This window comes from Nitrospira sp. (genome assembly GCA_024998565.1).
GTDB lineage: Bacteria > Nitrospirota > Nitrospiria > Nitrospirales > Nitrospiraceae > Nitrospira_A.
Genome location: JACOEM010000006.1, coordinates 1 through 115,343 on the forward strand (window position 1 = coordinate 1; position 115,343 = coordinate 115,343).

Annotated in this window: 103 protein-coding genes, 2 tRNA genes and 1 pseudogene; 65 read left to right on the forward strand and 41 right to left on the reverse strand. The window is 58.8% G+C overall.

Annotated features, from left to right (window positions below):
• Positions 1-98: 98 nt before the first annotated feature.
• Both H8K11_10835 and H8K11_10840 read right to left on the reverse strand, forming a co-directional pair.
• On the reverse strand, positions 99-728 hold the full coding sequence (locus H8K11_10835) for a YkgJ family cysteine cluster protein (protein ID MCS6264241.1): 630 nt from the start codon (positions 726-728) through the stop codon (positions 99-101).
• Between the two features lie 5 nt (positions 729-733).
• Complete coding sequence (locus H8K11_10840) at positions 734-1,291, reverse strand: hypothetical protein (GenBank protein MCS6264242.1); 558 nt, start codon at positions 1,289-1,291, stop codon at positions 734-736.
• A 296-nt stretch (positions 1,292-1,587) separates the two neighbouring features.
• Between H8K11_10840 and H8K11_10845 the strand changes: the two genes are divergently transcribed.
• Positions 1,588-1,875: an HU family DNA-binding protein gene (locus H8K11_10845; protein MCS6264243.1), complete on the forward strand. Its 288-nt coding sequence runs from the start codon at positions 1,588-1,590 to the stop codon at positions 1,873-1,875.
• A gap of 115 nt (positions 1,876-1,990) precedes the next feature.
• On the opposite strand, the gene H8K11_10850 is transcribed toward H8K11_10845, so the two are convergent.
• Positions 1,991-2,263 carry a MoaD/ThiS family protein gene (locus tag H8K11_10850; protein MCS6264244.1) on the reverse strand — a complete coding sequence of 91 codons (273 nt, stop codon included), beginning with the start codon at positions 2,261-2,263 and terminating at the stop codon, positions 1,991-1,993.
• Positions 2,264-2,397: 134 nt separating this feature from the next.
• Here H8K11_10850 and H8K11_10855 point away from each other — a divergent pair, with 134 nt between their 5' ends.
• From H8K11_10855 to H8K11_10895, 9 genes are all read left to right on the forward strand, one after another.
• Positions 2,398-2,769 (forward strand): hypothetical protein, encoded by a 372-nt coding sequence (locus tag H8K11_10855; protein MCS6264245.1) that lies wholly within the window; start codon positions 2,398-2,400, stop codon positions 2,767-2,769.
• A gap of 131 nt (positions 2,770-2,900) precedes the next feature.
• Positions 2,901-3,458, forward strand: coding sequence for a dTDP-4-dehydrorhamnose 3,5-epimerase (rfbC, locus tag H8K11_10860; protein MCS6264246.1), 558 nt, complete (start codon positions 2,901-2,903; stop codon positions 3,456-3,458).
• A gap of 229 nt (positions 3,459-3,687) precedes the next feature.
• Complete coding sequence (locus H8K11_10865; protein ID MCS6264247.1) at positions 3,688-4,140, forward strand: transcriptional repressor; 453 nt, start codon at positions 3,688-3,690, stop codon at positions 4,138-4,140.
• Between the two features lie 36 nt (positions 4,141-4,176).
• Complete coding sequence (locus H8K11_10870; protein MCS6264248.1) at positions 4,177-4,605, forward strand: rubrerythrin; 429 nt, start codon at positions 4,177-4,179, stop codon at positions 4,603-4,605.
• 109 nt (positions 4,606-4,714) lie between these two features.
• Positions 4,715-6,001 carry a Fe-S oxidoreductase gene (locus H8K11_10875; protein MCS6264249.1) on the forward strand — a complete coding sequence of 429 codons (1,287 nt, stop codon included), beginning with the start codon at positions 4,715-4,717 and terminating at the stop codon, positions 5,999-6,001.
• A 52-nt stretch (positions 6,002-6,053) separates the two neighbouring features.
• Complete coding sequence (locus tag H8K11_10880) at positions 6,054-6,644, forward strand: DUF3501 family protein (protein ID MCS6264250.1); 591 nt, start codon at positions 6,054-6,056, stop codon at positions 6,642-6,644.
• 73 nt (positions 6,645-6,717) lie between these two features.
• Entirely contained in the window at positions 6,718-7,470 is a 753-nt protein-coding gene (locus H8K11_10885; GenBank protein MCS6264251.1) for a 6-carboxytetrahydropterin synthase, read from the forward strand.
• 272 nt (positions 7,471-7,742) lie between these two features.
• Positions 7,743-8,987, forward strand: coding sequence for a hypothetical protein (locus H8K11_10890; protein MCS6264252.1), 1,245 nt, complete (start codon positions 7,743-7,745; stop codon positions 8,985-8,987).
• A 1-nt stretch (position 8,988) separates the two neighbouring features.
• Complete coding sequence (locus H8K11_10895) at positions 8,989-9,741, forward strand: OmpA family protein (GenBank protein MCS6264253.1); 753 nt, start codon at positions 8,989-8,991, stop codon at positions 9,739-9,741.
• Here the strand turns inward: H8K11_10895 and H8K11_10900 are convergent.
• From H8K11_10900 to typA, 5 genes are all read right to left on the reverse strand, one after another.
• A complete protein-coding gene (locus H8K11_10900) occupies positions 9,738-10,430 on the reverse strand; it encodes a formylglycine-generating enzyme family protein (GenBank protein ID MCS6264254.1) in 693 nt (230 codons plus the stop codon). The genes H8K11_10895 and H8K11_10900 overlap by 4 nt on opposite strands.
• A 354-nt stretch (positions 10,431-10,784) precedes the next feature.
• Positions 10,785-11,117, reverse strand: coding sequence for a thioredoxin family protein (locus H8K11_10905; GenBank protein ID MCS6264255.1), 333 nt, complete (start codon positions 11,115-11,117; stop codon positions 10,785-10,787).
• A gap of 77 nt (positions 11,118-11,194) precedes the next feature.
• Entirely contained in the window at positions 11,195-11,656 is a 462-nt protein-coding gene (locus H8K11_10910) for a redoxin domain-containing protein (GenBank protein MCS6264256.1), read from the reverse strand.
• 170 nt (positions 11,657-11,826) lie between these two features.
• Positions 11,827-12,582, reverse strand: coding sequence for a hypothetical protein (locus tag H8K11_10915; GenBank protein MCS6264257.1), 756 nt, complete (start codon positions 12,580-12,582; stop codon positions 11,827-11,829).
• A gap of 36 nt (positions 12,583-12,618) precedes the next feature.
• On the reverse strand, positions 12,619-14,502 hold the full coding sequence (gene typA / locus H8K11_10920; GenBank protein ID MCS6264258.1) for a translational GTPase TypA: 1,884 nt from the start codon (positions 14,500-14,502) through the stop codon (positions 12,619-12,621).
• 224 nt (positions 14,503-14,726) lie between these two features.
• Here typA and H8K11_10925 point away from each other — a divergent pair, with 224 nt between their 5' ends.
• Positions 14,727-17,120 carry a PBP1A family penicillin-binding protein gene (locus H8K11_10925; GenBank protein ID MCS6264259.1) on the forward strand — a complete coding sequence of 798 codons (2,394 nt, stop codon included), beginning with the start codon at positions 14,727-14,729 and terminating at the stop codon, positions 17,118-17,120.
• Between the two features lie 134 nt (positions 17,121-17,254).
• On the opposite strand, the gene iscX is transcribed toward H8K11_10925, so the two are convergent.
• Genes iscX through H8K11_10960 form a run of 7 tightly spaced genes read right to left on the reverse strand, consistent with a single transcriptional unit; the run spans position 17,255 to position 22,550 of the window.
• On the reverse strand, positions 17,255-17,467 hold the full coding sequence (gene iscX / locus H8K11_10930; GenBank protein MCS6264260.1) for a Fe-S cluster assembly protein IscX: 213 nt from the start codon (positions 17,465-17,467) through the stop codon (positions 17,255-17,257).
• Between the two features lie 15 nt (positions 17,468-17,482).
• The gene (dnaK, locus tag H8K11_10935) at positions 17,483-19,309 is read right to left on the reverse strand and encodes a molecular chaperone DnaK (GenBank protein ID MCS6264261.1); all 1,827 of its coding nucleotides are present in this window, start codon (positions 19,307-19,309) and stop codon (positions 17,483-17,485) included.
• A 5-nt stretch (positions 19,310-19,314) separates the two neighbouring features.
• Positions 19,315-20,031, reverse strand: coding sequence for a Fe-S protein assembly co-chaperone HscB (hscB, locus tag H8K11_10940; protein MCS6264262.1), 717 nt, complete (start codon positions 20,029-20,031; stop codon positions 19,315-19,317).
• A gap of 14 nt (positions 20,032-20,045) precedes the next feature.
• Positions 20,046-20,405, reverse strand: a complete 360-nt coding sequence (locus H8K11_10945; protein ID MCS6264263.1) for an iron-sulfur cluster assembly accessory protein — start codon at positions 20,403-20,405, stop codon at positions 20,046-20,048.
• 20 nt (positions 20,406-20,425) lie between these two features.
• Positions 20,426-20,809 carry a Fe-S cluster assembly scaffold IscU gene (gene iscU / locus H8K11_10950; protein ID MCS6264264.1) on the reverse strand — a complete coding sequence of 128 codons (384 nt, stop codon included), beginning with the start codon at positions 20,807-20,809 and terminating at the stop codon, positions 20,426-20,428.
• A 47-nt stretch (positions 20,810-20,856) separates the two neighbouring features.
• The gene (locus H8K11_10955; protein ID MCS6264265.1) at positions 20,857-22,074 is read right to left on the reverse strand and encodes an IscS subfamily cysteine desulfurase; all 1,218 of its coding nucleotides are present in this window, start codon (positions 22,072-22,074) and stop codon (positions 20,857-20,859) included.
• Positions 22,071-22,550 (reverse strand): Rrf2 family transcriptional regulator, encoded by a 480-nt coding sequence (locus tag H8K11_10960; protein ID MCS6264266.1) that lies wholly within the window; start codon positions 22,548-22,550, stop codon positions 22,071-22,073. Before H8K11_10960 ends, H8K11_10955 begins: the two co-directional genes overlap by 4 nt.
• Before the next feature lie 205 nt (positions 22,551-22,755).
• Between H8K11_10960 and H8K11_10965 the strand changes: the two genes are divergently transcribed.
• On the forward strand, positions 22,756-23,172 hold the full coding sequence (locus H8K11_10965; protein MCS6264267.1) for a 2Fe-2S iron-sulfur cluster binding domain-containing protein: 417 nt from the start codon (positions 22,756-22,758) through the stop codon (positions 23,170-23,172).
• A gap of 36 nt (positions 23,173-23,208) precedes the next feature.
• Here H8K11_10965 and H8K11_10970 read toward each other — a convergent pair whose 3' ends face one another.
• Complete coding sequence (locus H8K11_10970) at positions 23,209-23,907, reverse strand: FAD-dependent oxidoreductase (GenBank protein MCS6264268.1); 699 nt, start codon at positions 23,905-23,907, stop codon at positions 23,209-23,211.
• Positions 23,908-24,024: 117 nt separating this feature from the next.
• On the opposite strand from H8K11_10970, the gene gltX reads away from it, so the two are divergent.
• Together gltX and H8K11_10980 are read left to right on the forward strand one after the other, a co-directional pair.
• Positions 24,025-25,440 (forward strand): glutamate--tRNA ligase, encoded by a 1,416-nt coding sequence (gene gltX, locus H8K11_10975; protein ID MCS6264269.1) that lies wholly within the window; start codon positions 24,025-24,027, stop codon positions 25,438-25,440.
• Between the two features lie 70 nt (positions 25,441-25,510).
• Positions 25,511-25,584, forward strand: a tRNA-Gln gene (locus H8K11_10980).
• 2 nt (positions 25,585-25,586) lie between these two features.
• On the opposite strand, the gene H8K11_10985 is transcribed toward H8K11_10980, so the two are convergent.
• The gene (locus H8K11_10985) at positions 25,587-26,753 is read right to left on the reverse strand and encodes a site-specific integrase (GenBank protein MCS6264270.1); all 1,167 of its coding nucleotides are present in this window, start codon (positions 26,751-26,753) and stop codon (positions 25,587-25,589) included.
• Positions 26,728-27,393, reverse strand: a complete 666-nt coding sequence (locus tag H8K11_10990; protein MCS6264271.1) for a hypothetical protein — start codon at positions 27,391-27,393, stop codon at positions 26,728-26,730. The genes H8K11_10985 and H8K11_10990 overlap by 26 nt, the downstream gene beginning before the upstream one ends.
• Positions 27,394-27,593: 200 nt before the next feature.
• On the opposite strand from H8K11_10990, the gene H8K11_10995 reads away from it, so the two are divergent.
• The 6 genes from H8K11_10995 to H8K11_11020 all read left to right on the forward strand — a co-directional run bounded on the left by H8K11_10995 (position 27,594) and on the right by H8K11_11020 (position 33,849).
• Positions 27,594-27,800: a helix-turn-helix domain-containing protein gene (locus tag H8K11_10995; protein MCS6264272.1), complete on the forward strand. Its 207-nt coding sequence runs from the start codon at positions 27,594-27,596 to the stop codon at positions 27,798-27,800.
• A complete protein-coding gene (locus H8K11_11000) occupies positions 27,797-28,510 on the forward strand; it encodes a hypothetical protein (GenBank protein MCS6264273.1) in 714 nt (237 codons plus the stop codon). The genes H8K11_10995 and H8K11_11000 overlap by 4 nt, the downstream gene beginning before the upstream one ends.
• 1,034 nt (positions 28,511-29,544) lie before the next feature.
• Complete coding sequence (locus H8K11_11005; protein ID MCS6264274.1) at positions 29,545-30,846, forward strand: hypothetical protein; 1,302 nt, start codon at positions 29,545-29,547, stop codon at positions 30,844-30,846.
• Between the two features lie 218 nt (positions 30,847-31,064).
• On the forward strand, positions 31,065-31,841 hold the full coding sequence (locus H8K11_11010) for a sulfite exporter TauE/SafE family protein (GenBank protein MCS6264275.1): 777 nt from the start codon (positions 31,065-31,067) through the stop codon (positions 31,839-31,841).
• Between the two features lie 66 nt (positions 31,842-31,907).
• Positions 31,908-32,234 (forward strand): YnfA family protein, encoded by a 327-nt coding sequence (locus H8K11_11015; protein MCS6264276.1) that lies wholly within the window; start codon positions 31,908-31,910, stop codon positions 32,232-32,234.
• Positions 32,235-32,643: 409 nt separating this feature from the next.
• Positions 32,644-33,849 carry a cation:proton antiporter gene (locus H8K11_11020; protein ID MCS6264277.1) on the forward strand — a complete coding sequence of 402 codons (1,206 nt, stop codon included), beginning with the start codon at positions 32,644-32,646 and terminating at the stop codon, positions 33,847-33,849.
• A 500-nt stretch (positions 33,850-34,349) separates the two neighbouring features.
• Here H8K11_11020 and H8K11_11025 read toward each other — a convergent pair whose 3' ends face one another.
• The 3 genes from H8K11_11025 to H8K11_11035 form a co-directional block, all read right to left on the reverse strand.
• Complete coding sequence (locus tag H8K11_11025) at positions 34,350-36,194, reverse strand: ABC-F family ATP-binding cassette domain-containing protein (protein ID MCS6264278.1); 1,845 nt, start codon at positions 36,192-36,194, stop codon at positions 34,350-34,352.
• Between the two features lie 143 nt (positions 36,195-36,337).
• Entirely contained in the window at positions 36,338-36,673 is a 336-nt protein-coding gene (locus H8K11_11030) for a hypothetical protein (protein ID MCS6264279.1), read from the reverse strand.
• Positions 36,674-36,824: 151 nt separating this feature from the next.
• Positions 36,825-38,528: a glutamine--tRNA ligase/YqeY domain fusion protein gene (locus H8K11_11035; protein ID MCS6264280.1), complete on the reverse strand. Its 1,704-nt coding sequence runs from the start codon at positions 38,526-38,528 to the stop codon at positions 36,825-36,827.
• 198 nt (positions 38,529-38,726) lie between these two features.
• Between H8K11_11035 and H8K11_11040 the strand changes: the two genes are divergently transcribed.
• On the forward strand, positions 38,727-39,884 hold the full coding sequence (locus tag H8K11_11040) for a hypothetical protein (GenBank protein ID MCS6264281.1): 1,158 nt from the start codon (positions 38,727-38,729) through the stop codon (positions 39,882-39,884).
• A 236-nt stretch (positions 39,885-40,120) separates the two neighbouring features.
• Here the strand turns inward: H8K11_11040 and H8K11_11045 are convergent, their stop codons facing one another.
• The 3 genes from H8K11_11045 to H8K11_11055 all read right to left on the reverse strand — a co-directional run bounded on the left by H8K11_11045 (position 40,121) and on the right by H8K11_11055 (position 41,633).
• Positions 40,121-40,534, reverse strand: a complete 414-nt coding sequence (locus H8K11_11045) for a hypothetical protein (protein MCS6264282.1) — start codon at positions 40,532-40,534, stop codon at positions 40,121-40,123.
• Positions 40,535-40,549: 15 nt separating this feature from the next.
• Positions 40,550-41,074, reverse strand: a complete 525-nt coding sequence (locus H8K11_11050; protein ID MCS6264283.1) for a hypothetical protein — start codon at positions 41,072-41,074, stop codon at positions 40,550-40,552.
• A 124-nt stretch (positions 41,075-41,198) separates the two neighbouring features.
• A complete protein-coding gene (locus H8K11_11055; protein MCS6264284.1) occupies positions 41,199-41,633 on the reverse strand; it encodes a hypothetical protein in 435 nt (144 codons plus the stop codon).
• Positions 41,634-41,804: 171 nt separating this feature from the next.
• Here H8K11_11055 and H8K11_11060 point away from each other — a divergent pair.
• A tRNA-Glu gene (locus H8K11_11060) sits at positions 41,805-41,882 on the forward strand.
• A 503-nt stretch (positions 41,883-42,385) separates the two neighbouring features.
• Positions 42,386-42,694: a hypothetical protein gene (locus H8K11_11065; protein ID MCS6264285.1), complete on the forward strand. Its 309-nt coding sequence runs from the start codon at positions 42,386-42,388 to the stop codon at positions 42,692-42,694.
• 711 nt (positions 42,695-43,405) lie between these two features.
• On the opposite strand, the gene H8K11_11070 is transcribed toward H8K11_11065, so the two are convergent.
• The gene (locus tag H8K11_11070) at positions 43,406-43,660 is read right to left on the reverse strand and encodes a hypothetical protein (GenBank protein ID MCS6264286.1); all 255 of its coding nucleotides are present in this window, start codon (positions 43,658-43,660) and stop codon (positions 43,406-43,408) included.
• 358 nt (positions 43,661-44,018) lie between these two features.
• Between H8K11_11070 and H8K11_11075 the strand changes: the two genes are divergently transcribed.
• The 4 genes from H8K11_11075 to H8K11_11090 all read left to right on the forward strand — a co-directional run bounded on the left by H8K11_11075 (position 44,019) and on the right by H8K11_11090 (position 48,227).
• Complete coding sequence (locus tag H8K11_11075) at positions 44,019-44,531, forward strand: DUF3015 domain-containing protein (GenBank protein ID MCS6264287.1); 513 nt, start codon at positions 44,019-44,021, stop codon at positions 44,529-44,531.
• A 239-nt stretch (positions 44,532-44,770) separates the two neighbouring features.
• A complete protein-coding gene (locus H8K11_11080; GenBank protein ID MCS6264288.1) occupies positions 44,771-45,940 on the forward strand; it encodes a sensor histidine kinase in 1,170 nt (389 codons plus the stop codon).
• Positions 45,933-46,577, forward strand: coding sequence for a response regulator transcription factor (locus H8K11_11085; protein MCS6264289.1), 645 nt, complete (start codon positions 45,933-45,935; stop codon positions 46,575-46,577). Before H8K11_11080 ends, H8K11_11085 begins: the two co-directional genes overlap by 8 nt.
• Before the next feature lie 516 nt (positions 46,578-47,093).
• Positions 47,094-48,227 (forward strand): hypothetical protein, encoded by a 1,134-nt coding sequence (locus H8K11_11090; GenBank protein ID MCS6264290.1) that lies wholly within the window; start codon positions 47,094-47,096, stop codon positions 48,225-48,227.
• Here the strand turns inward: H8K11_11090 and H8K11_11095 are convergent, their stop codons facing one another.
• The gene (locus H8K11_11095; protein ID MCS6264291.1) at positions 48,228-49,199 is read right to left on the reverse strand and encodes a methyltransferase domain-containing protein; all 972 of its coding nucleotides are present in this window, start codon (positions 49,197-49,199) and stop codon (positions 48,228-48,230) included. It lies immediately after the preceding gene.
• A 198-nt stretch (positions 49,200-49,397) separates the two neighbouring features.
• Between H8K11_11095 and H8K11_11100 the strand changes: the two genes are divergently transcribed.
• The 8 genes from H8K11_11100 to H8K11_11135 all read left to right on the forward strand — a co-directional run bounded on the left by H8K11_11100 (position 49,398) and on the right by H8K11_11135 (position 56,519).
• Positions 49,398-50,150 (forward strand): zinc transporter ZupT, encoded by a 753-nt coding sequence (locus H8K11_11100; GenBank protein ID MCS6264292.1) that lies wholly within the window; start codon positions 49,398-49,400, stop codon positions 50,148-50,150.
• Between the two features lie 210 nt (positions 50,151-50,360).
• Positions 50,361-51,464: a deoxyhypusine synthase family protein gene (locus tag H8K11_11105; protein MCS6264293.1), complete on the forward strand. Its 1,104-nt coding sequence runs from the start codon at positions 50,361-50,363 to the stop codon at positions 51,462-51,464.
• Positions 51,461-52,114 carry a DsbA family protein gene (locus H8K11_11110; protein ID MCS6264294.1) on the forward strand — a complete coding sequence of 218 codons (654 nt, stop codon included), beginning with the start codon at positions 51,461-51,463 and terminating at the stop codon, positions 52,112-52,114. The genes H8K11_11105 and H8K11_11110 overlap by 4 nt, the downstream gene beginning before the upstream one ends.
• A 72-nt stretch (positions 52,115-52,186) precedes the next feature.
• Positions 52,187-52,465, forward strand: a complete 279-nt coding sequence (locus H8K11_11115) for a hypothetical protein (protein MCS6264295.1) — start codon at positions 52,187-52,189, stop codon at positions 52,463-52,465.
• A 28-nt stretch (positions 52,466-52,493) separates the two neighbouring features.
• A complete protein-coding gene (locus H8K11_11120) occupies positions 52,494-53,924 on the forward strand; it encodes an aldehyde dehydrogenase family protein (GenBank protein MCS6264296.1) in 1,431 nt (476 codons plus the stop codon).
• A gap of 173 nt (positions 53,925-54,097) precedes the next feature.
• Positions 54,098-54,673: an arginine decarboxylase, pyruvoyl-dependent gene (locus H8K11_11125; protein ID MCS6264297.1), complete on the forward strand. Its 576-nt coding sequence runs from the start codon at positions 54,098-54,100 to the stop codon at positions 54,671-54,673.
• Between the two features lie 11 nt (positions 54,674-54,684).
• On the forward strand, positions 54,685-55,617 hold the full coding sequence (speB, locus tag H8K11_11130; protein ID MCS6264298.1) for an agmatinase: 933 nt from the start codon (positions 54,685-54,687) through the stop codon (positions 55,615-55,617).
• 191 nt (positions 55,618-55,808) lie between these two features.
• Entirely contained in the window at positions 55,809-56,519 is a 711-nt protein-coding gene (locus H8K11_11135) for a pseudouridine synthase (protein ID MCS6264299.1), read from the forward strand.
• A 43-nt stretch (positions 56,520-56,562) separates the two neighbouring features.
• On the opposite strand, the gene H8K11_11140 is transcribed toward H8K11_11135, so the two are convergent.
• From H8K11_11140 to H8K11_11160, 5 genes are all read right to left on the reverse strand, one after another.
• On the reverse strand, positions 56,563-57,321 hold the full coding sequence (locus H8K11_11140; protein ID MCS6264300.1) for an MCP four helix bundle domain-containing protein: 759 nt from the start codon (positions 57,319-57,321) through the stop codon (positions 56,563-56,565).
• 100 nt (positions 57,322-57,421) lie between these two features.
• Positions 57,422-59,098 carry an ABC transporter ATP-binding protein gene (locus tag H8K11_11145; GenBank protein MCS6264301.1) on the reverse strand — a complete coding sequence of 559 codons (1,677 nt, stop codon included), beginning with the start codon at positions 59,096-59,098 and terminating at the stop codon, positions 57,422-57,424.
• A 140-nt stretch (positions 59,099-59,238) separates the two neighbouring features.
• Positions 59,239-60,906, reverse strand: a complete 1,668-nt coding sequence (locus H8K11_11150) for an ATP-binding cassette domain-containing protein (GenBank protein MCS6264302.1) — start codon at positions 60,904-60,906, stop codon at positions 59,239-59,241.
• 134 nt (positions 60,907-61,040) lie between these two features.
• Positions 61,041-62,528: a TolC family protein gene (locus tag H8K11_11155; GenBank protein ID MCS6264303.1), complete on the reverse strand. Its 1,488-nt coding sequence runs from the start codon at positions 62,526-62,528 to the stop codon at positions 61,041-61,043.
• Between the two features lie 89 nt (positions 62,529-62,617).
• Positions 62,618-63,982 (reverse strand): biotin/lipoyl-binding protein, encoded by a 1,365-nt coding sequence (locus H8K11_11160; GenBank protein ID MCS6264304.1) that lies wholly within the window; start codon positions 63,980-63,982, stop codon positions 62,618-62,620.
• Positions 63,983-64,230: 248 nt separating this feature from the next.
• Here H8K11_11160 and purE point away from each other — a divergent pair, with 248 nt between their 5' ends.
• The 3 genes from purE (at position 64,231) to H8K11_11175 (ending at position 68,058) form a co-directional block, all read left to right on the forward strand.
• Positions 64,231-64,785, forward strand: coding sequence for a 5-(carboxyamino)imidazole ribonucleotide mutase (gene purE, locus H8K11_11165; protein MCS6264305.1), 555 nt, complete (start codon positions 64,231-64,233; stop codon positions 64,783-64,785).
• Positions 64,782-65,948, forward strand: coding sequence for a 5-(carboxyamino)imidazole ribonucleotide synthase (locus tag H8K11_11170; protein MCS6264306.1), 1,167 nt, complete (start codon positions 64,782-64,784; stop codon positions 65,946-65,948). The genes purE and H8K11_11170 overlap by 4 nt, the downstream gene beginning before the upstream one ends.
• Before the next feature lie 247 nt (positions 65,949-66,195).
• Positions 66,196-68,058 (forward strand): response regulator, encoded by a 1,863-nt coding sequence (locus H8K11_11175; GenBank protein MCS6264307.1) that lies wholly within the window; start codon positions 66,196-66,198, stop codon positions 68,056-68,058.
• Positions 68,059-68,073: 15 nt separating this feature from the next.
• On the opposite strand, the pseudogene H8K11_11180 reads toward H8K11_11175, so the two are convergent.
• The 4 genes and pseudogenes from H8K11_11180 to H8K11_11195 all read right to left on the reverse strand — a co-directional run bounded on the left by H8K11_11180 (position 68,074) and on the right by H8K11_11195 (position 71,633).
• Positions 68,074-68,777: pseudogene (locus H8K11_11180) on the reverse strand (rhomboid family intramembrane serine protease).
• A 24-nt stretch (positions 68,778-68,801) separates the two neighbouring features.
• Positions 68,802-69,656 carry a phosphoesterase gene (locus H8K11_11185; protein MCS6264308.1) on the reverse strand — a complete coding sequence of 285 codons (855 nt, stop codon included), beginning with the start codon at positions 69,654-69,656 and terminating at the stop codon, positions 68,802-68,804.
• Positions 69,657-69,756: 100 nt separating this feature from the next.
• Entirely contained in the window at positions 69,757-70,812 is a 1,056-nt protein-coding gene (locus H8K11_11190; GenBank protein ID MCS6264309.1) for a TIGR00730 family Rossman fold protein, read from the reverse strand.
• 110 nt (positions 70,813-70,922) lie between these two features.
• A complete protein-coding gene (locus H8K11_11195) occupies positions 70,923-71,633 on the reverse strand; it encodes a CBS domain-containing protein (protein ID MCS6264310.1) in 711 nt (236 codons plus the stop codon).
• A gap of 227 nt (positions 71,634-71,860) precedes the next feature.
• Here H8K11_11195 and H8K11_11200 point away from each other — a divergent pair, with 227 nt between their 5' ends.
• The 8 genes from H8K11_11200 to lipA all read left to right on the forward strand — a co-directional run bounded on the left by H8K11_11200 (position 71,861) and on the right by lipA (position 80,231).
• Positions 71,861-73,369 carry a DUF692 family protein gene (locus H8K11_11200; GenBank protein MCS6264311.1) on the forward strand — a complete coding sequence of 503 codons (1,509 nt, stop codon included), beginning with the start codon at positions 71,861-71,863 and terminating at the stop codon, positions 73,367-73,369.
• A complete protein-coding gene (locus H8K11_11205) occupies positions 73,366-74,550 on the forward strand; it encodes a tRNA-dihydrouridine synthase (protein MCS6264312.1) in 1,185 nt (394 codons plus the stop codon). Before H8K11_11200 ends, H8K11_11205 begins: the two co-directional genes overlap by 4 nt.
• 3 nt (positions 74,551-74,553) lie before the next feature.
• Complete coding sequence (maf, locus tag H8K11_11210) at positions 74,554-75,186, forward strand: septum formation protein Maf (protein ID MCS6264313.1); 633 nt, start codon at positions 74,554-74,556, stop codon at positions 75,184-75,186.
• A 93-nt stretch (positions 75,187-75,279) separates the two neighbouring features.
• Positions 75,280-75,951: a hypothetical protein gene (locus H8K11_11215; protein MCS6264314.1), complete on the forward strand. Its 672-nt coding sequence runs from the start codon at positions 75,280-75,282 to the stop codon at positions 75,949-75,951.
• Positions 75,952-76,096: 145 nt separating this feature from the next.
• Positions 76,097-77,074, forward strand: a complete 978-nt coding sequence (pdhA, locus tag H8K11_11220; GenBank protein ID MCS6264315.1) for a pyruvate dehydrogenase (acetyl-transferring) E1 component subunit alpha — start codon at positions 76,097-76,099, stop codon at positions 77,072-77,074.
• 8 nt (positions 77,075-77,082) lie between these two features.
• Positions 77,083-78,060: a pyruvate dehydrogenase complex E1 component subunit beta gene (locus H8K11_11225; protein ID MCS6264316.1), complete on the forward strand. Its 978-nt coding sequence runs from the start codon at positions 77,083-77,085 to the stop codon at positions 78,058-78,060.
• A 63-nt stretch (positions 78,061-78,123) separates the two neighbouring features.
• Complete coding sequence (locus H8K11_11230) at positions 78,124-79,326, forward strand: 2-oxo acid dehydrogenase subunit E2 (GenBank protein MCS6264317.1); 1,203 nt, start codon at positions 78,124-78,126, stop codon at positions 79,324-79,326.
• On the forward strand, positions 79,323-80,231 hold the full coding sequence (gene lipA / locus H8K11_11235; protein MCS6264318.1) for a lipoyl synthase: 909 nt from the start codon (positions 79,323-79,325) through the stop codon (positions 80,229-80,231). Before H8K11_11230 ends, lipA begins: the two co-directional genes overlap by 4 nt.
• Before the next feature lie 175 nt (positions 80,232-80,406).
• On the opposite strand, the gene H8K11_11240 is transcribed toward lipA, so the two are convergent.
• From H8K11_11240 to H8K11_11250, 3 genes are all read right to left on the reverse strand, one after another.
• Positions 80,407-81,444 carry a potassium channel family protein gene (locus tag H8K11_11240; GenBank protein MCS6264319.1) on the reverse strand — a complete coding sequence of 346 codons (1,038 nt, stop codon included), beginning with the start codon at positions 81,442-81,444 and terminating at the stop codon, positions 80,407-80,409.
• Positions 81,445-81,648: 204 nt separating this feature from the next.
• Positions 81,649-82,893: a porin gene (locus H8K11_11245; GenBank protein ID MCS6264320.1), complete on the reverse strand. Its 1,245-nt coding sequence runs from the start codon at positions 82,891-82,893 to the stop codon at positions 81,649-81,651.
• The gene (locus tag H8K11_11250; GenBank protein MCS6264321.1) at positions 82,890-84,602 is read right to left on the reverse strand and encodes a mechanosensitive ion channel family protein; all 1,713 of its coding nucleotides are present in this window, start codon (positions 84,600-84,602) and stop codon (positions 82,890-82,892) included. The genes H8K11_11245 and H8K11_11250 overlap by 4 nt, the downstream gene beginning before the upstream one ends.
• Positions 84,603-85,115: 513 nt before the next feature.
• Here H8K11_11250 and H8K11_11255 point away from each other — a divergent pair.
• A complete protein-coding gene (locus tag H8K11_11255; protein ID MCS6264322.1) occupies positions 85,116-86,348 on the forward strand; it encodes a sodium:proton antiporter in 1,233 nt (410 codons plus the stop codon).
• Positions 86,349-86,667: 319 nt separating this feature from the next.
• Here the strand turns inward: H8K11_11255 and H8K11_11260 are convergent, their stop codons facing one another.
• Together H8K11_11260 and H8K11_11265 are read right to left on the reverse strand one after the other, a co-directional pair.
• Positions 86,668-87,900 (reverse strand): ABC transporter permease, encoded by a 1,233-nt coding sequence (locus H8K11_11260; protein MCS6264323.1) that lies wholly within the window; start codon positions 87,898-87,900, stop codon positions 86,668-86,670.
• Positions 87,901-87,910: 10 nt separating this feature from the next.
• Complete coding sequence (locus H8K11_11265; GenBank protein MCS6264324.1) at positions 87,911-89,230, reverse strand: efflux RND transporter periplasmic adaptor subunit; 1,320 nt, start codon at positions 89,228-89,230, stop codon at positions 87,911-87,913.
• 261 nt (positions 89,231-89,491) lie between these two features.
• On the opposite strand from H8K11_11265, the gene H8K11_11270 reads away from it, so the two are divergent.
• The 13 genes from H8K11_11270 (at position 89,492) to H8K11_11330 (ending at position 108,752) form a co-directional block, all read left to right on the forward strand.
• Positions 89,492-90,871 carry a sigma-54-dependent Fis family transcriptional regulator gene (locus H8K11_11270; GenBank protein ID MCS6264325.1) on the forward strand — a complete coding sequence of 460 codons (1,380 nt, stop codon included), beginning with the start codon at positions 89,492-89,494 and terminating at the stop codon, positions 90,869-90,871.
• A 36-nt stretch (positions 90,872-90,907) separates the two neighbouring features.
• Positions 90,908-93,604 (forward strand): PAS domain S-box protein, encoded by a 2,697-nt coding sequence (locus H8K11_11275; GenBank protein ID MCS6264326.1) that lies wholly within the window; start codon positions 90,908-90,910, stop codon positions 93,602-93,604.
• 242 nt (positions 93,605-93,846) lie between these two features.
• Positions 93,847-94,278 (forward strand): response regulator, encoded by a 432-nt coding sequence (locus H8K11_11280; protein ID MCS6264327.1) that lies wholly within the window; start codon positions 93,847-93,849, stop codon positions 94,276-94,278.
• 141 nt (positions 94,279-94,419) lie between these two features.
• The gene (locus H8K11_11285; GenBank protein MCS6264328.1) at positions 94,420-95,823 is read left to right on the forward strand and encodes a sigma-54-dependent Fis family transcriptional regulator; all 1,404 of its coding nucleotides are present in this window, start codon (positions 94,420-94,422) and stop codon (positions 95,821-95,823) included.
• Positions 95,824-96,389: 566 nt separating this feature from the next.
• Positions 96,390-101,327, forward strand: a complete 4,938-nt coding sequence (locus tag H8K11_11290) for a hypothetical protein (GenBank protein MCS6264329.1) — start codon at positions 96,390-96,392, stop codon at positions 101,325-101,327.
• 162 nt (positions 101,328-101,489) lie between these two features.
• The gene (locus H8K11_11295) at positions 101,490-102,479 is read left to right on the forward strand and encodes a carboxypeptidase regulatory-like domain-containing protein (protein ID MCS6264330.1); all 990 of its coding nucleotides are present in this window, start codon (positions 101,490-101,492) and stop codon (positions 102,477-102,479) included.
• A gap of 83 nt (positions 102,480-102,562) precedes the next feature.
• Positions 102,563-103,495: a formylglycine-generating enzyme family protein gene (locus H8K11_11300; protein ID MCS6264331.1), complete on the forward strand. Its 933-nt coding sequence runs from the start codon at positions 102,563-102,565 to the stop codon at positions 103,493-103,495.
• A gap of 32 nt (positions 103,496-103,527) precedes the next feature.
• Entirely contained in the window at positions 103,528-104,490 is a 963-nt protein-coding gene (locus H8K11_11305) for an SUMF1/EgtB/PvdO family nonheme iron enzyme (GenBank protein MCS6264332.1), read from the forward strand.
• Positions 104,491-104,820: 330 nt separating this feature from the next.
• Positions 104,821-105,534, forward strand: coding sequence for a Crp/Fnr family transcriptional regulator (locus tag H8K11_11310; GenBank protein MCS6264333.1), 714 nt, complete (start codon positions 104,821-104,823; stop codon positions 105,532-105,534).
• A gap of 344 nt (positions 105,535-105,878) precedes the next feature.
• On the forward strand, positions 105,879-106,403 hold the full coding sequence (locus tag H8K11_11315; protein MCS6264334.1) for a hemerythrin domain-containing protein: 525 nt from the start codon (positions 105,879-105,881) through the stop codon (positions 106,401-106,403).
• A 244-nt stretch (positions 106,404-106,647) separates the two neighbouring features.
• On the forward strand, positions 106,648-107,346 hold the full coding sequence (locus tag H8K11_11320; GenBank protein ID MCS6264335.1) for a hypothetical protein: 699 nt from the start codon (positions 106,648-106,650) through the stop codon (positions 107,344-107,346).
• Positions 107,347-107,496: 150 nt separating this feature from the next.
• The gene (locus H8K11_11325) at positions 107,497-108,003 is read left to right on the forward strand and encodes a hypothetical protein (GenBank protein ID MCS6264336.1); all 507 of its coding nucleotides are present in this window, start codon (positions 107,497-107,499) and stop codon (positions 108,001-108,003) included.
• Between the two features lie 275 nt (positions 108,004-108,278).
• Positions 108,279-108,752, forward strand: a complete 474-nt coding sequence (locus H8K11_11330) for a CopD family protein (protein MCS6264337.1) — start codon at positions 108,279-108,281, stop codon at positions 108,750-108,752.
• Positions 108,753-109,363: 611 nt separating this feature from the next.
• On the opposite strand, the gene H8K11_11335 is transcribed toward H8K11_11330, so the two are convergent.
• Positions 109,364-110,044 carry a CHASE3 domain-containing protein gene (locus tag H8K11_11335; GenBank protein MCS6264338.1) on the reverse strand — a complete coding sequence of 227 codons (681 nt, stop codon included), beginning with the start codon at positions 110,042-110,044 and terminating at the stop codon, positions 109,364-109,366.
• Positions 110,045-110,400: 356 nt separating this feature from the next.
• Between H8K11_11335 and H8K11_11340 the strand changes: the two genes are divergently transcribed.
• The 5 genes from H8K11_11340 to H8K11_11360 all read left to right on the forward strand — a co-directional run bounded on the left by H8K11_11340 (position 110,401) and on the right by H8K11_11360 (position 115,257).
• Positions 110,401-111,648 (forward strand): NAD(P)/FAD-dependent oxidoreductase, encoded by a 1,248-nt coding sequence (locus H8K11_11340; protein MCS6264339.1) that lies wholly within the window; start codon positions 110,401-110,403, stop codon positions 111,646-111,648.
• 226 nt (positions 111,649-111,874) lie between these two features.
• Positions 111,875-112,672 carry a sulfite exporter TauE/SafE family protein gene (locus H8K11_11345; protein MCS6264340.1) on the forward strand — a complete coding sequence of 266 codons (798 nt, stop codon included), beginning with the start codon at positions 111,875-111,877 and terminating at the stop codon, positions 112,670-112,672.
• Between the two features lie 135 nt (positions 112,673-112,807).
• The gene (locus tag H8K11_11350) at positions 112,808-113,833 is read left to right on the forward strand and encodes a hypothetical protein (protein MCS6264341.1); all 1,026 of its coding nucleotides are present in this window, start codon (positions 112,808-112,810) and stop codon (positions 113,831-113,833) included.
• Positions 113,834-113,993: 160 nt separating this feature from the next.
• Positions 113,994-114,182 (forward strand): DUF2892 domain-containing protein, encoded by a 189-nt coding sequence (locus tag H8K11_11355; GenBank protein MCS6264342.1) that lies wholly within the window; start codon positions 113,994-113,996, stop codon positions 114,180-114,182.
• Positions 114,169-115,257: an efflux RND transporter periplasmic adaptor subunit gene (locus H8K11_11360; GenBank protein ID MCS6264343.1), complete on the forward strand. Its 1,089-nt coding sequence runs from the start codon at positions 114,169-114,171 to the stop codon at positions 115,255-115,257. The genes H8K11_11355 and H8K11_11360 overlap by 14 nt, the downstream gene beginning before the upstream one ends.
• The last annotated feature ends 86 nt before the right edge of the window (positions 115,258-115,343 follow it).

The window sequence follows — 115,343 nt, forward strand, 5'->3', positions numbered from 1 at the left end:
GTGGCCCTCAGCTCCGGAGGCTGATGCTCTATCCAGCTGAGCTACAGGCGCTCCCGTCGATCAGATCCGACACATTAGCATAGCGTTTCTGTTGCTGTCTAGGGAGTTGGATCACCATTTGGCACGAATCCATAGGGCAGGAGGATTTCGTCGTCGCCTGAAGATTGAGGGCGGCGCAGGATGGACAAAGAGAGTGCCTCGTGTTCAGCCAGGCGGTCGGCGTCGCGTCGAAGGGTGGCTGAGAGCCGGACAATGGGCACGGCGGTTTGGACGGCACAAGCACCATGGACTATCCCGTCCGATTCGCCGGGAATGCCCATCGTGCGGCATGTGATGGGTCTGTGGGAGTAGATACTGCAAGTTCCGTCGGCCTCCAGGGCGGGGCAGGGAAGGTGGGCGAATCGTTCGGCCATCTCATCGACGGTGTCATCTGCCCACTCGTCAAGGCTCGGTGTCGATTTCAACCTTGGGTAGGCCGTTTCCATAGCGGTGATCTGGGTTCTGGCCCGCGTGACGATGGCATGCGCGAGAGCGGGCGGTAATTCATCAATGCCCCGTTGTATTTCGAGGGCGTCGAGGCGTGTAATTGGAAAGATGCCGGTACAGCATTCGCAGCAGCCGCGCCCGCAGGGGATCTGCCCCAGGAGTGAGGCTCGTGCGCGCTGGAACCAGTCTTCGGCTTGCTGGAAGAGGGGTAAGGGGTGAGGGGAGGACGCCGTGGTCCCCATGGTGCCTATTCCTCGGGAAGAGAGAGATCCACGATGAGTTCTCCTTTGGGGGAGAAGAATCCTTGCTGATCGATCTGCACGATGCCGTTACAGTGTTCCTGGAAAAATTCCAGAATCCATCCGTTGAAATCATAGCCCTCGTCGGTGACGTCGGCTTCGACCATGCGCGTCGTGAGGATGAATCGCGCGCGGGTGACGTGTTCTTGGGCCAGACTGGCCTCGAGGCTGTCGTGTGAGGAGAGATGCTCCAGAAATTGTTTCTGTTCCTGTTCGAACAAATCCTGATAGCTGCCCCGGTCGCGCACGCAAAACACGTGAATCGGCTTACGCTCGCGCGCATAACCCAAAACGACCTGCACCCATGCCCACTCGTCCAGCATGGCATCGCTCATGTCGGGGGGGAGGATGGGAAGTTGTCCACGCGACTTGAGGAATTCCATCAACAGGCGAAGCGGTGGAGCATTGTCATTTTTGCAGAAGACTCGTGAGTAAATGACCGCTTCGGTTGCGGCGCCCTCGGCCGGTTGAGCGTTAGAGGGAAGAATGGGAAGTTCTTTAGCCATGGCGACGCCTCGTGATCCTGAGTGATGCAATAGACAGCAACCTGCCTTCGTACTGTACTCTGTGGCTCACGCGGCGCGCAAGAGCATCGAGCAGGCTGGTCGCCTCTCTGGATGCGCGTGCTCCGCTTTGCGGCTCTTGACAGCCCCCATGGCTTTGGATACACTCTCGCCCTGTTTTCGGACTGATTCTGCAGGACACTCGCAGATTTCCGGCTCCACCTCTGTACGTACGAGTTTATAGATCGCAGACCGCACAAGTCAGTTCACTTTCATTCGTTGTTCAAAGGGAGGAACGCATGGCCAAGTCGATGACGAAATCGCAGATTGCTGACCATCTTGCCGGAAAGGCGGGGATTACCAAGAAGACGGCTGTCCAGTTCCTGGACGATTTTGCCGCTCTCGCCTATCGTGAAGCGAAGAATGCCTTCGTAGTACCGGGAATCGGAAAGTTGGTGCTGGCCAATCGGAAGGCCCGCATGGGTCGGAACCCGCAAACGGGTGAGCCGATCAAGATTCCGGCCAAGCGAGTGGTGAAGTTCCGAGTCGCGAAGATGGCCAAAGATTCGATCCTCGGAAAGAAGTAGTCAGCCTCGTTCCTCTATTAGACTGAAGGGCCGGTGCTCCGTCATTGAGAGCACCGGCCTTTGTGTTTTTGCAGCGGCCATAGGTAGCGGCGTGCCAGTGAGCACGTGGCAGATGCTAAAAAGACGGGGCGAGTCCGCTTCCACCTGCGCCGTCATGTCCCACGAAGCGCACCGCATCGCCATCTTGCACCAGAGAATCTTCGCTGGCGATGCGTTTGTTGATAGTGACCAGGACTTTTTTCTCCCGCAACAGCTGAAGCATGTGACGAAGCCCGCGTCCCTGCCGCTGAATAACCTGCCGAACTGTCACAGGGGTGGGGAGCTCACATGCGAGGTCTCGCTCTCCATCCGTGGTTTGAAGTTGCCCCATCAGCGTAATCGTAATCATGCGACCTGTGTCCTCCCAGTCGATCTGCCGAAGTGTTTCGTTGTGCCGTGCCGCCGAGCGGCCCAAATTGACTCCCCCAGTCGGCTGCGACTAATATTATCACCATGCAATCCCTGAATATCCAGCGACCAGGAATGCCGGACCTCCAGTTTGCTTTGGTGGTGTCGGCCTTGTGCACGTCCGGTCTTAAAACTCTGAACGTCCCGGAGGAACTTCGGCGCAGAGTGTTCGACGCTTGTTGGGCGCTCGTCAGCACCGATCCCCCACCGACCAACCCTCGGGAGCGTGTGCTAGACTTGCGATTCGGCACGGAGCTTACGCTGGATGCCATTGTGGCCACCATTCGTCAGCTCTTCGCAGAAGCGGGGATTTCCACGCTGACCTGGGATCACGCTCCCAGCGATCCAACCCGGCCGAGTAGTCCTGCTGCAGAGCCGTTGATTGATCGATTGCAGAAGCTCTATCCCGATCCGCCTCCGACTGCTGATCCCTCAGACCGAAACTAGCTACCCTTCTCGGTTCTTTATTGGCTTCGTTCATTCAACATCAGGTTGGAGAGGTGGAGGGCCCGCTTTCCGCCTGAGAGCGAACGAGGTATGATGCCATCCGTTTTCTCCAATGCGATTCAGGAGGTGTCATGCAGATTACGCCCACGTCACTCAAGGGCCTCTTTCAGATCGAGCCTGATGTGTTCGGCGATGCCCGGGGGAAATTCGTCGAGATCTTTCGCGAATCACGCTACGCCGCGGCCGGAATCGACAAACCGTTTGTGCAGGACAACTTTTCCTGGTCCGTTCGTGGCACGTTGCGTGGGCTCCACTATCAGCTATCTCGGCCGCAAGGGAAATTGGTCACGGTCGTCAAGGGAACGGTTTACGATGTGGCGGTCGATATTCGGCAGGGGTCGCCGACCTTCGGGCAGTGGTATGGAGTCGAGCTGTCCGATAGCAATATGCGGCAGTTGTATATTCCTCCCGGTTTTGCCCATGGCTTTTGTGTGCTCAGCGAGGACGCAGGGTTTCTGTATAAGTGTACGGATGTCTATTCGCCGCCGGATGAACGGGGCATCCTATGGAATGATCCGGCTCTCGCCATTGCCTGGCCTGTAAAGACCCCGCTGCTGTCAGTGAAGGATCACGCGTATAAGTGTCTGGCCGACATGATGACGGAATTGCCTCGTTATGAAAGCCGTTAGCCCTCGACCCTTCTATTGGCCGGTTCGGAAGCCTCACACTCTTTCCATCAGGCAAGCCTTCGGCAACGCGTTGTTTGAGGCTGCCCCTGTCCCTCGTCTAGCTTGTCGTCCGTCATGATGCGCTCTGGCATTTAGCGGCCTTCCTTCCGCTCACTGAGGCCGATCCAGTCTTGCTGTACGATGGGCCTGCATGCTATGTAGGAATCATTCCTGTCTAGTGAGCGATATCATGAAGCTGGATCCACAGGAGATTGAGGCGCGGTTTCGTCGGCACGCAGTGCGTGTGACTCGCCAGCGGGCGGCCATCTATGCGGCATTGGCGGAAACTACCAGCCATCCCACTGCCGAGGACCTCTACCGGACGGTGAGGTGTCAGCATCCGATGATGTCACGCAATACGGTGTATTACACGCTGGGGGTGTTGCGCCAAGCCGGTTTGGTGCAGGAAGTAAACGTCGGTCATGAGGTGGCACGGTTCGACGGGAATGTGACGGTGCATCATCATCTGGTCTGTCTGGCATGCGGCAGGATTGTGGATGTGATGGACGATGGGTTGAACCAGCTGGCCATTCCGAGTCGGCAGGCCAGGGGATTTCATGTGCTCGGGCATCGAGTGGAGTTTCACGGATATTGTGCGGACTGTCAGCAGGCAGGTCCTGGCGCGATGGGGCGCCGCGGGTAGGAGTAAGGAGTCGCCACTTTACCGAAGGAGGAGAGTATGGGAAACAGTTTGAAGGGTACGAAGAGTCACGAGAATCTCAAGCACGCGTTTGCCGGGGAATCACAAGCCAACCGGCGTTATCTCTATTTCGCGCGCCGTGCCGACATTGAAGGCTATCCCGATGTGGGCGGGCTGTTCCGGGATACGTCCGAAGCGGAAACCGGCCATGCGTTCGGTCATCTGGATTTTCTGAAAGAAGTGGGCGATCCCGCCACGGGTGTGCCGATCGGGAACACCGAAGCTAACCTGAAGTCCGCGATTGAGGGGGAAACCTACGAATACACGCAGATGTATCCGGGTATGGCCAAGACCGCACGCGATGAAGGCTTCTCTGAATTGGCGGAGTGGTTCGAGACCCTGGCCAAAGCGGAGCGGTCCCATGCCAATCGGTTTACCAAAGGCCTGGATAGCTTGAAGCAAGGCTAAGACCTGTTCGACGTCGGTCGTTGAATATCGGCGATCAGCGAGGGAGCGAGGTGATCTCCTCCGCTGATCGCTGGTTGCTGATGACTGCCTGCATGATGGCACCGCGCCTATGAACCAATTCAACCTCATCAATCCGATCGATCCCAAGGACCTGGAAAAGGAAACCCTGCGGATCTACGATGTGTGCGACGGCTGCCGCCGGTGTTTCAATCTCTGCCCCTCATTCAATACGTTGCTGGATCGAATCGATGAGTACGAGAGCGATGTGGCGAAATTTACCGCGACGGACCATCATCGCGTCGTCGACGAATGTTATTACTGCAAGCTCTGCTTCAACCATTGTCCGTACACGCCGCCCCATCAATATGGCATCGACTTTCCGCTCTTAATGGCGGTCTGGAAGAAGCGGCTGGCGACGGAACGCGGCACCCGATGGCGGGATTGGCTATTAACGCGGACCGATCTGCTGGGGCGAGTGAACAGCGCCTTTGCGCCGCTGGTCAACTGGGGGCTGGGGCAGAGGTGGCTACGAGGTATTCTGCAGACGGTGCTGGGTGTTCACCGTGACAGGCAGGTGTTGCACTATCAGCGTGAAACATTTGTGCGCTGGTGGGCTCGTCGATCTACAAGCCGCAAGGTAAGCAGCGGAAAGAAAGCGGCATTGTTTGCCGGTTGCTTGGTCAATTACCAGGCCACCGATGTGGGCAAAGCGACGGTGCAGGTGCTCGAAAAAAATGGGGTCGAAGTGGCACTGCCGGACCAGTCCTGTTGCGGAATGCCGTCATTCGATATTGGCGATACGGTGGCAATGGCGGCAGCGGCCGGGCGTACGATCGCCTCGCTGAAATCATGGGTGGATCAGGGCTATGATGTCGTCATTCCCACCCCCAGTTGCAGTCTCATGGTAAAGCGGGAGTATCTCAGTTTGGTGGCCGGAGACGATGCGAAACGGGTGGCCGAGCATACGTACGACATCAGTGAGTACCTGATGAAGATAAAGCGTGAGGGCGGCTTGGCTATGGATTTCACACAGAAGCCTGGCCGTGTGGCCTACCAGGTGCCCTGTCATCTTCGGGATCAAAATATCGGTTTCAAATCGAAGGAACTCATGGAATGCGCCGGGGCGAAGGTCGAGGTCATAGAGAAATGCTCCGGGCACGACGGTTCCTGGTCGGCCAAGGTCGAATTTTTCCCCCTCTCCATGAAGATCGCGCAAAAAGCCGTGCGTGTGGTCGAGCAGGCGCCGGCCGATGTGGTGGCGTCCGACTGTCCATTGGCAGGGCTTCAGCTTGATCAGGCCGGGGCCGGAGCCCACGCAGGAGGGAAATCCTCGCAGCATCCCATCCAGATTGTGCGCGACGCCTATGGATTGCCCAGGGACCCGCGTGCCTCCTGAGGGTTGGCCTCCTGCTCGCGGCAGGAGATGTCTTCTCACCCCGGACTAGATTATGGAAGCACTCACACAGCAGGACCTGATTCCTCACGATGAGTATGAGCGGCAGCGCGAAACGTATCGTCAGGCCATCATCGAGCTCAAACGGCGTCGGCGGATCGGTCTTGGCGAGAAGATCACGCTGGTCTTCGAGAATCGGGAAACTCTGCGTTTCCAGATCCAGGAAATGATTCGCGTCGAGCGGATCTTCGACCCGCAAAAGGTCCAGGAAGAACTGGATGTGTATAATGCGCTTCTCCCGGCCACGGGTGAATTGAGTGCGACCCTCCTGATCGAACTCACGGATCCCGACACAATGAAGCAGTGGCTCGATTTGTTTATGGGCCTGGATCGAGGCCAGAAGGTCGGTCTCCGGGCCGGGGGGGACGTGGTCTATGGCGAATTCGAGGGCGGCCATAGCCATGACACGAAGATCAGCGCGGTTCATTTCGTCCGCTTTCGTCCGACCCCTGCGATGGTAACGGCCATCGGTAATCAGGCTGCGCGGGTGGCGCTGACAGTTCGTCATGCCGGGTATGAGGCCGAAGCCGAGGTGCCATGGGTGATGCGACAGGAATGGCTTGAGGATTTGAGCATGGTCGGGTAATGTTCATGGATGTGTGCGCGATGCGCACCCACAATAATCGTGACTGAACGCTGTCAAACGAGAATCGGTTCCTATGGCCTCAGTTCTCCTCAACAAACGCATTGAGTTCTGCGCGTCCCACCGGTACCACAAGCCGGAGTGGGATGCTGCGAAGAACCGCGCCACGTTCGGCGCCTGTAATAACGATCCCGGGCATGGCCATAACTACATGCTGGAAGTGACGGTGGCGGGAGAGGTCGATCAGCGGACCGGCATGGTCGTGAACCTCTTTGATTTGAAACGCGTGTTGTTGCAAGTGTTGGAGGAGTTCGATCACAAGCACCTCAATCTCGACCTGCCCTATTTTGAGCGCCAAATTCCAACCTCCGAAAACGTCGCGCGTGTCCTGTGGGACAAGCTTCAAGCGCAGCCGGATATCGGTACCCTCCAACGGCTGTCGTTGTACGAGGATGAAGATCTCTGTGCCGACCTCACGGCAGAGGCCGGGCTGGAGGTGGCCTCGGTGACGAGGAGGTATTCGTTTACCGCCGTGCATGACGGCCATCGTGGACATACCTGGGATCTGTTCGTGTCGGTGCATGGACCGATCGATCGTGAGACCGGCATGGTTACGGATATTGTTGCGTTGGATCACTTGCTGAAAGAACGCGTACTGGTCCCGTTCGACGGGCGGGATCTGCGCATGGTGTTGGCGACGCCCTCAGTCACTGGCGAATATCTGGCCAAGGCGGTGTGGGATCGTATCGTTTCGGCCATTCCAGCTGGAACGCTTCAACTCGTCAAGCTCGTCCAAACTCGCGATCTCTTCTACGAATACGCCGGCTGATTCATTCGTCTTCTCTCGACTCCCCGCAACGTGGCTGAGCGTTGTGCCTGCAAGGGCCAACCAGCCGAGGCACGACAGAAGCTGCACAAAATTCCTCCGTTCGGCAGTTCTTGCCGGGTGGTCTGCGTCGAGTGCTCCTCGCATTCGCACATTCACTAGGTTTCAAGCCGTTCTTCATCCCGGTATCTGTGGCCCGAAATTTGTATATAAAGTTGTATCTATGGATGGGTGCTGGGTCGTTCTGCTCGGGTCGATCGGGAGGTACTGACGTTATGATGTCCATCTGGGAATTCTTCGGCCAAGACGTGGCGCTCTTCGGTCAACTCCACAGTCCCATGCTGAGTTGGCTCGGCTCGGTCGGATTGGTCGCGCTGTTTCTGTGGCATGCGGGTCGGCTGACGGCGGCCATCTCCAGCGTGCAGGGGTGCTACACCCGCGTATGGCCGACCTTGACGAGTCTTACTGCCGGCCGCAAGAGTCTGCAATCAGAGTGGCTGACGGTCCCCAGCTTGAACGATGGGAAGAAACCGGCTAATCGGTCCGGCAGCCAATCGGAGCGGGTCGATTTGGATGATCTTCACACGCTCGACAAGGCCATGCGCCGGGAGCCTCGCCTTGAACAGGCCTGGCTGCATTTTCGCAAGACCTTTATTGTGGAGCGTACGGCTTGGTTCATCGAGCCGAAAGTGTTTGCGACCCGCACGGCGGCGGAATTTTTCCCTCGTGATCTGTTGAGTAACCGATTGAATCTCGCTTTTTACCATCAGTTTCCGTCGCTGATTACAGGAGGGGGACTGCTGCTCACGTTTCTTGCGATTCTCATCGGCTTAAGCAAGCTTCATGCGGATGGATCGCATATCGTGGGTATTCAAGGGCTGATCAACGGATTGGCCGGGAAATTTTTGACGTCGATTGTCGGATTGCTCTGCGCCAACCTCTTTGTGCTGCTGGAGAAGTCTGCCTTGCATCGGTTGGGCACCACTCAGCAGCAGTTTGTTGCCATGGTCGATGAACTGTTCCCGCGCAGAACCATGGAGCAGATGTTGGAGAACTTCACCCCCGGGGCGGGGGCATCACACACGCCCGCCGCAGTGGGTGCGGTGCCCGTTGATCTTGGCGATCGCCTCGTGGGGACTCTCAGTGATCGCTTGAGTCCCACCGTGACGGCGCTGAGGGAGGCCGTGGAGGTGTTGAGCAGGCGGGAAACGGGTGGACGGTTCGCTGCACCGGATCGTTTGGCGGAGGAGTTATCGCGGGTGATACAGCAGACGATGGCGGCTCCGATTCAGGAATTGAACCAGGCCATTCACACGCTTGCCCGCTCGGTCGAGGAACTCAAGCGCGACCCCAAAATGGAGCCAGAAGCGGAACCGAGCGAGAGTGAGTTTGAATCGACGTTCTTTGAGGACACGCTGCCGTCAGAATTGGCAGAGAAGCCCAGCCCTGATGACAGCATGAGCGGGTTGCGGTGGTTTGCGAATTGGCGTCAGGGCGCCTCAATGAAGGGAGCGGCCTGATATGCGCACCAACTCCTCGCCGGATTCGCAGGAACAGTCTTCGACCCTCACCATCGGCATCACGGATTTGATGACGTCACTCGCCGTCATTTTTATCCTCCTGTTCAGCGCCTATGTCACCAAAATCTCCGAAACGGAATCACAGGCAAAGATGCCGGTCCCCACTTCGGCGCCGGAGCGGAAGGCGGCCCGGGCGACGACGGATGATATCAAGGGGCTGCTGCGCGACCATTTCCAACGCTTCGACCTTTCCTTGGATGCCGATCCCAGTGACCCTAATGTGGTGCGGATCGTCGTGCCGGAAGCGTTGTTAAACTTTGAGTTCGGCAAGGGCGCACTCTCGTCGGCGGCGGACCGATTCCTTGCGGATGCGATGCCGACCTATGCGACGTTGCTCTGCGGTGCTATGCGGGATCAAATCGATTCGCTGGTGATTGAAGGGCATACCGATGATCGCGGTACGGACATCTACAACCTGAAGTTGAGCCAGGAGCGTTCGTTGAATGTGATGGTGAAAGGGCTGGAGGTCATCCGGGACTCGGCGCCCTGGGCCTATCGCTGCTTCCACGAAAAGACGTCTGCCAGTGGGCGAGGTCGGCAAGATCTCGTCATGGATGAGTCGCGTGGCCTTGATCGAGATAAGAGCCGGCGGGTGGTATTTAAAATCCGTCTACGGCCCACGGCTCAGCAGAGTGAGATGAAACAAGCCTTGCGGACGATTGAAGAGCCGAACTTCAGCTCCCGCCTGTTCTAACGCCGTTCCGAGGACGGCCCGTCCTGCGCGCAACGAAATCCGACATCATTCCGTCGCGCATCTGGCGCATATCCGGCGCGATTTGACGACCTGATGGCCTTGGAATCGTTGTTCCAGGCGCCTCCGCGCAATGCCCGAAGTGGCCCCGTGGAAGGTCCTTTCGGATTGTCTCGTGCGCTGAATTGGTAGTAGGTCGGATCATACCAGTCGGCGACCCATTCCCAGAGATTCCCCGCCAGGTCATACACCCCCTCCGGGGTTTTGCCCAGTTCGAACCGTCCAACATTGCTCAGGCTGTCGTATCCTCGCCATCTGGTCTCACCTGCATTCGCATGTCCTTTGGTCGGGTGCGTACTTCCCCATGGGTAGATCCGTCCCTCTGTGCCGCGAGCTGCGATCTCCCACTCCGCCTCTGTCGGCAATCGTTTCCCCGCCCATCGGCAATAGTCACGCGCATCGTACCAATTGACGCCGACCACAGGCCTCTTGTCGTGAGCGCCGGCGGCCGCCTCATTCCACTTGAACGGTGCGTCCGGTCTCTGGGAGGCCAGGAACTCGGCATAATGAGAGACGGTGGTTTCGTACACATCAAGATAAAAGGTGTTGACCGAAACGCGATGGACCGGCTGTTCGTCCTCCTGACCGCGGTCGCTGCCCATGGCAAATTCCCCGGCAGGGACGAGCGCCATTGGCGCACCACGTGGCGTGCCGGTGAACTTGGCGCGAAGTTCGACGGAGGCGGGGTTTGAAGGGTTGCCTACGATTGAATGTGACGGGTGTGGCGAGATGTCCTTCGCTTCAGCAGCCCCTGCGAATGGGAGACAAGAAAGTAGCGCGATGGCACAGGTGAACGGTACGAATGGTCGCATTGTTCCGTGGATGATCGATCGCGAGACGGTCGGTAGTTCTGGTCTCACCCCGACATTGTATCCCGTTCGTGCGAAAAAGTGTGAGGGAGTACTGTGTCGGGAGGGCCCTTAGCGACGGATAAATTGTCGCAGGGCTTCAGTGGATGCGGTGAGGGCTATCGGAGATGGCGGCTGTTACTTCAGTAGATGGTCGGAGATTAATGCCGCCAGCTCGGCCGGTTCGACCACCCCTTCACGAGTCAGCAGCAGTTTGCCCCCTGCGAAGAAGTGTGTGGTGGGGTAGGTCTCAAACGTATGCGCTTTCTTGATCTCGCGGCATCGGCCCGGCACGTGCATCTTGGCCTTGCCGATCTTGATCGTGGGGAACTTTGCAGCGGTTTCTTCCAGGATGGGATCGTATTGCTTGCACGGTTCGCAGGTCGCCAAGCCGTAGGCGACCACCGCACCTGCACTCTCGGTGAATTCTTTGTAATTCTCGTCTCGGACGTCCTGAACTGTGCCGGTCATGGTCTCTCCTCAACTACGAGGGATGACCGAGGGGCGGGCGTCATGGTGACCCCTCCCCCCTCGGTCCCTCGTGGCGCTTAGCTCAGCTTTGCGAGGGCGGCGAGAATGTCCTTATCTTCACGCGCGACCTTGATTTCCTGAACTTTTACGTAGGCGACCTTGCCGTTCTTGTCGACGATGACCGTTGCGCGCTTCCCGCAATTCAGCGGCTCAAAATACAGTCCGTACTTCTTGACGACTTCGCGATTGAAGTCGGAGAGGAGGCGGTGCTTGAGGTCCAGCGAATCCGCCCAGGCTTTGTGGGAGAAGAAGCTGTCGCAGCTGATGCCGAACAGTTCGGCGTGGGCGCTCTGGAACTTCGGGAAGTCATCGGTCAGGCACTTGTTCTCGCCCTGACAGACCGGGCTCCAGTCGAGCGGGTAGAACGCGAGGACGACATTGCTCTTCCCTCTGAAATCGCTCAACTTCACGTCCTTCTGGTCCTGATCTTTTAATGTAAAATCCGGCGCGGTATCGCCGACCTTAATTTCTGCAGCCACATCACTCATTGAGAATCCTCCTAGGTTAGACCCACAGCACTACGCAAAACTCTTTCGTGGTACCACGCCTGGAAAAACCTTGTCAACGGGGCCAGAAGGCCTAGGGGAGAGTAGGGGGAGTCACAATGAATTGATTTTGCGAGATTTTGCGGACTTTTTAATTCGGCGAATCAGAGGATGTCGGTGGTGATTTGTCGGAATGCCATCATGCGACCAGTCGGCGCTGCGGTGCGATGTTTGATGAATCGAATGGTGTGGGCGACGGCCGGAAGGTCCAACGAGCTTCCGACTTTTTGATTCTGTCCGGACCGTAAGACTCTGTCGGCCGCGGACTTCAGGATGGCGATGGTCTCGGCGTCCGGAAGGCCTCGGGGCTGAATCACTTCCAGTTCGTCCATGCCGAACTTGTTCAATCCCAATGTATGGAACCAGTCGGATGATTCATCGGTACTCTCGCTCTGTTGGACGGTGACATGGTCGCGGGGTACAAAGACATTCAACGGTCGATCATTCCAATCCGACGGATTCAGGTACTCGTGGCATAGAACATCGAACGCTGTCCCCTGGGTGAGCAGTGTCAGGCCGCGGGCGAGGCGGGCAGCGACGAGCACCGTATCTGCAATGGTACTTGGGGCGGCGGCGGCTGGTGAGACGGCTCCGAGTTGCCGGTGGTCCCAGGATAAGACGGGCTGCCACTGTGCGGCCTCGGATGGGGGAATGCTGGTCAGGAGGTGCGCCTGCCATGGACCGTGGTTGGCAGTCACGCGGCCTCCTGCGTCATGCTCGAGGCAGATCAGCGGCCCCCCGTACTGGAGGTCATACCAGATTTTCAGTTCGTCGAGAGACGGCGGCGCCCCGCGATAGCCGACCAGGTAGAGTGGAGGCTTCGCGGGCGCAGGCTTCGAGGCTTTTTTCCGAATCTTCATGCCGGCCGCTCAGCAAGGCGCTGGGCGCCTGCCGAGTTATTTGGAGCTTTTCTTCGCTTTGCGGCGGTCGTCCGGATTCAGCAGCCGCTTGCGGAGGCGGAGATATTTCGGCGTCACTTCGACTAACTCATCCTGACCGATGTATTCCATCGCGAATTCCAATGACATTTCACGCGGTGGGGTGAGTACCAAGGCCTCGTCCGTACCGGCTGCACGCATGTTGCTCAGTTGTTTCTGCTTGCACACGTTTACGTCCAGGTCTTCGTCTCGGCTGTTCTGGCCGACGACCATGCCCTGGTAGACTTCGACCGTAGCGCCGATAAACAACTCGCCGCGTTCTTGAGTCATGAAGAGCGCATAGGCCGTGCTGGTTCCGGCTTCGAAGGCCACCAGCGACCCATGAGGTGCGACGAGAAGCGCCTTTTCATCCGCCGGGGCATATCCGGAGAATACATGGTGCAGAATGATGGTGCCGCGGGTCTTTGCCAGCAGGATGTTCTTCAGGCCGATAATGCCGCGCGTCGGGATGTGATACTCAATGTGCATTTCGCTGGCGGTGCCTTCGGAATGCACGAGCTTCATGTGGCGGAGTTCGCCGCGTCGTTTGCCGATTTCTTCAATCACCGGCCCCTGATATTCGGAAGGAACCTGAATGGTCAGCTCTTCAAAGGGTTCCGTGACCGTATCACCTTCTCGGTGCAGGATGACCTCTGGCTGAGAGATCTGCAGCTCATACCCTTCACGACGCATCTGTTCGATCAGCACGCCGAGATGGAGTTCGCCGCGACCGGCGACGAGGAATCGGTCGGCGCTGTCGGTTTCCTGCACGCGCAGGGAGACGTTGGTTTCCAGCTCCTTGAACAACCGTTCACGCAGGTGGCGCGAGGTCAGGTATTTCCCGTCACGACCGGCGAATGGACTGTTGTTCACCGAAAACGTCATCTGCACGGTCGGTTCGTCGATCGTCACGCGCGGGAGCGCGACCGGATTGGTCGGATCGGCAATCGTGTCACCGATGTTCACTTCTTCCAGGCCGGAGAGGGCGACAATTTCGCCCGCTTCAGCCGTTTCGACATCGGTGCGCTCAAGGCCTGAAAATACCGCAAGGTCGGAGATCTTGCCCGGGACCTGGCCGCCGTCCTTGGTCAGAGTGACCACGTTTTGGCGGCGGGCGATGGAGCCGGATTGAATTTTTCCGATGCCCATTTTCCCTTTATAGGAATCCTGGGCGAGGGCCAGCACGAGGAGCTGGAACGGGGCATCCGCGTTGATGGCCGGTGCCGGAATCTTGTCGAGAATTGTCTCCAGGAGCGGAGAGATTTCCGTCCCTGGCTGTTTCAGGTCGAGGGTCGCGACCCCCTTGATGGCAGAGGTGTAGACGATAGGAAAGTCCAGCTGTTCGTCGGTGGCTCCGAGATGCACGAAGAGATCGAAGGTGCGATTGACGACATCGTCGATGACGGCATCGGGGCGATCGATCTTGTTGATGACGACGATGGCTTTATGTCCGAGGGCCAACGCTTTGCGCAAGACGAACGTGGTCTGCGGCATGGGGCCTTCTTTGGCATCGACGAGGATCAGTACGCCATCCACCATGCGGAGCGTCCGCTCCACTTCGCCCCCGAAGTCCGCGTGGCCCGGCGTGTCGACGATGTTAATCTTCACACCTTTATAGGTCACGCTGGCGTTCTTGGCTCGGATCGTGATCCCGCGCTCGCGTTCCTGATCCATTGAGTCCATGATGCGCTCACCCATGTCATCGATTTTGCGATGCACGTGGGTCTGGCGCAGCACGGCGTCGACGAGAGTCGTTTTCCCGTGGTCGACGTGCGCGATGATGGCAATGTTGCGGATGTCGGTCCGACGACCTTGCGGCGCGTGCAGACCCGATGTGGTGGATGAGGGCGCTGAGCTGTTCATAATCTCCAATGCCGTGAAAGTGCCAAAAAAAAGACGCCTTCCTATGAAGGCGTCTAAGCCTATGGACTATACCCGATTCAAATGTCTTCCCGCAAGCTGATTGTCGAATGTTCAGCGGAAACTTCTTGGGACGATGATTCGAACCTTGCTTGAGTTTGTCGGGTGTGCATTGTATGGTGGAGTTGTCGCGGGTTGACCCCTTCTCCTCGCAACCATCCAACTTCATGTCCGAACTCGATCACTTACTCGATAAGCCGGAGAAGCCTCGCCGTCGCTGGCGATGGTGGAAGATTGCCGTCATCGGCCTGCTGTTGGCCATTGTGCTCGGTGGCAGCGGGGCGGCCGGCATTCTCTGGTATTTCTCTCAAGACCTGCCCTCGCTGGATCCCTTGCAGAACTATCAGCCGAGTCTGGTGACGCGCGTCTACTCCGACGACCGGCAAGTGATCGGCCAGTTTTTCATCGAGCGACGGTTCCTCAAGCCCATTCAGGAGATGCCCAAGAGTCTGACTCAAGCCGTCATCGCGACTGAAGATACGAGATTTTTTGAGCACCCGGGCCTAGACATCGTCGGCATTCTGCGGGCGGCCTGGACCAATATTCGCCACGGCGGCCGGAAAGTCGAAGGCGCCAGCACCATCACTCAGCAGCTGGCTCGTTCCTTGTTTCTTTCGGCAGAACGGACGTTCGATCGAAAAGTTCGTGAACTCATCCTGGCCTACAAGATGGAGTTGGTGCTGACGAAGGAACAGATTCTGGAGATGTATTTGAACCAGATCTATTTCGGCCAGGGCGCCTACGGCGTGGCGGCGGCCAGTCAGACCTATTTCGGGAAAGAACTGTCAAAGCTCACGCTGGCTGAATCGGCGTTTCTCGCCGGCCTTCCCAAATCCCCCAGCCACTATTCGCCTTTCAAGGCCTATGACCGGGCCAAGAAGCGGCAGGAGCATGTGTTGAGCCGGATGGCCGAGGCGGGCTTCATCAGTGTTGCCGATCGCGAACAAGCCGTAGCCGAAAAGCTGAACTTCCGCCGTCCTGGCAGCGAACATCTCGGCCCCTATTTCGTGGAGTATATCCGGCAATTGTTGGTGGCTAAGTTCGGTGAAGCGATGGTGTACAAGGGCGGACTGGAAGTGTTCACCACGCTGAATGCCGACATGCAGAAAGCGGCTGAAACGGCTGTGTTCAACGGACTCCGCGAGGTCGATAAGCGCCAGGGCTGGCGTGGCCCGCTCCGTACCGTCGATCTGGCGACCCTGGAGGTGCCGGCACCCGATCCCTCGGTGAAGCTTGCAGAGGGGGATATGATGGAAGGGGTGGTGACGAAGATCGCCAAGGACCACGTACTGGTCCAAATCGGCGGGACCACCGGTCGGCTGGCCTTCGACGACATGGCCTGGGCAACCAAGTATCTCAAAGGCAAGGATCCCACGAAGGATGCCGTTCCGGTCAAGAATATCAAGCAGCTGCTGGCGCTGGGTGATGTGATTGAGGTCGGGGTGAAGAAGCTTGAGAAGGAGATTGTGCATCTGCGCTTGGAGCAGACCCCGCTGGTTGAAGGCGCTCTGGTTGCGATCGATCCCAAAACGGGCGCCATCCGCGCGATGGTCGGCGGGTATGATTTTGCGCGCAGTGAATACAATCGTGCGGTGCTCGCGCGCCGTCAGCCCGGGTCCTCGTTCAAGCCGATCATCTATGCCACGGCGATGAACCAAGGTATGAGTCCGGCTACGGTAGTGCTCGATGCCCCGGTGGTGTACGAACAGGAGGAAGAAGACAAAACCTGGAAGCCTGAAAACTACGGCAAGCGGTTCCACGGCATTGTGAGTTTGCGGGAGGCGCTGATTCATTCTCACAATCTCGCCACCGTGCGGCTCCTGGATAAAGTAGGCATTCGGAACGTGATCGATTTCTCGCGGACGGTCGGTATTGTGAGTCCGCTGGCCGCCGATCTTTCGCTGGCGTTGGGTTCGTCCGGCGTGGGGTTAACGGAGTTAGTGTCAGTGTACGGTGTGTTTGCCAATCAGGGCATGCGGGTGGAGCCTTATGCAGTGGCAAGCGTGCAGGACAGTGGCGGTCGCACGTTGGATCAGGCGGCCATTCAGCCGCGTCAGGTGGTGTCCCGCGAAACAGCATACCTCATTACGAATATGATGGAAGATGTCATTCAACGCGGAACAGGCATGGCGGCCAAGGCTGTCATTGACCGGCCGGTGGCGGGGAAAACCGGGACGACCAATGACTTCACCGATGCTTGGTTCATCGGTTCGACGCCCAATCTCGCGACCGGGGCTTGGGTGGGCTTCGATGATCGGCGTCCCTTGGGTGAAACCGAATCCGGGGCGCATGCGGCCTTGCCGATTTGGATCGCGTTCATGAAAGATGCGCTCAAGCAACTGCCGGTTGTGCCGTTTGAAATTCCCGACGGGGTGATGTTCGTGAAGGTGGATCCCACGACGGCGCTCCTCACTGATCAGGACGAGCAGCATGGCACCGTGGAACTCTTTACGAAAGGCACTGAGCCAACCAAGAGTGCGGGATCCAAGATCGATCCCACCGAGTTCTATAAGCTGGACCAGCTGCAGGACAGTGCCCCACCGGCTCCTGTCGAGCCGTAGCCCGACGCCGACCAGGTTTCCCACCTAAATTTTCTCCGCCCATCCGGGCACAGCACCACACTACGATGGTCATGACGCCGGCGCCGGCCTGGCTGTGAGATGTGTTGTGTGGTGAAGGACGTTCGGCTGGCCGATCAGGATTGGGAGTCCTGATATTCTTCGTGCCAGGCCATTTGAATGGATTCAAGGGTTTTTTCGTTCGACTTCTTCGGGTCGTCCTTGAATTCGGGGAGGGCGACGATCCACGCATGCATGTCGGTGAAGCGGACGGTGAGGGGATCGGTGGTCGGGCGGGCCTCCACCAAACGGATGGCGAGTTCTTCAGTGTCACTCCACTTCAAATCCATTGCAGCTCCTCGAGTTCAGGATTGCGTCACGTCAGAGACTTTTTTGCCTTGGAGCCCTTGTTTCAGGGAATCGTCCAGCATGGCCACGGTGAGCCCTTTGGCTGCCTGCTCAATGTCAGCCATGCGCGCACGGATGGCACGAGGATCGTTTCCATCCTTGGCCGTCGACAATGCCGAGAGGGCCGTGCGTATGGCTTCGACTTCCCCTGAAGCGACGAGATGCCCGCCATCGACCAACGATTTTTCGGTCGTAGTGATCAGGGCTCCTGCATCGAGTCGGGCCTCGATCAGCTTTCGCGCACTGACGTCGTCCGCGGCAAACTTGAACGAATCTTCGATCATTCGTTCTACTTCTTGATCCGATAACCCGTACGACGGTTTAACCTCGATCGATTGAGTCTCACCGGTCCGCATGTCCTTGGCCATGACATTCAGAATGCCATTGGCATCGATCAAGAAGGTCACTTCAATGCGTGGAACTCCTGCGGGCAATGGCGGTACCTTGAGACGGAAACGTGCCAGGCTGCGGTTATCCTTTGCCAGCTCTCGTTCGCCCTGGAGAATATGGATGTCCACCCCGGTTTGACCGTCCACGTAGGTGGTGAACATTTCCTTGGCGCTGGCGGGGATGGTGGTGTTTCGCCTGATCAGACTACTCATGACCCCGCCCATTGTTTCGATACCCAATGACAGGGGTGTCACATCCAATAGCAACATATCCGTTGTGCCGCCGCTCAGAATATCTGCCTGCACCGCCGCGCCGAGCGCGACCACTTCGTCCGGATTCAGCTCGCAGTGCGGTTGCTTCCCGAACAGGGCTTGCACTCGTTGGCGAACCAGCGGCATGCGTGTCGAACCGCCGACGAGGACGACTTCATCGACGTCGCCGGGCGCTAGACCGGAATCTTTCAAAGCCAGCCGGCAGGGACCCAGCGTGCGCTCAACCAACGCGGTGCAGAGACCATCAAGCTGATCGCGCGTGAGTTCACGGGTGAATCGGCCTTTTCCGTCAGGTAGATCGAGACTGGCGGTCGTCTTGAGTTCGTCCGAAAGACGGATCTTTGCGCGCTCGGCTTCCAGACGGACCGCCTGCATATGGTCGGGATGAGTACTGAGGTCGAGCCCGTATTGCGTGCGGATCTCAGTGAGGAACAGATCGGCAATCAGCTGGTCGAAATCGTCGCCTCCTAGGTGGGTATCGCCGTTTGTGGCGAGCACTTCGAAGATTCCATTTTTCAACTTGAGGATCGAGATATCGAATGTGCCTCCGCCCAGATCGTAGACGGCGATGGTGCCCTGTGTCTTTTCTTGCAGTCCATACGCCAGCGAAGCAGCCGTCGGCTCATTGATGATGCGCAAGACCTCAAGTCCGGCAATCATGCCCGCATCTTTGGTCGCCTGACGCTGGCTGTCGTTGAAATAGGCCGGCACGGTGATGACAGCTTTGGTGATGCTTTCGCCGAGAAAAGCTTCCGCCCGGAGCTTGAGTTCCTTCAGGATCATGGCCGAGATTTGCGGCGGTGAGTAGGACTTCTCCCCCAGTTGGATCCGGATGACGCCGCCTTTTTCCGTGAGCGTGTAAGGAAAGTAGGCTAGCTCGCCTTGGACGTCAGCCAGGCTCTTGCCCATGAACCGTTTGACCGAATAGACCGTACGCTCGGGGTTTCTCGTGAGATGTTCTTTTGCCGGATCACCGACAATCAGTCCGTTATCCGTCAGCGCGACGACAGAAGGGACCATTGCGCGTTCATGGCGGGCTGCGATGACGCGCGGCGTGCCGTGATCCATGTAGGCGACAAGCGAATTGGTAGTGCCGAGGTCAATGCCGACAATGCGTGACATAATTCTTAGGCGATCGTTGCGACAAGATCGTTGACGATGTTCTTGACGTAGGTACGGTTGGACAGGATGTCCCGCATCTCCTTTAGAATGCGGCCACGCTCGGCTCGTGCTTGTTCGGTGGCCTCGCCGCGATCCTGCAGCGCATCCCACCGGCTGAACAGCTGCAGCAGCTGGGCTTCCATATCCCGTTGCCGTTGCTCAAGTGTGGCGCGATCAGCGTGGAGTTTCGTGCGGAGGGTGGACGCACTTTCGGAGGCGCGATCACTGGCGCGGAACTCATCGAGCGTGTCCTGCAACTCGAGAATCTCTTCAAACAGATCGGCCGGCGGTGTCGTCCGGATATCTTTCACCGAACCGGCTTCGAGGTCCAATAGGTATTCAGCTCGCTGAATCGGGTCTCGCAAGGTGCGATACGCGGTGTTCAGCATGGCCGAGTTGCCGAGGCTGATGGTCTGTTCCTCATCGCTTTTGTTCTGATAGAAGTCAGGATGGAACGCGCGGCTTAACTCGTAGAACTTGGTTTCCAGTGTCTGTGGATCGAGGGTGAGGCGTCGGGGCAGCCCGAAGCAGGTGAAATAGTCCAGGTCTTTCGAGACCGGTTGGACTTTCACGCAACGGTCGCAAAAATATTCCCCGGCCATTTCGGACTGGCAATGCCAGCACATGCTGCGAGCCATCTGCAGCTCGCGTCGATCATCGGTGTTATGAATATGTCCGCTCATGGGCTGTCGCTCGCTCAGGCCGAAAAGGATTCCCCGCAGCCGCACGTCTTGTTGGCGTTGGGGTTCACGAATTTGAAGTTTCCGCCCATCAGGTCCTTCTGAAAATCAAGCTGGGTGCCCTGCAGGTAGATGGCGCTCTTGGCATCCACAATGACCTTGACGCCGTCGAATTCGTACACTTGATCGTACTGGCCGATCTTTTCGTCGAAATTGATGGTGTAGCTCAGGCCGGAGCAACCGCCTCCCTTGACGCCCAGGCGGAGGCCGCCTTCTTCGATGCCTTGGACATTGATGAGGCGCTTCACTTCCTTGAGTGCGGCATCGCTCAGAGTAATGACCGGGGCTTGAGCATCGGCATTCGTGGTGACGTCCATAGTGCGCTCCTTCCTGTCGGTTACTTCGAGTCGGCTTTCTTTTGGTAATCGGCGAGGGCTGCTTTGATGGCATCTTCAGCCAGCACGGAACAGTGAATCTTGACGGGGGGCAGATTCAACTCCTGCACGATATCGGTGTTCTTGATCTTGCCGGCTTCCTCCACCGTTTTGCCCTTGAGCCACTCAGTGGCCAGGCTGGAACTGGCGATGGCGGAGCCGCAACCGAAGGTCTTGAACTTGGCGTCCACGATCGTGTCGTTTTCAACTTTGATCTGGAGTTTCATGACATCGCCGCATTCCGGTGCCCCAACGATGCCGGTACCGACCCCGTCTTCTTCTTTCTTGAAACTGCCCATGTTACGGGGGTTGTTGAAGTGATCGACGACTTTTTCGCTATAGGCCATGGTGTCCTCCGAAATTTATCGCTTACAAACGTACGTAATGATTCAGGTTAATGGGCTGCCCATTGCACGGACTTCAGATCGATACCTTCTTTGGCCATTTCATACAATGGCGACATTTCCCGCAGCTTGGTCACGGTCTCGATAATTCTCTTTCCAGCGTAGTCAACTTCTTCATCGAGCGTGAAGCGTCCCAGGCCGAATCGAATGGAGGAGTGCGCGAGTTCTGCTCCCACCCCTAAGGCACGTAACACATACGAGGGCTCCAGGGTCGCCGATGTGCAGGCTGAACCGGAAGACAGGGCGATTTCTTTGCAGCCCATCAGTAGCGATTCGCCTTCGACGTAGGCAAACGAGATATTGAGATTGTGAGGGAGACGTTCTGTCGGGTGGCCGTTCAAATACACGTCTTCCAGCGCCTTGGTGATGGTGGCATGCAGCCGGTCCCGCATGACGGAGAGTCGTGCGGCATCAGCGGCCATTTCCTGCTCGCACAATTCACAGGCTTTTCCGAAGCCTACAATCAACGGCACAGGCAGGGTGCCGGAACGCATGCCGCGCTCATGTCCGCCTCCATCCATTTGAGCCGCAATGCGGACCCGGGGATTCTTTTTTCTGACGTACAAGGCGCCGACGCCCTTGGGGCCATAGATTTTGTGCGCGCTGAACGACATCAGGTCGATTCCCATGTCCTGGACATCGATCGGGACTTTACCGACGCCTTGAGTCGCGTCGCAATGAAACAGAATGCCCTTTTCCTTCGCGATCTTCCCGATTGCTTTGACCGGGTTGATGGTGCCGATTTCGTTATTGGCGAACATGACGGAGATCAAGATGGTCTTGTCGGTGATGGCGTTCCGCACGTCTTCCGGATTCACCATGCCGAACTTATCGACCGGCAGATAGGTGACCTTGACCCCGCGTTTGGCTTCAAGGGTTTTGGCCGTGTCCAACACCGCGCGATGTTCGGTGGACGACGTAATAATGTGGTCGCCCTTTTCGTGATACATCTCGACGACGCCTTTGAGCGCGAGATTGTTCGATTCGGTGGCGCCGCTGGTGAAGACAATTTCCTTGGCATCCGCATGGATGAGCTTGGCGATCTGTTTTCGCGCGGCTTCGACACCCTCTTCGGCATCCCATCCGAAGGCGTGGTTGCGACTGGCGGCGTTCCCGAATTTTTCCGTAAAATAGGGCAGCATCGATTCCAGCACCCGTGGATCCATCGGGGTGGTCGAATGGTTATCCAGGTAGATCGGGAACTTCATCGCTCGACTCCTTGTTGTTCCGTCGCGACGGATTGAATGGTGATGAGTGGGGTGCCCCCCATCATATCTTGCAAGGTCATATTGTTGAGAAGCTGATAAATACTGCTCTGGATTTTCAGCAACGGGGTCCGAATGTTACAGTGCTCGCGCTGCATGCAGGCATCGCCGTCTTTTTCGTGTGAACAGTCCATGATGCCGAGTGGACCTTCCAGGCTTTCGAGTACGTGGGCAATCGTGATCTCACGCGGATTCTTGCCGAGCAGATAGCCGCCCTTGGGGCCGTTATGACTCTCAATAATTCCGCTCTTGGAGAGGGTTTGGAGAACTTTGGCAAGTAATTCGACCGGAATGTGATATTCCTCGGCGATTTCCTTTGTGTTTACTACCCGAGCTTGGGCGACATCGCCGTATTGGTTGGAGGCGATGTGCTGGAGTGCCATCAACCCGTAGTCAGCTTTTTTCGATAATTTCAGCATGGGCCTATTGCCGATCCTTCAAGTCGGAGACTATAATGATCTCCGATCAAATAAGTCGTACAAAAAGTATCATGTGGTCTTCGGGCCTGTCAAGCGAGCAGAGGGGCGTAGAAGTAAGAATGTCGGTCCTTGGAGGCTTGGGGCGGGTGATACAGGCGCCGCACGATACATTGCACCACATGCATGACAAAAGGGGCTAAGCAACATGGGTGGGACAAATCCCTACATTGAAAAGGCAGATGTAGAGCTGCCGCAAAAATCTTATACCGTGACCTTCATTTTCCCCGACAAGACGGAAAAGAAGGTTGAGGTACAACCGGACAAGATTCCCTACGGTCCAACGGGCTTGCCGGGAAGCATTCTCGACATTGCGATGGGCAATGGGATCGACCTGGAGCATGTGTGCGGCGGCGTCTGCGCCTGCTCCACCTGCCATGTCATGGTGAAAAAAGGCCTGGAGACGTGTAACGAGGGGACGGATGACGAGTTCGACCAGTTAGACGAAGCGCCCGTCACGACGTTGCATTCTCGACTCGGTTGCCAATGTGTGCCGAATGGAACGGTGGAAGTCGTGGTAGAGATCCCTGCCATCAACAAGAATCTGGCGAAAGAGGGGCACTGACGGCAAGAACGGAGTACAGGCCCTGTAACGCTCGTATCAGTCGTACGTTTCCAGCTTCACTTCCCGCCGATCGAACCCCAGTTCCATCAGAAGCGCCCGTAACGGGCGTGCAAATGCCTTGACCCCGGCAATCATGGGGGTCACCTGCCGACCGTTTCCCGCGATTTGTTTGATCGCATCCACAGTCTCGCTAGGGCTCTCGGGGGCATCGCTGACAAACGGGAGATACCGGAAATTGGATTGGTTTGCCGCCAGGGCCATGAACTCCTCATGATAGAGCTGTTCGGCAGGGGTGGGCGCCTGGGCGATCAGCGTGCTCGAAGGGAGCGACCCCTGGCCAGCCAGTGAGCGGAGCATACAGCGCAGTGGGACAAGCCCTGAGTAGCGTCCGATCAACAGCAAGTGCTGAGGTGCCGAGTCGGGCAGCACAAAGTGGCCATAAGGGCCTGACAGGGGAATGCGATCACCCGGCTTGAGTGACGAGAGATAGCCGGATCCTTTCCCGCCCGGGACATGGTCAAAGACCAGCGTGAGGTGGCCGGCGGTCGACGGCGGTTCCGCCAAAGAGTAGGCACGATTCAACGGCGGATGGTCTCCCACGGGCAATTGAAGCGAGATCCACTGTCCGGGCTTGAAGGAAAGCGGGTGCTCGATCGGGCGAAGCACGAGTTCCGTCGTGTGCGGAGTCAGGGTTGTGAGCGAGACGATTTCGGCAATCTGAGTCGGTTCGGCCATGGTCTGTTCTTAACAAAAACGGATTCAGAATGGAACAGGCCAGTTCTGTACATCATTCCAATGCCATGTTATAGATAGCCCCCCGTTTATTATTTCCACACGAACTACGGTGATGCGATGAGTCAGGTCAGGGTTCGATTTGCGCCCAGTCCGACAGGTTTTCTGCATATCGGCGGGGTACGGACGGCCTTGTTCAACTGGCTGTTTGCGCGGCAGCAGAACGGGGTCTTTGTCCTTCGCATTGAAGACACCGATCAGAGTCGTTCCACCGATGACTCCATTCAAGCCATTTTGGACGGGATGCGCTGGGTCAAACTGGATTGGGACGAAGGGCCCTTTCGGCAGACCGAGCGAATGGATCTCTATCGTGAACACGCAATGCGATTGTTCGAGCAAGGCCATGCCTATTGGTGTGTCTGCACGCCTGAAGAGCTGGAGGCGCGTCGAAATGAGGCCGAAACCAAAGGCGGATCGCCCAAGTATGACGGCCGATGCCGAAACCTCGGCCTGACCAAACCGACCGGGGAAGCGGCGCTCCGCTTTAGGGCTCCGCAGGACGGGCAGACGATTGTCGATGATTTGATCAAGGGCCGTGTGGTGTTCGACAACCAGATTCTGGATGATGTCATCATTCTCAGATCCAATGGGTATCCTACCTATAATTTTTCCGTGGTCGTGGACGATGCCTTGATGGGGATTACCCATGTGGTGCGGGGCGATGACCATCTCACGAATACGCCGCGCCAGATTCCGATTTTTCAGGCGCTGGGATTTCCTCTGCCGCGCTTCGGGCATCTCCCGATGATTCTTGGTCCGGATAAGGCCCGGTTGTCGAAACGGCACGGCGCCACCTCGATCATGGCCTACAAGGACATGGGGTATCTGCCCGACGCGATGGTCAATTACCTGGTTCGCTTGGGCTGGTCGCATGGCGATCAGGAACTGTTCTCGCGTGCAGAACTGATCGAGAAGTTCTCTTGGAAGAATGTGCAGACCTCGGCGGCTGTGTTTAATCCGGACAAGTTGCTGTGGCTCAATGCCGAATACCTCAAGACCAGCCCTCCGGCTGAGATCGCTCAGGCGCTCGTGCCGCTCCTTGAGCAGGCCGGTCTCAAGGAAGAGGTTCATGCCGTGTCGACCGAATGGCTCGCGCAGCTGGTCGTCTTGGTGAAGGAACGAACGAAAACACTGGTTGAGATGGTCCATTGGGTGACGCCCTACTTCGGTCAGGCGGTGGTGTTCGACGAAGAGGCGGCCAAGAAATTCCTCACGGCCACTCAAGCTCCGGTGTTAGCTAAACTGCTGAGCCGATTCGAATCCTTTCCCACATTTTCCAAGCAGGAGTGGGAAGAGTCATTTAAGCAACTGGTCGAGGAAGAGGGGATGAAAATGGGGCAACTGGCCCAGCCGGTTCGGGTGGCCTTGACGGGACGGACGGCGAGCCCCGGTCTGTTCGAGGTGATGGACGTGCTCGGCCGAGACCGCACCTTGTTTCGACTCCGCCAGGGGATCGAGCGGGCCTCTAGATCCTGAGAATCGGCCGGTCAAGAATCAGCGTCGATCTTGACGCAGTAGAGAAGCTTATATTACTGTGTGGACCGGTTGGGGGATCGTCTAGCGGTAGGACGCCAGCCTTTGGAGCTGGCTACCTAGGTTCGATTCCTAGTCCCCCAGCCAATTTATCCCTCCACAATTTCAGTAACTTGCGAGCCTTCCAGGTCCCGATTCGATTTGTGAGCCGTGGGCCTGGTCACGGTTTTGGTCACGGTTCGAGTTAGACTCCCCCGGTTTACTGCCTCTTGCAGGTGACCAGGAGATAAATGGGAATATCGGAGCGTCGTCTGAATATCCCTGTGTCCAAGGATCTCTTTGACCGAGACTAAATCGACCCCGGCCATAACCCGACGACTGGCTGCAGTGTGCCTCAACGTGTGCCAACAAACCCCCTGTATGCCGACTTTTTGCAAATAGGGCGAATAGAAGTGGTTCACGAAGCTTTGGGGGTTCCAGGATTGTAGCGGAAACTTGGGGCTAGGGAAGACCCAGGGAGACCGTACGAATGAATCCAGAGACCGCAGGATATCCTTTGCGCCCTCGCTGAGAGGCACATGACGGGTTTTCCCACCTTTGGGCAGGGGAATGGTGGCTACACCTGCTTCCAGGTCGATCTGATCCCACCTCAGTTGAAACTGTTCCTCCCGTCTCATGCCGGTTTCAATAGCAAACGCCACCAGCTTCCAGGCGGCGGGAGGCATGATCTGCTCCAGTTGAATCAATTCCTCATCACTGAGAAACCGGGTGCGCCGGACTTCCGGCAAGAATTTTACAGACGACACCGGATTGCGGGTCAGTTTGCCATCTTTAACAGCCAGCATCAGGACATGACGGAGGAACGTGAAATGCCGGTTGATGGTCGCGTCACTCCACTGGCGTTCCGGCGCGGAATCCTTTGGCGCATTCGTAAGACGTGGTCGTAGCCTTGTCCTCATCTTTGCTTGGACGCGCCGCAAGTCCTCTGTCGAGATTTCGGTAATCAAACGCTTTCCTAAGAGGAGCGACCAGCGGCGACCGTAACGCCGCTCATTTTCAATGCCTCGATTCGTAGACCCCTCCAGGCAGCGGTTCACCCACGCTCGTAAGGTAATGTCCTTTCCTGAAGAAAATTTCTCCGGAAAATATTTGCCCTCTCGAATATCTGCCTTCAGCCGTCCATACAAGGCTTTGGCCTGGGATTTCGTATCACAGCGATGCCAGTGCTCCCGTCCGTTGGCATACAAACGCACCCACCACCCGTCGCGGCCTTTCCGCTGGGTGATGCCTCTATCCTTGCCTTCTTTTCTTGCCACGGTGGCTCTCCTTTCGTTGGTCTGCTTTGTGATGTTCTCGCCATTTGCGTGTCGCGACTCGCGTCTGGCAACGAGGGCCACAGTAGATTTGATCGACACGAATGGCGAGGTAAATCCGTTGGCACTCTGGGCAACGGCGAATGCGCCCGGAATAGTCGACCAATAAATGAGCGAACCGATATTCAAATTCCTTCACTTTTCGCTTTGTGGCCACAAACACACTGCCTTTGCGTTCGTCGTCGACTGGCAAGGTCACAATGATCGTGAATTGCGGGAACGTAAAGGCGGCGACGGCGGTTTCCCATAGCTTTTCCAGGCTTCCCAGGACCATCGCCTGGATCTCTTTGGCCTCTCCACGACTGGGAAGGGTGCCACGAAAACCTTCTCCTGGAATCGATCGAACGCTCCAGCCAGCCTCTGTGGCGATTTCCGCCCCCCGGCGATTGGCCACGTCATCGACAAAGCTGGCGATCTCGAACGCTAAAACCATCCATTCACTGGCCGTGAGCGTGTCCAGGTCCGTCTGAATAAACTTCAGGAGCCATCCCACCTCGCCGTCTGCCGTGGTGAGAATCCTCTCTCTCGCCTTCTTCATCTCTCCGTGAAACTGCTCGTAGAGTCCGACTCGATCAACCGGCATAGGGCACTCCTTCTCCTGAGGAGTGGATGAGAATCTCACTCCATCCTAGTACAGACAAAAAAAGTTAAGACCGGCGGCAGCGCGGACGTGAAATTGCTTGAAGAGTGTACCTCGGTAGTGGTAATGCGTGTCAATATAGGATATGCCTTAACTATATGAGGCATAACCACATGTATAAATAATTACCAGGGAGGTGCCAGATGGTCAGTACAAAATTGATCACCATTCGAGAAGCGGCGGAACGCTTAGGACTCAAAGAAAGCACGATCAGGAAATACATCCTGAAACGGCAGATTGCCTATGTGAAGCCGTCGGTGCGTGCCGTGCGGATTCCCATTGAGGAACTGGAGCGGATTCTGTCTGCGGGTCTGAGGCCGGTGATTCCTCAGGTGGAAGGTGCCCGATGAGCCGCTGGAAGGAGTTTCGGCGGGAGCCCGTCGCCGGGGAATGGACCAGAAAGCAAAAACGGGGCTATCACCGGGTGCGGTCGCTCCTCTGGTTCTGGGAGTGCCATCAGTTCCAAGTCCTCTGGGTCACCCTCTCCACGGCAGAAGGCGGGGATGCGGAGAAGCTGACCTACCATCACAAACAACTCCGCCAGCGGATTGAACGCCAGCTGGGGTTTGAGGGGTTGGAGTACTACCAGGTCAGGACGGAGGAAGGGCATGGCGTGCTTCATATCTTTTGGGCCTGGCGGGTGCCGGACGGAGAACGCGCGCGCCGCTTCTGGATCTCTCAGGAATGGCTCTCGGCCCAATGGGAGGGCCTCCACGGGGCTCCGGTGGTCTGGATCAAGGCGTATCAGCCTAGCCATCGATCCCGGAACCGGCTCAGTCGGTATGTCATCAGCCAGTACGTCCAGGATCAATGTGGCTACGTGAACATGTGTTGGTCCTGGAAACGGTCTCTTGGCTTTCCCATCAGTCGGCTCTGGGAAGAAATGCGGCACCAATGGTCGACCAGGAATGCCTATCGGCGGATCAGAGGCGAGATCGAAATCCCGAGGATCGTGTTCATCAAGACCTGGGAGGATCTGCTTTCGGGGCATCCCATCTGGTTCTGCGACACCATTTTGCAACTCGTCCTGGGGAAGGGACTCGTATGGAGGCCGCTATGAAGGCCCCCCACACCTGCGTCGTGAAGATCCAAAGCCCCTTGGGCCTTACCTGTTGCGGACAGCCCGCCACCCTCTATGATCGCGCCAGAAAGGATTGGATCTGTACGGCACATCATCAAGAGCGATTGTACGAGTTTTGCCAATCTGAGCGTGCTTGGGCGCGAGTGCAAATGCGGGCTCATATTTCTAGGCTTCCCTGTGAGGTCTGGCTTTGTGCGTCGTGCGCGGGCGTAAAGGAACGGTAGATTCTGAAGTCACTCCAACCTATTGTGATCAATCTCACCCTGTCACCCGTCCATTATCTCAACGGGTGAGAGGGGAAATGGATGGCCTCATCTAGTGAAGATGGCGGCGATGCGTCAGCTTGGCCGTCCATCTCACCTGTCGCGGTGTAAGAAACAAGGAAGAATGGCAAGCATGAGGGGGAGAAGTAATGCGGAACATGTACCCCCACGAGACCGCCCGGCCGTTCCGGACCAACCGGACCGGACGGCCGGGGGGATCGGGGGCGCAGCCCCCGCTTCACTTGATCTATATGGTCAAAATAGGACGATGCCTCGCTTCACCCTTTGTGCCCGATCACTTCGCCCGTGAGGGATGATTTGAACTCAATAAATCGCCTGTTATTTAAGCCTGTGGAATGTTCCCGCGCGAAAGCTTCGAAATTAGAGCTTATTGGCCCGCTTTCCATGGAGATTCTTTTTCCCGCCTATGCAAAAAGCGTTTTCTCAGTGTCCAGTATTGCTGGACATATAGGTTATACATCACTCCCACTCATCTCCTCGCGAGTTTGTCTGCCAAACTGGTCTCATCAAGTTGAGGAGAAGATTGCCAGTCGTGGTGCATATACAAGTTCGTTCAATTAATGGAGTTCGACTATGGTATTTACACATTTAATGCAGTGTTGAGATGTCCAGTATTACTGGACACTAATGCTGTTTAGGTGCTAAATGTGAGGCGCATGCATCCTCTTCACCAGTACGATTGATTCCTCGCCGTTTCAGTAAAAGAACAGAAAGAACTCCTGTAGCGCCATGCAAAATGATAAATCCCATCGGGTCGTAATTGCTCTCACACTCACGGTGTTCGTCCTTGGCTGTGGAATGTTCCTCGTGTCAGGTGTCACGAATATTCACCATCTACTCGACAATACGATCGCAGCCTATCTGGTGGTATGGGCACTGTATGGAATGTTCTCTGGTGTGTCGCCGTCGGAGGTGGGAACACGGTTTCTGCTCACAACGAGCGCCCTGGTGATCTCTTGGGTGCTGGCCGAAGGAGCTGTCCTAGTTGGAGTGGTCGACTATCGTTCGGCCCTCGGGGGTTATGAGCAGGACAATCCTTTGAGTATAGCCGGGAGGCAGTTTGACAAAGAGCTTCTGTGGCGGCACGATCCCTTTTATCACTATGAAGCGGCTTATCAAGGAAACATAGGACAAGCCATCTGCATTCCGCCGGATCCTGCACGAATCATCGATGTCAGCTATGACAAAAATGGATTTCGCAACAGCCACGAGATCCGTGAGGCTGATCTCGTGGTCATTGGGGATTCGTATATCGAAGGATATCTCACGTCGGAGGCGAACCTGCTCACATCAATTCTCGCTGACCTGCAAGGCAACCCGGTTGCCAATCTTGGCCATGCAGGTTATGGCCCTCAGCAGGAACTGGCAGTCTTGAAACGGTTCGGATTACCGCTCAAACCAAAGACCATTATCTGGGCCTTCTTCGAAGGCAATGATTTTATCGACATGGAAGGATATGACAACCGCGCTCTTTTTAATGGTAATGCATTCTGGCAGGATTTCTGGTTTCGGTCATTGACGAGAAATGTGACCGCACTCCTGTTTCGCCCGGCGCACACCTGCGTGCCAGATGACCCGATCAAAGAATTCCGTGCCGAATTTACTGATGCACATAACAATACGCACACTGTGTTCTTTGCACCAACTGAATTGGAAATACCATCAGCTAAAACTATTCACAAAGCCGCCGTCCCCATCGCAGAGGCCGCAAAATTGTGTCGCGAGCATAATATCCGGTTCATCGTCGCATTCATTCCGGAAAAATATCGGGTCTATCGTGACCTCCGGAATGTGTCGTTGTCGACGGATGCGGTGCGTCAATGGCACGTTAGCGATGTACCAGACCAACTAAAGCAAATTTTAGTACAGTTAGAGCCGAGCATTGAATACGTCGATTTGACCCCCGCGCTGCAGGCGGCCTCAGAAAAAGGCATTGCGACTTATATGGCCGATGATACGCACTGGACTGACGAGGGGAATCGGGTGGCAGCGGAGGCTATTGATCGTTCCATGCGTGTCACAATGAATTAAGGCCTACCATTGGAATTACGAACTGAAGCGTCCGACTTAGACACAGCCGGGTGAGCGGTCTCGCTCCTTCACAAATCAGTAGGTTAACCGTGCTTGCGAACATATTACCCGCCTTGGCACAATGCTTAACATGCCCGCTAGACGAATTCGTTGTCATTAAGTGATCCCCCAGAGTGCCCTTTCAAATTGCCAGTAATGATGAACCGGTAAGGCCTCAGATGCTGCCCGCAATTGCAGGGGGAGCAGTTATTGGCATATTGGGTGGCCTGATCGGATTGGGTGGCGCTGAATTCAGATTGCCGTTTCTGATCAGCTATTTCCGCTTTGCGCCATTAGAGTCTGTCATTCTGAACAAGGCAATCAGTCTGGTAGTTGTTGCGTCAGCGTTCTTGTTCCGAGGCTGGATCATTCCGTTCGGATCGATTGCGGACGCCTGGCCTATCATCACAAACCTTTTAGCTGGCAGTCTCGTGGGTGCCTGGGTTGGAGCAGGCGTCGCGACTCGCCTCGATTCCACAACTCTTCGCCGCGTGATTGCTGTTATGCTGGTTGGAATCGCCTGTGTCCTCCTATTCGCTCATTCCCCCTCGCTATCTGTCGTTTCAACACCAATTGGGGTGGCGCAAGCCATCGCGGGTGTATTCCTCGGCTTTCTCATCGGAATCGTGGCATCAATTCTGGGTGTTGCAGGCGGTGAATTGCTCATTCCTACGCTTGTCCTACTGTTTGATGTGGACATCAGGTTAGCGGGCAGTCTGTCACTAGCCGTCAGTTTGCCGACCATGTTGACCGGGCTCACTCGCTATAGTCGCTCTCAGAGTTTTCTTGTTATTGGCAAGAATCGCGAATTTGTATTCGCAATGGTCGTGGGTTCCCTTACCGGCACCTTCATTGGAGCAAACCTGTTGGGGATTGTTCCCCAATCAGTTTTACTACCGGCCCTTGCTGCGATTCTCGTCATTTCCGCAATAAAAACGTGGGGGCATTCGAAATAGAAGCGCGCCTATGATTCAGCGATGTACGGTGTATTCTTCACGGTTCGCTTTGTGTAAGGAGACGAGATGCGTTTAGTTGATTCCATTGTCCTGTTCCTCGTCGCAGGATTGTTTGAAATTGGAGGCGGCTATTTAGTCTGGCAATGGTGGCGCGGGGGCAGTCACTGGAGTCTCGGGCTGATCGGTGCCTTGGTATTGATCCTCTATGGGGTTGTGCCCACGTATCAAGCCGCACACTTTGGCCGCGTCTATGCAGCGTATGGAGGTTGGTTTATTGTGTTATCCATCCTCTGGGGCTGGGCCGTCGATCATACAACTCCTGACTCCTACGATGTGGTGGGTGCCGCATTTTGTTTGCTAGGTGTTGCGATCATGATGTATGCGCCACGATGATTTAAGGTCTAGCATTGCCATTGCGTTTCAAGGCGAATTGAAGCGTGCGAGTGGAAAAAGGTCCGTGGAGTGAATATTTCGGGAGATGGTGCTCATAGCAGGCCCCGGGAATTGTCTTGCTCATTGCTGATCTCTTATGGGACTGAAGATCCCCATTGATGTTAGGAACTGCGCACGTGGGCATTGGGTTGTTGTAGACAAAGATATGTGTAGATAGTTGGAGTCTGTTCTTTTTCGCGTTGGTTCGGTACACTTAAAACGGTTGGGGATGGAGTCCCCCATCAACCGCCTTTGCGAAGGCTGATGACTCCTAGGCTACCGTCCGGTAGCTGCGGAGTTATCATCGGGCTGTGACAGGCGCTCACCAGCGTCTTTTCGTCCAGCCATTGAGTTGATGGAGGATTTTCCCATGGAAGAGATCTTCACCGTTGCCTTCCTGTGGCTCGCCCTCGCCGTTTTCTCGACACTCATCGCCTACCACCTCCGGGTATCTGTCGCGCTAATCGAAATTTGTGTGGGTGTCGGCGTTGCTGCCGCCTTCAGCGCATTCGAACTTCAAGACATCCTCCTGCCGAATGCTGATTGGGTCCGATTCTTGGCCTCTTTTGGGGCGGTCGTGCTGACGTTTCTCGCGGGTGCGGAGCTCGACCCGCTGGCTCTTCGGTCAAAACTGACTGAAGTCAGTGTAGTGGGAATGGTAGGTTTTGCTGCGCCGTTCCTCGGCTGTGCAGCGGTGGCCTATTATGTGCTGGGGTGGGATGCCCAAGCGAGCTGGCTCTGCGGCGTCGCCCTCTCCACCACGTCCATGGCTGTCGTGTATGCAGTCATGCTGGAGACGGGATTCAATAACACTGAGTACGGCAAAGGGATTCTCGGGGCCTGTTTCATCAACGATCTGGGAACAGTGATTGTCCTTGGGCTCATCTTCTCTCCCTTCACGTATAAATCGATGGTCTTTATTTTCGTCAGTGCCCTCGCCCTGGCGGCATTGCCGACGGCCACCGCTTGGCTCACGCGCCATTTGGCCTTTCGAACGGCTGCCATTCGGACGAAATGGGTGATGCTGGTCCTTCTTGGACTCGGTTCGCTGGCCTTATGGTCTGGCAGCGAAGCGGTGCTTCCCGCGTATATCGCGGGCATGGTCTTGGCTGGAAGCGCCGCAAAGGATACGCACTGGATTCGCCGGATGCGTACGCTGACGGTTGGATTTTTGACCCCTTTCTATTTCATTCGTGCCGGCACGCTTGTCTCCTTGCCGGCATTAGTGTCTGCTCCACTCGTATTCCTTGCGTTGCTGGCAGGGAAGGTCGTTTCCAAAATCTTTGGGCTCTATCCAATTATCGGTGTGTTTAGAGATGATCGAAACGAGCGATGGTATTACACCCTGATGATGTCCACAGGGCTGACCTTCGGCACGATTTCATCGCTTTATGGGCTCGCCCATGGCATTGTTACGCAGGAGCAGTATTCGTTTCTGGTCGCGGCCATCATTGCCAGTGCCGTGGTTCCCACGCTGATCGCAAGTCGGATGTTTGTTCCGCTGCATCTCTTGCCACGTGATGAGAAACAAGGGAAAGCCCCGAAGCAGATCAATGGATTGAGCGACGAGGGATAGCTGAACCTGTTCCACTCCATTGACGACTGGCCTCGTTGCGACCTCTTCGCGGCAATTGATGATGCCACTCTACAATGTGTGAGCCAGTAACTAGCGTTAGGACGGCAAGGATAACGCAAGGTCGAACGTCCGACCGGATACGGTCCGTAGAGCTATATCGTTTCGACCCGGAAGTTGTCATGCATTTTGAAAGAAATTTGGTCCCGGTTTTGGTCACGGTTCGGTCCCGGTTTTGGCCCCGATTGCAGGTATGCTTCCATCGCCACTGATCCTCATTGGATGACGCGAAAGCCATTGTTCTCTAAAGAGAAAATATCCATCCGTCCATCCTGATCGCTGTCAGTCTCTAGGGCGCTTTTTGCGACTTTGGAGCTGGCTACCTAGGTTCGATTCCTAGTCCCCCAGCCAATTTTCCTGCTCAGACGATCCTCTGAGAACCTACGCATTCACGTCGAGATGTGAGGCTGTCAGCGCCTAACGCTGTATGGGCGGTCGGTCGCTCACGAACTCTGCACGGTCTGCGCACGTTTTTCATCCAGTTCGGCCCAGCGGGCATAGAGCCGTTCCACCTCAGCTTGGGCTGCCACCAATGCCTGGCTTCGTGCCTGGAGCGCTGCGGCATTCGACACTACGGCCGGGTCCTGTATCGCGGCTTGGCAGGCTGTGACCTCTTCTTCGGCTTTGAGGATGCTCTCTTCGATCGTGCCCCATTCCTTCTGTTCGCGATAACTCATCTTTTTGGGTTTGCGAGCGGGAGTTGCCGAGGCGTTCTCATCCTGGACGGCAGCACGCCCGTCACTCTTCGGCTCCGGGGCGGATCCACCGGCCCGCTCCTGCGCACTTTCCCACTGGGCATAGTCGGCAAACCAGTCCACGCCGCCTTTCCCATCCAACGCCAGCAGGATGGTCGAAACGCGATCCAGCAACCACCGATCATGGGTCACCAGCACGAGCGCACCGGGGAATTCCAGCAGGCTGTCCTCCAGCACTTCGAGGGTTGGAATATCCAGGTCGTTGGTCGGCTCATCGAGAATGAGCAGGTCTGCGGGTTGCAGCATGAGTCGGGCGATGAGGAGCCGTGCCTGTTCACCACCGGAGAGCTTTGACACGGGGAGATCCAGCTGTTCGGGACGGAAGAGAAAGCGTTTCGCCCACGAGGCCAGGTGAATCGAACGATCCTGGTAGACGACGGCATCGCCCGACGGGGCCAGTGCGCGTCGCAAGCTCGTGGATTGATCCAGGGACTCTCGATGTTGCTCAAATGAGACGATGCGCAGCGCGTCGGCTCGCGTGATGGTGCCGGAATCCGGCTCCAGCGTCCCGGCTAGTAACCGCAGCAGGGTGGATTTACCGCTGCCGTTCGGACCAAGGAGTCCAAGCCGTTGGCCGGGTCCGAGGAGCAGGTCGAGATTGGTGACGACGGGCGTCCCGTTGAAGCTTTTGCTGACCTGCTCCGCGACCACGAGTTGTTTGGATTTTCGGCCCGAGGCGGAAAAGTCGATGCCGATGGTCGACTGCGCCGAGCGGGATTCGGCCTGGTTCAATTCGTCGATGAGCTTGCCCGCTGATTGGATCCGGCCCTTGGCTTTGGTCGTGCGGGCCTTGGGGCCGCGGCGCAACCATTCCACTTCACGGCGGACGCGATTGGCTAACGAGGCCTGGTAGTCGGCTTGCGCTTGAAGGGCGGCATCGCGCTGTTCGAGGAAGTCGCTATAGCAGCCGCGGGCTTCAAACCGGCCTTCGGGGTAACAACGGTTGAGTTCTACCATGCGAGAGGTCACCGATTCGAGGAACCGGCGATCGTGGCTGATCACAAGAAAGGCTTTGGCGCGATTCTTCAGCAGGTGCTCCAGCCAGATAATGCCTTCCAGGTCCAAATGGTTCGTTGGCTCGTCCATGAGCAGGACATCCGGCTCGAGCAGCAAGGCCTGGGTGATCGCCAATCGCTTACGCCAGCCTCCGGAGAGTGTGGAAACGGCCTGTTCCGGGTCGGGAAAGGTTCCGATGCTGAGAGCCCTGGCGATCCGGCCACCCTGCTCGTGAGGATCAAGGCCGTCTTCCGTCAACGTGTCTTGCAGCACCTGTTCAATGTTGTGATGCGGGGGAAACAGGGGTTCTTGCGGAACATAGCCGACACGTGTATGCCGCCGCAGGGTGCGCGTGCCTTCATCCGGGGATTCGAGTCCCACGAGGATCTTGAGCAAGGTCGATTTGCCGGACCCGTTGGGACCGATCAATCCCACATGATCGCCGTCGGAGAGGGCCAGGGAGAGATCTGTAAACAGGGCTCTGACCCCATAGCTTTTGCTGATCGATTCGCAACTCAACAGAATGTTCGGGGCCATACCCTGGGTACCTCTTTTGTCACGTTGAAAGCATGCAGTATACGGTGTGGCGGGGGCTCGGGGCTAGCGGCGCGGAACGGAGGAGGCTACCGTGCCGCTGCAATGGAACGATACGCGTGTCTTGGGGGAAGGGAAGGTGAGGCTCAGTGGGCGGTCCGTGCGCGTCCGGTGTGTAGACGGTGCTGGAAGCAGGTCGGGCAGAGGTGATAGCCGCCCTGGGTGGATGTGTGAAATGACTCCATCCTGGCGGTTCCGCAATCAAAGCAGCGCACCCCGCTCACCAGAGACCGCGGCAGGACGGGCGTGGGATCAATGCGCTGCAGTTGGGCGTGCAGTCGACGTGTGGAGTGATAGATGTTTCGGAGGAGGGGTTGGGCTTCGGTTGCCGCACCGGGGATCGCCGCTTCGAGCAGGGAGAGGCGTTCGCGAAACGAGTCCGGTTCTTCGAGAGTCTCTTCACTGCAAGGTCCTGTCACCATCGTTGAGGCTCCTTTGTTGTGGAGTGATTCTCGATCATGCGAGTGGCGATTCTCGTTCATCGACATGACACGGTTCAAGGGTGCCGAAGGCTGGAGTCCCCGTACTTTGTGTGGGACGGTGAAATGGGAGGATGAACGGTGCCGGTCCCGTTCAGCGCGGGGTCTGAGCTTTCTCGATCTTGGCCCAGGTGTCTTTGAGTGTGACGGTCCGATTGAACACCAGCTTGTCGGGTGACGAATCGGGGTCGGCACAGAAGTATCCCACACGCTCGAATTGTACTCTCGTGCCGGGGGCGATCGAGGCCAGGCTGGGCTCTACCTTGCAAGTCGGCAGTCGTTCCAGCGAATGAGGATTCAGGTGCTGGGTCCAGTCCTGATCGGCGGGAATTTTCCCCGGGTCCGTGAGCATGAGGCTCTCGTAGAGCCGGACTTCCGCATCGACGGCGTGTGAGGCTGATACCCAATGGATCGTGGCCTTCACCTTCCGTTGCGCCTGCGCGCCGCCGCTCTTGGTTTCAGGGTCATAGGTGCAGCGCAGCTCCGTAACCTCGCCCGTGGTCGGATCCTTCACCACCCCGACACAGGTGATGATGTAGGCATACCGCAGGCGCACCTCGCGCCCCGGGGAAAGGCGAAAGAACTGCTTCGGCGGATCTTCTCGGAAATCTTCCTGGTCGATATAGAGGGTGCGTGAGAAGGGCACCTGACGTGTCCCGGCTGAAGGGTCTTCCGGGTTGTTGACGGCTTCGAGTTGCTCGACCTGTCCCTCCGGGTAATTCTCGATGACCAGGCGCAGGGGGCGAAGCACCGCCATCACGCGGGGCGCGCGTTTGTTCAGGTCTTCCCGGACGAAGTGTTCAAGGAGCTGCATCTCGACCACGGCATCCCGTTTCGCGACACCGATGGCGTCGCAAAAGGCGCGCAATGCCTCGGGGGTGAACCCGCGGCGGCGGAGGCCTTTCAGTGTGGGGAGACGAGGATCGTCCCAACCGTTCACCAGTTTGCGTTCCACCAGATCGAGCAATTTTCGTTTGCTCATGACGGTGAAGGTGACGTTGAGCCGGGCGAACTCGATCTGCTGCGGCCGCTGTGTAGTGCCGCAGTGTTCGACCACCCAGTCATACAGCGGCCGGTGGTCTTCAAATTCCAGCGTGCAGATCGAATGGGTGATGCCTTCCATCGCGTCGGAGAGGGGGTGCGCAAAGTCGTAGGCCGGATAGATACACCAGGCTGTGCCGGTGCGGTAATGGGCCACGTGTCTGATTCGGTAGAGCACGGGATCGCGGAGATTGATGTTCGGCGAAGCCATGTCGATCTTCGCCCGCAGCACGTGGGTCCCGTCGGGAAATTCGCCGGCACGCATCCGCCGAAACAGATCCAGGTTTTCTTCGATGCTCCGGGTGCGGAATGGACTGGCTTGTCCCGGCTCGGTCAGGGTTCCGCGGTATTTGCGCATGTCGTCGGCCGTGAGGCTGTCGACGTATGCGAGACCTTTCTGAATCAGGCCCACGGCGTAATCGTAGAGACGTTCAAAGTAATCGGACGCGAAGAACATCTTGTCCTGCCAGTCGAAACCGAGCCAGCGGACATCGTCTTGAATGGCCTGCACGTATTCAGGGTCTTCCGTGGTTGGGTTGGTATCGTCCATGCGGAGATGGCACATGCCGCCTGGATTTTCCTTGGCGATGCCGAAGTTGAGGCAAATCGACTTGGCATGGCCGATATGGAGATACCCGTTCGGCTCCGGCGGAAAGCGGGTAACGACCCGGCCGGCATGCTTTCCGGCGGCACGGTCGGCCGCGACAATCTCGCGGATGAAGTCTGAGCGTGTCGGTGGTTCTGGCGTGGTGGACATAATCGTTGCGAGTCCGTCGAGTTGCAGGTGATGAAACGCGCATGGTTCTATCACAGAACGGCGGGTGGGAGAAGAGGGCCCGGCATACCCGGGTCGCAGCGAGTCGATTTTCCCTGGATCGATCGGAAGGACTATTTTAGAATCAGGCTGCTGCGGAAGGCGGATGTCTGACGGGCGCCCAGTAACGGAGAAGAAGAAATGATGAATGGTCGATGGAGCGCATGCAGACTGGTGGTGCTGCTCGGCATCCTCTGGGCGGGCGGCAGTCAGGCGGGGGAGCCGGACTCACTTGCGCTGTGCCAGGCCCAGCCGTTCGACGCCAAGATGCAGTGTTATCAGCGGCACTTGGAAGCCGTGCTTCAGGCAGAGGGGACGGAGGCAACGCTGACCCTGTTGGAGCAGATCACCGTCCGGGATCCTGAGGCGTTGCGGGAAGCTCATCCGCTCGTTCATTACGTCGGCCAGCGTTCGTTTGCGCGCTATGGAACCGCACCTTTGGCGCTCTCCCATTGTCGGGACGTGTTTTGGTCTGGCTGCTACCACGGGGTCTTGCAGGCCTTCCTCAGCAGCCTTGAGACCGTCGAGCCACAGCATATTCTGCCCCTGTGTCCGATCAGCGAGACGGTCTCCGCCTATTCGTTTCAGCGGTATAACTGTCTCCATGGGTTGGGCCATGGCCTGACCATTCAATTTCGCTACGACCTACTCAAGAGCCTGGCCTTTTGTGATGCGTTGCCGGGCAGTTGGGATCGGGAGTCCTGCTATGGCGGCGTCTTCATGGAAAACATCGTCACGTTCCAGCAGGCACAACGGGCGCAGCCGGCGCAATCGGGCAGCGAACATCATCACCATGAGGCGACGAGCTTCCTCAATCCTCAAGACCTCCTCTATCCCTGCTCCGTCTTGAATGAGAAATATCTGCGAGCCTGTTATCTGATGCAGACCTCCGCCGTGCTGACCTTCCTGAATTATGATTTTGCCCAGGCCTTCACGCAGTGCGCTAGAGTGGAGGGAGAGCATCAGACTACCTGTTACCGCAGTTTGGGCCGTGACATCAGCGGCTACACGTTGCGTGATGCGGTGCGGGTCAACGAATTGTGCCGGCTGGGGCAGGCCGACCAGATTCGGCAATGTTTCATCGGTGCCGTGAAAGACTTCATTCTCACCGACGCCAATCCGGACCCGGGGCTCGCGCTCTGCCGAAGCCTCGACGGGCCGTTCAAAAGAGACTGTTATGCCACCGTGGGTGAAATGGTGATTCCTCTCTTCGACGACAAGGAGAAGCGGGCGCAAGCCTGCCGCAAAGGCGAAGACGAGTATGTTGATGCCTGCCTTGCAGTCGCCACGGCCTTTTAGCGAGGGCCTTTCGGAACTCCCGGCCCAGTCACGCCGCTCGGATCCTGCCCCTGATCAGCCTCGTATCTTGTAAAGCACGAACCACATCTCGGTAGTGACAAGAGCGTCTGGCTCACGGCGTATCGCTGGTAGCCACGTACCCCCACTCTCCATTTCAGACGATAGGCTCTTTTCTTCGACGAGATAGGAACGACGCTTCACGGTCGCCGAGGGATTCGCGGGGAATCCGTTCGAGGTCAGGCGCCAGGCGGTGCCGGGACCTGGATCACATGAAAATCCTTTTGCGCGATCATACGGCCGTTCATGCGGAGACGAAATTCATAACGACCGGGCGCGGGGAAGAGGAGGGCGGGGATGTTGATACCGAAGTCGGAAATCTGCAAGCGATCTCCAATGACGATGTCGGGGAGCGATGCGCGGCAGACCAACTGGTCTGTATTGACGAACATCAGATCGATTTCGACGCGATAGGTGCCTTCGGCGTCGGTCATGCAGAAGTACAGGCCGAGCTGATGGTGCTGAAACGGGAACGTCACCGACTGAAGGTGGGTGAATAGGCCGATCAGAGATTTTTTCTTGGTCAGGCTATCTTCGATGACGCAGTCGCAGACGAGGAACGCCTGCACGCTGGGCGGCGAGACGTCAGTCATGCGATCCGGCCATTGTCAGCCGAGCACCGCGGTGCCGCCGCGGGCCTCGAAGACATCCCCGAACAGCGTATGGGTGGAGCCGATGCGACAGAAGTGCGACGTGATTTCGATGAGCTGGCCGCGGTGCGAATAGAATTTCCCGGTCGCCACGTGGATTTTTTCACCGGGTGCGACAGCGGCTTCCAGGACCGTTTCGCCGGTTTCCTGGTCCGTGACTTTGAGCCATGGCAGATTGGGAAAGAGGGTCGGCGGGGACTCGCTGGTGTTGAGTGAAAATCGATTGCCGTCGTTGAACGCCCAGCGATTGCGACGCAGATGGGCCACATGATTGCCGCTGCCGTCATAGAGGTCGATGGTCAGCAGGATGCGCTCCTGATCCGGCGCAAGCTCCAGCACGAGCTGTTCTTTGCCCTGAACCCGGATGACTCCGTTGGTGTTCCGGAAGATGTTGGAGCCGAGCCGGATTTCCAGGCTGTGCTTGTGCCGATCCGATTCGGCTTCATGGGAAGCGTGGGCTGGGTCAGGTTTGCGTAGTTCCATGCGTAGAGATCTAGGGCGACCCGATGACCTGTTGAGCGACGCACTCGACCATACGTTCTTGCCTGAGCAAGTCGGGAGCAAGGTAGGCCCTTGGCGGGGCGCTGTCAAGTCCGTTCTGGTCGGGCTAGGGAGAGGCGGGGCCTTCGCGCTCGTCGGAATCGGTGGCGGTTACACAGACGGTGACTTCCTGTTCCGATTGGTCACGCAGCGGAATCATGACGACTTGAGACACAGCCGCTCCGCCGGTCTTTCCAGACGCAGGGACGACCTTGCCGATGACCGGGCCATCCCCGGCGTTATAGTAAATGGTGGTATAGGCAAGGTTGGTCAAGGGTTTGCCGTCGGTGCCGGTCGTGGGTTCGGTGTAGGCGACCGTGACGGTCGAATGTGGCGGCTTCACGCGGACCTTGGTGGTGGCTCCGCATTTGGTCCAGGCGCTTGAATAAGGAGGCGCGATGGTTCCTTCCAGAAAACTCGCCCCGCAGCCGGCTAGTGAGAGAAAGGCCGGAAACAGACCCGCGATCAAAACCGTTCGGAGCCGAGTGGAGCGTAGAACCATATTCCTACTTTAGGCCAATTCAATAGGCTCCGCAAGCAGTAGGAGCTCATTCCGAGTGAGCATCTGCGATCATCGGTCATCAGGTGGCTTCTCATTGACTTGCTGTTTGAAAAGCCAAAACCCGCTATGGTACAGTCCTGCTCTTTCAGTCGCCTCGCAGATTGCCTCTCTGGTCCCATCGTCTAGCTTGGCCTAGGACGGAGCCCTCTCAAGGCTCAGACACGGGTTCAAATCCCGTTGGGACCACCAACCTTTCTCCCTGATCTTCTGCAGCGTTCGCGACTTTGCTGAGTTCCGGCCTGGCGAGGGCTGACCCCTCATAGGACAATTCATAGGACATGACTCGGATTTCGCCTAGAAGAGTTGTCAGGACTACACGGGGAGTTCTGTTCCTGATTGCTTTGTTGGCATGATGTCTCATGCTCACAGACTGCTCGCTCATGCTTCGTAGTGGCAACCTTTGCCATTGCGACGGCAGACGTGATTCCAGGCTATGAGCTTTTCAATTGGGGCTTTTCAGAGATTGAAAGCGTATTCCCAGTGGATTGGCCCTCTTCTGCTACCAGTCAGCCCTTTCTTGTATTATCCACAAGACTTTGAGCGCAACATACTCTACGATTTCCACCCTGCTATACTCGGAGGGACGGCGGTCAGCAATCTCCAAGGTGTCACTTGTGCTCCAACAGTTTAATAGGGCCTTGGAGCGAGAGTTTCTCGGGGAGTCGAGCCATGCTATGGGGTGAGTTGTTGCTATGGCAACGCTGGATCGCCATCGGAGAGCCGCATACTTACTAATGCTGCTTTTGTCTATTACGTTGTCGACAGCTGTAGCACTAACTCTATCTGGGTTTGCTTTCGTAAATGGTGGTATTCCATCCGTTTATAAAATCTGGACAGAAAGGCCACAGGTAAATGAAGGCTATCCCCTTCCAGCCCTGGCGCTTGGTATCCCGATTGGGATAGTCAGTGGCTACCATTTATGGGCTTGGCTCATCAAAAGATTTAACGTGCTGACAGACGATGAGTTTGCCAAATATAAGGATTCGAAAAAAATAGGCTGATTTTTCGCGAAGTCTGCCGCCTGGTTCTTGACGGCAGAGTGTGTATCCTCAGTCACTCTTGATCCGGACGATTCAACCCTGCCCGAACTGAGTGCCTTTCTCTGATCTAAACGATTTTAATGTCGGTTCACATTTCTCTGGCTCAGTCGGTGTCAGTTCGTTCCTGAATAGTCTGAAATGCTTGCTTCCGATCACATCCTGCTGGGACAACGTCCCGATCGATTGCGCTTGTGCTAGTTCTCTCGTCTGCTGAGCCGTATGGAGCCGCGAATACGTCAATGCCCGCCCAGGCTGGGTGATGACGTACGTCGCGTCCTGCTGGTTGAGCGCGGGCATCGATCGATCACCGGTGCGTAAGTAGACGGGCAAACTCGGCGGCTGAAATGACCGGCACGCCGCTGTAGTGTGAGGCTTCGAAATCCTTATCCCCGGTGACGAAATATTCAGGCGGAGGTGTGGTCGCCATGAGATCGAGGAATGGTCGATTATGCGCATCACGCAGGGGGGTGTTGGTGGGATGGGGATCGACGAACTGAACTTCGGCTTGGACGGGATAAACGCTCGCTGGATTTTGGTGCGCCGCAGGACGGCTTCCAGTTCCGCAAAGGTATCGGGGCTCATGTGGGGATGAGGCGGCGCTGTAAGACGGCCTGGATGATCCGTGCAGGAGGCCCTGTGGCGGACAACAGGCCGCACACGAATATATTGGTATCAAGAACGACGCGCACGCGCGCGCCGAACCGCTGCAACCTCAGCGGCAATCTGTTCGGGGGTGACGCCCAGTTCGCGGGTGACGCGGCGTAACTTGCTGACCATACGGGCCAGCTTCTTACGACTTGCCGCTCTGGCCGGCGATTCCAGGATCAGGACCTGGGAGTCGCGATGTGCCACGACAGCTTTTCCCCACCCCTTTATCCAGGAGGAGGGAATCACCACGCCTTCTTTGGTGTACGTTACGGCTTTCATCGGTAGTCCATTCCTAATACCCACACGAAGCATAGCATGGTGCTGCAGCTTATTCGTCAATAGTCGGGGATCTTTCGAGCCGTTCGACCGTTGTACGTCGCCGCCTATTCGGACAGCTTGATTGCGACCGTCCCCTGCCGGACCACTTCCTTTCAACCTCACCCGCTGGATACCTCCACTCCTTTCGTCCGAGGCCATGGAATGTGGGTGTAGCGACGAGTGAGGAGCCTGCTGAAAATAGCTGCTTCGATTGACTGTGAAAAAATCACGGCTAAGGTAAGGATGGCCGCGCAGAGATGTCGGCACGAAGTTACCTTGCAGGCGTGCGCGGTGATGCGTGACACAGAAAGGAGATGGCATGAGCAAAGGATTGTTAATGGTGTTGGCAGGGCTGTTGATGGCGGGGCAAGTCAGCGTGGCCCACGCTGTCAATCCGGACAACGGCCCCGGATGCGGATTGGGTAAATTGGCCTGGGCGGATTACAAAACGCCGAAAAACATTGCCCCTCAAGTCATGATGGCCACCACCAACGGCACGTTCGGCAGCCAAACGTTCGGCATCAGTTTCGGTACGTCCGGCTGCACCAACGACGGCAAGGTCATGGCTGGCCAGCAGACGAACGTGTTCGTTGCCAGCACCTTTGACACGTTGTCTGAAGATATGGCGAGGGGCGGCGGGGAGCATCTCGCGGCCTTGGCAACGTTAATGGGCGTTCCGGTCGAGCAGCAGCCGGCCTTTTTTGCCATGACGCAGCAACAGTATCAGATGCTGGTTCAAGCCGGTGAAACGTCTTCCGTGGCAGTGGTCAAAGCGCTTCAGGATGCCGTGAGCGGCCACTCGATGGTCGCCCAGATTTCCGATCGACCTTGATCGCCTGCTGTGTTCCCCTGATCTTCCCCTGTCTCTGCGGGGAGTGTGATCGCCATGGCGGGTCTGGCCTGTTCCGTCAGATCCGCCATGGCGCTCCCCGTCACCTCGTCGGATCGGCTGTCTTACTCGCCCGCTCCCTGCCCCTGTTCCTGGCCATTGTGTCCCGGAATGGTTCTCCCATGTCTCCCCGTGGAGTCGGCTTGAAGCCTCCAGCCTGAGGGGAGGATAATGAACGTCCTGTGACGACACAGCCCTCCCACAGATTGTTGCTGTTTGCGATTGTTGTCCTTGGCCTCGGCCTGTACACCCTCGATTTGTATCTCCCGCTGGGAATCGGCAATGGAGTGCTCTATGGAGGACTCGTAGTGCTGTCCTTAGCGCTTCCGGATCGCACAACCCCGATTCTTGTCGCCAGTACCTGCTCGGTGCTGGCTCTGTCGGATGTGTTTTTAGGCGTCACCTTTCCCAACGTGCCGCTCTGGATGGGACTGAGCAATCGCATGTTCAGTCTGACGGCGATCTGGTTTCCGGTGATCTACGCGTTCCAACGCCGGAAAATTGAGGAAGCACTGCGCAGTGCCCATAGCGAACTGGAACTGCGTGTGGGCGAACGGACGCGTGAGCTGGCATTGGTCAACCAGGCGCTCGTTGAAGAGATCGGCGAACGCATGGAGACGGAGCGGTCCCTGCGGGAAAGCGAGTCCTCTCTGAAAGTGAGTCAGGAGGAGTTGCAGCATAGTCGAGAGGAGCTCCGGGCGCTGGCCGGCCAATTGTTGACGGCCCAAGAAGGAGAGCGCCGCCGTATCGCGCGGGATTTACATGATGATGTCAACCAGCGACTGGCCATGTTGGCCATGGACCTTCGGCGGATTGAGAAAGGGGAAGTGGGTGATCTGGCCGCGATTGAGGGGCTGGTACGATCGATTACCCGTCGCCTGACCACGGTCTCGGATGATGTTCGCCAGATGGCCTACCGGTTCCATCCATCCATTCTTGATGACTTGGGACTTGTGAAAGCCGTTCGTCGGCTGGTGGATGATTTTTCCGCAACGACCAAGATTGAAGCGGTGTATGTGCATCACGATGCCGTGAGTCCGGTGCCGACCGAACTGGCGACCTGCGTGTACCGGATTGCGCAAGAGAGCTTGAATAACGTCGCCCGTCATGCGCAGGCCACGGAAGTGGAAGTCGAATTGATTTGTGACGACGAGGTCATTACTCTTTCGGTCCGAGACAACGGCGTGGGGTTCGATTCGCAACAGGCGTCACAGGGCCTGGGACGCCTGGGATTGTTAAGCATGAAAGAGCGAGTGCGGTTGGTGCGAGGCACCTTGACCGTGTCGACGGAGCCCGGCCGCGGCACGCATCTTGAGGTCTGTGTTCCGCTTCCAGGTGGTGCTTATGTCTAAAGCGCGTGTGCTCTTGGCCGACGATCATTCCCTGGTGCTGGAAGGGTTTCGCCGCATTCTCGACGACCAATGTGAGTTAGTGGGGATGGTGGGGGATGGCCGCGCCCTGCTGGAAGCGGTGGATCGAGTCCATCCCGACATTGTCATACTTGACGTGTCGATGCCGCTGCTGAATGGCATCGATGCCGCTACACAACTCAAGAAGACTCACCCCTCGATCAAAGTTATTTTTGTCACGATGCATGCTGATGCCGACTATGTCCGATCGGCCTTCGAGGCCGGCGCCTCGGGCTATGTGCTGAAGCGATCGGCGGTCGATGAATTAGAACAGGCGATACGGGCGGTGTGGGCCGGGCACACCTACATCACGCCCTTGATCGCCAAAGATCTGCTGGATGTCTTGCTCACGTTGGGAGCGGGACAGGCCCAGCAGAGAAAGACACTCACCTTTCGCCAGCGTGAAGTATTGCAATTGCTGGCTGAGGGCCGAACGGCCAAAGACATCGCCCTCCGGCTCAAGATTTCCACACGAACCGTCGAGTTTCATAAAGCCCAGCTCATGGAACAACTGAATCTTCATACGACGGCCGAATTGATTAAGTATGCGTTAACACACGGATTCATTGCCTCTTCCTAGCTCCCGAGACACCTGTCCAGGGCCCTTCGCGGCCTGTACCTTTTTCAAACCCTCGTAATCTTCTGTCCAAAACTATCGGGCTTTACGAGTTCCCCGTCCCGGCGGGGTGCACTACAAAGAACCCTTGGGTTTCCAACGCCTTCGCACAAGGTGACCGGTATGCCCGACTCACAGGGAACGTGGCCATGAGCCGGAGTGATTGTCTGATCGCCATGTTCGGTCGCCCCGTGTGGTTGCGTTGCAAGCTCTGTCAACGGGTGAATCCTGTCACGGAGGAAGACCCTACCCGAGCTCGCTGGCTGGAGGAGGGGGCCGCGATGGAACAGCACCGCGTCAGTCCTGCGGATCTGTGGTGGTTCCAGACAGTCTGTGAATGCTGCCAGCGCGCACAGAAGGAGTTGAATTCTGTTCGATAGTCATCTAGCCGATATTCCGATAGAGCGTAGTGGGGTTGACTGTGCCGTCGCACGACGATCCCAGCGTGCAACTCGGCAATTTCGTGGCAGTGTGACCGGTATGGTCGCCACTCTGCCTGGGGCAGAGCTCCGTTCGTTTATCGACGAGATGATGGCGGCGGTTGCGGCTTTCCCCCAGGCAACCGACCTTTGGGAGGGGATCCGTGCCGACTGTGAGCGAGAATGTTCAGCGATTCCTCTTGGAAAGGGGACCCTGGCGCAGGCTATTGAATGGGAAATCCTCAAGCTCCAAAGTCGCCTCGCCGCTGCCATGCCACGCCCCGACGCGCCTCCCCTCTTTCGCAACCGGCATGTGCACGTCGGCATGCTCATCCGGCTCTGGCGATCTCTGGCACGGGAAACAGAGGAATGGCTGGCTGCGCAGGGGTATGAGACCTTGCTCGACGTCGGGCCGTGGGGAGGATTCAATTTTGTGCTCGAGCCGGATGGGTATACGCGTATGCCCTTCGCCCGGCTGACGCTGGCCGTGGGCGGGCTTTCCGTCACCCCGCTTCATGAACAAGGCGGGCCACTGTTTGAGTATCTGTTGCCGCGCTATCGGGCCGAATTATTGACGGCAGGGATGGTGTTTCCCGACGTGTGGACGTATCAGTTTCCCAAGCGAGATGCGACTGGCCGATTGCTGGAAATCTCCGGTACGCATTACCTGCCGGACCATAGCTACGATCGCCGGACCTTCATCAAGGTGCGGGCGTCACGGGCGTGCGAGACAGTAGAGGAAATCGCCTTGCAGGATTTTCTGATTCTCCTCGAACGTCTGCAGTTCACCAGCGATTGGGTCGTGTATCGCGAGCAGACCAAAGATGTGGATGCCCGCTTCGATCTTCAGGACTTTATTTCACTGAATCACATGGTCGAAGGGATTTATCAGCGCTCTGCGGCTGAAGACCGGCTGCTCCATGAGATCAAAGATGCGTTCCGTGGCGCCATTCGCACACCGCAGGTGGTGCACCACTATCTGGGCCACGTGAGCAGATTGCGCTGGGTGGAGAATCTTTATTGGGCGCTGGCTGAGGCGGCGCTCGGCGTCAAACGCTACCAGCGGATGGTGTCGTTCGATCGCGAGGTCTGTCCCCGGATTCCTCCCCGGCTCCTGATTCCTGTTCGCCGCCACCTAGAGGCCTACCACGGGCGACTCAACCCTTTCGGTCAGACTTCTGGGTTGCCCTGCTGATTACCGCTTCACGGCTTCCAGCGTCCCGATCGTACCGGTAACCCTGTGTCGACGACAGCGGTAGAATCCGGCGGTTGCCAACCATCCCTCGGCCTCTTTCCAGGCATAGCAGTGTCCCGTGTCGGTGAAGGCGTACATCAGAAGCGAAAAGATGGCGGCTTCGGCGGGACGGATTCCGGCGGGGTTGAGAAAGTACTCCACGATAAATAGTTTTCCACCCGGCCGTAGCGATTGATATATCCGGCGAAGCAACCGGCGGTTTTCCTTCTCGCTAAAATCGTGCAGCACGTTGGACAGCAGGGCGACATCGAAACCGGTTGCCAGCGGCAGCGTGAAGAGATTTCCTGTCTGGACTTTGACCCGATCCGTCAACCCTTGTTGCCGGATCAACCGTCTGGCGACCGCCACCGACTGATCGATGACCAGTCCCTGCAAGGTCGGGTAGTGCCGGGCCAGCGCGATGGCATAAGAGCCTGCCCCACCCCCGAGATCGAGAAATCGTGCGGCATTTCGTGGGAGCCGAAACGAAGCGATTGTGGGGGGAGCCAAGACATGGCTGCGTTCCTGCATCGCGAGCGCGAATCGCCGTCGGAATTCGGCGGTCTTCGTGACCGTCGCCCATCCGGGGCGGCCTCGGCGAATTGCCCGCGCCATGCCTGTCCAGTCGGACCAATGGTGGTTGAGGAGCCACAGGAGGTTGGTGATCGCCAGCGGGCTGCGATTATCGAGAAACTTAAGGGCCAATGGGGTGTTCCAGTATCGGCCCGCTTGCTGGCGAAGCAGCCCGAGTCCCGCCAGGGCCTGCAGTAACAACCTCATGCCTTCTTGAGTGGTTCTGCACGACCTGGCGAGGGTGTCGCCTCGACGTCCGCCGCTTCCGATCGCGGTAAACACACCAAGTTCGTTCGCGATGAGGAGTACTTTAGAGTCGGCGTATCCGTTTGCCAGACCCATGAGCTGCTCGTAGGTCACAGATCCTCCTGCTGAACGGCGGCGGCAGACAAGGCCGCTCGCACCCTGTGCGCCACGCCCTTCGCGAGCCTCGCGGTCACTTCCCGCTACAGACTCGAGGCAACACGTGCCCATTGTAGCTATTCTTCTTGGAAGAGGCATTCCGAATCCTCGAGAACGATCTTTCTTCCCCGCCGCCGGTTCTGGTAGAAGTCTGACATGGTCAATGTGATTGGGCTGGGCGCGATCGCCGGTCTCATTCCGGTCTATCTCGGCATCCTTGCGGCCCTGTTTTTGGGCAAGGTCTTGCCGCGGACTTGGGAGGGCGGGCTGATCGGCGTGGCGAACGGTGTCTTGGTGTACCTCTTTTTCGATCTCATGCACGAGGCGACCGAGCAGACCGGCGCACGTGATGTGGTGTCGTGGGCGGTGTTTCTCGGGAGTCTGGGGGTGAGTTTCGTCGGATTGGTGGCGTTGGAATCGAGCCAGGTCTTCGGCGGGCGCTCAGGAAATCGCATGCTGTCTCTGCCCTACATGATTGCGGTGGGGATGGGCTTACATAATCTCGGCGAGGGGCTGGCCATCGGCGCCAGCTACGCCAGCGGTGAATATACGCTGAGCGCGTTATTGGTGGCGGGTTTCGGTCTGCACAACGGCACCGAGGGTTTCGGTATCGTGGGCGCGGCCGGCAAAACGCCGATGTCCTGGCGCGATGTCTTCTTGTTGGGGTTGATCGCCGGGCTCCCGACCTGTGTCGGGACATTTCTCAGCGGGCAAGGGGTATCTTCCTATTTCTCCATCTGTTTTTACGCGCTGGCAGCCGGTTCGTTGCTGTATGTGGTGCTCTCGCTGACGGTCATGTCCTATACGGCGACGCGCCGGGTGCAGGTTGCAGCGGGCATTTTTGCAGGTATCAGTCTCATGTATGTCACGGCGATGGTGTTAGCATTGGTCAGCGGCGTTCGCAGCTGACGGCCTGCGCCATCCACAACGTCTTTTCCCTCCCGTTTTATTCGCGCAGCCCCAGCGTAATGTTCGTGTTGTTCACGGTGCACCTCCGCGGTCAGACAGCGGGGCAACCGCGGACGCTCCGCCGGTGCTTCAATTGACCCCGCGACGCTCGGTTGTGTATAAAATGACCTGCTCGATCGGAAGACTGATTTTTTTCGGGAGGCTCTCATCATGGCGGGACGGGAATTTCACGACGGTGCCACCGATGGCTTGGAGGCGCTCGAGCCTCTCGACCCCGAGAAGATCCATTCTTTTTCGGAACTGCTGGAGGCGATGCGGAAGACGGCCTTCGGTGGCCGGCGTCTGGGCGAAGCATACGAAACACTCGCCGCAATGATCGAGGATGCCGATTGTAAGGTGGTGTTGACGCTTTCAGGCGCCATGACCATTGCGAAGATGGGCAAGATCATCAGCACCATGATCGACCGCGGCATGGTGGATGCCGTGGTCTCGACCGGCGCGCTCGTTGCACATGGCCTGAGCGAATCGGTGGGCAAGCTTCACTACCGGCACGACGCGTCTCACAGCGACGAGGAGTTATTCCAGAAGGGATACAACCGCGTCTATGATACCCTCGAAATGGAGTCGAACCTCAATTACGTCGAGCATGTCGTTTCATTGACCCTGAAACGTATCAACACCGAACAACCCCTCTCGTCACACCTCCTCACCCGGGAACTCGGCAAGACGCTGGCCGAAGAATTTGAGGGCCCTGGCATCCTCAAGAGTGCCTATTTGAAAAATGTGCCGGTCTATATTCCTGCCTTTACCGATTCAGAAATGGGGCTGGATGTCGGTACCTGGGCGATGGGCAAGCGGATGGATCAGGCTCGCAGCCAAGTGAAGGACGGTGGAGACACGGCGGTCTTGCGCGCGCTGCACCAGACCTGTCCGGACTTCAACCCCTACCTCGATCTCAATCATTACGCGGAGGAAGTCCTGGGGTCGAAGCGCCTCGGCATTTTCACCATAGGCGGCGGGGTGCCGCGCAATTGGGCGCAACAGGTGGCGCCGTATATCGAGATCAGCAACACTCGTTTGGGACTCAACGTGCAACCGCCACGCTTTCATTATGGTGTGAGAATCTGTCCCGAGCCGGATTATTGGGGTGGCTTGAGCGGGTGCACCTATCAAGAAGGCATCTCCTGGGGCAAGTTCGTGCCGCCGGCTGAAGGGGGACGTTTCGCCGAAGTGCTCAGCGATGCCACCGTGGTCTGGCCGCTGCTCATGGTCGGGCTACTGGAGCGAATCCGCGCCAAGAGTGTCACGGCATGACCCCCGTGACGGCGTGGCTTCTTCGGGTCGGGGCGTCGTGTTTCCTGTTCTTGCTTGTCGCGGGAGCGGCTCTGGCTGCGAGTTCGCCGGCGATCGATCATCGTATGCGGGGCAAGGCGGATGCGCCGGTGACGCTGATCGAGTATTCGGACTTTACCTGCGGGTACTGCCTCAAGTTTTTCAAAGAAACCTGGCCCAAGATTCAGGCTCGGTATGTCGACACGGGCAAGGTGCGGTTTCTCTATAAAGATTATCCCCGCGCCGATCAGGGGCCAGGGGTCACCGCTGCGCTCGCCGCTCGTTGTGCCGGCGATCAGGGAACCTATTGGCCGATGCATGACCGATTGTTTGCGGCAGACGGGCGGTTGGATGTGGACAGTTATTCCCAACATGCCAAGGCGATCGGACTCGACCAATCGCAATTCCGGCAATGTTTGCGTGATGCTCCGCATATGCAGGCGATCTTTCACGACCGGGATGAAGCGAATTCCTGGGGATTTCACGGCACGCCCGGTTTCGTTCTGATGCGCACGGCCCAGCAGCCGACGACCAAGAATCCGGCTATTGCGATTCCCGGCGCGTTTCCTTTTGAAGCCTTCGAGGAAGAAATTGAGAAGCTGCTCGCGCCGGCGGGAGCGAAACAGAAATAACGGTTCTCATGCGGAAGAAAGCCAGGACTGTGACGAGACTCATCGTTTAGCCAGGAAAGAGGAAACTGCACTATGGCGTCGAAACAAGCCTTTTGGTCTGTGCCTGCAAAGGATGGAGAGCCCGATTTATGGGTGTGCATGTCCTGTTTGAGCGAGGCGTTTTGTCGGAAGGTGCCCATGCCGGCCTGTCCGACATGCCACGGCGTGTCGACCTATGAAGCCTTTACCTTGGCGGCGGTTCAGGATTGGGGAACCGAGGAATTAATCGCCAAGGCGGTGGCGGCTCAGCGTGATGCGGCGGCGATCAGCGCTGCAGCCCCCGCGACACCACCACTGGAATCCGTGCAGTAGCGATTCTCCCTCTCCTGGAGTAAGTCCGTTGGAAGATGGACGTCCATTTCTGATCGGCGGTCGGTGGTCTCACACCGCCACGACTGCTCCGGTACACAATCCCTACACAGGCGAGACGATCGCTCATGTCTGCCAGGCCGGCCCCGCCGAAGCGGAGGCGGCAATGCAGTCGTCCGTCGAGGGCGCGGCAGCGATGCGCCGGTTGTCCGGCTATGCGCGCTCGACTCTGCTTCAGAAGGCCGCTCAGGCCCTCCAATCCAAGCAGGAAGCGTTTGCACGCACCATGATGGCTGAGGCCGGCAAGCCCCTGACCGATGCGCGTCGCGAGGTCGGCCGTGCCATTCAGACGTTCTCGATTGCTGGGGAAGAAGCCAAGCGCATCGGGGGTGAAGTGGTTCCGCTCGATTGGTCTCCCGGGATGGAGTCGTATTGGGGGGTGACGCGGCGATTTCCCATCGGGCCGATCCTTGGAATTACCCCGTTCAACTTCCCGCTGAATCTCGTCGTCCATAAGGTCGCTCCGGCCTTGGCGGCGGGTAACTCGATTCTCATCAAACCGGCTCCGCAGACACCTCTGACATCGCTCCTCCTGGCGGAGCTGCTTCTCGAAGCGGGCGTTCCACCGGGGGGGCTCAATGTGTTGCCCTGCGATAACCGGGTGGCGGAGCAACTGGTCGTTGATTCCCGGTTCAAGTTGCTGAGCTTTACCGGTAGCGCGCCGGTAGGCTGGATGTTGAAAGCCAAGTGCGGCAAGAAAAAGGTGGTGCTCGAATTAGGCGGGAATGCCGCCGTGATCGTCGAGCCGGACGCCGATCTGGATTACGTGGCGCAGCGTTGCGTGACCGGGGGATTCAGCTACGCGGGGCAGACCTGCATTTCGGTCCAACGGATCTTTGTGCACGAGTCGGTTGCCGCAGCGTTTACCGAAAATCTTGTGGCTCGTGTGGAGCGGTTGGAAAGCGGAGATCCCGGCGATGAACGCACGGTCGTCGGCCCGCTCATCGATGCGGGGGCTGCACAGCGCATCGAAGGCTGGATCGGGGACGCCGTGGCCCAAGGTGCCAGGGTGTTGGCGGGCGGAACGCGGGTGGGGTCGGTCGTTCGGCCGACGGTCTTATCCCAGGTGACTCCCGGCATGAAGGTGTCCTGCCAGGAAGTGTTCGGTCCGTTGGTGACGATTACACCCTATCGGGAGTTTGATGACGTCTTGAAGGCCGTCAATGAGTCGGACTACGGCTTGCAGGCGGGCCTGTTCACCAGCAGCATCGGGCGAATTTTCCAAGCATTTGAGCAGCTGGAGGTCGGCGCCGTCCTGGCGAACGAAATTCCGACGTTCCGCGCGGACCATATGCCCTATGGCGGGGTGAAAGACTCCGGCATCGGACGTGAAGGGCTCCGGTATGCGATCGAAGACATGACCGAGCCCAAGTTGCTGGTCATGAATCTCCGCAGACCCTGAAAGGCCTGGGCCGAGGCAAAAAAACCCCGCCGCCGTATTGCGGATGCCCCACAAACTTGATACAACTTTCGCGCGTGTCGCCGCATGATCAATTGCGTGGCACAAGGCCTGTGACAATTCTTCGAACACTCAGGGTGGAGTGATTTCGACGAGGGATGAAGAGGGAGACCTACATGGTACCAACACACATGTTTTTGACGAGGGGCGTCGGGGTGCACAAGGAAAAGCTGGCTGCGTTCGAGCAGGCCTTGCGTAGCGCCGGCGTGGCCTATTGCAACCTCGTCAGTGTCTCTTCGATTCTTCCTCCCAATTGTAAAATCCTCCCACGCAAGCGCGGCGAGAAATTGTTGAATCCCGGCGAAATCACGTTTTGCGTCATGGCCAGATCGGAGACCAACGAGCGCAACCGGCTGATTTCCGCATCGATCGGTTTGGCGATTCCGACGGATCGCGATACCTATGGCTATCTTTCCGAGCACCATGCGTACGGTGAAACGGACGAAGAGTCCGGTGAATACACGGAGGACCTGGCGGCACAGATGCTCGCGACCACGCAGGGCATCGAGTTCGATCCCGATGTTGCCTGGAAAGAGCGTGAGCAGGTCTTCAAGATGGGCGGTAAAATCGTGCGGACCTTGAATATCACGCAATCGGCGGTCGGTCGTCCGAACCGGTGGACGTGCGTCATCGCCTTGGCGGTGTTTATCCCAACGGAAAACATCCCCAAGAGTCTTCGGAACAAGGCCTAGCGGCGGGCGGCATGGCGCTCCCGTCCGGATGGCTTGGGCTAGCCGACAACTTTTTGGGGATCGACGAGCCCTGGTGTCATCCCGATCAGGCCGGCGTCTACGTACTCCCGGCTCCCTACGAACATACCTCCAGTTATATCCTCGGGTCCGATCGAGGCCCCTCTGCGATCATCGAAGCTTCTCAGCAGGTCGAGTTATACGATGAGACGCTCCGCTACGAGCCCTACCGTGAATGGGGCGGTGTGGCGACCGCAACTACATTGGATCTCAATGGGCGGGTCGATGGCCCGGCCGTCCAGGCTATTCAGGATTTTGTGCAGCCGCACGTAGGCCGCGGGAAGTTTCTGGTGACCCTGACCGGTGAACATACCGGCGCCTTAGGGGCGATTCGGGCGCATGCCCGCAATTATCCGGGGATGTGCGTGGTGCAGATCGACGCCCATGGCGATCTCCGCCAGGCCTATCAGGACAATCCCTACAGTCATGCGAGTGTGATGGCCCGCGTGGTGCAAGATGGTTTGCCCTTGGTGCAAGTCGGTGTTCGCTCGATCAGTCCGGAAGAAATCGATCTCATTCAGAAGACCCCACAGATCCATACCTTTTTTGCCGCTTCGATTCTGGATCCGTCCGGGCCTTATGAGGGGCGGGCTGCTCGCTGGATTCCAGAGGTTCTGGCTTCCTGCACCGGGCCGGTCTATCTCACCTTCGATTGCGACGGACTCGATGCGTCGATTGTGCCGGCATTGGGTACGCCGGAGCCTGGCGGGTTGGGCTGGTACGATACCCTCGCGCTGGTGACCGCGCTGGCAAACGGTCCCGGCATCGTCGGCATGGACATCAGCGAGATCGCGCCCATCGAAGGGTTTGTCGCGCCCCAGTTCAGCATCGCCCGTTTGATCTATCGAATGCTGGGACGGATTCGTGCCGGCCGCCGCGTGCATTGACTCCCACATTGTGAACCGTCGCTCGTGACGCGTCTTTCGTTGGAGAGCGGAAGGTATCGCTTGCGAGAAAAGGTCCGGGCACGGAGGAATCCCTGTCTGTGTGTTCGGGGCGAGGCTTTTGTTCCTGCGCTCGTGGCGAGATACGATGGACCCTTCACGAAGAACGGCTGACGCGACTTCATTTCCCTGCCATGCGCATCAATAAATTCTTTACCGAGCAGGGGCTGTGTTCGCGGCGGGAGGCCGATCGCCTCATTGCCGAAGGGCGGGTGACCATCAACGGCCGGGTGGCCAAGCTCGGCGACCAGGTCTCGCCACAGGATGCGGTTGCGCGCGACGGCGTTGTGCTGCAGCGCGGGAATCGTGCGGTGTATCTCAAGTATCACAAACCCGTCGGAGTGACGACGACCACGGAACCGCATGTCCGCCGGAACATCATCGCCGAAATCGGCCATGCGGCCAGAATTTTCCCTATCGGACGGCTCGACAAAGATTCCTCCGGCCTCATTCTGCTCACGAATGACGGCGATATCGTCAACGAGATCCTGCGGGTCGAGCATGGGCATGAGCGGGAATATCGCGTGGAAGTGGAACGGGAGTTCGACGAGACGTTTCTTTCTCGGATGGCCCAGGGGGTGACCATTCTGGGAGTACGCACCAGGCCTTGCACGGTGGCGCGGCTCGGCCCCCGTCGCTTCCGCATCATCCTGACGGAAGGGCGCAATCGGCAGATCCGGCGCATGTGTCAGGCGCTCGGCTATCGCGTCGTGTCATTGCATCGCGTGCGGATCATGCACATCACCATCGAGGGTTTGCATGCCGGGCAATGGATGGATTTGACTCACGATGAGCGTAGCCGACTTTTTCGGGCTCTCGGCCGGCCGGATGCTGCGTCGATGTAAGCAGGAATGGGGGCGCCGGGTTGGACCTAACGAGTACGAGGGGTTATCCCTCGCTCGGCAGGCTCCGTGGTGAGCCCGGATGGGGCGTTTCTTCAGGTCGTGAGGAGGGCAGTTCCTGTACACGCACCGGACGGGTGAGAAACAGGTTCAACAGCGCGATGAAAAAACTCCCGCCTACGATCCAGTAACTGGTCTTCACGATCGTTTTGGTTCCTTCTTCCCGCATGTCCTTGGCGACCTCTGCCACCGTCTCCAGCAGGCGGTCCAGCGCGAGACTCACCTGCATGACTTTCGGCCCTCCATTGTCGGCAGCATGAATTTCGGCTTTGCGACGCAGTTCCGCTGCTTCAGCTGCGGAGCCGGCCCTCCATTCCTGGGCCAGCAAATCAATGGTCTTGCTGGCGACATGGAAGTACTGATCAAGGCTTTCGCGAACCGCTTGAATGTCTTTCTCCTCGCTCCGTCCGCTCCGTGACACACGCAGACCGGCTGCGGCGTATCGATCCACGGCATGTTGAATGCGTGCGCGTTGCGTCGGCAACGATTCGGTAATTCGTTCGAAGGTGGTCTGGTTCTCGGCCTCCAACGACCGGATGATCGTATTTCGATAGCGAATGACGTCCGCTGAAATATGGGCGAGGTCCGCCGCACCCAGGGTGTACTCGGTGTACATGATGCGCAGATCCTGATCGATACGGCTGAGCGCCTGCCCGCTGACCCATCCCAACCCCGCGATCAGAAGACTGATGATGAGTTGGTTCGTAGTGGGAAAGGATAATTTCAGACGTGATGCCAATGACACAAGCATTCCTTTCGTCAGGCTGCAGGCCACAACTCGCGCTCAGTCTAGCAGATCGTTCGCGAAGAAAGAAATCGAGCCTGTTTTGATGCAGAACCGGCCGTTAGTCCAGCACGACCCGTCGTTCGACCAGCTGACTGACCTCCGGATCGTTGGAGACGAACACCACCGACCAGGGTTCTTCCTTCGAACAGAGTCGGCGCAGCAGGGTGAGTCGCAGCGCCGGCTCGATGTTGTGGAGGCTGCCGTTGAAGATCAGCAGTTCCGGCCGGGTAACGATCATTCTGGCCAGGAGCACGCGGAGCACCTGGCTTCGAGTCAGGTTGGCGCCGTTACCATGCACCAGAGTTTCCAGCCCCTGTGGCATGGCGTCGATTTCCTCTTCAAGTTCCACAAACCGGAGCGCCCAGCTCAAATCTTCAAACTGAATCGAAGGGCGCTGCAGAGTGATATTTTCCTCCAGGGATCCGTCGAACAGGGTGGGATGGGAGTCCAGCATCAACCCTCGGCAGTGGTTGACGTAATTCAGCGACACATCGCGCAGGTCAATATCGTTGTAGCGGATCACCCCGGCGGTCGGATGGTACAGTCCGGCTAACACCAGCGCGAGCGAGGTTTTGCTTCTGCTGGTTCCGGAGAGGACGCTGATTTTTTCTCCCGGCATGACTTCCAGGTTGAATCGTTCGAAGAGCAGCGGTCCGTCCGGCGCGGCGAAGGACACGTCTTTGCATGTCAGGCGCACCCCCTGCAGCGAGGGATCGGGGAGCCAGGCGGCCACGGGGCCGGAGACATCCTCCTTCGGCATGTCAAACAGCGTGGAAAGCTCATGGAGTGAGGTGGCGACATAGATGGCGGCATACATGCGCCGGGCGACGGTATCGAGATTGAGCAGCAGGGTGCCGACGATCACCTCCGCCGCGACGAACTGTCCGAGGGTGATGTCGCCGACCGACAGCAACCAGCCGCCGAGGCCGATCATGCCGCTATGCGCCACGGCCTGAAACACGACCGTACTTTTATATTGCCCGCCGCTCAGAATATCGGAACGCGTCTTCCGCGCCATCACATAGGCCTTGACCAGCGCATCGGTTTTCTTGAGGAGCAACGGCAGGCTGTCCGTGGACTTGAAATGGAGCCGGTTGATGCCGATGTCCTGGAGCCAGTGAAAGGTCTGGTAGTGCAGCCGGGACACCCGTTGCGTGATGCGGAGCCCGCCTCGACCGAAAAACGTCAGCAGAAAGGCAAACCCTGTGATCAGGAGGGTGTTATATCCCAGGAAGTAGGGATGGTACATGATCAGGATCGCCATGCCGATGGTGCCCGACACCGACACATTGATCACATCGACCAGCATGGCGACCAGGGCCCGGGGCAACAGTTCCGCCTCGATAAACGTGTTGGTATGTTGAGGAAGAAAGACATTCTCGCGAAAGCGGGGCAGGGCTTCGGTAAAGGCGACGGCGAGCCTCGTATAGAGGCGCTGCACCAGGATTTCCACCGCCCGCGCTTGCAGGACCCGGAATGCGCCCATTGCGAGCAGCGCACCGAACATCGTGGCCACCAGCGTCACGATCATGATCGGTTGGATGGCGAACGCGAAGGTATTGACCAGTTCCTGGACCGTAAGCGGGACGATCAATGCAAACAGACCGATCACGACCGCATAGGACACGATGATGGTGAGGATGCGGCGCTCGAGCCCGATCAGAAGATTCAGGCGGGCAAGGATGGTCCAGGCGGAGGGCGTCGAAATGGGCGTTTCAGTAGCGGTGTCGTTCACACAAGCGCTCGTATCGGTCGGCTGTGGGCCGCAGTGTGGGCGATTGCCTGATGTCTGTCAAGTTGAGCAGGTCCGGCTATGCGGAGCGCAGGGACATGAAGCGGGCGGGAACAGACACGTAGAATCGATGCGTCGTCCGGCTAGTTCAGCATGATTCGGCGGTCGACATGCGGGGTCAGGTTGGGATCGTTCGAGACGAAAATGACCGACCACGGCTCTTCCTTGCTGCAGAGGCGCCGGAGAATCGTTTCGCGCATCGCGGGATGCATGTTGTGGAGGATCCCCTCGAAAATGAGCAGTTGCGGCCGACCCAGGATCGCCCGGGCGACCAGGATGCGCACGATGTGCGTCGGCGCGAAAATTTTTCCGGCAGCCCGGACGTGGGTCTTAAGGCCGTGCGGCAGAGCGTCGACTTCCTCTTCCAGCTCGGTAAAGCGTAAGGCCCATCGCACATCACTGTAAGGGATATACTCCCGACCGAGTACGATGTTCTCCTCGAGCGTGCCTTCGAACAACGACAACTGCGAATCCAGGATGAATCCTCTGAACCGGTTGACGGAGTCCAGGTTGAGGTGCCGGAGGTCGACGCCGTTATAGCGGATCACACCGGAGGTGGGTGATTCCAGGCCGCCCAGTACCCGGGCCAGCGCAGTCTTGGCCATGGTGCTGTCCGCATAAATGCCGATCTTTTCGCCGGGCGTCACTTCCAGGTTGAAGCGCTCGAAGACGGCCGGGCCGCCGGCAGGGGCAAACGTCAGATCTTTGCAGGTGACGCGAATGCCGTGCACGGTCGGGTCCGGGAGCGGGATGGAGAGGGTTGCCGTATCCTGGTCTTTCGGAAGGGAGAATAAGAAGCTCAGCTCCGTCAATGCCGTCAGGAAGTAATAGATATGCCCCATCCGTTTCACGACCCCGTCGAAGCTCGACAGGATGCCGCTGACGACGACTTCGGCGGCGACAAATTGTCCGAGCGTCAATTGCCCGATGCCCAGGAGCCAGCCGGCCGTCGCAATGAGACCGCTATGCGCAATGGCCTGCCATCCCAGTGAGCCCAGATACTGCCGGATCAAAATTCCGAATCTGGTTCGGCGGATGCCGACGTAGGTATCCAGGAGCTGGTCCGTCTTTTTGACCAGCAGGGCCTGGCTGTCGGTCGACTTGAAATGGAGCAGGTTGTAGGCAATTTCCTGAAACCAGTGCAGGGTGTCGTACTTGGCATGAGAGAGGTTCATGTCGGCCTTGAGGCCGCCATGGCTCATGAGGAAAAAGACCACGTTGAATCCGACCAGCAGGATCGCGTTATACAGCAGGAAATACGGGTGATAAAACACCAGGATGGTCATGCCGACCGCGCCGCCGACGATGACGTTGATCAGATCCACCAGCAGGACCGACACCGCCCGTTGCATGAGAATGGTTTCGACGAAGAAATTTGCAAAGCGCGGTTTGAAGCCCTGGTAGCGCAGGTGCGGGAGTTGTTGAGCCATGGCAATGGCGACCCGGGCGAAAATGCGACGCTCCAACACTTCGACCGCGTAATACTGCAGGGCCCGGAAGGCGCCGACAAATAACAGGGCGGCCACCATGACGGCGGCCAGGGTGACGATGGTAATGGGTTGAAGCGCGAATGCGAAGGTATTGACGAGTTCCTGAACCGTGAGAGGCACGATCAGGGAGAAGAGCCCGATGGCGATCGAATAGGAAACGATGAGTCCGAGGACGCGCCGTTCCAGGCGGAAGAGGAGGCCGAGATGGCCGATGACGGCCTGGAACAGATTGCTCTGATTATCGGAATGGTCCTGGGCCATCGTGTTACTCCAGCAAAACCTGACCGGGCCCCTTGCCGTGTCTCTTCGCGAGCAGTCTGAAGCCGTGGAGGTGACACGCCTGTGCCGGACCGCCTCGTCGGCTAAAACGTATCAGAGCAGCCCGCAAAATACCACTATTTGGAGAAGCTCGCCCCGACGCGGTAGTTCACCGGCGTCGCGGATGGCTGACTCCGGGCCCAGGTGCCGGTCGCCCATTGATACAGGGCCAGCGCCTTCTGATAGTCTGCCTTCGCTCGCACCAGCTGCATTTCCGAATCGACGGAATTTCGTTCGCGCAGGTTCACAAACAGAACGCTGGTGGCGCCCAAACTGAAACGGAACCGCTCGCCCTCCTCCAGGGTCTTGGCCATGCGGAGCGATTCGGCTGCGGCGGTCACCCGCTCCTTCGCGCGTTCGATGGCCGAGAGGGCATTGTCCACGTCCACGACCACTTGCTGTTCCCGGTATTTCTGCACCATCACCAGGCGATCGGCCTGTGCTTGCGCTTCCATCACTTCACCGCGGCTTCTCCGTTGCAGGATCGGCATGCGCAGTTCCACGCCAAACCGGTAGCCGAGGCCGAGGACAAATTTTTCCGGAGCCCGTGCCGGCGCCGCTTCGAGATCGAGACTGGGCAGCAGGTTGTTTTTGGCCAATTCCAGATCGATGTTGTTGACCTTGGCTTCGATATCGACCTCGCGAATTTCCGGCCGGTCGGTTTTGGCCTGGAGCTTGTCGGCTCGCACGATTTCAGGCGTCGGCACGGCGGTCGGCGGCGGGAAATCCGGTGCGCGCTCGAGTTGTGGTGCGGTCGGGGTCTGGTTTTCCCAGAGGAACATCGACATCTTATATTGTTCCTGCTCTACGGCTCGTTGTGCGCCGATGGCGATCTCGCGCCGGCGCTGGACTTCCTGCCCTGCTTCAACGACGTCGAGCGGGGCGACGGCGCCGGCTTTGGCTCTGCCTTCGACCTGCCGCAGCCGTTCTTCCGCAACTCCCAGGGCCCGGCGCTGCACGTCCACGTACTTGGCCGCAGAGACCCAATCCCAGAACTGGGTGGCGGCTGCCAGGAACAGGTCCTGCCTGGTTTGGGAGATTTTGACATCGGCGCGTGGATCGGCCAACTCCGATCGCTGGAGTTCGGCATTCTCCGGGTTGACCATGAGTCCTTTGAGGAGAGGCAGAAAGCCACCGAGAATGACCTGTTGGCCGTTGCCGAAACCGAGGTCCGGGATCTTGGCGTCGCCAATGGACTGCCGAACGCCCGCGCTGCCACGGAATCCCCAAGGCGTGCGCGCTTCGACCAGCGTATCGTTGAAGCCGACGCTTTGCGTTTTGGTGGTTCCTTTGTCGATAAATCGTTCGATTTCCGTATCGTTCACGAGGACGGGCTCGAAAGCGCCCAGGGCTTTGAGCATTTTCCCGCGCGCCGAAGTTTTTTCGGTGCCGGCTCCCTTCAGCAGGGGATGGGACCGATCGATCCAGGCGTGGACTTCGTTCAATGAGAGCGGAATGGGCGGGAGCGTGCGTGGTTTCGCCGTCTCGTCCGCCGACAGACCGGTGTCAGGCAGCGAGCAGAGTCCACAGGCGGCGAGGGCAAGTACCCAGGCATGGATCTTCATGAAACGCACTCCTTTCTGAGTATAAACAAGAGAGAACAAGGTCGAAGGAAATGAGCGCTTCGGACCGGCGGCCGGTCGGAAGGGGCCTGTTACTTGGCCCCGCGACCGGCTTTCGGCAAGAGCGTATCGATCAAGCTCGGGGGCCGTTCCTGGTAGTCGGGCGGAAACAGATTGAAGCGGCGCCACAGCTCGTACCAGAGCGGGACACGATTGAGAATGACCCACCCCATGGCTTTGGTGCCCTGGCGGACATGTTCTTGCGGAGGCCAGGGACGTTCCTCCAGGTCGGGGACGACCCAGAAGCGGAAGTTGCCTTTTCCGTCGTCCACCTGGTCGATGACTTTGATGACGCCGTTGTAGGTACCGGCCATCAGTTCCGGCCACGCCGGCAACGGGATGGCGGGAATACCGTAGAAGAGAATCTTGACCTTCCGGCCGACATTCAGCAAGGGCGCGTCGATACCGTCGGCGACCATTTCGATGGCCTTGTCCGTGCTGCTCGGTGAAATTCTGACGAGTTTGTCCCCGGGACGCACGGTTTCGCCCGCGCCGGCCTGCGCCATTTTCACCACGGTGCCGTCGATGGGAGAAAGAATGCGGCCGGCCACGCGCCGCTGGTTCGCGTTGGAGAGGCGTAACGAGACGTCCGCGACTTGATCGGCGGCTCGCGCCGCTTCTCCGATCGACGCATCGCGGGCCGCTTCAGCGTCGAGGAGACGTTGGAGCACTTCCGCGCTTATTTGTTCGCGTCCGAAACTTAAGGCTTTCATACTCTGTTCGGCCGCACTCAAATTGGCCTGTGCGCCTTGCAGGTCGGCCTTACTGGCCAGGGCAGATTGAATAGTGAGTTCCAGTTCGCGTTGGGAGACCAGGCCTTGTTGCGCCAATTGCTGGTGCCGTTCGACGTTGAGCTCGGCAGTGGCGACGGCAATCTTGGAGGCTTCGATTTTCTGCCTTGCTTCGCGCACCTTGCTTTCCGCCTCGAGGACGCGGGCACCTGCCGAAGGGACGGCCGCCTTCACGAGGTTTTGCATTTCTTTGATCCGCTTATCGAGTTGATCGGCTCGGCTCAACGCCGCCTTCCGGGTGTCCTCCAAGGCTTTCTTGCGTTGTTCAAGGAGGCTCAAGAGATCCGGGGCCATGAAGTTCGGATCGTAGTCATCGAGTTCGAGAATCACATCGCCGGTCTTGACTCGTACACCTTCGAAGACGTGCCATTTTCTGATGCGGCCGGTGATCTGGGCTTCGACGTCCTGCGGCCGTTCGAACGGTGTGTAGGCCGACAGTTGTCCGGTCACGGTGATGGTTTGTGTCCAGGGTACGAATGCGACGATGAGGATGAAGAAGCCGACCAAGAGAATGGCCAGCCGGGAGGAGAAGCGAAGCCGCTCGGGAATCTGGACCGCCTCCCACGACTGGAGCTGGGTCGATGTCGCAAGATCATCGACCGCCATTTCATCCAGGCCGGTGCGCTGGGTGACCAGGGAGCGAATTCTGCTTTTGAGCCCTTCACGGATCCGCTGCACGTGTCCCCTCCAGGGCACAGCCAGTGACAGAAAAATTCACAGCGTATCATAGTGGATTGCGGAGGACTTGGTCAATTCAATGAGGGGTTCCGCCGGGGTGCGGCTTGACCCTTCGACCGGAGAACGGCTAAGGTTCGCCGCATCGTTCTTTCCTTCAGCCAAAGGTGGCCTCTCACATGTCAAAGAACAATACAGCGGTCCGGGCTTCTGTCGGGGTGCTGGGTGGAAGCAAGTCGGATTTCCCGATCCTGGAAAAGGCCGTAGCCATGCTGAACGAACTCGGGATTCCCAACGAGCTCTTGGTGGTCTCCGCGCACCGCACTCCCGATCGCCTCTTCGCCTACGCGGAACAGGCGATCGACCGGGGCATCCAGGTCATCATTGCGGGCGCCGGCGGCGCCGCTCATCTTCCCGGAATGTTGGCGGCGAAGACTTCCTTGCCGGTGATCGGGGTTCCCATCCCCACAGAGAATCTCAGAGGATTGGACTCGCTGTTGTCCATCGTGCAGATGCCCAGAGGCATTCCGGTGGCGACGGTCGCCATCGGGGGCGCGGAGAATGCCGCCATCCTGGCCGCGCAAATACTCGGACTCCGGTCGGCCGCCATCAGACAACGGGTCGAACAGTTTCGCGCCAATCAAACACAGTCGGTGCTCGACTCACAGGACGATGCCCGATTGTCTCCTCCCTTGCGGATGGGACGAAGCTCCCGGGCGAGCCGCCGGTCGTGAACGCGCCGGTCATCGATCCCGGCGCGACGCTGGGTGTGCTGGGAGGCGGACAACTCGGCGCGATGTTCGCAACCGCGGCCCGGCGTCTCGGGTATGCGGTGGTCGTGTGGGATCCCGATCCAGAAGCGCCGGCCCACCGGTTGGCCGACTCCTCCCTTATCCGATCGTTTACAGACTCTGCCGCGCGTCAGGACTTTGTCGGGCGCGTGTGCGCCGTCACGTATGAATGGGAAAATGTGCCTGCCGATCTCTGCGAGCAGTTGGAGCGCGACGTGCCGGTCCGGCCCTCGAGCCGGGTGCTTCGTGTGATTCAAGACCGAATCGAGCAGAAAACCTTTCTTCGAGCCCATGGCTTGCCTGTTCCGGCATTTCACGCGATCTCATCGCCGGAGGAGCTCAGCCGGCAGACGGTGCTGGAATATCCTCTGGTCTGTAAGACCGCGACGGCCGGGTACGATGGCAAAGGCCAATGGAAAATTGCGCGCGCAGAGGATTGCGCGGCCGTGCAGGAGGATCTGACTCGAAGCCGACGCCCCGGTTCACGCTGGATTCTGGAAGCCTGGTTGCCTTTCGAACGCGAGGTGTCGATTCTGGTGGTGCGAAGCCTGGACGGGGCGGTGCGAACCTACCCGCTCGTCGAAAATGTGCATGAAGAAGGGATCCTTCGTCAGTCCACTGTTCCGGCCGATGTGCCGGCCGCGGTGGCCGATCAGGCTACGGTGATGGCACGGAGCGCAGTGGAGGCTTTGGACGGCGTAGGGGTGTTCTGCGTGGAGTTATTTCTCATGCCCGATGGCCGGCTACTCATCAACGAGGTCGCGCCCAGGCCGCATAACTCCGGGCACTATTCGTTGGACGCCTGTACGGTGTCGCAATTCGAACAACAGGTCCGCGCCCTCTGTGGGCTCCCGCTTGGCGAAGTGCGCCTGCTGAGCCCGACGGTTATGCTCAATCTCATCGGCGAGGAAGTTCTGCTTGCAACCGTGTCGCCCGCTGCGCAAGATCTACTTCGTGAGCCGGGCGCGGTGGTTCATCTCTATGGGAAGCGTGTGGTGCGCCCGAAACGGAAGATGGGTCACGTTTCTTTCCTGGCCGCCACCCGTGAAGCAGCCCTTTCCAAAGCATCGGTCTTCCGATCCCGCCTTGTCCTGCCTCACTCTTAAGCTTCCTGCGTCATGCGAGGCGTATCGATCGCAGTCGGCGCGCTGCTCATTCGCATCCGTTAGCGCAGCCCGTCTGACCCGGGTCCGTTCGTTTTTGTGATCCGCCGAGAACGATCCGGCCCTTCCTGAGCACCGGTCCGCTTGCGCCTCCTGATAATGCGACGACTTGCCGTCCGGTGCTGCACGGTACAGGACTTGCTGATCTTCCGGCTGGCTTCACACTCTTCCACCGAAGGCAGGCATAGTCGTGAGCGTTCCACTTCCCTCGTCCGATCTCGATCAAACCGGACGCCATCCCAACATCAGAGGCCTGGGGCGGTTGCTCGATCATTCCCGCACCCGCACGATTTTTCTGCAAAGCCTGGTGGCCGGTATCCTCTCGTACGAATTGTTGGTCAGTAACGAGACGATCTTCGGACATCGAGTGAGCCTCCTGGTGGCCGCCGGCCTGATCCTGGTCAGCTGCGGCATCATGCTGTTGCCGCGAACCCTCCTTGAAAGCGCCTGGTTTCCCGGCGCGCTGATCAGCATCAATACGCTGTTCGTGACGGGGACGATTTATCTCTCCGGGACCGCCAGTTCGGAGCTGTACCTCACGTATTTTCTCCTCCTCTTGATCGCCTCATCGGCCCCGTCGCTCAGGCAACTGCTTGGTCTTTCGACAGTGATTTGCGCTGGCTACGGCGTCTTGGTCTACGAACATGCGATGCAGTCGGGCGGGCTCGAAGTGGGGCATCTCTTGGGCATTCCCGTGTTGCTGATCATGTCGGTCTTTTATGGATTAACGCTTGAAACGGTCGCCACCGAACGCCGCCGTAATCGCCTGTTGCAGGAGAATGTGCAGGGATTAAGGCAGTCGGGGCAGGTGTTGGAGGAACGACGGACGCAACTCGAAACCCGCGTGCAGGGATTGAAGCAGGGGTTGTCACGTGCGAATCAGGAAATTCGCCAGGGCATGGTGGAGCGGACCGGCTTGGAGCGGCAGCTTCGCGAAGCCCAGAAGTTCGAGGCGGTCGGCCGCCTGGCCTCCAAATTGGCCAATGAGTTCAACCAGGTTTTGGCGGTGATCGGGAGTCAAACCGGAGTCATTGTCTCAAAGTTGAAACCGGATGACCCGTTGCAGCGGCCGGTGGAGGAGATTTTTCGAAGCGGGGAGCGGGCGGCCACTCTGACGGCGCAATTGCTGGCGCTACGCGTTCAGGAGACGGCGATCCGGGATACCCTGTCGCTGAGCCCGGCAATCGAGTCGATGCGGGACACGTTTGAGGCATTGCTGCCGGGTCGCATCGATTTGCGGCTGGCGAACGAGTCGATTCCGGTCCTGGTGGAGATCGGGCATGACCGCTTGGAGCAGCTGCTATTGCACCTGGTCGCCAATGCGCGCGACGCGATGCCGAAGACGGGACGGGTGGAGATCGCGCTGGAAATCGTCACCGGCGAACTCCTTCCCGCCGAGCAACTGGAAAAGAATCCCCGGAAGCGCATGGCCCGGATTGCTGTAAGCGACAACGGCGGCGGAATGAACCTGGATGTGCAATCACAAATGTTCGAGCCGTTTTTCTCCACGAAGGACACCCACGCCGGCCTGGGACTCACATTGGTATACGGGATCGTCCGGCAATACGGGGGGACGGTCGAGGTGCAGAGTCAGCCCGGGCAAGGGACGACGGTACGGGTCTACTTTCCCCTGGTTGAACGGAACGGGGTGGTGCGGGATACGAGGGTGCTCAGCGGGGCCCTCTCAAAAGGGGCCGAGACCGTGTTGCTGGTGGAGGAAGATGAAATTACCCGAAAACTGGCTTCATCGACGCTCCAGACCCATCGCTACCAGGTGTTAGAGGCGGGGTCTGCTGTCGAAGCGTTGTTGGTGGCGCAGCAGCATCCCGGGCCGATTCACCTCACGGTCAGCCATCTCTCGATGCCGGAGATCAGCGGTCGGGAGTTGGCCAAGCGCCTGGTTCTCCAACACCCCAAGATGAAGGCGTTGTTTGTGTCGGGGTTCTCGGACGACACGATCGCGAGCCATCGGGTCAATAAGAAGTATTTCCTGCAGCAGCCGTATCGGCAGCACGATCTGGCAGGAAAGATTCGTGAACTGCTGGATGTGTGAGTGGCCGAGTGCGTCCTAGTAGCGCCAGGATCTGGTGCGTCCGGGCGTGAAGAAGCGCACCTCCGGTCGTTTGAATAGGCCGATCAGAACCATCCCCGCAATGAATCCGCCGATGTGTGCGAAGAAGGCTACCCCTCCTCCCTGCGAACCGATGCTCGCGCCGCCGTTCAACAGCTGCATCACGAACCAGAACCCAGCACGATGCCGGCCGGCACATAGGTGGTGCCCACCACCGGGGCGAGCAGCAACACCCGGGCGTGGGGAAACAGCAGCAGATAAGCGCCCAGTACGCCGGAAATCGCGCCGCTCGCTCCCACCATCGGCACCGTGGAGGTCGGGTCGGTCAGGGCGTGGCTCAAGGCAGCCAGGACGCCGCACACCACGTAGAACACGATAAATCTTACATGGCCCATGATGTCTTCGATGTTGTTGCCGAAGACCCAGAGGTACAACATGTTGCCGATCAGGTGCATCCAACTGCCGTGCAGAAACATGCTGGTCAGCATCGTCGCGAACGCAGGCACTGCCGCGACCTCGGGCGGGAGCGTGGCGTGGCCGAAGACGACGGAGGGGATGGCGCCATATTGGTACACAAAGGCTTCGCCGGGAGCCGGGGCCAGCGAACTTTGGTAGAGGAACACGAGGCAACAGGCGGCGATGAAGGTGATGGTGACGACCGGTGTGTGTTCGGTCGGGTTATCGTCATTGAGGGGCAGCATGGCGATCCCTATCGGGGCGGCGCGTTACGGCGCCGGTCGAGGAAGTCGGGGATTGGAAGGGAGCGAACCGTCGGCTTGCAACGGGATGGAGAAACCGGCCGCATGCGTATGGCCTCCACCGCCGAATGATGCGGCGATCGATCCCACATCGGTTCCCTCCTCGCGGGAGCGCATGCTGTAGTACCGTCGTCCGTTGCGGTCATGCCAGATGAGACAGAATGGGTGCGCGGCGGAGAGTCGTTCGCCGATCTGACTGGTGAGGACTGCGCTTTGAACCGCGGGCACGGTCGCCCCTTCAAACTGCACCAGGGTCGCGTGTGACGCCAGTTTCGTGACCAGTTCGTTTTCGTAGCGGAGAATCGCCCGCCCCTCCCGCTCTAACTCCTGCTGCTCGAAGCTGCTCCAGAGCTGGAAATCGAACGGGTGTGAGGCGAGCGCGGCGCTGATCTCCCGGCTGTGCGGGAGCGCCCAGTTCCAGAGATCCTTGTCCTGAATGTAGCGCAAGAGCCAAGGAGCCGGTTCGTCATGGGCCCATTCCCATCCGAGCACTGCGCCGGACTTCTTCTGATCGAAGTAGGCGTAGGGCAGATCGGCCAGGGTTTGCTCGGCGGTGATGTGATGGTCCAGGACCACCAGGCTCGCTGCGTCCTTGGCGATGGCTTCGAGGGTCGGCCGGGCGTAACTGAAATCGACGATGACGATATGATGACCGGCCAGGTTGGCCGGCGGGCCTTCGCCATGTTTCACGGGGCGATATCCTGCGTTGGGGTAGCGCCGCCAAATGGCCCAGGCGGCACCGAACCCATCCGCACATTCCGCGTGATAGAGAATCAGTGTAGGAGGAGAGGAGGCACGACTTCGCATGACGGCGGCGCTCATAGGCTGACCACCTTAGCATGTCCGTTCATGGAGACTAAAGAGCAATCTCTGGAGGGTACGCGATGCCGGTTGGTGCGGCCGGCATCGCGCGGGATTCCGGTTATGCCGTCGAGGGAAGCTGGTTCAGGTGGTTGATCAGTTGCCGGAGGCGTCCGGCATTCCGGCGGTTGAACGAGAAGGTCAATCGCGCGAGATCCTTCAGCCCCGGTTCATCGATTTCCTCGGGGAGCGACGGACGCTGCTCGAATGTCCCTTCCGTCAGCATATCGCTGAATTGTTGCTGCACGTCCTCAACCTGCGCCGCACTCAACGGGGTCTTTAGCCTGATGGCAAGCTGACGACCCACGAACCGGAGCGAGTGATAGCGCCGGTAGAACGTGCGGATTTCCGTGACGGCATCTTCGACATTGTCGACGATGGTGAAGAGGGAGAGGTCCTCCGCGTTGATCAGACGTCGCTTCAGCAATTGGTCGGTGATGAAGGAATTCCAGTGATCCCAGTAGTCGCAGCCGGGCGCTTGGAGGCAGACGATCGGTTTGGGGTCGCTTTTGCCGGTTTGCACGAGGGTCATGATCTCGAATCCCTCGTCATGGGTGCCGAATCCGCCGGGAAACAGCGCGATCGCGTGGGATTCTTTTTGAAACATGAGTTTGCGGGTAAAGAAGTATTTGAACGTGACGAGCTTGGGGTCATCGGCAATGACGGCGTTGGCGCCTTGCTCGAAGGGCAGCATGATATTCACGCCGAAGCTATGCTCGCGGCCCGCTCCTTCCTGCGAGGCCCGCATGATGCCGTCCGCGCCGCCGGTGATGGTCATGTAGCCCTCTTCCACCATTCGCCGGGCGAATTGAAAGGCCAGCTGGTAGTTAGGGTCGTCCGCCGGTGTGCGGGCCGAGCCGAACACGCTGATCTTCAAGCGCTGCCGGTAGCCTTGGAATACTCTGAAGGCATGCCGCAGTTCTTTCAGTGCGCGATTGACGATTTTAAGGTCCAAGACATCCAGCTGCGATTCCGAGAGCCGGATCACGCCTGCGAGAATTTCCTTCATGAGCGCCGCCTGGATGTCATCGTCCGGACGGTCCAGCAGGGTAGTGAGTTGCGCGAGAATTTCGTCTTTGGTCGGGGTCGGCTTGGAGCGGGCGGCGGGGCTTTTCATGGATTGTCACCTAACGCACGGTAAACTCCGGACGCGTATCGTCGGAGAGAGTAGTCATAAAAATCATAACAAGCTGATGCGGATGAAGCAAAAGATTCATGGAACGGAGCTTAGGAGAGGCCGGAGGCACGCGGCAGATTTTGCAGCACCCAGGCGCGAATCTTCGACTCATCGGAGGAAGGGAGGGGTGCAAATTGGATGTCGACCCCGGGATAGCTCCCGAGCACACCCCGGTCTTCATGGAATTCCGGCTCGTAACTGCTGTTGAGAATGGTGCCGCGCACGGAGAAACTTAAGTCTGTTCCTGGAAGCATAAACGAAAGGACGATACTCGTGCCGGGCAGCAGCAGCGTGCGGCTCTCGATGAACGCGCCGACGTGGCTCAGCTGCCGGATTGTGGCGAGGTGTTTCGCTCCCTCGCCTTCACCGTTCGTCACGCGGATAGTGGCAGGCAGGCAGGTCTCGCATCGTTTGGGTGCCAGGGCCAGGTCTCGCGCCGTCAGGATGCCGACCGGCTGACCTTGTTTCGTGACGATCAATAGGGAGGCGCCGGTGGAGGCCATCACGCTGGTGGCGTCGTCGAGGATCTGATCACATTCGATGGAATGCACAGGCTTCGACATGATCGTGCGGACTTCCACGTCGTGCGGCTCCAGTCCCTGGGCGACGACCTTCATCACGATATCGGCGGAGGTCATGATGCCGAATGTGGTCTCGCTGTCTTTCACCAGCAGGCAGGGAATCCGCTCCCGGTCGAGGAGCAAGGCGGCTTCGCTGACAGAGACATCCCCGGGAACCTGTACCACACCGGGTGTCATCATGTGGGCCACCATAGGAATTGAGTAATGCGTCGGTTTGTCGCGGAGCATGGAGCCGGTTTTTGTCATCGGTTAAGCCTGTTTCTCGCCGTGAGAGGGGCTGACGTGTCGGCCCGGCGACCACCACGTCGAAAGGAAGTATACCAGATCGATTTGCCGGGTTAGGTTCCCCATCTTCCCTTGTCAACCAAGAGGTTAGGCGCTTAGACTGCACATGAACTATAGTCAGTATGGTTGCTTCAAAATATGCCAAACGCGATCTGATGCAAAGCGAATTCACACAACGTGCGAATGCCGTCCCCGCACATGGGTTGGGACTCTCGGTGGATGTTTATTCGCCTGACCTGTTGCACCTCGTCCACTCATTGCGGGACGAAGGCCTGCAGCCCGGGTACCTCGAGGTCTTCAAGGCGACCACCTCAGCCATGCAGTGGGTGCGGCGGCAGCTGCCGGATATGAAGCTTCCTTACCATGGCGAAGGCTTGTGGATCACGCAGCCGGATTTCCCCCACAGTTGCTCCGGGACGCAAGGGGTCGCGGAGGCCTGCGCGCAAATCCTCGCCCTGCGGAGTGCCTGGTTGAATCACGAATGTGCGACGAAGCAGATGGCGGGGTATTCCTTCGGGACCTACTTGCCGCCGTTGTATACGGAACTGTCTGCCAGGATGACGGCCGAGAACCTGGCCTATCTCCAGCGACAGGTGGATGAGCAGGCGCGCCGTCATGGGGCCGATCCCGCCCTCGTCCTCCTGGAAATGCCGCCGCTGACTTATTTTGGTTGCGGCTCTCTCGCCATCCCCGCGTTTTTTCGGGCCGTGACCGACAGGTTGGCCTGCGGTCTGGTGTTGGACATCGGGCACCTGTGGACGGTGTATCGTTACACGGGGGCCTGGCATAGTCAGACGTTGGAGGACTTCGCCACAGAATTTTTAGATGCTTTCCCGATGGAGCGGGTGATCGAAATTCATGTCGCCGGCTTGGCCGAGTTCACGGCGCAGGGTGTTGCTCAACACATGGTCGATGCTGAGGCCTTGCCCTATTGGATCGATGCCCATGGCGCCCCCATTCCTGGAGTTCTGTTCGATCTGCTGGCTCAGGTGTTGGCACATCCTCGCCTGACCTGTTTGAAAGGTGTGGCGCTGGAAGTCGATACGAAGCCGGTGGCTACCATCGTTACAGAGTTCCGTCGGTTTTGTGACCGATTTGAATCAATGGTCACCAGCGTGTTGCAGGCCGGCGCGGCTCCATCGCTCACGCGACCAGCGGTGGATGAACGCAGTGGAACACGTCAGCCTCTGGCAATGGATGAGCTGGCGACGTTGCGCGATCAGTACCAGGCCTATGTCCGCTTCGTCACAAGGGGGCAGCCCCTGCCGCTGTCGGAACATCTGTCTCTGCTCGGCGGATCGCTCGATGACCTCAATCGGTATCGCGAGACCTACTTGCCCCACGAGGTGCTGCACTGGGGTGGTGAGTTGCACGATATGTTTCCACGCACCTGCGCTTTGCTGACGGCAGCACAATTTTCGTTGGGCCGGTTCGTCCCGTTTTGGTTCAGCCGGCCCAGGCCGGACGAAGAGGACTATGACTTCTTTCTGCTCAAGATCGATCGCTTCGTCGAATTCGTGGTGAGCGATTGTCCCTCGGCTGCTGCCGTCGTCAGGGAGGAGGCGGAAGAACTGCGGGCGGCCTATCGCACGGCAAACGAGCCAACGGAATCGGCCGAGGTGCGCGCATGAGTTTCTGGGCGAATCTGCCACAGCCTATTCTCGGATTGGCGCCGATGGATGGTGTGACCGATGCCGCCTTCCGGCGCGTGGTGGCCTCGCAGGGACGCCCCGACATCACCTTTACCGAGTTCACCAACGTCAATGAGATTTGTCGTGGACCGGACCATCTGCTGGAGTCGTTGATTTATAGCGAGGCGGAACGGCCGATTGTGGCGCAGCTGTATGGGAAAGATCCGGATCAGTTTTATCGCGCCGCGCAGGTAGTCTGCGAGCTGGGGTTCGACGGGCTCGATATCAACATGGGCTGTCCGTCGAAAAGCGTCGCGGCATCAGGGTCGGGCGCCGCCTTGATCAAAACACCGGACTTGGCCCATGCGATCGTGCGCGCCGCCCGGCAGGGGCTGGAAGATTGGGCCGCCGGTCAGTCGATCCACAGCCAGGGATTTAAACCCTCGCGCATCGAATTCATTCATACGCTGAACCATAGCCGCTCCGGTGTGCCGGTCGTGCCGCGCCGGCTCCTGCCGCTGTCCATCAAAACGCGATTGGGGTTTGATTGTGTGGTGGTTGAGCGTTGGGTCGAACATTTGCTGGAGGTCCGTCCGGAGGCTATCACCCTGCACGGCCGGACGCTGCAGCAGATGTACCGGGGGGCGGCTGACTGGTCGGCCATCGCCGAGGCTGGCAAGCGTGCCCGTGGCACCGGCACGCTGATGCTGGGGAACGGCGATCTCAACACATTGGTCGATGCGATGCGACGCGTGGCTGAGAGTAACGTGCAGGGCGTGTTGGTCGGCCGAGGCACGTTGGGGTCGCCCTGGTTCTTTCGTGAAAAGGAGCAGGCCAGGCGGGTGTTCAGCGAGCGGGGAGACCTGTCTGCCGTACCCGCCACCGCGTGGGAACCGCAGGTCTCGGTGAGCCATCGCATGCAAGTCATGCTCGACCACGCCAGGCAGTATGAGGCGATTGCCGGACTGGAACGGTTCCGGTCCATTCGCAAACATCTGGGTTGGTACTGCAAAGGATTTCCCCATGCCGCGGCGATGCGCGGCAAGATGTTCGGAGCGTCCAACGTGCAGGACGTCGAGCGGATCGTGGCTGAGTTTTGTCAGGACCTCATGCAGTCGGAGCGGGACGCGTCTGCCCCCACTCCGCTTGCGGCACAGACCTCTTCCATCTCCGCCGCGTAGCCCATGCGATTGATTCTCGCCTCCACCTCGCCGAGACGGCACGAATTGTTGACCCTCCTGGGGTTGCGCTTCGATGTCGTGGCCCCCCCGTTTGTCGAGCAGGTGGTGCCGAATAGGTCCGCCGAGCAGCAGGCGGTAGAATTTTCGGCAGGCAAGGCCAAATCCTGCATCGAGCTGTCCCCCGATGCGCTCATCCTCGGCAGCGACACCCTGATCAGCCTTGGCTCGGAGGTGCTGGGAAAGCCGGCCGATTTGGCCGATGCTGAATCCATGCTCAGGCGTATGGCGGGACAGGTGCATAAAATTTTTACTGCGGTTGCACTGGCGGGACCCGGCATTGAGTCCTGTGAGGTTCAGGTCGCCACGGTATCGGTCACGATGAAACCCTTGAATGAAGAGGCCTTGGCCGCTTACCTGCGGACGGGGGACAGTCTGGGCAAGGCCGGCGCCTATTCCATTCAGGGTGGAGGTGCCGCACTGATCGAGCGGATCGAGGGCGATTACACGGCGGCCGTGGGATTGCCCCTTCGCATGGTCGCCGAGATGTTGCGCAAGCGTGGCATGGCCTGTCCGGTCGATGTCGATCAACTCTATGTTCGCAAGCCCTATCCCAACTGGAATCGGTTCAATTCGTAGCAGGCATCTTGCCTCTTCAGCTGTGAGATTGAAAAGGCCTTCGCAATCCTTTTACAATGCGCCCTTGTTCAGTGACGCGTCAGGGAGGTACTCATGCGCGCGAATCATAGCAGGGCAGGTCGGCATCGTCGGTCCCATGGAGTCATCGGGCTTGTCGTCGGAGCAATGGTGGTGGTCGGCGGTCCCGCGTGGGCGATCGATGTCAAGTTGTCCCCCGAAGAGGCGAAGAAAGCCCTGGAAGCCGGGCGGGCACCGATGGAAAAGGCGAATTCCCCGGAGGACGTGAAGAAGGTGTTGCAGCAGGCCTCGCTGGTCACGCGGGTGGGCGCGGACCCCGAGAAGGATCAATGTGGCGCGAGTGCCATCCTGCGCACCAAGCGGTATCGGCTGGAAGCATTCGGCCGACAAGAAGCCGCGGAGTCGAAGAAGCAGAAGAAAGATGTGCGCATGCCCGAGGAGTTCATTCAGAAAGTCGTGGACATGCCGAACATGGAAGTGGAAGTACAACTCTGCGGGGACGATGAGTACTTCGCGGAGAAGGCCGACGTCGTGTTCCAGCAAAAGGGAAAGAACATCCGCCCTGTGGACATTAGCCCGGCGGACCGGGGCAGGAAAAACGAGGGCGCAGGCCCGGCCTATCGGTCGCGCTTCACGGCCCGATTTGGATACGAGTCGTTTGATCCCAACGCCAAGACCTCGGTCATCGTCACGTTACAGGACGGGCAGACCATGCAATTCGATGCCGACTTCTCCAAAGTGAAATAGATGGCTCGCTCCGGTGCGGGCATCGCGCCCGCACCGGAATAGGCTGTGCTCTCACCCGTGTTTCTCTGCCGCTCTTTCACTCCATATTCTGCTCAGTGCTCATCCCGGAACATCCTGGTTGAGTCGCCTTGTCCCGGCATGCATAATGACCCACATGGACAAAGACGATCTGCTTTCCCTCTATCGTCAGATGTTGCTGATTCGCCGGTTTGAAGAAAAATCGGCGGAGATGTATGCGCTCGCCAAGATTGCCGGATTTCTCCATCTCTACATCGGCGAAGAGGCGATTGCCGTCGGTGCGATCGCGGCGCTGAGGCCGGACGATTATGCGATCAGTGCCTATCGCGACCATGGACATTGTCTGGCCCGCGGCTCTGATCCCGGGAAGGTGATGGCCGAACTGTTCGGCAAAGCAACCGGGTTGTGCCAGGGCAAGGGCGGTTCCATGCATCTGGTGGACCTCGCCCACCGGTTCATGGGCGGTTATGCCATCGTCGGCGGGCACATTCCATTAGCGACAGGGTTGGCCTTTGCGACGAAATATCAGAAGCAGGATCTGGTGACCGTCTGTTTCTTCGGGGAAGGTGCCGTGCCGAGCGGGCAGGCGCATGAAGCATTCAATCTAGCGGCATTGTGGAAATTGCCGGTCATCTTCATTTGCGAAAATAATCGATACGGGATGGGCACGCCGGTGCATCGGGCCGTGGCGTTGTACGAAAACGTGGCGGAGGCGGCGCGTTCTTACGGCATCATGGCCGAGCGTGTGGACGGCATGGATGTGCTCGCGGTGCGGGCGTTGATGCGGACGGTGGTGGATCAGGTTCGCGCGGGGCACGGCCCGTTTTTCATCGAGGCGATGACCTATCGCTTCATGGGGCACTCGATGGCCGATCCCTCGCATGGCCATTACCGGAGTAAGGACGAAGTCGAGGAACATCGTAAGCGGGATCCGCTGGTGTTACTCAAGCAGCAGATCCTGAGCCTGGCGCTCTGCACTGAGGCCGACTTCAAGCCGGTTGAGCAGGAGGTCGGCGACATTGTGGCCGCGGCGGTGAAGTTCGCCGATGAAAGCCCGTTCCCCGACCCTGCGAGCTTGTATACCGACGTCATGGCGGAGGACTAGAATCACCCATGCTGTTGTCCTACCGAGAGGCGCTGAATCAGGCCATGCGCGAAGAAATGCGCCGCGATCCGCGCATCTTTTTGATCGGTGAAGAGGTGGGCTATTACCAGGGCGCCTTCAAGGTGACCAAGGGGTTCGTCGAGGAATTCGGTCCGCAGCGGGTGGTCGATACGCCGATTACCGAAGCGGGCTTTACCGGCTTGGCCATCGGCGCGGCTATGGCGGGATTGCAGCCGATCGTCGAGCTGATGACCATGAATTTCGGCATCGTGGCGCTGGATCAGATCGTCAACAACGCCGCCAAGATCCGCTACATGTCGGGTGGCCAACTATCTGTTCCCATCGTGATTCGTGGCCCCGGCAGCGCGGCGCATCAATTGGGGGCGCAACATTCGCAAAGCCTGGAAGCCTGGTTTTGCCATGTGCCGGGTTTGAAGGTTGTGGCGCCGGCTACGCCCCAGGATGCAAAGGGTCTTCTGAAGAGCGCGATTCGCGACAAGAACCCCGTTATTTTCATTGAGGCGCAACTGCTGTATGGAACCAAGGGCGAGGTCCAAGACGGTGACTACACGATTCCGCTCGGTCAGGCCGAGGTGAAGCGGACAGGGGCGGATGTGACCGTCGTGGCCTATTCCAAGATGTTGCTGGTGGCGATGGAGGCGGCGGATCAGCTGAGTCGTGAAGGGCTCGATGTCGAGGTGATCGACCCACGCACGCTCAAACCCTTGGACCTCGACACGATCGTCACCTCGGTCAAGAAGACCGGACGTCTGGTGATTGTTGAGGAAGGGTGGCGATTTTGCGGGCTGGGCGCGCAGATTGCCGACAGCATTTACTTGGCGGCGTTCGACTATTTGGATGGTCCCATCGTCCGCGTGACCGGCGAAGAGGTGCCCATGCCCTATAGCCGTCCGCTAGAAGACGCCGCCATCCCGGACGTGCCGCGGGTGATCGCCGCCGTCAAATCGGTTTGTGCTGCAGGATGAGGAACGGTCGCCGTATGGTCCACGCCGGTCGTCGGAGATGGTCTGCATCTTGGAGGAAGATCCATGGCTAGTCGCGTCGTTATGCCCAAGCTCACGGATACCATGGAAGAGGGCGTGCTGCTGGCCTGGAAGAAGCGCGAAGGTGAACAGGTGCAGGCAGGCGAAGTAATTGCCGAGATCGAAACCGACAAGGCAGTCATGGATTTGGAGGCCTTTGCCCCCGGCATCCTGCGCAAGATTCTCGTGCGAGACGGTGAAACGGTACAGTCCGGCACCTTGATCGCGGTCATTGCCGAGGCTGATGAAGACATTACGTCGGCCTTATCCGACGGCGTGACGGCTGCGCCGTCGATCGGCAATGGTGCCAAAACCGGCGCTGTTCCGGGAGCGGCCCCTGCTCCACTTGCAGCGGCGCGTCCGGAGGGTATGCGTCCATTCGCCTCTCCGCGGGCGAAAGCCCTGGCGGCTGAACGGGGCATCGATCTCTCCACCCTCTCCGGCACCGGTCCTGGCGGACGAATTGTCGAAGAGGATGTCATGCAGGCGACTGCTCCGCCCGCGCAGGTGTTGCCGGCCGGAACCGACCAGCCATTGAGCCAGATGCGAAAAGCCATCGCCAGGGCGACGGTGCAGAGCAAGGCGCCGGTCCCCCATTTTTATCTGACCATCGAAATCGACATGGAGCAGGCGGAGCGCGTACGCGATCAATTCAAACAGAGCCGCCAGACTCATCCGTCTATTACCGATCTGCTCATTAAGGCAGCGGCATTGGCGTTGCGTCGGCACCCGGAGATCAACGTCTCCTTTGCCGGCGACGCGATTAGACGGTTCGAGCAGATTGATATCGGGGTGGCCGTCGGCATGGAGGATGGTCTGATTACGCCGGTGATCCGAGATTGCGGGGCGAAAACGCTAACCGAGATTTCGACGGAGACCAAGTCGATGATCGAACGGGCCAGGCAGAAGCGCTTGCAACCGCAGGAATATACGGGGGCGACGTTTGCCATCTCCAATCTGGGGATGTTCGACGTGGATAACTTTATCGCCCTGCTCATGCCGCCTCAGGCCGCTGCGATCGCTGTGGGTGCGATTCGGGATGTACCGGTTGTGACCAAGGGGGTTGTGACGGCCGGGCGGCGGATGAAGGTCACGTTGTCCTGCGATCATCGGGCGCTCGATGGATTGATGGGCGCGCAGTTTCTGAAAGAGTTCAAGCGTGTGCTGGAGCATCCGCAGGAACTGGTGGCTCCGGTGGTGAAACCATGAGCTTCATTCACATCGATCCCCGGCCGACTGCTGCAGAAAATCAGCCGCCAGCTTCTCAACCTCGCCGCCTGCCGCCCTGGTTCAAGGTGAAGCTTCAGACCGGTCCGGATTATCACGACATTCGCAAGACCATGGACCGCCTCAACCTCCACACGATTTGTGAAGAGGCGCGTTGTCCGAACATGTGGGAATGTTGGAATGCCCGCACCGCGACCTTTCTGATTCTCGGCGACATCTGTACGAGGAGATGCCACTACTGCTCGGTCGCCACCGGCCGTCCGCATGCAGTGGATCGCGAGGAACCGTTGCGCGTGGCGGAGGCGGTCCAGGCCCTCAACCTGCGACATGCCGTGATTACGTCGGTGAACCGCGATGAATTGGATGACGGCGGCGCGTCGGTGTTTGCCGAAACCATCCGCCACATCCGACGATTGATTCCCAGCTGCACGATCGAAGTGCTCATTCCGGACTTTGAAGGCAATGAAGCGGCGCTTGCCCTGGTCGCAGCCGAAAAGCCGGACATCCTGAATCACAACATCGAAACGGTGCGGCGCTTGTTCCCCTCAATCCGGCCGCAGGGGAAATATCAGCGGTCGATTGAGTTGCTGGGCCGGGCCAAGCAGATGGGTATGACGACCAAGTCGGGATTGATCGTCGGCATGGGCGAAACGACGGACGAGGCCCGTGAAGTCATGCGGGACCTGCGTTCGGTTGAGTGCGACATCATGACCATCGGCCAGTACCTGCAACCGACGAAGGAACATCTCCCAGTGGCGCGTTTCTACCATCCCGACGAATTCGCCGCCCTGAAAGATGAAGGCCTCGCCATCGGATTCTGTCACGTCGAATCGGGCCCGCTCGTCCGCAGCTCTTACCACGCGGAACAACAAGTGTCGGGACGTTGAAAATGACCTCCGGCGTCGCTCTCGCATCGTTCAAGCTCTCAGCGTACCGATCACTTGCACGTCTCGGCCCTTTCGTCTTCCAATTCGATACCCTTCCACTACTGGTCTGGACATACTGCGGCGATGTCTCGGCTGCCCTCAACGAAATCGATGATTCGGGTCGTCCGTAGGCCGGTTACCGTGTAGGCTTCGCTGCCATCGCGAGGAGTAACAGAGTATCGTCCTGCTGCAAACGGCCGGCTTGGTCCATCTCGAAGAACGACAGCATGGTCCCTCCGCGGTAGAGTCTGAGCAAGACGTCCGGCTTCAGATCCTCCGGCTTTTTCCCGATCTCATCGACGAGCACCGGGCGTTCGATTAGGCGGATTTTTCCACCTGCGGTGAGCAGGTCGCTGAAGCAATCCACCATGTGTCCATGATCGACGGCTGCGGCTAAAATATACCCGCCGAACGTCGCGGGCGACACGATCGTATCGGCTCCGCCCTGGCGGAACAGTTTGACGTTCTCTTCTTGCTTGGCACTGACCACAATGCGTACGGTGGGGTTCAAATGTCTGGCAGTCAGAAGCATCAGTGCATTTGAGTCGTCACGCCCGGCGGTGATGATGACCGCCTTGGCCTTGTGAATCGCAGCTTCTTTTAAGACGTCCTCCTGCGCTGCGTCGGCTTGAAATGACGCCACACCCATCGATCCGGCCAGATGAACGCGCTCCTCTAGTTGATCGATCACCAAGATCTGATCGGTCGGGACGCCGCGGGCCAGCAGTTCCTGCACCGTCGACTGCCCTGTGTGGCCGAATCCGCAGATGATGAGATGTTGGTTCAATGTTGCGTGAAGTTTCGCCATGCGGTACCCCTCCATGTACTGCCGAATGATCAACTGATAGGCGGTGCCAAGAAAAAGAAACCAGATTCCCAGTCGCACGGGAGTGACGACCAACGCGTCCAAGAGACGCGCGCGCGTCGACACGGGAACGATGTCTCCATAGCCCACGGTTGTGACCGTGACCATGGTGAAGTACACCACGTCGACGAAGGAGACATGGCCGTCGATCTGATCCCGCAGGCCGTCTCGATCCAGCCAGAGAAGGAGAAGAATGAGACAGAAGAGGAGGAAGGCGATGCTGAGCCGTATCGTCAACATTTGAAGGGGGGACCAGGTGTTGGGCGTGACAATGACGCGCGGTTCCACAGTGTGCATCGCCTTAGCCATGGTCGACAGTGCTCCTTTGGTCTGATCTCGCGCGCAGTGGGCGTGCAGGATCTGCGTGGCGAGGATCCGTCGTGACGCCGATTTCGATTTGAGCATGCCCCCGGATCACAGGGTCTGTGCGGAGTCCGTTCCCGGACACTGAGGCATCCCAACGTGCGACCAACATCCTGCGGGGCTCCGATTGTGTGGGAATGATAGGCGACCTCACGAGCGGAAGGCCAGGATAAGAGACAGGAGAAGCAGATGTTGTTCCCGGGCCAGTCCGATCACGCCTGGAGCGACTTCGCCTTGTGTGAAGAATCCTCCCCCTGGCTGGGTGGACTCGTCGTACCGATGCTCCAACCGAATCACCGCGCTGGACGGCCTGTGGTCCAGTCTGTACTCCACGGTGGTCGTCATCGCCTTCAGGAGTTGTTCCGATCCCGAGATACGTCCGCTGCGGTCCCAGTAAAATTCCGGCCGCAGGGCGACGCTCCAAGGACCGCATACGTTCAACCTGGCATAGAAGGCTGCCGCCGTCCAGAAGGTGCGCGGGTGGCCTGGTTGTTCGGCGGCATTCTCCGTCCCGAAGTCGTAGGCCAGCGCGAGGGTCAGCCGGTCGTGCTTCCACTCAACGATACTGTCGGAAAAGAACCGCCAGAACTGGAGCGACGTATTGGATTGGTCCGGCCCATAATAAAGGTTTTCCGTGACGGTCCATTCCTTGCTCAATCGGTACGCGACCTGCGTGCCGTAGCTCATCTGATCGTTGGGATGGGAGAGGTAGTTGTACCCGTTGATGGCATACAGATTGACTTGCAGGCGGTCCGTCACGGGATATTGGGCCGCCACGCCGAACATGAAGTACGGGGCGTTGTCGGCCATGTAGCTTCGTGAGTAGTTCAGGTTGTCGAGCGCATAGACCGATTGGTATCCGATGTAGCTGTTGAATAACCCGACGGTGACGGTGAGCCCATTGCCGAGCGGCGCCAGATAGGAGACATTGGCTCGTGAAATGTGACGGAGCAGATCCGCTCCATCCACCGGTGTGTCGCGGCCGGGGTTCGGCGAGGGCACGAGTCCATTGGTGTCGTACCCGGCCTGTACTCCCAACTCCATCCCCCAGTGTGACGCGGCCGTCGAGTCCTTGCGCACATAGCCCATCGCCATGTTGGGGGCCAACTCATTGACTCTCGGGCTGGTGCTCTTGTTTCGCCAGAGATGGTTTTCCGGGAAATTGAAATCGAGCGCGTAGCTCAAGTCCAGAAACGCGCCATAGTGCCAATCCGATGCCTCAGGCAATGACGCTGCCGCCGCGACGGGCGTGAGGCAGAGGCTCAGGCATGCCCACAGGCGCAGTGCGGCGACGAATGCGTGACGCGTTCGCCTGTACCACGTTGCGCACTCGGGTGGCTTGCTGGAGGATGACGAGTGTCGGGAACCTTCTGCGGTGTCGCATGGTTCGCTCATGGCGTCGGGGGTTTCGGCGGAGACCCGCCCGGTGAGGGTTTCCCAAGGAGGCTCTCCAATGGGTCGATGCGAAAGGCCGGCGCTTGGTAGTTTGGCGGGAGGTAGGAGTCTGGAATTGTGGTTTTGTTGCCGTCGCGTACCTGGGCATAGTGCGGAGACAGAATTTCTACCCCGGCTTCATTGAAGGTATCCTGAATGTTCTGATGGAGATCCGAATAGGTGGCGGCCATCTTATTCGGGGCGCCCGTATACGCATTCAGCTCATAGACGACATAAAAGTCGTTGAGCGCCGTTTGCAGCACGAACGGCTCCGGGTCCGAGAGGATGTTTCTGGTGGCCAGCGCCGCTTTCTTGAGCAGCTCATGGACGGTCCGCCACGGGGCATCGTAGCCGAGGGTGACGGAGGTGTTGAGGATCAGCGGCGGCGCCGTCAACGACGTGGAACTGTAGTTGATGATGTGTGCGCCGAGAATGAGTGAGTTGGGAATCGTGATGTCGACGTTCTTGATGGTCCGAACACGGGTCACGAGCAGGGTCTTCTCCGTCACGTCGCCGACGGTATCGGCGATCTTCACCCGGTCGCTGAGTTGGAACGGGCGCATGTAGGTCAGGATAATGCCGGCGATGGCATTGCTGACGGCGCCGGCAGAACCCAGGGAGAACAAGACGCCGAGAAATACCGAGACGCCTCGGAACGCTTCCGATTGAGAGCCAGGTATATAGGGGAAGATGGCCATGGCCGCAAATGCGATGATCAGAAAGCGGACGATCTTAAACGTCGGATCGGCCCAGTCGCGATGGAAGCCGGCAAACGTGATCGCTCCGCGCTGGATGCCGTTGAACATCATGCGGAACAACTTGATGACGTACCGTGTCACCATGATGATGACAACGATGGCCGCGAGGTTGGGCAACGCGCTGAGAAAGGCTTCGGCGATGGTGGAGAGCGTCGTCACCACGGCCTGGACGAGCGTGGAGGCGAGCTGCCGCGTCCAGGGGAACAGCCCCAGCACGGTGGTGAGGTAGATATAGAGGATCATGATCGTCAGCAGGAAGCGCAGGCCTCTGGCGATGGAGACGACCTGCCTTGTGAGCGTCTGGGCGGAGAAGACTTCGACCCGCTGAATCTTGATCGCTTTGATGTAGGTGTCCTGCCATTGCTCGATGCGGCTGTAGATTCTCGGAAAGATCTTATGGAGGACGAGCAGGATCGCAACGAAGACGGCAGTGGCTGCCACCGCCAGCGCGGCATCCGTAAGCAGCATCTCCGCGCTCAACTCTCGTTGAGCCCTCTGCAGCACGCTCTGTAGCTTGCCCGCGTATTCCTGCGCCAGATCCTGTCGATTTCGGCCCAAGGGCCTGGCATCTCCTTCGGTCACCGTCAACAGCACGAAGCCTTCGAGTGCGATGTCGGTGCCGTGTTCGGTTTCAGCGGTGGTGATCGCAGTGAAGTTACTGAAGGGGTTGCTCGCGGCTTGCTCGAGTCGAGCCTGAATGGCCTGGGCGCGTTGCTGAGGGGTGAAGGACCCGACCTTCTGATGCAAGATGAAGAGGGGCTCTCCAAGGTAGACCACGGGCGCTTCGCGGATCTGCCGTGTCGGTGTTTCCGCGGAGAGTTGAGGGGGTGTTGCCGACACTTGGGCGAAAGAAGCACTTGGGAAGAGGAGTACGCAACACAGATACAGGCACCGTCCCAGGCAGGACTTCATTGTCGGCCTCCATGGAGTGTTCCCTACAGAACCGTGCGCGGAGTTCATATCACCGTGGTTGGTGTCGTGAAGGGCATTGCGGCGCGGTACTTTATCCGAGGACAAACACTTAATCAATCCGTATATTCCAGAGGTGGGCATGGCTTGTGAAGGCCGTGTTCGTGTGCTATCGGTAGGCATGCGGTGTCGTGTGCGGGCCATCCGGCAGTATCTCAATGTTGGTTCTCGCCTGGATGTGGTTGAGTATGCCGTTCGCCTTTGTCCTTCCTTGAAGGGGGCTGTCGGATCCGGGATCGACGGGGCAGGGGGCGGTGAGCGGTGCAGCCGTGCGCAGGGTGCTGACACGCGGCGGATTCTGCCGAGGATCAGAAGGACCTCCCTGAGCATGACGACTCCCACCCCATCACATCGTCCCAGACTAGGCTTGGAGTTGACTATGGAGAGAGAAGGCGCTCCACATTGTGAGTGTCGGACGTCTGGAATGGGCGACGCTCCAAGGCATGCGGTGTCGCGATGACGCTGATGCACACCATCACGATTCTGGTCTGTTTGTCGGCCGGTTTCAGCTACCTCAATCACCGATATATCAAACTGCCGGTCACGATCGGTCTGATGGCCATCGCCTTGGCCATGTCGCTCGTGCTGCTGTTCCTGGGCAAGCTTGGGTATGGCATCGAGAGCCAGGCGAGGAGTTTCGTCCAGAGCATCGACTTCGGCGAGGCTCTCCTGCACGGCATGCTCAGTTTTCTGCTGTTTGCCGGGGCGCTTCACGTCAATCTCGACGATCTGCTCGAGCAAAAATGGTTCATCGGGACGTTGGCGTGCGGAGGGGTGCTTGTCTCCACGGCGATTGTGGGCTCGCTCACCTATCTGGGGTTAGAGTGGCTGGGACATCCGGTTCCGCTGATTGCCGCCTTTTTGTTCGGGGCCCTGATCTCACCGACCGATCCGATCGCCGTGCTGGGCATTCTGAAAAAGGCAAATGCGCCGAAGCGTTTGGAAATCAAGATCACGGGAGAATCGCTCTTCAACGACGGCGTCGGGGTCGCGGTGTTCCTGGTCCTGCTGGCCATGGCGGAATCCGGGCGAGTCACGCCTGGGGATGTGGGATGGTTGTTGCTGCAGGAAGCTGTCGGAGGCATCCTGCTTGGCCTCGTGTTGGGGTACGGCGCCTATCTGATGCTCAAGTCCATCGACCAGCATAATGTCGAGATCCTGATTACGCTGGCGCTCGTGATGGGTGGGTATGCGGTGGCTGATGTCTTGCACACGTCGGGCCCCATTGCCGTGGTCGTGGCGGGGTTGCTGATCGGGAACCAAGGCCGGCATTTGGCGATGTCGGACACCACACGGGAATATTTGGATACGTTTTGGGAGTTAATCGATGAGCTGTTGAACGCCATTCTCTTTGTGTTGATCGGACTGGAAGTGCTGGTCTTAAGTTTTAGAGACGAATATCTCTTTGCCGGACTGTTGGCCATTCCTCTGGTGCTGTTCGCGCGCTTTATCAGTGTGAGTCTCCCCGTGCAGCTGTTTCGTTTGTTCGAGGATTTGACGAACCGCGCGACCTTGATCCTGACCTGGGGAGGCTTACGCGGTGGGATCTCCGTCGCTATGGCCCTCTCACTACCCGCCTCGCCGTATCGTGACGCGATCGTGACCATGACCTATATCGTGGTGGTTTTCTCCATTCTCGTTCAAGGACTCACCATCGAGCGGCTCATTCGAGCGACCGAAAAACTCTAGCCTCATGAAGAGAATGCTTCGAGCCGCCATGTCGAGCCGGAGCCGCTGGTGCGCAGATCCTACCAGGTGGAGCGACAGGTTCGCTGAAGGCCTCGTCTGAGTGTAGTCATGATTCCCTGTGTGGCAGTTAGAAGAAGATCGAGAGGTCACGCTGCTTCATGGTACGTGAGTGGGATCACGAGAGAAGCCGTTCCGCTTTCGCGTGAACCTCGTTTCCCGGAACCGCTTGGGCCTTCCGGCCCAATGAGAACTGCAGTCTCTTATCTGCAGTCCCTTCGATTCTGTCAAGAATTGCTTGTAGGAGATTCAGATGGGCCCGCTACTCATAGTGCAGCGCTTCGATGGGATTCATCCGCGAGGCCTTGTTCGCCGGGTAGAGGCCGAAGAAGATGCCCACGGCCAGCGAGAAGAGGAAGGCCACGGCCACTGCTTGCGACGAGATGATCGTGGGCCAGCCGATAAGGCGGGTCAAGAGTCGCGCGCCGGCGATCCCGAATATTACCCCGGCCACTCCGCCGATCGCCGTCAGGATGATCGCTTCCACCAGAAACTGCAGCAGGATGTGGGCGCGTTTGGCGCCGACGGCCATGCGGATGCCGATTTCCCTGGTGCGTTCCGTCACCGAGACCAATAGGATGTTCATGATCCCGATTCCGCCGACGACCAGCGAGATGGAGGCGATGCTCAGCAGCATCACCATCATGGTCCGGCTGGCTCCGGCCACAGTTTTGGCAACATCCTCCATGGTGCGGATCGTAAAGTCGTTCTCTTCGGCCGGGTGAATCCGGTGCCGTGCGCGCAGGAGTTCTTTAATCTCCTCCACGGCAGCCGGGATGCTGTAGCGGTGCTGGGTGGCGACCATGATGATGCCGACCGTGCCCAGAAATTTCGTGCCCAGCACTTTTCGCTCTGCGGTCGTGAACGGCAGGACGACGATGTCGTCCTGATCCTGTCCGGAGAGGGATTGGCCCTTGGACGAAAGAATGCCGATCACACGTAGCGGCACATTCTTGACCCGGATCTGCGCCCCGATCACTTCCTCTCCGCGCTCGAACAGATTGTCCGCGACGGTTTTTCCGAGCACCACGACTTTGGCCGCGGCGTCCTCATCCGCCTGGGTGAAGAAATTGCCGTCGGCTACCGGCCAGTTTCGAAGATCGGGAAAGGCGGTAGTGGTGCCGAGCGCGATGGTGTTCCAATTCTTATGTTCGTGGACCGCTTGGAGGACCGATCGAGAGGCATAGGTGACGAGGCTGATATCGCCGATGCGTTTTTCGATGTCGCGTGCATCGTCCACGGTAAGCGTCGAGACCGAACCGAGTCCGCCTCGTACGCCGCCCGTCGTGGTGGCGCCGGGGATGATGATGAGCACGTTGGTGCCGAGGCTGGCGATCTCGCGTTGGACCGAGGCGGTCGCGCCCTGCCCGAGACTCACCATGCCGACGACGGCGCCGACGCCGATGACAATGCCGAGCATGGTCAACCCTGCGCGTAGCGGATTGCGCCGGAGCACCCGCAGGGCGGATTGAATGGTCAGCCAGAGAAATCCCATATCAGGCTCGTCACCGCATCTTCGGCCCGAACTCAAACCCGGGCGGGAGTTTTTCCTGGGCGCTGTCTTCCACTGAGGCAATCCCCACGATGGCGGCATCGCCCTCGCGCGCCTCGCCGGTCGTGATTTCCGTGAACAGCGAGTCCGCAATGCCCGTCGTGATTGGCGCCGCCCGCACACGACCTGTTGGCTCCAGCACCCAAAGCTGCGCCGTCTTGCGATCCACCGGCACGCCGGGCATACGAAATCGTAAGGCCGCGTTGGGGGCGCGGAGCGCATCTTCGTTGCGCGCCGTCACGATGGTGATGTTGGCCGTCATGCCGGGCTTGAGTTTCAATTCGGGGTTTTCGACGGAGATGATGACGTCGTAGGTGACCACATTCTGGATGCTGACCGGGGCGTTCCGGACCTGCGTCACGACCCCGTGGAAAAACTCACGCGGGTACGCATCGACACGAAAGTCGGCGGAGGTGCCCTCGCTGACGCCGCCGATATCGGATTCGCTGACATTGGCGATGACCTGCATGCGGGTGAGGTCCTGGGCGATCACGAAGAGGGTCGGGGTTTGAAAGCTGGCGACGACCGTCTGCCCTTCCTCTACGTTACGGGAGACGACGGTGCCGTTGACCGGCGAAATAATGGTGGTGTAACCCAAATCCAATTCCGCAGACGACAGGGTGGCCTTGGCTTGGTCGACCTGTGCCTGAGACAGATCCACCTGTGCTTCGGCATCGCGATGGTTGGTTCTCGACAGATCCAGATCCGACTGGGCGACGAATTGTTGCTCCCGCAACGCAGCCATGCGATTGAGCTCCAGTGTCCTCTGCGCGAGCATGTTGCGGGCTTTGGCCAATGTGGCTTTGGCGCTTTTGAGTGCGGCTTTGGCCTGGCTGACCTTGGCTTGATAGGGTTTCTGGTCGATGGAGGCGAGGACCTGGCCTTCCCGCACGATGGAGTTAAAGTCGGCGTAGATTTTCGCGATCTTTCCGGAGACCTGACTGCCGACCTGCACGGAGATGACGGGGTTCACGGCTCCCGTGGCCGTGACCAGTGAGGTGATCGGGCCGCGGTCGACGGGGAGGGTCTTATAGTGACCGGCAACCGGGTTATTGGACCACCAATGCCACAATCCGAGAGCTAGGATCGCCAGAAGCCCCACCACCGCGAGGAGAAGCGGTATCCGCCGCTTTCTGCCGGGATGGGGACCGGCGCCGACTCGGACAGGCACCTGATCATGGCCTTGACCTTGCACTACCGGAACAGGAACCAGCACGACCGGAGCCGGGCGGGTGGGCTGCCGCGGATTCTGTTCCGAGTGATCTGACTCCATAGAAGACCTCCCGTCTCGCCAGGGAAGACGCAAGAGAAGTGCCGATGCGGGATGGGTGTACAACCCGATGAAGTGGCGTGCTCACCTCATAGGTTTGGCGGCTCGAAGAATGGTCCGCGATTGACGTTGGGGCATTTCGCGACAGCAGGCGGCAATGACCTGCGGCAGGACGCCCCTTGACCGCCCGGGAGTAAGCCGATTAGGCTGTGCGCGCACCGGCTGGAGCGTCGGTCCGATGAGAGACGTATGTGAGGGAGTTGTATGACTGAGGAATGGGGCGCGGTCCTGGTGGTCGACGATGATGCCGACATGCGCAGCCTGCTGTGCGATGTCTTGCAGGGCCGCGGGCATCAATGCACGGGTGTCGGCAGTGGTGACGACGCACTTCAGCGGCTGAGTGAAGAAGATTATGCCGTGGTCCTGACCGACCTTCGCATGAAAGGCATGTTGGGCACGGAGCTGTTGGCGGAGGTGAAACACCGGTATCCCGATATCGGCGTGATCCTGATGACGGCCTTCGGATCTGTGGAGACGGCGGTCGAGGCGATCCGGCATGGCGCCAGCGACTATCTGACCAAACCGGTGAAAACCGAGGAACTGGTGCGAGTGGTCGAGCGCGCGATCCGGGAAGCGGCGCTCCGGCGCGAAGTCAGCCGGCTACGGAAAGAGGTGCACAAGGAGTACAGCTTTCATCAAATTCTCGGCAAGAGCAAACCGATGCAGGCGGTCTTCGATCTGATTCGACGCGTGGCCGACAGTCCCACCAATGTGTTGATCACGGGAGAGAGCGGAACGGGAAAAGAACTGGTCGCCAAGGCCATTCATTACAACAGCGACCGGCGGGATGCGCCGTTTGTCCCGGTGAACTGCGCCGCGATCCCGGAGCAATTGCTGGAAAGTGAACTCTTCGGGCACATGCGCGGCTCGTTTACAGACGCCAAAATGGACAAGCGCGGGCTCTTTGAAGAAGCACAAAAAGGCACGTTGTTTCTGGATGAAATCAGCGAACTTCCGCTCATGCTCCAGGCAAAACTCCTGCGGGCGATTCAGGAACGGGAAATCCGTCGCGTGGGGGCGACCAAATCTATTCCCGTGGACGTGCGGATCATCGCCGCCACGAACTTGAACCTTGCCGAAGAAGTCAAGAATAAGCGATTCCGCGAAGATTTTTACTATCGTCTCAATGTGATCGAGTTGCGTCTTCCCCCGCTGCGGGAACGCCGGGAGGATATTCCGATTCTGGTCGATGCCTTCCTGAAGAAGTGCGCCGACAGTAGGGGCAAGCAGGTCAAGGGCCTCAGCGAATCCGCCCTTGCCATGCTGGCCGACTATGCCTGGCCGGGGAATGTGCGGGAGTTGGAGAACGTCATTGAGCGGGCCGTCACGCTGAGCCATGGGGACATGATCGGCGCGGACGATTTGCCGGTGCAGGTGCAAGGCTCCAGAGGCGATCGCCGGATTCTCGATGAAGCCGCGGAACGTACCCTGCCGCTGCACGAAGTGGAGAAAGAGTACATCGTGAAAATTCTGGAAAAGACGGGCGGCAACAAGTATCAGGCCGCGCATGTCCTGGGTATCGACCGGAAGACCCTGTATCGGAAGCTTGCCGAAATCGAAGGCAAACCACACTCAGACGCGTAGATTCACCGTTTCACCCTCGCGCTGGGAGCCATCGGCGTGCAGCCCCTTCATCAGAAATCCCCGCTGTTCGAATACGGCCTTCCATTGTTGCTGACGGTCGGGATCTTCGTCCTGGATCTGTCGGCGCCTGCCGGCATCGACCTGTGGCTGCTCTATGCGATTCCGTTCACTCTGATCGCGGTGTCCTCACTCGGGCGGGTTCCCCGCTATTGTATGGGTCTGGTGGCGTTGCTGGCGCTCATCGGCCCTCTTGCGTCCTCCGCCGGGTCGCTGCCGCTTTCCTCATGGCTCAATCGTCTGCTGGGCATCGGGATCATGGGCGCCGTGGCCGCGCTGGTTGCCGGCCGTCGGTCTTCTCCTGCGAGCCCAGGCCTGTCGTCCCGGGCGGTGACGACGGTTCGGGCCGGGCGGCATCAACCGGAGGCAGGCGAGGTTTCGGACGCGGAAGCGCGGGCCCGGGCTGAAGCGGCGGTGGTCGGTGCGGTGGCCGGACAACGTCGTGCCGAAGCAGAACTGCATCAGGACAAACTCCGCTTCGAAGGCATTGTGCACTCGGCGATGGATGCGATCATTACCATCGACGAAGCCCACAAGATCGTGCTGATCAACCAGGCGGCGGAACGGATGTTTCAGTGGGGCGCCGAGGAAGTGCTGGGGCGGCCGCTGGATCGACTGCTTCCCGAGCGTTTCCGCAGTGCCCATGATGAGCATATCCGGGAGTTCGGCCGTTCCGGTATCACGACGCGCCAAATGGGCGCGCTGGGCATGGTGATGGGGGTCCGGGCCAACGGAGAGGAATTTCCGATCGAAGCCGCGATCTCGCAGATCGGTGTGGAAGGGACGCGGTATTACACCGTCATCCTCCGCGACATTACCGAACGCAGACGGCTCGAGCAAGAGCTGGCGGAACGCGAGGCCCTGTTACGGGCGATTATTGAGGCCGAGCCCGAATGTGTGAAGTTACTCAATCTGGATGGCACCATCCGGACCATCAATGCTGCAGGCCTCGCCATGATCGAGGCGACGAGCGGTGCCGACGTCATCGGACGGGATGCCTGCCAACTGGTCACCGACGAATTTCGATCGGTCTACCGTAACCTGGTCGGCAAAGCCGGGCGGGGAGAAGCGGGACGATTGGAGTTTCAGATGGTCGGTCTCCTGGGGACTCACCGCTGGCTGGATACGCATGTGGTGCCGCTGCGATCGGCCGACGGCACCATTACGGCGGTCTTGGGTGTGACGCGCGATGTGACCGAGTGGAAAAAAACCGAGGCGCTGCTGCGCCAAAGCGAAGACCGGTATCGCCGGCTCCTGGCGGTCTTGCCGGATGCCATTCTGGTTAACCGTGAGAACCGGATCATCTTTACCAACGAACAGGGGGTTCGGTTGTTCGGGGCCCGGTCGGGAGAGGAGATTCTCGGTAAGTCGCTGTACGACCTGGCGCATCCCGACTACCACGAGTTGATCGGTGAACGGATCAGGCATCTCCTGGGGCCCGGCAACACGGTACCTGAGGTCGAGGAAAAGATCGTGCGCTTGGACGGGGTGAGTGTGGATGTGGCTGTCAGGGCTGCCCGGTTTCAGGATGAAGAGGGGTTCGGGATACTGGTCGTCTTGCGGGACATTTCGATGCGCAAAGCGGCCGAGCAGAAGTTGAGGGAGAGCGAAGAGCGGCTTCAGAGTTTATTGGGAGCGATGGAGGATGTCATCTGGTCGTCGTCGCTGGATCTGTCCACGATGTTTTATGTCAGTCCGTCCGTGATGGAGATCTATGGCCGCCCGACCGAAGCATTTTTGGCCCGGCCCTCGTTATGGCTGGAGGCCGTTCATCCCGATGATCGCGTGATTGCCGAACAGGCGCGACAGGCCCTCTCGACGTTGGGGGAGTTCGATGTGGAGTATCGCATCGTCAGACTCGACGGCGATCTGCGTTGGCTGCACGACCGCGGGCGGGTCATCAAGGATCCCGAAGGCCGTCCGTTGCGCATCGACGGCATTGCCAGCGACATCACGGAGCGGAAGCGGTTGCAGGCGCAACTTCGCCGGACGGAGCGCGTGGCCGAACTGGGAACGGTGGCATCCGGCATGGCGCATGAGATCGGCACGCCCATGAACGTCATTCTGGGACGGGCCGAATATCTGATGGAACGAACGAAGGAGGAGCCCGTCAGGAAGGGGCTCCAAACCATCGTCAGTCAGGTCGAACGAATTACGCGGGTGATGAATCAGTTGCTGGCGTTTGCCCGGCGCCGTCCGGTCGAACACCGTGCCTTGGACTTGCGCCAGACCATCGAGGACAACCTGGAAATTTTCCAGGAGCGCCTGTCGCACAGCAACATCAGCGTAGAAACCTCGTTCGCCGACGCCTGCCCGTTGGTGCATGCCGATGCCGATCAGATGAGCCAGGTCTTGATCAACCTGGTGATGAATGCGATCCATGCGATGCCCGGGGGAGGGGTCTTGAAGCTGGCACTGGCGCCGGACCGTGACATGGTCCGGTTGTCGGTGGCGGATACCGGTCACGGGATGCCCCGGGACGTGATCGCCAAGGTGTTCGACCCGTTTTTCACCACCAAGGAGTTCGGAAAGGGAACCGGGTTAGGTCTGACTGTGGTGAAGGGCATCATTGAGGAACACAGCGGAACGATTGAGGTGGAGAGTGAGCCTGAGCGGGGGACGACCTTCATCATTTGCCTACCGGTGCATACCAATGCCGACCCTCATCTTGGTTAGACCTCCCACGTGTTCCTTCCTACCGTAAGAGACGAGTGATTGATCGGGCCGCGCCGGCGCCTCAGGCTCTGTGGCGCTTCGGGACAGGGCTTTTTCTGAAGGTGGGGTCTTTCTCGCCAGAGGCCGATGCATACGCCCCCTGTTTGCAAAAACCTTCGCGGCTGCTTGTCCAGTGAATACAAAGAGTTGCTCGCGTTCACGCGCCGGTGCGAGTGGCACATGGTTTGCGTTGTGTCGTCCCCATGGTGACCTATCCCGAGGGCTCGAAGGTGGAAAGTCGAACACCAGCCGTTCTTCTGGTGGTGGAAGATGATAAGGATATGCGGAGCTTGCTCTGCGATGAGTTGTGGGGAGAGGGATATCAATTGCGTGAGGCCAGCAACGGGGACGAGGGGCTGGCTGCGGTCATGCGAGCGGCCCCCGATCTGATCGTGACCGACTTAAAAATGCCGGCCGGTGGGTTTGACTATGTGCATCGGTTGAGACGCTGTGTGCCCGGTTGTCCGATTATCGTCATGACCGCCTTCGGTGATGCCCAGACCAAGGACGAGGCGATGAAAAACGGCGCGACGGCCTACTTCGACAAGCCGGTCAGGTTGTCGGAACTGAAGGCGACGGTCAGGCAACTCCTGCAACATCCAGGAGGCCGGTCCGAGGATGGACTGCTGCACTGAACATTGGCAGTGGATACGTGTTTTCGCGAGGTCTCCCCCAAGGGGGGAGGGTTGTCTTCGTGGTCGCGGGCGTAGTACAAATAGGGCCTCTACAGTGTAGAAAGGCCCCTCTTGGTTCCCATAGAAACGAGGAGTGATGAGATGGCCGGATCTCACTCACAGGTAACGCCCCCTTCCCCCTTTGCCGATCCGATTCTGGCCGCTCGTTTGGAAGCGTTGAAGCAGTTGGCTGACGGGCTGACGGACCGCGTCGCCGTGATGGATCGTGAACTCAATGTGGTCTATGCCAATGACGCCGCGTGGGCGAAGTCCGGCGAGCCGGCCCCGGTCGCCAAGCCGGCCAAGTGCTTTCAATCCTTCGTTCAAATGACAGACCCCTGCGGGACTTGTCCGGCTGAGTCGGTCTTTAAGACGGGGGAAGTGCTCACGGTCTCCTGCAACGCGTCGGGCGATGGGACTGCCTGCGGTATGCACCAGGCGTTTCCGCTCGTCTCGTCGGCAGGAGAGGTGGCCTCGGTCCTCGTGCTGTTTCACAAGCGGTCGGAACCGCTCAGCATACCGGCGTCGCTGTCGCAGCAAAGGCCCGGTCGTTCGCGCCCGGAACGGACCGAATCGAGACTGGGCGATCTGGTCGGTGCGAGTCCGGCCATGAATCAGCTCTTTGAAATGATCCGGTTGGTGGCCGACAGTTCGGCGACGGTGTTGGTCCAGGGTGAAAGCGGCACGGGAAAGGAACTCGTGGCGCGGACCATTCACCAGACGAGCTATCGTCGTGACAAGCCTTTTGTGGTGGTCGATTGCGGGGCGCTTCCGGAAACATTGCTGGAGAGTGAGCTGTTCGGCCATGTCAAAGGCGCCTTTACCGGAGCAGCCGGGTCCAAGCCCGGTCTGTTTGAAGAAGCCGACGGCGGCACGATCTTCCTGGACGAAATTGCCGATACCTCTCCGACCTTCCAGGCTAAACTTCTTCGAGTCTTGCAAGAAGGCGAGATTAAACGAGTCGGCGGGACACAGCCGGTCAAGATCGATGTCCGTGTCATTTCTGCCACCAATAAGGATCTGACTGATTTGGTCAAGGCGAAGGCGTTTCGTCAGGACCTGTACTATCGGCTGGCCGTGTTGCCCGTTCATTTGCCGCCCTTACGTGACCGGAGGATAGACATTCCTCTCTTGGTTACAAAGTTTATTGCCGACTCCTGCCAGCGGCATCGGCAGGATGTGCGCCAGGTGACTGAAGAGGCGATGCGCGCCTTGACCGCTGCACCCTGGCCCGGGAATGTTCGGGAGTTGCAGCATTACATCGAGCGAGCCGTGGTGACCACCATCCATACGGAGTTAACCTGTGCGGATCTGGTCGAGCTGGGGAGTCATCCTCAGGATACCGACCTCAGGACGGTCGGCCGGGGCGCGGCTCGACAGGCCGAGCGGGCTCGTATCCTTCAGGCGTTGCAGCAGACCTCCGGGAATAGGGTGCAAGCGGCTCGTGTCCTCAAAATCAGCCGGGCCAGTCTCTACAATAAGCTGCACGAACTCGGCATTCAGTAGCTCATCCTGTTTTCAGGCCCCCACCCGCTCCTTGCATCTATACGAATCTTCTTCAGAATCAGTCTGATCGCTCTTTCTTTCATGCCTGCTGAGCGATGAAGTTGTCCCATATCGCCCCAAAATTTATGATTCGATGTCCATCGATTTGGACAGTCTAAGTGGTTGTATTGTAAGTGTTCATCTCTGCCTCTCACTCTGCTGTCTAATCGCCTGGAAAACTGTGGCATTTCACGCCGGTTCAAAATTTCCTACCTAACTCTTCAACATCTTAAAAATATAGAAGATTTCAGTCCGACTGGGACTACCCCTAGTGGGGCACATCAATTGCGTTGTAGGGCAGTGCTGGTGAAGGTGCGGGTGATTAGGACCGGCCTCCGAATGACCTGCTCCCTCGAACTTTGAGGACATCCTTCACCAGCCCTTTTTCCTTTTGGGAGCGTTTCGTGGAGGGAAAAAGGAGAGGCCGGAGGAGCCGGGGTCCTGCCTGACGGAGGCCGGTCACACGACCACGTTTTTTAACCACTCCCGCGGAAGGGCGCGGGATTATAAAGGAGGGAGGCCGACATATGAGGTCTTCAGTGCAGTCAAAACGCAGGCGCATCAGTCGTAAAGCGATGCTGAGCCTGCAGGCGGCGCTGCTCTCGGGCAGTTTGCTCGCGGCGCCGTGGGTATTTGCGGCTGGTCCGGGCGATCAGTCGCATGAGGGGCATGCGACGCCGGTCGCCATGCCGGGCTGGACACAGACCCTGAAGGGTCAGACCGTGGTGGAAAACGCCATGGAAGGTCGCGCCGGCAATGCAGAGAAGATGGAGATGCAGCATCACCGCCTGATGGAGAAGTTGGAACAGCAGGCGCAGACCGATGCGAAGGCGCAGCAGACCTCCGGTGCATTCAACGAAATGTCGATGATGCACCAGTATATGGGCCAGGACGGAAGCAGCTTCCTGCTGGCGTCCGATTCGTCGAAGGGCGAACCGGTGATGACGTCAGGGGGGAAATGCCCCGCCAATGCGCCGGTCAAGAAGTATGACGTGTCGATGATCAACATCGAAATCAGCTTGAACCGGTGGCTCGATTTCTATCCCGGGTACATGTATGTCCACACCGGGGATATCGACAAGGCGCGCGCCGAGGAAGCGAAGAACAAGGAAGCGCGCGAAAAGGATGGCTTTGATCCCGGTGCGGTGACAACCGGTAACCAAGGCGATGTCATTCAGCCGTTAGTGCTCCGTGCCAACCAGGGTGACTGCGTCAAGATGACGCTGCGCAATCAGATGGAGGGTGAGGACGGCAGCTTGGTCATCCAGGCCTCCAGCATGATCGTGAGTTCCACTGGAAAGCCCGCCACGACGACCAATCCGGACACGGTGGTCTCGCCGGGCAAGGCGCAGGAGTTCGAATGGTACATTCATCCGAACATGCAGGAAGGTGTGCGTCAGTTCCACTCATGGAGCCATGATCGCGAGTTGACGGTGTTGGGCCTCTTCGGCGCCTTCATCGTCGAACCGAAGGGCTCCAAGTACCTCGATCCGCTCGGCACGGGCGCCGCGCCCGACACGAACAGCGGATGGCAGGTCATGATCGACAACGGGTCCGGACCGGACTTCCGCGAGTTCGTGTTGTTCTATCACGAGATCGGCGACGAAGCCTTCCGGCCGCTGAACAAGAAGGGTGATTTCTTGCCGCAGCGCGATCCGCTGACCGACGCCTATCGTCCGGGTGGCCGCGCGATCAACTATCGCAGCGAGCCGTTCGGCATCGATCAGATGCACTTACAGCATGAATACTTCGGCTTCGAAGATGAGTCGCTGGCCTACAGCGCCTACACCTTCGGTGACCCGCCCACCACGGTGGCCCGCGGCTACCTCGGTGATCCGGTCAAGTGGCGTTTGGTGCACGGTGGATCGGAAGTGTTCCACTCCCACCATCCGCACAGCGGAACCATCCGTTGGCAGCGCAGCCCGCGTGCCGATCAGGAAGAGCATTGGTTTAAGGGACAGGACGGACCGGTGAAGTATCCCGTGGTCCGGACGAAGTCCGATCGGGTGGACGTGGAAGTGGTTGGTCCGTCCGAAGCGCTCGACCTGGAACCGGAATGCGGCGGCGGTGGCTGTCAGCACCTGGCCGGCGAGTTCCTCTATCACTGCCACGTGGCGCACCACTATGTGGCGGGTATGTGGGGGTACGGCCGGTTCTACAATACGTTGCAGGTCGGCAATGCGCACACCGACACGATGCCGGATATGCGCGAGTTGCCGGATCGCTTGGGCCGTATGAAGCAGGGTGTCTCGTCGGATAAGTTGATCGGTACGACCGTCGACTGGTTCGGCAAGACCTTCAAGATCGTCGACAAGAGCCAGAAGACGAACTGGAAGTCCGATCCTGTGATCGTGAACATCAAGGATTGGGTCGAGATGTTTGTTCCGGCCCAGGGTCAACCGGGCCACACGAGCGATGAGAAGGGCCAGATCATGGCCTACGATTCGACGGTGTGGGACTGGAAGTGGGACGGCAACATTGCCCGCGGCGAGCGGGAGAGCACCGCTCCGAATCCGAAGTATGCGTGGGCTGCGAAGTGGGATGACAGCACCAGACCGGCGATCCTGTTCGATCCGACGACAGGAAAAATGGCCTGGCCGTTGTTCAAGCCGCACTTCGGCAAGCGCGTGCCGTTCTCGGCGAACCACAGCGGTGCGCCATGGTTGGAGCCGATTCACCAGGATGCCAACGGTGAGCGGACCTCCGAGCCGGCGATGCCGGGCGAACAGGGCCGTTGGAGCCTGTGCCCTGACAACGCCAACCGGAAGCATTACAACATTCACTTTGTCCGCATGCCGATCACCCTTGCCAAGAAGCAGGGGAAAGAGCCGGCCATGGTGGACAAGGATGGTCTGATCTACGTCCTTCACGAGGAAGAGCGTTTGACCAGAGCCAATGACGATCTGAAACTCCCCGCCGTCATCCGCGCCAACGTGTATGACTGCGTGGACTTGTTGTTGACCAGCGAATGGGACGACGACGATTACACGAACTTCCAGTCGTCCAAGATCAACATCCATCCCCACTTCTTCCAGTTCGACACCGGGAACTCGGACGGTGTGATCTCCGGGATGGAGTACGAAATGTCGGTCCGGCCGTTCACCATGTGGGGGAAGAAGACCAAACATGGTTTGCCGGCGCCGATGGTTGCGAAGCTCACGGGCGAGGTGAAAGCCGGCGCCACCTCCATTAAGATCCAGATGGCGCCCGGCGCCACCGCGTTCCACGTCAACACCGAGTTGATGGTGGGCATGGATTGTTTGGAGAAGGGCAACGATCCGGCGGCCTCACTGCCGCGGGATAAGAGCTGTCAGGAAGTCGTCCGGGTCAAGGAGATCAAGGGCGATGTCGTCACGTTCTTCAAGCCGCTGAAGCACCATCACCCGGCGGGCGATCTCGTATCGCCGGAGTTTGTGCGCTATCGGTGGTGGGTGGACGTGGATATGGGAACGGTGTTCTGGCATGACCACGCGTTCGGCGCGACGACCTGGCCCCATGGCGGGTTCGGCGTGACGATCGTGGAGCCATTCGGATCCACCTACCATGATCCGAAGAACGGCAAGTTGGTGTATAGCGGTCCGATCGCGGACATTCACAGCAACGAGCCGATCGGTGCCGGTGTCAGCGGCAGCTTCCGTGAGTTGATGGTCTCCATCCACGACACGGTTCCGCACACCGTCAACGTCATCGAAGCCGGCAATCCTCCCGGACAGCCGATCGAAGTGGCGTTGGAAGCAGGAAAGACGGTGTCCTTCCAGATGCCGGACAAGATCCTGAATGCGCCGAACAAGTACATCAACGGCGGCACGCACACGACCGGCAGCGGTTTCAACTTCCGCGCGGCTCCGTTTGCACAACGCCTGTCCAACAATCCTGACACGTCCAAGCTGTTCAGCAGCGCGATCCACGGTGATCCGGGCACGCCGCTTCTCCGGGCGTACACGGGCGACACCATGGTGTTCCGTCTGTTGCACCAGCTGATGAACGAATCCCACGTCTGGACGATCGCCGGACATACCTTCCTCACGGAGCGGTATGCGCCGGAAGCCAACCGGAAGAACTCGATTCACGTCGGGATCGCCGAGCGGTACGACCTCGTCACCAAGGCGGGTGGATTCCAGGGTATGCCGGGTGACTACATCCACTTCAACGGCAGAACGTCACACTTCGCCGAAGGTGGATGGGGCATCATCCGCGTGCTCGACAAGGAAGTGGCGGACTTGAAGCCGCTGCCCAAGGGGACCAATCCTCTCGGGATTCCAGCGACTCCCAATTCCGTGTGTCCGTCGGATGCCCCGGTGAAGAGCTTCAACGTCGTGGCGTTGGATCGCCCGATGAAGCTCAATCCGAAGGCCCCGGATGCGATCGAGGTGGACTTCGAGCGGAAGATCGAAATGACCATGCCGGAAGGCAAGATCTTCGCGCTGGAGGAAGAAGCCGCGACCGTCGCGGGTAACGTGATGCCGAATCCGCTCACGCTGCGCGCCAATCTGGGCGATTGCATCAAGGTGAATCTGAAGAACAAGATGAAGGCGAGCCGGGCGTCGTTCTTTGCGCCGGGTCTGGCCTTCGATCCGAAAGACAGCCAGGGCTTGAACGTCGGCAACAATGCCGGCGATCAGACCGTGGCTCCGGGCGAAAGCCGCACCTATACCTACTACGCGCATCCTTCCAACAAGGAAACGACGTCGTTGGTGTGGGACGGTGGTAACATCGTCGTCAATCCGCGCAACGGATTGTACGGCGCGATCGTCATCGGTCCGAAGGGATCGCAGTATCGTGATCCAGTCACCGGTGCCGATGTGTCGCAGAAGAATACATGGCGGGCCGACGTCATCGTCGACACCACCTTGTCTGAAAATGCCGGCAAGCGGAACTATCGTGACGTGGCTCTCTTCTTCCAAGATGAGGACAACATCATCGGAACCGCGTTCATGCCCTATGTGCAGAACGTGGCCGGTTTGACGTCGGTGAACTACCGCGCTGAACCGTACAAGTTCCGCGAAGAACAAGGGTGCTCCTTGGGCAAAATCTTCCAGCCTTGCGCGGTTGATAAGCCCGAAGATCCCGTGACGCCTTTGATCGAGGCGCATGCGGGTGATGCGCTCCGTATCCATGTGATCGGAGCGAACAGCGAGCAGAACGGCATGTTCAGCGTCGAGGGCCACGAGTGGCCGATCGAGCCGTACATGGCGGGTGCCGACATGATCAGCGTGGTGGAGTATGCCGGATCTGAGATCCTCGATGTCTTCATCCGTGGCGGTGCGGGCGGACCGTATCGTCAGGTAGGCGACTTCGTGTGGTCGAATGCACGGCTGCCCTACACGCAGTCCGGACAGTGGGGCTATCTGCGCGTGTTGCCGACCGGCGATGCGCGGATTCAGCCTCTCAGCGCAAGTGGAGCGGGTGCACGTCAAGCCGAAGTGCTGCCCGAGCCGCAGGCGATTCCGACTGCCATGAAGTAAGCGGGTCAGTCATGGCGTAACACCGGATGGGGGAGCTGCCTGTATCACGCAGCTCCCCCATCTGCGTTTTGAGTTCCGGGGGAAGAAAAACGTGACGGCTTCCCTGTATGATCGAGAATATCTGTCGATCGCATCATGAACCAATCACAGAGGAGGCCGGACGTGACACTGGGTATCACAATTCAGAGTGCACAGCAGACGAGGAAGAAGAGTTCTTTCGGGTGGGTCTTGGGATTGGCTACGGTGGCCCTCGCATCGTCTCTCGCGAGCAGCCCTGTATCGGCCTATGAAGAAGTCTCCGTATCCGATGGCGGGACACTGACGGGGATCGTGAAGTTGGAGGGGACGGTTCCGAAGCCGAAAGGGTACAACCTCACCACCCTGCCTGACCCGTTCTATTGCGGGCGCATTTCCGACGGAGAAGGCTGGCGTATTCTGCAACCGTTCAACGTCGGTCCGGGAGGCGAGTTTCGTGAAGTCGTCGTGTATCTAGAGGGAATCGAGACAGGGAAACCGTTCGCTGAAAAAGAGGTGCCGCAAATAGAAGCGAAGGATTGCCTCTTCCTGCCGTTTACGACCGTCGTGCGGGACGATCAATCGGTCACCGTCGTCAACATGGACCCGGTGATGCACGACATTCAGGCCTACGAAACGTCGAATTTAGGGGCGCGTGTTCTGTTCAACGTGCCGCTTCCGATGAATCCGCAGCATCCACGCAATTTCAAGGATCGCACCGAGGCCGGGATGTATCACAAGCACATGGCCGGTCCGCCGATGAAAGAGTTGGTGAAACTCAGCAAAGGCCGCCGGATCTTCGTCATGCAGTGTGGATTTCATGCCTACATGGAGAGCTGGGGCGTGGCCATCACGAATCCGTATTTTGCTAAGACGGACGAGCAAGGCCGGTTCACCATGACCGATGTGCCTCCGGGTACCTATAAGTTGGTCATCTGGCATCCCTATATCAGGACCGCGACGGAACAAACCGTCACCATCGGCCCGAAGGGCACCGTCGAGGCCACGATCAGAGTTCCGGCGCCGACCGGACGGCTGTATGCCAATGAGGTTCTGGACCATGCGTATACTCGCTATAACGTGACCGAGGAAGCGAAGAAGGAAATCGATCCCCTGCTGCAAAAGCAAGCGCACTGAGCGGGGTCGCGCGAGTGCCGAAGTCTTCGTGAATCAGTGGACGCACTGATCCATCCGATCAGTGAGTCCGGAGTGATCGTGCCATGAACATCTGGTTACCTGGGTTAATTCCGGCTCTCGTACTGGGCATCGCCGCCGGACTGGTATTCGGCTCCGTTGCGCCGAGCCACGCCGACCATGAATTGCCGAAGCCTCCGCCGCTCTGGTCCCCGCTGGATGATGTGGAGCGGCTGGCGTTGATCGAGGTGCCGGACGGGATGGTGCCGGTGCCGGCCGGTCCGTTCCTGATGGGAAGCGACCCGAAGTTCGATCGGGCCGCCGGACCGCAGGAACTGCCTCAGCACCAGGTCCATGTCGATGCGTTCAGCATCGACCGGTACGAGGTCAGCAATGTGAACTATCTGCGGTTCGTGCTGGCGACCGGCGCGGCATGGCCCCACTACTGGCGAGCCCAGCCGTTTCCGGACAAGATGGCCAAACACCCGGTTATCGGTGTGTCCTGGCGGGAAGCTGATGCCTATTGCCGGTGGCGCGGGGCCCGCTTACCGACCGAAGCGGAATGGGAAAAGGCGGCGCGCGGTGAAGACGGACGGATGTTTCCCTGGGGCAATGAGCCGGCCGGATGGATCAAGAGCAACATTGCCCATTCGGGCTCAAAGCGCGGAGCCAAGTATCCGCCGCTGGCGAATGTGGATCGTTACGACAACGGCGTGAGTCCTTACGGCGTGCATCAACTGGCCGGTAATGTGAGTGAGTGGGTCTCAGATTGGTTCGATCCGGAATATTACCGGCGCCAGGAGAACCGCAATCCCCAGGGACCGGCGTCGGGACAGGACAAGGTATTTCGCGGTGGGTCATGGAATGAAGACCCCGAGGTCGCCCGTTCAGCCGGGCGTAACTCCGGGGGGCTGGATCACTGGAGTTATTTGACTGGGTTTCGTTGTGCAACATCGGACGAGAGTGGTCGTCAGCTTTCGTCCGTCGATCCTGAGCTTCTGCGGAAGGCGGATCGCTGAGTTTTGACGGCAGGACAACGAGGAGGCCAAACATGAAAAGACCACGAACGGGGATCAGAAGGACACGAACACGATTGGCGCAGGCGCTCGTGATCGCAGCCGCGCTGTTCGCGCTGACTCCTGCCGCACGAGCGTTGGATACCCAGGATATTGTCGTTGAGTGGACCGAAGAAGGGAAGAAGATCGCGCAGGAGCGGGCCGCGAAGTGGAAGACTAAGGAAGAGATGGTCCTCATCCCGGCCGGCGAATTCCTCATGGGCAGCGATAAGAAAACGGATCGACTGGCCTACCGGAGCGAAATTCCGCAGCGGTCGGTCTATCTGGATGCGTTCATGATCGGCAAGTACGAAGTCACGGCGCTCGAGTACCTCAAATTTGTTCTGGCGACGGATCGTCTGCCGCAGCTGGATTGGCGGTACGATGGAGGAAACTTCCAGGACACGATGGCGCATCATCCGATCATGCATGTGAACTGGTACGACGCCGATGCCTATTGCAAATGGGCGGGGAAGCGGCTGCCGACCGAAGCTGAGTGGGAAAAGGCGGCGCGTGGCATTGATGGGCGGCTGTTCCCTTGGGGCAGTGAATATGCCGGTCCGACCCGGGCGAATTTCGGCAGAACCGGACTATCCGGGCCGGTGCGGGATCGACCCGAGCGGTTGTTGCTCTATCCGCCGATCATTTCTGTCGACAAGTACGAGAATGCGCTGAGCCCTTATGGGTTGTATCAGACCATCGGGAACGTGGCCGAGTGGGTGTCCGATTGGTACGACCAGGATTATTACAAGACGGCGCCCAACCGGAACCCGAAAGGGCCGGAGACCGGTACTCAGAAGGCCTTCCGTGGCGGTGGCTGGATGGATAGCACCACGACGATGCGAGCGGCCATGCGGAACGGCACCGATCCGAAGACTAAAATTAACTGGATGGGATTCCGTTGCGCGCAGGACGCCAAGGAGGACATGGGAGCGAAGGTCTCAATGGCGAAGGAGTAGTATGAGCGAGGGGCGGAGAGAAGGTCTTCCGCCCCCAAAGCCTATGGGCCGGTTCGTCTCCAGCTGGATCGGAGACGACCGGCTCCCCGTCGCTCCGCTTGCTCGCCCTGATGTTGTGTCGGCCGATGGCGGGCCGCTGAAGAAGCGTAGACAGCCCCCACTCCTTAGGCGCGGGCAGTCCGGAGGCATTCTGGCACACAGGAACGGCCGACCGGAGGGGGACGGCCGGGCATGAAGGGTTCATCTGTATGCGCTGTGAAAGGTCCGGGTTGACCGTGTTTCGAGCAGTCTTCGAAAGCACGGTGTTGGACTAGCGCTAGGAATCGACAAGTGGTGAAACGGAAGCCCTGCCTTATCGAAAATTGCGACACCTGCGGGCTTCGCGAGAAGGTCGTCCTGTGCGATATTTCCGGAAGCGATCTCGCCGAATTTCAGAAAATCAAACGCACGCTCGAGTACGCGCCTCACCAGACCGTCTTCTACGAAGGTCATCTGTGCTTGGGGCTCTACCTGTTATGTTCGGGTAAGGTCAAGCTCACGCGCTCTTCGACGCGAGGCCGGCGGCAGATCGTCCGCATCTTGGGCCCTGGTGAGTTGATCGAGAAACACATCTTCGGCGAGCGAGCCCTTCACGAAGTCACGTGCGAAACCTTGGAACCCTCCCAAGTCTGCGTCATCGACAAGGAACGCTACCTTGCCGTCATCCGCGGAAATCCTCAACTGGCGATCAAGCTGATCCAGCTCCTCAGCAATGAAGTCGGGGTCAATATGGATCATCTCGATCAATTCACGTTCAAAACCGCCCGCGAGCGATTAGCCGGCCTGCTGCTGGAACTCGGCGATCGATTCGGTAAAAAAAATGACGATCATGTCCGGGTTGGACTTACGCTCAAACGGGAAGAAGTGGCCGAGATGGCCGGGATTACGGTTGAAACCGCCATCCGCCTGCTGGGCGTCTTTCGCGATGAGGGAGTTCTCACCATCGATGGAAGAACCATCACCTTGCTGAATCCGGACCGCCTCTCCCGAATTGCCGAGCGTTGACCGAACTCCTCTCACGTGATCAGTGATGCGTCCTTCGTGTATCGCGACAGGTGCGACGCGTCGTTCTCGATTCCAGGTTCGACATTCCGCACGCCTCAGGCTCTCCTTCATCTCGTCGTTCTCGTATGTTTCGTTCCTCTCGCCCCTTGCCGCATCCCCGTAGGTATAGGTCCAATGGCCTATCCGAAACCTTGAGATAAATCATGTGCCGGACCGGCCGATCCCAGTGTGGGCCGCCGCCCTGTTGGATACAGTGCGCACGGCATCACGGAGTTGCATTGCTCGCACGTAGGAGCTTCCGTCCATGGGATTCCGGAACGATGGTGTCTCAAGGTAGCAGGCGAATGAGTCTCCCTGTCGATCCGGTGGCCCTGCTCGAGCGGGAGCATCGGATGATTCTGGACCGACTGGCGATGGTCGAAACGGCGATGAGTGTTCGTAACGTCAGGAACGGCACGGTGAAGCGAACGAACCGGGACACGCTACGAGAACTGCTCGAATTCTTTACCGGCCCCGTGGACGTGCACTTTAAACGGGAAGCAATGCTGGTGAGCGAACTGCGGCGAATCCTGGGCCGGACGCAGGAGGAACAGGAACAGTTCCAGAGCTTCTTGGACGAACACCGGGCGCTGAAAGCCGACGCGACAGCGGTGATGAAGCAGCTGGAAAAAAGCCGGGCCGACGGTCAAGACGAAGCGGTGTCAAAGGCATTCGGCGGATTGCGGACGCTGACCGGAGAACTTCACGCGCTCATTCGTCGCTATCGCGAACAGATCGCCTGCGAGGAGCGGCTGCTGTTCGCCCTGGCCGAGATGCGGTTGACCGCCGAGCAGAGACGGCGAATCAGCCGGCAGATGTTGCAAGTGTGACGTCGCGCATGAGCGGCAAGGGGCTGGGGCCGATGAGGGCCGCGACTCGCTGCGGTGAGGCAGGCGCGAGCGTCGCCGGGATGTTGGATGATCGAAGCAGGGCTCAGACGAGGAATGTCCACGATGTTCAGAAGAGTGACTCACATACTTTCGCTGCTCCTGCCTCAGGCCGGTGAGGACAAGACGGGGAGCCAACCCGGGCGCCAGTCAGGCGCGTCGGTGACACATGAAGGAGGAGACTATCATGCGGGTTCGGAAAGTCGTGCGGAACATTGGAATGTGGGGTGCGGCGCTTGCGATCGCCGCGGTGTACGGTGTTGCTTGTGTGCAGCCGGCATCGGCTGAAGAAGGCACCGGCAACATGGTGTTCTTCAAGGGCGGATTCATGAATTTGAACCAGGACCGGAGCGGGCAGATTTTTACGGATACGGCTGGCATCGCCGGTTCAAATGGAGGCAATGCCGGTTGGTATGCCGGAGCCGGCTTGGACCTGGTCATGTCGAAGGATGTCTGGGGCGGAATGGACAAGACGTGGGTGGTCGGTGAAATCGGCCTGCAATTCAACAGCATCAATTCAAACCGTGTGAACAATGCCGCCGGAAGCATTGCCACCCGGACCTTAACCGACACCCTGGCCACGGATCCCCAGAAGGTACAGCTCACGATGGTCACGATCGATGTGGCGCCGAAGATCAAGTTCATGGAAGGCAGCGCATTCAGGCCCTGGGTCATTCCGATCGGTCTGGACATCCATGTGATCAGCCCTCCGTCGAATCGGACGCAGTATCTCGATCTCGGGGTGCAGTTCGGCGGTGGATTCGAATATGCGGTGTGGAAGGCCTTTAAGGTCGGGGTCGACGCCCGGTATCACCTGACGGCGCGACTGACCAACACCAACAACGATTACTTCCAGGTCGGGCCGTATATCGGGATTTCGTTCTAGGAGGGTCGACAGGCGATCAATACGACGCCCTGGGGCAGGATCGACAATTCGACTGTAGGCACAAGGAGTACGACGCTGCCATGTCGGTTGGTGCCGAGAGGCTGGGCGGCATGGCAGCGGTCCTGAATGCAGGACTCATGAGGTCGGACCTTGGTGACGATCGCGGTGTATCTTCCCGACGACGGCTCTTTGCCGCAGCCGTTGGGTGAGGCGTCAGCGCGACATGCGTTGACCCACTGCATCCAACACAGCGGGGCCGACCGTGTCCAAGTCGTCACCGTGGCGAATGTCTCGCAGCACATCGATGTGGCGCTGCAGCTCATCGGAGAATCCGTGCGGATCGCAGGATCCTGGGCAACGGTGAACGGACAACGGATGTCCAGCCTGGTGGCCTTGTGGAATCGATTGGATTGTTATCGGCAGAGCCTCGACGCCCCTGATCCGCAGGTGTTTTGCGCGAGCAAGGCGGCTGGCCTTCAGCCTATGTCCGGGTGCGAGGTGGTTTCATGCATGTCGCCCTGCCAGTTTCTCTGTCGCCAATGCGCGCAGATCGGGACACACCTTCTCACCGCGCTCGTTCATCCGGAGGCCCAGATGTTGGCCATATTGGGTGAAATCGGATGGCGTCCGAATCTGCGTCGTCCTCCTCAGCTCTAACAGGCTGCGAAAAATTCGATGGGAACGCAATACATTACGATCCACTCATGCGCCGTGTGGATTTGACAAGACCCCGCAGGATGCGCAAAAAGGCCGTCCAGCAAGGCCGCAGCAAGCGAAGGGGTGAATCGTACTCGCACCGTACGGTGAGCCCCTGAGCGCCGCGAGAACGCTGCTGGCGGACTTTTTCCGCATCCTGCTAAGCCACCCTCCCTTGCCGCTTCGGGCTCTCCTCAGTCATAGTGCGCCCGGTGTACGAGAAAAAGGAGGGTCTTGTGTTTGCACTGGTCTGGATTCACTTGCTGGCGGCTATGGTATGGATCGGGGGGATGGTCTTCCTGTCCGTCGTGCTGGTGCCGGTACTGAAGCGGGACGGGGCATTTGCTCAGTATGCCCTGCTGTTTCGAACGGTGGCCTATCGGTTTCGAGCCGTGGTGTGGGGGGCGATGGGAATCCTCGTGGCCACCGGACTTACGCTGGCGGCCGGTCGATCGATTCCGCTGATGGACCCTTCCCGCTGGCCCACGATTTTTTCCGCGAAGATCGGATTGGTGGCGCTGCTGTTCACCCTGACGCTGCTGCACGATCTCGTGGTCGGACCGCGTGTGCGACGGAGCTTGGGAATCCCTGAAGCGGAGCGATCTGCGAGGGATCGGATGCTCCTGCGTTACTCGGTGCTCGTCCCGCGTATTTCATTGCTGGTCGCGCTGCTGGTGCTGTTGTTCGCCGTCGTCCTGGCCCGCACCTAACCCGCATTATTCATGAGCGTTTCTGATGCAATCGCGGATTCGCAGCTGCGACTGGCCTGTCGGCGGGCGGGCTCGCCGCTCGGTCGGTCGACATCCTGTTCAAAGATGCCTTCCTTCCTCACGCCTCCGCGCGACCGTCTCGCTGTGCGACTCCGCACTTTTTCGACGAACCGTCATGAATAATGCGGGCTAGAAGCTCGTCCGAGTCATGCCATTCTCCTGCGGCAAATGATCTACAGCCATCTGCGTCGTTCTAAGGATTATTCGGACAGACTCCTAGCAGGAGGACCACAAGGGGCATCCTCGTGGTTCGTGAAGCGTCGTTCGTCTCTCGCGGAAGCGCGGACGGCGGATGGGGGCGGGGCAGCAACGCGGCCGCCTGTTCAGCGTGTCCGCGCTGCTATCAGAAGTTCCTATCGTGTTACCGGAGCAGTCTAGCCCGGATCATTCATGAATACCTGTTCCGGCGTCCGATCCTCTCGCCCGGCGAGGCTGTTCTCGTTCGGCCTCCTCGACGGACTGTCAGTACGCCTGCGTCGGCCTTACGTGTGAGCAGCCTCGGCGGGCTTCCGTCTCGAACGCCTCGCGACAGCATTCATGAATAATCCCGGCTAGTGACGCTGGAACGCGTGGAGGAGGCGCTCAGCCTGTGCCTGGCTGGTGAGGGCCATTTTGAGTACGATGCCGCAGAGCGTGAAGACCACCGCATTCAGGAGGAAGAATACGGCGGCGAACGAGCCGGTCGTAAAGGCCCAGCTCTCGGAGTCTGACCGGTGGCGTTGCAGGACCCTGGTTTCCTCCTCCCTGATCTGCGCGGAGATATCGTGGATGGTCTCCATCGTCCGATTTTGCTGATTGACGGCCACGACCGACTTGGCATAAGGCAGCCCCTTGGTGCGGCGTGTCACGATGGCCTGGTCCAATTCTTCCGAACGTTGTTCGACCTGTGTGGCGAGATAGGCCACCCGGTCCTGCTGAACGGCATTGTCCCTGGTCAGTCCGCCGATTCTCCGGATCTGCGCTTCCAGGGTCGTGACCGCTTCGCGATACGTGGGCAGGTAGTCCTCGGACCCGGTAATAATGTAGCCCCGCTGGCTGGTCTCAGCTCCCGCCACGGTACTCATCATCCGCTCCAGCTCCAGCAGCACCTGCTCGCTCCTCGTGGCCCAGTTATTGGAAGTCTTGAAGTGCACTAAGCTGAGAAAGCAGGCTGCGACGATAGACTCGACCGCTATAAATCCTACGGCAAGGGCGATGATCAGGCCTTTACCGGCAAAAAGACGATGGAGCATGGGGAACCCTCCTCGATAATACGTCCATAATAGGAGTACCGGCCCTTCATCGGCTATGTCAACCCGACAAATCCCACTAGGTATCCTAAGATCTGTCCAAGTGTTCGTTCGGGACCCAAGGCAATGACAGATCCATGCCCGACTTCAGTCTTGCAGCGGGACCGTGCCACTTCCCCGTACAGCCGTTTGTATGAGCTCCGGGTGAATCCAAATGATCTGTAATGGCTCTTAACAGGAGAGTGGGAACGAACCCTGCCTACTCCCGGACTTGGAGCAAGAACGGGTGACTCGCGGGAGGGACGGGATCATGCAACAAGGCAAGGACGATAGGGCACTACTTTGAAGGGAGGTGGATCATGGCAAAGGTCGTCATCATCGGCGCGTCCATCGGCGGGCTGCCGGCAGCCTATGAAGCCCGGGAATTATTGGCGAAAAAACACAAGGTGACGGTAATCTCCAATGTGGACTCGTTCCACTTCGTCCCTTCCAATCCCTGGGTGGCGGTCGGCTGGCGAACGAGGAAAGACATCAGTTTCGCCTTGGGTCCGGTGCTGGAGAAGAAAGGCGTGGAATACATTCATGCCATGGCCGAGCGGATTGAGCCCGAACAGAATCGAGTCATCACCTCGAAGGGCGAAGTCCCCTATGATTATCTGATTATCGCCACCGGGCCGAAGCTGAATTTCGGGGCGGTGCCCGGGCTCGGGCCGAGCGGATACACGCAGTCGGTCTGCAATGTGGATCATGCCGAACAGGCCTGGGGCACCTATCAGGCGTTCCTGAAAGACCCCGGTCCTATCGTGGTAGGGGCGGCACAAGGGGCCTCTTGTTTCGGCCCGGCCTACGAAATGGCCTTCATTCTGGATGCCGATCTTCGCAAGAAGAAACTCCGGAAGAAGGTGCCGATCTATTTTGTGACCCCCGAACCGTATATCGGCCATATGGGGCTCGCAGGCGTGGGCGCCTCCCGCCGTTTGATGGAAGATGAGTTTGCCGATCATTCGATGAAACCTATCTGCAATACGGCGATCAAGGAAGTGCAGCCGGGCAAACTCTTGCTCGACGGAGGGCAGGAGATTCCGTTTCGGTACTCGATGATCATTCCGCCGTTCGCCGGCGTGGATGCAGTGGCCGGGACGCCGGGGCTCTGCAACCCTAAGGGGTTTGTGAATATCGATGCGTATCAGGCCAATCCGAAGTATAAAAATATCTATTCGGTCGGCGTCTGTGTGGCCATTCCACCGGTGGAGCAGACTCCGATTCCGACTGGGGCGCCCAAGACCGGGTACATGATCGAATCGATGGTGTCGGCGGCGGTGCACAACATCAAGGCCGATATCGACAACGATTCGAAACGCGAGACCGCAACCTGGAATGCGATCTGTCTCGCCGACATGGGGGACACGGGTGTGGCCTTTGTGGCGTTGCCGCAAATGGCGCCGCGGAATGTCACATGGGCCAAGAAGGGCAAGTGGGTGCATCTTGCCAAAATTGCGCTGGAGAAGTATTTCTTGCGTAAGATGAAAAAGGGCGTCAGCGAGCCCTACTACGAGAAGGTGATTTTGAAGGCCATGGGGATTGCCAAGCTGGAAGGACCGGCCTAACCCGGACTATTCATGAATGCCTGCTCCGTCGTCCGATTCTCTCGCCCGGCGGGGCTGTTCTCGTTCGGCCTCCTCGACGGACTGTCAGTACGCCTGCGTCGGCCTCGCTTGCGAGAAGCCCCGGCGGGCTTCGGTCTCGAACGCCTCGCGACGACATTCATGAATAATCCGGGCTAAACGATATGGGGACGGGGCATCGCGTGGCGACGATCGAGAAGGAACCGGCATGATCGACCAGGCGTTGCGTTCCCTGCTGGCGGGCATCCCCATCGGTTTGCAACTGGGCGCGACGGGGACGGGTGGCGCGATTCTGGGCCTTCCCCTCATGGTCTACCTCGCCGGGATTCCCATGCAGCAGGCGGCGGCGATGTCGTTGATCATCGTGGCGACCTCGTCGCTGCTGGGCGCCTGGGAATACGGGCGGCAGGGACAGGTCAAGGCCAAAGCCGCCCTGGCGTTCAGTTGGACCGGTGCGATCGGTTCGTGGGCGGGCGCATTCGGACATCGCCTGGTTCGCGAGGAAATCCTGCTGGTGCTGTTCGGGCTCCTGCTGCTGCTGGTGAGAGGGGCGATGACTCGCTATCGTCACATGCCGTCCGGCCCTGACGGGGAAGAAAGTTGTGCGACCCGCTTTCCCCGCACCTGTTGGCTGAAGGTCGGCGGCATCGGACTGGCGGTGGGAACCATGAACGGTTTGTTCGGAGTCGGTGGCGGATTCATGGTTGTCCCGGCCCTGATCCTCATTCTCGGGTTCCCGACCAGGTTGGCGATCGGAACGTCGCTCAGCATCATCGCCTGTATCTCCATCGGCGGGGTGGTCGGCCATCTCCAATTCGGGCGGATCAACTGGCCGCTCACGGCATGGGTATTGACAGGGAGTCTGGCGGGGATGCTTTTGGGGGTGCGGGTCGGCACCTGGCTTTCTCCGGCCACGATGGGTCGCATTACGGCCTTCATCACGGTCTCGATCGCGGTCAGCATGATCGTGGTGAATCTGGTGAAGTTATGGGGTTCACAAATATGAACTGTATTGACGGGAGGCTTGTTCTGTCGGACGCTCAGCAACAGGCTCTCGTGGGATGGTCCCTGCTCCGCGACGGCGCGCGAAACTGACGGGGATGTGTTCCCCATTGCATGCTCCTGTGGGCCACACGAATCGATGATGCGGTACCCGCATTCCCTCCTGGTCACCCTCTGCCGCCCCGCCTTGTGGGGCGTGCTGGCAAGTCTGATGTGGGGGTCGGATCGGCCGGCGCAAGCCGAGTGGTCGGCCGTCGCTGAGCAGAAGACGAGCTATACCTCCGATGCCTTTCAGTTTTCTTCCGCGCGTCGTCTCCGCCTGACGGAAGATCCTTCCCAACCGACGGTGGTCTCCGCCGACAAGCCGGAGGATGTGATTTGGGAGCCGGCGCTGGAGGTGGTGCACTCAACGTCCACGGCGCAGGGGAAGAATGAACTCTCGGTGAAGGCCCAGGGGGCGATCTACACCAATAATCCCATCTTCAACCATGCCGACTACCGCATCCAGGACCGATTTTCGCTCGACCGGGCGACCTCGCTATTGGTGCGGTATCGGTATGTGCCCAATCTCTTCCTGGGACCCAATTTTGAGCGGCGCACCGGCACCCGCTCGATTCAGGAAGAGCGGGTCAGCTCGCACCATTGGCGCGCCGAAATCGAACGCCGCTTGACGGACAGCGTCACAGGCACGCTGATTACCCGGTACGGGCTCAGGCGGTACAACGACTCATTTGCGGAACGGAATACGAATTTTTTTACCCTCGGCCCCCGCGTCGACTACCGTGCCATGGAGTGGCTCACGGTGACGCTGACCTATCTCTATGAACGGGGGCTGGCTGACGGTCACAAGGACACGCAGTTTGCGGACGACGTGTCCTATTACCTCCATATGGTGTCGGCCGGTACGGAGTTTCGGCTCAATCGGCAATGGGACCTCGGGTTCACCTACATTCACCGGCGAAAAACATTTACCAGCGGCCTCGCCGGCGACACGCACGTGGGCCGGTTCGATGCCACGCACCAGGGCATCGCGGAGCTGCGGTATCACATGTCGGCGGCCGCGACGGTGATGCTGTCCTTTCAATACGGCAAACGTACCTCGACGAATGCCCTCCGGGACTTTCAGGACTCGATTTTTTCTATCGGCGGGCAATATCGCTTCTAATCGTTCGCGGACGGGACGGCGGCGCTCACGTTGCTGCCGGGGCGAAAAGAGAGTGTGTGCCGGAGATGAGGGAAGCCCTTGATTCATGGGGGACTTCTCCTTTTGGCGAATCCTTTTTCCCCCTGCTTACTCATATGGTGTAAGAAAGGGGGGGCGGCACATGAGACTCAATGAATGGCTGCGTTTGATCGCCGGGGTGTTTGTCCTGGGCGCGGTCGTGCTGGGCGCCACAGTACATCCCTACTATAATTATTTTGCCGCGTTCGTCGCGGCGAATCTGATCCAGTCGTCATTCAGCGGCTGGTGTCCGATGATGGCTCTCTTGCGGAGGCTGGGTGTTCAGGAATAACGACGCGTCTGTGAAGGCGGGATGGCTTGTGGTCGCTCTCCTGGTAGCGGCGGGCTGTGGGCAGTCCGAGCAGCCGCCGCGGAGCGGAGAGGCTCCGTCGGCGACAGCCGTTCAGCCTGCCCTCCAGCTGGCGGTGATCGAGGTGAAGACCAGTCAGGTCCCGGTGACGGTCGAAGTAACCGGGCAGGTGACGGCGGTCTATCAAGCCACGTTGGCCAGCCGCATACAGGGTACCATCGACAATCTGTTGGTCCGCGAAGGCAGCATCGTACGCAAGGGACAGACCCTGATGGTGCTGGACAATCGTGACTTGCAGGCCGAGTTATCCCGGGTGACGGCGGAGCTCGACAATGCCAAGGCACACCAGGCTCGGATGGAAGACCTCTACCGGAAGGATGCGGTCTCTAAGCAGGAGTTGGAGAATGCCACGCGCGGGCTGCGGGTGGCCGAAGCCGCTCGCAAGGCTGTCCTGGCGCAGTTGAGCTACACGATCGTGAAAGCGCCGTTCGATGGCGTCATCACAGAGAAGAAGGTTGAGATCGGGGAGCTGGCCTCCCCGGGGCAGCCGTTGCTCAGGATGGAAGATCCCGAACAGCTCCGTCTGGAAGCGACCGTGGCCGAAAGCGATGTGCGGGTTGTGTCGGTCGGGTCGTCGGTCTCGGTCGTGATCGATGCGTTGGGTGCCGATCCTCTCAAGGGGAAGGTGTCGCAGATTCTTCCTGCCGGCGATCCGCAAACCCATACCTTCACGATGAAGGTGGACCTTCCCAAAACGGGCGGGCTCAAGTCGGGCATGTTCGGTCGGCTCCGCCTGGAAAAAGGGATGAATACGACGCTGCTCCTCCCGAAGTCGGCCTTCATCGAACGGGGCGAGCTGGCCAGCCTGTTTGTGGTCGGGAGCGACCGGGTGGCTCGTCTTCGATGGGTCAAGATCGGCCGTACGCTGGAGCAGGGGGTTGAAGTCCTCTCCGGTGTGGACGCCGGTGAGCGAGTCATCGTGGACGGGGCCAAGGGCAGGGACGGCGCGTTCGTGCAGGATATGACGGCGGTGGCATCGCCGCCTCAGGGATCGTGACTCGCCCAAAGAGCCTATAGCTCATGGCGTATGGCAGGGGCGAAAAAAGGCTGATCCGTCGAATGGCGTCAAATCCCATCCATACG

Bases quoted from the DNA above. Each gene is read 5' to 3' on its own strand.
- H8K11_11270 (MCS6264325.1), top strand. From the start codon at position 89,492: ATGACTGAGGAATGGGGCGCGGTCCTGGTGGTCGACGATGATGCCGAC.
- H8K11_11280 (MCS6264327.1), top strand. From the start codon at position 93,847: ATGGTGACCTATCCCGAGGGCTCGAAGGTGGAAAGTCGAACACCAGCC.
- H8K11_10845 (MCS6264243.1), top strand. From the start codon at position 1,588: ATGGCCAAGTCGATGACGAAATCGCAGATTGCTGACCATCTTGCCGGA.
- lipA (MCS6264318.1), top strand. From the start codon at position 79,323: ATGAGCTTCATTCACATCGATCCCCGGCCGACTGCTGCAGAAAATCAG.
- H8K11_11040 (MCS6264281.1), top strand. From the start codon at position 38,727: ATGATGAATGGTCGATGGAGCGCATGCAGACTGGTGGTGCTGCTCGGC.
- H8K11_11195 (MCS6264310.1), bottom strand. From the start codon at position 71,633: ATGATGACACCCGGTGTGGTACAGGTTCCCGGGGATGTCTCTGTCAGC.
- H8K11_11355 (MCS6264342.1), top strand. From the start codon at position 113,994: ATGAGACTCAATGAATGGCTGCGTTTGATCGCCGGGGTGTTTGTCCTG.
- H8K11_10970 (MCS6264268.1), bottom strand. From the start codon at position 23,907: ATGGCCGAACCGACTCAGATTGCCGAAATCGTCTCGCTCACAACCCTG.
- H8K11_11015 (MCS6264276.1), top strand. From the start codon at position 31,908: ATGCGTTTAGTTGATTCCATTGTCCTGTTCCTCGTCGCAGGATTGTTT.
- H8K11_11005 (MCS6264274.1), top strand. From the start codon at position 29,545: ATGCAAAATGATAAATCCCATCGGGTCGTAATTGCTCTCACACTCACG.
- H8K11_11290 (MCS6264329.1), top strand. From the start codon at position 96,390: ATGAGGTCTTCAGTGCAGTCAAAACGCAGGCGCATCAGTCGTAAAGCG.
- H8K11_10990 (MCS6264271.1), bottom strand. From the start codon at position 27,393: ATGCCGGTTGATCGAGTCGGACTCTACGAGCAGTTTCACGGAGAGATG.
- H8K11_10850 (MCS6264244.1), bottom strand. From the start codon at position 2,263: ATGATTACGATTACGCTGATGGGGCAACTTCAAACCACGGATGGAGAG.
- H8K11_10835 (MCS6264241.1), bottom strand. From the start codon at position 728: ATGGGGACCACGGCGTCCTCCCCTCACCCCTTACCCCTCTTCCAGCAA.
- H8K11_11065 (MCS6264285.1), top strand. From the start codon at position 42,386: ATGGCAACGCTGGATCGCCATCGGAGAGCCGCATACTTACTAATGCTG.
- H8K11_11070 (MCS6264286.1), bottom strand. From the start codon at position 43,660: ATGAAAGCCGTAACGTACACCAAAGAAGGCGTGGTGATTCCCTCCTCC.
- iscU (MCS6264264.1), bottom strand. From the start codon at position 20,809: ATGGCCTATAGCGAAAAAGTCGTCGATCACTTCAACAACCCCCGTAAC.
- dnaK (MCS6264261.1), bottom strand. From the start codon at position 19,309: ATGTCACGCATTGTCGGCATTGACCTCGGCACTACCAATTCGCTTGTC.
- H8K11_10900 (MCS6264254.1), bottom strand. From the start codon at position 10,430: ATGGCGCTCGTCCCTGCCGGGGAATTTGCCATGGGCAGCGACCGCGGT.
- H8K11_11185 (MCS6264308.1), bottom strand. From the start codon at position 69,656: ATGAGCGCCGCCGTCATGCGAAGTCGTGCCTCCTCTCCTCCTACACTG.
- H8K11_10875 (MCS6264249.1), top strand. From the start codon at position 4,715: ATGAACCAATTCAACCTCATCAATCCGATCGATCCCAAGGACCTGGAA.
- H8K11_11335 (MCS6264338.1), bottom strand. From the start codon at position 110,044: ATGCTCCATCGTCTTTTTGCCGGTAAAGGCCTGATCATCGCCCTTGCC.
- H8K11_10995 (MCS6264272.1), top strand. From the start codon at position 27,594: ATGGTCAGTACAAAATTGATCACCATTCGAGAAGCGGCGGAACGCTTA.
- H8K11_11010 (MCS6264275.1), top strand. From the start codon at position 31,065: ATGCTGCCCGCAATTGCAGGGGGAGCAGTTATTGGCATATTGGGTGGC.
- H8K11_10925 (MCS6264259.1), top strand. From the start codon at position 14,727: ATGTCCGAACTCGATCACTTACTCGATAAGCCGGAGAAGCCTCGCCGT.
- H8K11_11135 (MCS6264299.1), top strand. From the start codon at position 55,809: ATGCGCATCAATAAATTCTTTACCGAGCAGGGGCTGTGTTCGCGGCGG.
- H8K11_11320 (MCS6264335.1), top strand. From the start codon at position 106,648: ATGCGGGTTCGGAAAGTCGTGCGGAACATTGGAATGTGGGGTGCGGCG.
- H8K11_11190 (MCS6264309.1), bottom strand. From the start codon at position 70,812: ATGAAAAGCCCCGCCGCCCGCTCCAAGCCGACCCCGACCAAAGACGAA.
- H8K11_11075 (MCS6264287.1), top strand. From the start codon at position 44,019: ATGAGCAAAGGATTGTTAATGGTGTTGGCAGGGCTGTTGATGGCGGGG.
- H8K11_11105 (MCS6264293.1), top strand. From the start codon at position 50,361: ATGGCGGGACGGGAATTTCACGACGGTGCCACCGATGGCTTGGAGGCG.
- H8K11_11340 (MCS6264339.1), top strand. From the start codon at position 110,401: ATGGCAAAGGTCGTCATCATCGGCGCGTCCATCGGCGGGCTGCCGGCA.
- H8K11_11215 (MCS6264314.1), top strand. From the start codon at position 75,280: ATGCGCGCGAATCATAGCAGGGCAGGTCGGCATCGTCGGTCCCATGGA.
- H8K11_11265 (MCS6264324.1), bottom strand. From the start codon at position 89,230: ATGGAGTCAGATCACTCGGAACAGAATCCGCGGCAGCCCACCCGCCCG.
- H8K11_11000 (MCS6264273.1), top strand. From the start codon at position 27,797: ATGAGCCGCTGGAAGGAGTTTCGGCGGGAGCCCGTCGCCGGGGAATGG.
- H8K11_11305 (MCS6264332.1), top strand. From the start codon at position 103,528: ATGAAAAGACCACGAACGGGGATCAGAAGGACACGAACACGATTGGCG.
- rfbC (MCS6264246.1), top strand. From the start codon at position 2,901: ATGCAGATTACGCCCACGTCACTCAAGGGCCTCTTTCAGATCGAGCCT.
- H8K11_10955 (MCS6264265.1), bottom strand. From the start codon at position 22,074: ATGAAGTTCCCGATCTACCTGGATAACCATTCGACCACCCCGATGGAT.
- H8K11_11300 (MCS6264331.1), top strand. From the start codon at position 102,563: ATGAACATCTGGTTACCTGGGTTAATTCCGGCTCTCGTACTGGGCATC.
- H8K11_11115 (MCS6264295.1), top strand. From the start codon at position 52,187: ATGGCGTCGAAACAAGCCTTTTGGTCTGTGCCTGCAAAGGATGGAGAG.
- H8K11_11250 (MCS6264321.1), bottom strand. From the start codon at position 84,602: ATGAAGTCCTGCCTGGGACGGTGCCTGTATCTGTGTTGCGTACTCCTC.
- pdhA (MCS6264315.1), top strand. From the start codon at position 76,097: ATGACCCACATGGACAAAGACGATCTGCTTTCCCTCTATCGTCAGATG.
- H8K11_11205 (MCS6264312.1), top strand. From the start codon at position 73,366: ATGAGTTTCTGGGCGAATCTGCCACAGCCTATTCTCGGATTGGCGCCG.
- H8K11_10890 (MCS6264252.1), top strand. From the start codon at position 7,743: ATGATGTCCATCTGGGAATTCTTCGGCCAAGACGTGGCGCTCTTCGGT.
- H8K11_11100 (MCS6264292.1), top strand. From the start codon at position 49,398: ATGGTCAATGTGATTGGGCTGGGCGCGATCGCCGGTCTCATTCCGGTC.
- H8K11_10905 (MCS6264255.1), bottom strand. From the start codon at position 11,117: ATGACCGGCACAGTTCAGGACGTCCGAGACGAGAATTACAAAGAATTC.
- H8K11_11035 (MCS6264280.1), bottom strand. From the start codon at position 38,528: ATGTCCACCACGCCAGAACCACCGACACGCTCAGACTTCATCCGCGAG.
- H8K11_11160 (MCS6264304.1), bottom strand. From the start codon at position 63,982: ATGGCGGTCGATGATCTTGCGACATCGACCCAGCTCCAGTCGTGGGAG.
- H8K11_11110 (MCS6264294.1), top strand. From the start codon at position 51,461: ATGACCCCCGTGACGGCGTGGCTTCTTCGGGTCGGGGCGTCGTGTTTC.
- hscB (MCS6264262.1), bottom strand. From the start codon at position 20,031: ATGAGCGGACATATTCATAACACCGATGATCGACGCGAGCTGCAGATG.
- H8K11_10960 (MCS6264266.1), bottom strand. From the start codon at position 22,550: ATGCTGAAATTATCGAAAAAAGCTGACTACGGGTTGATGGCACTCCAG.
- H8K11_11255 (MCS6264322.1), top strand. From the start codon at position 85,116: ATGACGCTGATGCACACCATCACGATTCTGGTCTGTTTGTCGGCCGGT.
- H8K11_11090 (MCS6264290.1), top strand. From the start codon at position 47,094: ATGGTCGCCACTCTGCCTGGGGCAGAGCTCCGTTCGTTTATCGACGAG.
- H8K11_11155 (MCS6264303.1), bottom strand. From the start codon at position 62,528: ATGAAGATCCATGCCTGGGTACTTGCCCTCGCCGCCTGTGGACTCTGC.
- purE (MCS6264305.1), top strand. From the start codon at position 64,231: ATGTCAAAGAACAATACAGCGGTCCGGGCTTCTGTCGGGGTGCTGGGT.
- H8K11_10865 (MCS6264247.1), top strand. From the start codon at position 3,688: ATGAAGCTGGATCCACAGGAGATTGAGGCGCGGTTTCGTCGGCACGCA.
- H8K11_10885 (MCS6264251.1), top strand. From the start codon at position 6,718: ATGGCCTCAGTTCTCCTCAACAAACGCATTGAGTTCTGCGCGTCCCAC.
- iscX (MCS6264260.1), bottom strand. From the start codon at position 17,467: ATGGATTTGAAGTGGAGTGACACTGAAGAACTCGCCATCCGTTTGGTG.
- H8K11_10880 (MCS6264250.1), top strand. From the start codon at position 6,054: ATGGAAGCACTCACACAGCAGGACCTGATTCCTCACGATGAGTATGAG.
- H8K11_10840 (MCS6264242.1), bottom strand. From the start codon at position 1,291: ATGGCTAAAGAACTTCCCATTCTTCCCTCTAACGCTCAACCGGCCGAG.
- maf (MCS6264313.1), top strand. From the start codon at position 74,554: ATGCGATTGATTCTCGCCTCCACCTCGCCGAGACGGCACGAATTGTTG.
- H8K11_11125 (MCS6264297.1), top strand. From the start codon at position 54,098: ATGGTACCAACACACATGTTTTTGACGAGGGGCGTCGGGGTGCACAAG.
- typA (MCS6264258.1), bottom strand. From the start codon at position 14,502: ATGAACAGCTCAGCGCCCTCATCCACCACATCGGGTCTGCACGCGCCG.
- H8K11_11150 (MCS6264302.1), bottom strand. From the start codon at position 60,906: ATGGCCCAGGACCATTCCGATAATCAGAGCAATCTGTTCCAGGCCGTC.
- H8K11_11050 (MCS6264283.1), bottom strand. From the start codon at position 41,074: ATGGAACTACGCAAACCTGACCCAGCCCACGCTTCCCATGAAGCCGAA.
- speB (MCS6264298.1), top strand. From the start codon at position 54,685: ATGGCGCTCCCGTCCGGATGGCTTGGGCTAGCCGACAACTTTTTGGGG.
- gltX (MCS6264269.1), top strand. From the start codon at position 24,025: ATGAGTCAGGTCAGGGTTCGATTTGCGCCCAGTCCGACAGGTTTTCTG.
- H8K11_10855 (MCS6264245.1), top strand. From the start codon at position 2,398: ATGCCGGACCTCCAGTTTGCTTTGGTGGTGTCGGCCTTGTGCACGTCC.
- H8K11_11245 (MCS6264320.1), bottom strand. From the start codon at position 82,893: ATGAGCGAACCATGCGACACCGCAGAAGGTTCCCGACACTCGTCATCC.
- H8K11_11240 (MCS6264319.1), bottom strand. From the start codon at position 81,444: ATGGCTAAGGCGATGCACACTGTGGAACCGCGCGTCATTGTCACGCCC.
- H8K11_11030 (MCS6264279.1), bottom strand. From the start codon at position 36,673: ATGGTGACAGGACCTTGCAGTGAAGAGACTCTCGAAGAACCGGACTCG.
- H8K11_10870 (MCS6264248.1), top strand. From the start codon at position 4,177: ATGGGAAACAGTTTGAAGGGTACGAAGAGTCACGAGAATCTCAAGCAC.
- H8K11_10945 (MCS6264263.1), bottom strand. From the start codon at position 20,405: ATGGACGTCACCACGAATGCCGATGCTCAAGCCCCGGTCATTACTCTG.
- H8K11_11085 (MCS6264289.1), top strand. From the start codon at position 45,933: ATGTCTAAAGCGCGTGTGCTCTTGGCCGACGATCATTCCCTGGTGCTG.
- H8K11_10965 (MCS6264267.1), top strand. From the start codon at position 22,756: ATGGGTGGGACAAATCCCTACATTGAAAAGGCAGATGTAGAGCTGCCG.
- H8K11_11230 (MCS6264317.1), top strand. From the start codon at position 78,124: ATGGCTAGTCGCGTCGTTATGCCCAAGCTCACGGATACCATGGAAGAG.
- H8K11_11350 (MCS6264341.1), top strand. From the start codon at position 112,808: ATGATGCGGTACCCGCATTCCCTCCTGGTCACCCTCTGCCGCCCCGCC.
- H8K11_11260 (MCS6264323.1), bottom strand. From the start codon at position 87,900: ATGGGATTTCTCTGGCTGACCATTCAATCCGCCCTGCGGGTGCTCCGG.
- H8K11_11020 (MCS6264277.1), top strand. From the start codon at position 32,644: ATGGAAGAGATCTTCACCGTTGCCTTCCTGTGGCTCGCCCTCGCCGTT.
- H8K11_11200 (MCS6264311.1), top strand. From the start codon at position 71,861: ATGGTTGCTTCAAAATATGCCAAACGCGATCTGATGCAAAGCGAATTC.
- H8K11_10915 (MCS6264257.1), bottom strand. From the start codon at position 12,582: ATGAAGATTCGGAAAAAAGCCTCGAAGCCTGCGCCCGCGAAGCCTCCA.
- H8K11_11315 (MCS6264334.1), top strand. From the start codon at position 105,879: ATGAGTCTCCCTGTCGATCCGGTGGCCCTGCTCGAGCGGGAGCATCGG.
- H8K11_11055 (MCS6264284.1), bottom strand. From the start codon at position 41,633: ATGGTTCTACGCTCCACTCGGCTCCGAACGGTTTTGATCGCGGGTCTG.
- H8K11_10895 (MCS6264253.1), top strand. From the start codon at position 8,989: ATGCGCACCAACTCCTCGCCGGATTCGCAGGAACAGTCTTCGACCCTC.
- H8K11_11285 (MCS6264328.1), top strand. From the start codon at position 94,420: ATGGCCGGATCTCACTCACAGGTAACGCCCCCTTCCCCCTTTGCCGAT.
- H8K11_11045 (MCS6264282.1), bottom strand. From the start codon at position 40,534: ATGACTGACGTCTCGCCGCCCAGCGTGCAGGCGTTCCTCGTCTGCGAC.
- H8K11_11345 (MCS6264340.1), top strand. From the start codon at position 111,875: ATGATCGACCAGGCGTTGCGTTCCCTGCTGGCGGGCATCCCCATCGGT.
- H8K11_11225 (MCS6264316.1), top strand. From the start codon at position 77,083: ATGCTGTTGTCCTACCGAGAGGCGCTGAATCAGGCCATGCGCGAAGAA.
- H8K11_11025 (MCS6264278.1), bottom strand. From the start codon at position 36,194: ATGGCCCCGAACATTCTGTTGAGTTGCGAATCGATCAGCAAAAGCTAT.